Origin of the sequence: Pseudomonas sp. HR96, assembly GCF_034059295.1 — a bacterium.
Lineage (GTDB): Bacteria > Pseudomonadota > Gammaproteobacteria > Pseudomonadales > Pseudomonadaceae > Aquipseudomonas.
Genome location: NZ_CP139141.1, coordinates 5220041 through 5335383 on the forward strand (window position 1 = coordinate 5220041; position 115343 = coordinate 5335383).

The 115343-nt window shown below is 65.1% G+C and carries 87 protein-coding genes, 2 tRNA genes, 2 pseudogenes and 1 riboswitch (2 of these 92 running past the window's edge); of the genes and pseudogenes, 28 read left to right on the plus strand and 63 right to left on the minus strand.

Annotated elements, in window-relative coordinates; translation table 11 throughout:
* The 10 genes from SFA35_RS23425 to rnr form a co-directional block, all read right to left on the minus strand.
* Positions 1-483, minus strand: partial view of a transglutaminase family protein gene (locus tag SFA35_RS23425; RefSeq protein WP_320573182.1) — the start only. Its footprint begins 2799 nt before the window's first position; only the first 483 of its 3282 coding nucleotides appear in the window; it begins with the start codon at positions 481-483; its stop codon lies off the left edge, out of view.
* 298 nt (positions 484-781) lie between these two features.
* Positions 782-3085, minus strand: a complete 2304-nt coding sequence (locus SFA35_RS23430; protein WP_320573184.1) for a YgiQ family radical SAM protein — start codon at positions 3083-3085, stop codon at positions 782-784.
* Positions 3086-3214: 129 nt separating this feature from the next.
* The gene (locus SFA35_RS23435) at positions 3215-4732 is read right to left on the minus strand and encodes a glucosyltransferase domain-containing protein (RefSeq protein ID WP_320573186.1); all 1518 of its coding nucleotides are present in this window, start codon (positions 4730-4732) and stop codon (positions 3215-3217) included.
* 4 nt (positions 4733-4736) lie between these two features.
* Positions 4737-6131 (minus strand): replicative DNA helicase, encoded by a 1395-nt coding sequence (gene dnaB, locus SFA35_RS23440; protein ID WP_320573188.1) that lies wholly within the window; start codon positions 6129-6131, stop codon positions 4737-4739.
* Between the two features lie 101 nt (positions 6132-6232).
* Positions 6233-6679, minus strand: coding sequence for a 50S ribosomal protein L9 (rplI, locus tag SFA35_RS23445; RefSeq protein ID WP_320573190.1), 447 nt, complete (start codon positions 6677-6679; stop codon positions 6233-6235).
* A 21-nt stretch (positions 6680-6700) separates the two neighbouring features.
* Entirely contained in the window at positions 6701-7600 is a 900-nt protein-coding gene (locus SFA35_RS23450) for a hypothetical protein (protein WP_320573192.1), read from the minus strand.
* 36 nt (positions 7601-7636) lie between these two features.
* Entirely contained in the window at positions 7637-7867 is a 231-nt protein-coding gene (rpsR, locus tag SFA35_RS23455; RefSeq protein ID WP_213875515.1) for a 30S ribosomal protein S18, read from the minus strand.
* Between the two features lie 28 nt (positions 7868-7895).
* Positions 7896-8321 (minus strand): 30S ribosomal protein S6, encoded by a 426-nt coding sequence (gene rpsF, locus SFA35_RS23460; protein ID WP_213875516.1) that lies wholly within the window; start codon positions 8319-8321, stop codon positions 7896-7898.
* Positions 8322-8584: 263 nt separating this feature from the next.
* Complete coding sequence (gene rlmB, locus SFA35_RS23465; RefSeq protein WP_320573198.1) at positions 8585-9346, minus strand: 23S rRNA (guanosine(2251)-2'-O)-methyltransferase RlmB; 762 nt, start codon at positions 9344-9346, stop codon at positions 8585-8587.
* The gene (rnr, locus tag SFA35_RS23470; RefSeq protein ID WP_320573200.1) at positions 9343-12009 is read right to left on the minus strand and encodes a ribonuclease R; all 2667 of its coding nucleotides are present in this window, start codon (positions 12007-12009) and stop codon (positions 9343-9345) included. Before rnr ends, rlmB begins: the two co-directional genes overlap by 4 nt.
* 249 nt (positions 12010-12258) lie before the next feature.
* Between rnr and SFA35_RS23475 the strand changes: the two genes are divergently transcribed.
* Both SFA35_RS23475 and SFA35_RS23480 read left to right on the plus strand, forming a co-directional pair.
* Positions 12259-12345: transfer RNA gene (locus SFA35_RS23475), tRNA-Leu, on the plus strand.
* Between the two features lie 164 nt (positions 12346-12509).
* A tRNA-Leu gene (locus SFA35_RS23480) sits at positions 12510-12596 on the plus strand.
* Between the two features lie 168 nt (positions 12597-12764).
* On the opposite strand, the gene SFA35_RS23485 is transcribed toward SFA35_RS23480, so the two are convergent.
* From SFA35_RS23485 to SFA35_RS23540, 12 genes are all read right to left on the minus strand, one after another.
* Positions 12765-14699 (minus strand): methyl-accepting chemotaxis protein, encoded by a 1935-nt coding sequence (locus tag SFA35_RS23485; RefSeq protein WP_320573203.1) that lies wholly within the window; start codon positions 14697-14699, stop codon positions 12765-12767.
* A 141-nt stretch (positions 14700-14840) separates the two neighbouring features.
* Positions 14841-16133, minus strand: a complete 1293-nt coding sequence (locus SFA35_RS23490; protein ID WP_320573205.1) for an adenylosuccinate synthase — start codon at positions 16131-16133, stop codon at positions 14841-14843.
* Between the two features lie 53 nt (positions 16134-16186).
* On the minus strand, positions 16187-17374 hold the full coding sequence (locus tag SFA35_RS23495) for an ATP phosphoribosyltransferase regulatory subunit (RefSeq protein WP_320573207.1): 1188 nt from the start codon (positions 17372-17374) through the stop codon (positions 16187-16189).
* A 217-nt stretch (positions 17375-17591) separates the two neighbouring features.
* Positions 17592-18461 (minus strand): protease modulator HflC, encoded by an 870-nt coding sequence (gene hflC / locus SFA35_RS23500; RefSeq protein ID WP_320573209.1) that lies wholly within the window; start codon positions 18459-18461, stop codon positions 17592-17594.
* Complete coding sequence (gene hflK / locus SFA35_RS23505; protein ID WP_320573211.1) at positions 18461-19639, minus strand: FtsH protease activity modulator HflK; 1179 nt, start codon at positions 19637-19639, stop codon at positions 18461-18463. Before hflK ends, hflC begins: the two co-directional genes overlap by 1 nt.
* Before the next feature lie 96 nt (positions 19640-19735).
* Complete coding sequence (gene hflX / locus SFA35_RS23510) at positions 19736-21037, minus strand: ribosome rescue GTPase HflX (RefSeq protein ID WP_320573214.1); 1302 nt, start codon at positions 21035-21037, stop codon at positions 19736-19738.
* A gap of 12 nt (positions 21038-21049) precedes the next feature.
* Positions 21050-21310, minus strand: coding sequence for an RNA chaperone Hfq (gene hfq / locus SFA35_RS23515; RefSeq protein ID WP_320573216.1), 261 nt, complete (start codon positions 21308-21310; stop codon positions 21050-21052).
* A 94-nt stretch (positions 21311-21404) separates the two neighbouring features.
* Positions 21405-22376 carry a tRNA (adenosine(37)-N6)-dimethylallyltransferase MiaA gene (gene miaA, locus SFA35_RS23520; protein WP_320573219.1) on the minus strand — a complete coding sequence of 324 codons (972 nt, stop codon included), beginning with the start codon at positions 22374-22376 and terminating at the stop codon, positions 21405-21407.
* A 2-nt stretch (positions 22377-22378) separates the two neighbouring features.
* Entirely contained in the window at positions 22379-24274 is a 1896-nt protein-coding gene (gene mutL, locus SFA35_RS23525; protein ID WP_320573221.1) for a DNA mismatch repair endonuclease MutL, read from the minus strand.
* The gene (locus SFA35_RS23530; protein ID WP_320573223.1) at positions 24271-25683 is read right to left on the minus strand and encodes an N-acetylmuramoyl-L-alanine amidase; all 1413 of its coding nucleotides are present in this window, start codon (positions 25681-25683) and stop codon (positions 24271-24273) included. The genes mutL and SFA35_RS23530 overlap by 4 nt, the downstream gene beginning before the upstream one ends.
* A gap of 12 nt (positions 25684-25695) precedes the next feature.
* Positions 25696-26151, minus strand: a complete 456-nt coding sequence (tsaE, locus tag SFA35_RS23535) for a tRNA (adenosine(37)-N6)-threonylcarbamoyltransferase complex ATPase subunit type 1 TsaE (RefSeq protein WP_414058563.1) — start codon at positions 26149-26151, stop codon at positions 25696-25698.
* A gap of 8 nt (positions 26152-26159) precedes the next feature.
* Positions 26160-27659 (minus strand): NAD(P)H-hydrate dehydratase, encoded by a 1500-nt coding sequence (locus SFA35_RS23540; protein WP_320579198.1) that lies wholly within the window; start codon positions 27657-27659, stop codon positions 26160-26162.
* A 65-nt stretch (positions 27660-27724) separates the two neighbouring features.
* Here SFA35_RS23540 and queG point away from each other — a divergent pair, with 65 nt between their 5' ends.
* Positions 27725-28822, plus strand: coding sequence for a tRNA epoxyqueuosine(34) reductase QueG (gene queG, locus SFA35_RS23545; RefSeq protein WP_320573228.1), 1098 nt, complete (start codon positions 27725-27727; stop codon positions 28820-28822).
* Here the strand turns inward: queG and SFA35_RS23550 are convergent.
* Both SFA35_RS23550 and orn read right to left on the minus strand, forming a co-directional pair.
* Entirely contained in the window at positions 28807-29373 is a 567-nt protein-coding gene (locus SFA35_RS23550; protein ID WP_320579199.1) for a trimeric intracellular cation channel family protein, read from the minus strand. The two genes, queG and SFA35_RS23550, sit on opposite strands and share 16 nt — an antisense overlap.
* A 44-nt stretch (positions 29374-29417) precedes the next feature.
* Complete coding sequence (gene orn / locus SFA35_RS23555) at positions 29418-29960, minus strand: oligoribonuclease (protein ID WP_320573230.1); 543 nt, start codon at positions 29958-29960, stop codon at positions 29418-29420.
* Positions 29961-30060: 100 nt separating this feature from the next.
* Here orn and rsgA point away from each other — a divergent pair, with 100 nt between their 5' ends.
* Positions 30061-31092, plus strand: coding sequence for a small ribosomal subunit biogenesis GTPase RsgA (rsgA, locus tag SFA35_RS23560; RefSeq protein WP_320573232.1), 1032 nt, complete (start codon positions 30061-30063; stop codon positions 31090-31092).
* Between the two features lie 49 nt (positions 31093-31141).
* Here rsgA and motB read toward each other — a convergent pair whose 3' ends face one another.
* Both motB and motA read right to left on the minus strand, forming a co-directional pair.
* On the minus strand, positions 31142-32239 hold the full coding sequence (motB, locus tag SFA35_RS23565) for a flagellar motor protein MotB (protein WP_320573234.1): 1098 nt from the start codon (positions 32237-32239) through the stop codon (positions 31142-31144).
* Between the two features lie 3 nt (positions 32240-32242).
* Entirely contained in the window at positions 32243-33094 is an 852-nt protein-coding gene (gene motA / locus SFA35_RS23570) for a flagellar motor stator protein MotA (RefSeq protein ID WP_320573236.1), read from the minus strand.
* Between the two features lie 148 nt (positions 33095-33242).
* On the opposite strand from motA, the gene SFA35_RS23575 reads away from it, so the two are divergent.
* The 4 genes from SFA35_RS23575 to SFA35_RS23590 all read left to right on the plus strand — a co-directional run bounded on the left by SFA35_RS23575 (position 33243) and on the right by SFA35_RS23590 (position 38507).
* Positions 33243-34763, plus strand: coding sequence for an HDOD domain-containing protein (locus SFA35_RS23575; protein ID WP_320573238.1), 1521 nt, complete (start codon positions 33243-33245; stop codon positions 34761-34763).
* Positions 34764-34863: 100 nt separating this feature from the next.
* Positions 34864-35685, plus strand: a complete 822-nt coding sequence (locus SFA35_RS23580) for a rhodanese-like domain-containing protein (protein WP_320573240.1) — start codon at positions 34864-34866, stop codon at positions 35683-35685.
* A gap of 9 nt (positions 35686-35694) precedes the next feature.
* The gene (gene asd, locus SFA35_RS23585; protein WP_320573243.1) at positions 35695-36558 is read left to right on the plus strand and encodes an archaetidylserine decarboxylase; all 864 of its coding nucleotides are present in this window, start codon (positions 35695-35697) and stop codon (positions 36556-36558) included.
* Between the two features lie 158 nt (positions 36559-36716).
* Entirely contained in the window at positions 36717-38507 is a 1791-nt protein-coding gene (locus SFA35_RS23590; protein WP_320573245.1) for a molecular chaperone, read from the plus strand.
* Between the two features lie 45 nt (positions 38508-38552).
* Here the strand turns inward: SFA35_RS23590 and serB are convergent.
* Both serB and SFA35_RS26845 read right to left on the minus strand, forming a co-directional pair.
* A pseudogene (gene serB / locus SFA35_RS23595) lies at positions 38553-39530 on the minus strand (phosphoserine phosphatase SerB); the annotation flags it as partial.
* A gap of 57 nt (positions 39531-39587) precedes the next feature.
* Positions 39588-39920: pseudogene (locus SFA35_RS26845) on the minus strand (ACT domain-containing protein); the annotation flags it as partial.
* On the opposite strand from SFA35_RS26845, the gene SFA35_RS23600 reads away from it, so the two are divergent.
* Complete coding sequence (locus SFA35_RS23600; RefSeq protein ID WP_320573250.1) at positions 39907-41442, plus strand: AhpA/YtjB family protein; 1536 nt, start codon at positions 39907-39909, stop codon at positions 41440-41442. The pseudogene SFA35_RS26845 and the gene SFA35_RS23600 sit on opposite strands and share 14 nt — an antisense overlap.
* Positions 41443-41586: 144 nt before the next feature.
* Here SFA35_RS23600 and SFA35_RS23605 read toward each other — a convergent pair whose 3' ends face one another.
* From SFA35_RS23605 to SFA35_RS23640, 8 genes are all read right to left on the minus strand, one after another.
* Positions 41587-42282 (minus strand): PqiC family protein, encoded by a 696-nt coding sequence (locus SFA35_RS23605; protein WP_320573252.1) that lies wholly within the window; start codon positions 42280-42282, stop codon positions 41587-41589.
* Positions 42283-42345: 63 nt separating this feature from the next.
* Positions 42346-44628: a DNA topoisomerase IV subunit A gene (parC, locus tag SFA35_RS23610; RefSeq protein WP_320573253.1), complete on the minus strand. Its 2283-nt coding sequence runs from the start codon at positions 44626-44628 to the stop codon at positions 42346-42348.
* Between the two features lie 67 nt (positions 44629-44695).
* On the minus strand, positions 44696-45679 hold the full coding sequence (locus SFA35_RS23615) for an esterase-like activity of phytase family protein (RefSeq protein ID WP_320573254.1): 984 nt from the start codon (positions 45677-45679) through the stop codon (positions 44696-44698).
* The gene (gene parE / locus SFA35_RS23620) at positions 45679-47583 is read right to left on the minus strand and encodes a DNA topoisomerase IV subunit B (protein WP_320573255.1); all 1905 of its coding nucleotides are present in this window, start codon (positions 47581-47583) and stop codon (positions 45679-45681) included. Before parE ends, SFA35_RS23615 begins: the two co-directional genes overlap by 1 nt.
* Before the next feature lie 12 nt (positions 47584-47595).
* A complete protein-coding gene (locus SFA35_RS23625; RefSeq protein WP_320573257.1) occupies positions 47596-48204 on the minus strand; it encodes a YqiA/YcfP family alpha/beta fold hydrolase in 609 nt (202 codons plus the stop codon).
* Between the two features lie 245 nt (positions 48205-48449).
* Positions 48450-49265, minus strand: coding sequence for a 3',5'-cyclic-AMP phosphodiesterase (cpdA, locus tag SFA35_RS23630; protein WP_320573258.1), 816 nt, complete (start codon positions 49263-49265; stop codon positions 48450-48452).
* 77 nt (positions 49266-49342) lie between these two features.
* Positions 49343-49789 (minus strand): DUF1249 domain-containing protein, encoded by a 447-nt coding sequence (locus SFA35_RS23635; RefSeq protein ID WP_414058438.1) that lies wholly within the window; start codon positions 49787-49789, stop codon positions 49343-49345.
* Complete coding sequence (locus tag SFA35_RS23640; protein ID WP_320573260.1) at positions 49786-50403, minus strand: NUDIX domain-containing protein; 618 nt, start codon at positions 50401-50403, stop codon at positions 49786-49788. Before SFA35_RS23640 ends, SFA35_RS23635 begins: the two co-directional genes overlap by 4 nt.
* A gap of 240 nt (positions 50404-50643) precedes the next feature.
* On the opposite strand from SFA35_RS23640, the gene SFA35_RS23645 reads away from it, so the two are divergent.
* On the plus strand, positions 50644-51390 hold the full coding sequence (locus tag SFA35_RS23645) for an RsiV family protein (protein WP_320573261.1): 747 nt from the start codon (positions 50644-50646) through the stop codon (positions 51388-51390).
* Here SFA35_RS23645 and cytX read toward each other — a convergent pair.
* On the minus strand, positions 51359-52648 hold the full coding sequence (cytX, locus tag SFA35_RS23650; protein WP_320573262.1) for a putative hydroxymethylpyrimidine transporter CytX: 1290 nt from the start codon (positions 52646-52648) through the stop codon (positions 51359-51361). The genes SFA35_RS23645 and cytX overlap by 32 nt on opposite strands.
* A 71-nt stretch (positions 52649-52719) precedes the next feature.
* Entirely contained in the window at positions 52720-54624 is a 1905-nt protein-coding gene (thiC, locus tag SFA35_RS23655; protein WP_320573264.1) for a phosphomethylpyrimidine synthase ThiC, read from the minus strand.
* 149 nt (positions 54625-54773) lie between these two features.
* A riboswitch (TPP riboswitch) is annotated at positions 54774-54878 on the minus strand.
* Positions 54879-55024: 146 nt separating this feature from the next.
* Between thiC and SFA35_RS23660 the strand changes: the two genes are divergently transcribed.
* Positions 55025-56467, plus strand: coding sequence for a TolC family outer membrane protein (locus tag SFA35_RS23660; RefSeq protein ID WP_320573267.1), 1443 nt, complete (start codon positions 55025-55027; stop codon positions 56465-56467).
* Between the two features lie 168 nt (positions 56468-56635).
* Here the strand turns inward: SFA35_RS23660 and SFA35_RS23665 are convergent, their stop codons facing one another.
* The 3 genes from SFA35_RS23665 to SFA35_RS23675 all read right to left on the minus strand — a co-directional run bounded on the left by SFA35_RS23665 (position 56636) and on the right by SFA35_RS23675 (position 59320).
* Positions 56636-56941: a DUF1778 domain-containing protein gene (locus tag SFA35_RS23665; RefSeq protein ID WP_320573269.1), complete on the minus strand. Its 306-nt coding sequence runs from the start codon at positions 56939-56941 to the stop codon at positions 56636-56638.
* 162 nt (positions 56942-57103) lie between these two features.
* Positions 57104-58411 (minus strand): lipid IV(A) 3-deoxy-D-manno-octulosonic acid transferase, encoded by a 1308-nt coding sequence (gene waaA / locus SFA35_RS23670; RefSeq protein WP_320573271.1) that lies wholly within the window; start codon positions 58409-58411, stop codon positions 57104-57106.
* An 18-nt stretch (positions 58412-58429) separates the two neighbouring features.
* The gene (locus SFA35_RS23675) at positions 58430-59320 is read right to left on the minus strand and encodes a LysR family transcriptional regulator (RefSeq protein ID WP_320573274.1); all 891 of its coding nucleotides are present in this window, start codon (positions 59318-59320) and stop codon (positions 58430-58432) included.
* Positions 59321-59416: 96 nt separating this feature from the next.
* Between SFA35_RS23675 and SFA35_RS23680 the strand changes: the two genes are divergently transcribed.
* The 4 genes from SFA35_RS23680 to SFA35_RS23695 are packed head-to-tail and all read left to right on the plus strand — an operon-like array spanning position 59417 to position 62763.
* Positions 59417-59749, plus strand: a complete 333-nt coding sequence (locus SFA35_RS23680) for a multidrug efflux SMR transporter (RefSeq protein ID WP_320573277.1) — start codon at positions 59417-59419, stop codon at positions 59747-59749.
* A gap of 42 nt (positions 59750-59791) precedes the next feature.
* A complete protein-coding gene (locus tag SFA35_RS23685) occupies positions 59792-60970 on the plus strand; it encodes an NAD(P)/FAD-dependent oxidoreductase (RefSeq protein WP_320573280.1) in 1179 nt (392 codons plus the stop codon).
* A complete protein-coding gene (locus SFA35_RS23690; RefSeq protein WP_320573281.1) occupies positions 60967-61779 on the plus strand; it encodes an aldo/keto reductase in 813 nt (270 codons plus the stop codon). The genes SFA35_RS23685 and SFA35_RS23690 overlap by 4 nt, the downstream gene beginning before the upstream one ends.
* A gap of 27 nt (positions 61780-61806) precedes the next feature.
* Complete coding sequence (locus SFA35_RS23695; protein ID WP_320573283.1) at positions 61807-62763, plus strand: metal ABC transporter ATPase; 957 nt, start codon at positions 61807-61809, stop codon at positions 62761-62763.
* Positions 62764-62829: 66 nt separating this feature from the next.
* On the opposite strand, the gene hldE is transcribed toward SFA35_RS23695, so the two are convergent.
* Together hldE and msbA are read right to left on the minus strand one after the other, a co-directional pair.
* A complete protein-coding gene (gene hldE / locus SFA35_RS23700) occupies positions 62830-64251 on the minus strand; it encodes a bifunctional D-glycero-beta-D-manno-heptose-7-phosphate kinase/D-glycero-beta-D-manno-heptose 1-phosphate adenylyltransferase HldE (RefSeq protein WP_320573285.1) in 1422 nt (473 codons plus the stop codon).
* Between the two features lie 84 nt (positions 64252-64335).
* Complete coding sequence (msbA, locus tag SFA35_RS23705; RefSeq protein WP_320573286.1) at positions 64336-66129, minus strand: lipid A export permease/ATP-binding protein MsbA; 1794 nt, start codon at positions 66127-66129, stop codon at positions 64336-64338.
* A gap of 106 nt (positions 66130-66235) precedes the next feature.
* Between msbA and SFA35_RS23710 the strand changes: the two genes are divergently transcribed.
* Positions 66236-66901, plus strand: a complete 666-nt coding sequence (locus SFA35_RS23710) for a toluene tolerance protein (RefSeq protein ID WP_320573287.1) — start codon at positions 66236-66238, stop codon at positions 66899-66901.
* A gap of 69 nt (positions 66902-66970) precedes the next feature.
* Here the strand turns inward: SFA35_RS23710 and SFA35_RS23715 are convergent, their stop codons facing one another.
* The 13 genes from SFA35_RS23715 to glnE all read right to left on the minus strand — a co-directional run bounded on the left by SFA35_RS23715 (position 66971) and on the right by glnE (position 82933).
* Positions 66971-67927 (minus strand): glycosyltransferase, encoded by a 957-nt coding sequence (locus SFA35_RS23715; protein WP_320573289.1) that lies wholly within the window; start codon positions 67925-67927, stop codon positions 66971-66973.
* A gap of 2 nt (positions 67928-67929) precedes the next feature.
* Positions 67930-69369: a PIG-L deacetylase family protein gene (locus SFA35_RS23720; protein ID WP_320573290.1), complete on the minus strand. Its 1440-nt coding sequence runs from the start codon at positions 69367-69369 to the stop codon at positions 67930-67932.
* Positions 69366-70262: an antimicrobial resistance protein Mig-14 gene (locus SFA35_RS23725; RefSeq protein WP_320573296.1), complete on the minus strand. Its 897-nt coding sequence runs from the start codon at positions 70260-70262 to the stop codon at positions 69366-69368. The genes SFA35_RS23720 and SFA35_RS23725 overlap by 4 nt, the downstream gene beginning before the upstream one ends.
* A complete protein-coding gene (locus SFA35_RS23730; RefSeq protein WP_320573298.1) occupies positions 70262-71392 on the minus strand; it encodes a glycosyltransferase in 1131 nt (376 codons plus the stop codon). The genes SFA35_RS23725 and SFA35_RS23730 overlap by 1 nt, the downstream gene beginning before the upstream one ends.
* The gene (locus SFA35_RS23735) at positions 71376-73133 is read right to left on the minus strand and encodes a carbamoyltransferase (protein WP_320573300.1); all 1758 of its coding nucleotides are present in this window, start codon (positions 73131-73133) and stop codon (positions 71376-71378) included. The genes SFA35_RS23730 and SFA35_RS23735 overlap by 17 nt, the downstream gene beginning before the upstream one ends.
* A gap of 170 nt (positions 73134-73303) precedes the next feature.
* Complete coding sequence (locus SFA35_RS23740; protein ID WP_320573302.1) at positions 73304-73582, minus strand: hypothetical protein; 279 nt, start codon at positions 73580-73582, stop codon at positions 73304-73306.
* A 79-nt stretch (positions 73583-73661) separates the two neighbouring features.
* The gene (locus SFA35_RS23745; RefSeq protein WP_320573305.1) at positions 73662-75107 is read right to left on the minus strand and encodes a lipopolysaccharide kinase InaA family protein; all 1446 of its coding nucleotides are present in this window, start codon (positions 75105-75107) and stop codon (positions 73662-73664) included.
* Complete coding sequence (locus tag SFA35_RS23750; RefSeq protein ID WP_320573307.1) at positions 75107-75859, minus strand: lipopolysaccharide kinase InaA family protein; 753 nt, start codon at positions 75857-75859, stop codon at positions 75107-75109. Before SFA35_RS23750 ends, SFA35_RS23745 begins: the two co-directional genes overlap by 1 nt.
* 19 nt (positions 75860-75878) lie before the next feature.
* On the minus strand, positions 75879-76685 hold the full coding sequence (gene rfaP / locus SFA35_RS23755; protein ID WP_320573309.1) for a lipopolysaccharide core heptose(I) kinase RfaP: 807 nt from the start codon (positions 76683-76685) through the stop codon (positions 75879-75881).
* Positions 76682-77806 (minus strand): glycosyltransferase family 4 protein, encoded by a 1125-nt coding sequence (locus tag SFA35_RS23760; protein WP_320573311.1) that lies wholly within the window; start codon positions 77804-77806, stop codon positions 76682-76684. The genes rfaP and SFA35_RS23760 overlap by 4 nt, the downstream gene beginning before the upstream one ends.
* A gap of 16 nt (positions 77807-77822) precedes the next feature.
* Positions 77823-78887 carry a lipopolysaccharide heptosyltransferase I gene (gene waaC / locus SFA35_RS23765; RefSeq protein ID WP_320573313.1) on the minus strand — a complete coding sequence of 355 codons (1065 nt, stop codon included), beginning with the start codon at positions 78885-78887 and terminating at the stop codon, positions 77823-77825.
* 1 nt (position 78888) lies between these two features.
* Positions 78889-79938 carry a lipopolysaccharide heptosyltransferase II gene (gene waaF / locus SFA35_RS23770; protein ID WP_320573315.1) on the minus strand — a complete coding sequence of 350 codons (1050 nt, stop codon included), beginning with the start codon at positions 79936-79938 and terminating at the stop codon, positions 78889-78891.
* A gap of 73 nt (positions 79939-80011) precedes the next feature.
* Positions 80012-82933, minus strand: coding sequence for a bifunctional [glutamate--ammonia ligase]-adenylyl-L-tyrosine phosphorylase/[glutamate--ammonia-ligase] adenylyltransferase (gene glnE, locus SFA35_RS23775; protein WP_320573317.1), 2922 nt, complete (start codon positions 82931-82933; stop codon positions 80012-80014).
* A 408-nt stretch (positions 82934-83341) separates the two neighbouring features.
* Between glnE and aceE the strand changes: the two genes are divergently transcribed.
* From aceE to msrA, 4 genes are all read left to right on the plus strand, one after another.
* Entirely contained in the window at positions 83342-85987 is a 2646-nt protein-coding gene (aceE, locus tag SFA35_RS23780; protein ID WP_320573319.1) for a pyruvate dehydrogenase (acetyl-transferring), homodimeric type, read from the plus strand.
* A gap of 11 nt (positions 85988-85998) precedes the next feature.
* Positions 85999-87957, plus strand: coding sequence for a dihydrolipoyllysine-residue acetyltransferase (gene aceF, locus SFA35_RS23785; protein WP_320573321.1), 1959 nt, complete (start codon positions 85999-86001; stop codon positions 87955-87957).
* A 349-nt stretch (positions 87958-88306) separates the two neighbouring features.
* On the plus strand, positions 88307-90997 hold the full coding sequence (locus tag SFA35_RS23790) for a putative bifunctional diguanylate cyclase/phosphodiesterase (RefSeq protein WP_320573323.1): 2691 nt from the start codon (positions 88307-88309) through the stop codon (positions 90995-90997).
* A gap of 57 nt (positions 90998-91054) precedes the next feature.
* A complete protein-coding gene (gene msrA / locus SFA35_RS23795) occupies positions 91055-91708 on the plus strand; it encodes a peptide-methionine (S)-S-oxide reductase MsrA (RefSeq protein ID WP_320573325.1) in 654 nt (217 codons plus the stop codon).
* A gap of 15 nt (positions 91709-91723) precedes the next feature.
* On the opposite strand, the gene SFA35_RS23800 is transcribed toward msrA, so the two are convergent.
* Both SFA35_RS23800 and putP read right to left on the minus strand, forming a co-directional pair.
* Entirely contained in the window at positions 91724-92563 is an 840-nt protein-coding gene (locus SFA35_RS23800) for a 23S rRNA (adenine(2030)-N(6))-methyltransferase RlmJ (RefSeq protein WP_320573328.1), read from the minus strand.
* Positions 92564-92637: 74 nt separating this feature from the next.
* Complete coding sequence (gene putP / locus SFA35_RS23805) at positions 92638-94125, minus strand: sodium/proline symporter PutP (protein ID WP_320573331.1); 1488 nt, start codon at positions 94123-94125, stop codon at positions 92638-92640.
* A 351-nt stretch (positions 94126-94476) separates the two neighbouring features.
* Here putP and putA point away from each other — a divergent pair, with 351 nt between their 5' ends.
* The 7 genes from putA to trxC all read left to right on the plus strand — a co-directional run bounded on the left by putA (position 94477) and on the right by trxC (position 108792).
* Complete coding sequence (gene putA, locus SFA35_RS23810; protein WP_320573334.1) at positions 94477-98430, plus strand: trifunctional transcriptional regulator/proline dehydrogenase/L-glutamate gamma-semialdehyde dehydrogenase; 3954 nt, start codon at positions 94477-94479, stop codon at positions 98428-98430.
* Between the two features lie 134 nt (positions 98431-98564).
* The gene (locus tag SFA35_RS23815) at positions 98565-100367 is read left to right on the plus strand and encodes an acyl-CoA dehydrogenase (protein WP_320573336.1); all 1803 of its coding nucleotides are present in this window, start codon (positions 98565-98567) and stop codon (positions 100365-100367) included.
* A 99-nt stretch (positions 100368-100466) separates the two neighbouring features.
* The gene (locus SFA35_RS23820; RefSeq protein WP_320573338.1) at positions 100467-101501 is read left to right on the plus strand and encodes a trans-3-hydroxy-L-proline dehydratase; all 1035 of its coding nucleotides are present in this window, start codon (positions 100467-100469) and stop codon (positions 101499-101501) included.
* Between the two features lie 153 nt (positions 101502-101654).
* Positions 101655-103397, plus strand: a complete 1743-nt coding sequence (locus SFA35_RS23825; RefSeq protein ID WP_320573340.1) for a potassium/proton antiporter — start codon at positions 101655-101657, stop codon at positions 103395-103397.
* 36 nt (positions 103398-103433) lie between these two features.
* Positions 103434-106793, plus strand: a complete 3360-nt coding sequence (gene mscK, locus SFA35_RS23830; RefSeq protein ID WP_320573342.1) for a mechanosensitive channel MscK — start codon at positions 103434-103436, stop codon at positions 106791-106793.
* Positions 106794-106809: 16 nt separating this feature from the next.
* Positions 106810-108264 (plus strand): protein adenylyltransferase SelO, encoded by a 1455-nt coding sequence (gene selO / locus SFA35_RS23835; RefSeq protein WP_320573344.1) that lies wholly within the window; start codon positions 106810-106812, stop codon positions 108262-108264.
* 87 nt (positions 108265-108351) lie between these two features.
* Positions 108352-108792: a thioredoxin TrxC gene (trxC, locus tag SFA35_RS23840; RefSeq protein ID WP_320573346.1), complete on the plus strand. Its 441-nt coding sequence runs from the start codon at positions 108352-108354 to the stop codon at positions 108790-108792.
* 5 nt (positions 108793-108797) lie between these two features.
* On the opposite strand, the gene SFA35_RS23845 is transcribed toward trxC, so the two are convergent.
* Together SFA35_RS23845 and SFA35_RS23850 are read right to left on the minus strand one after the other, a co-directional pair.
* Positions 108798-109568 carry a ParA family protein gene (locus tag SFA35_RS23845; RefSeq protein ID WP_320573348.1) on the minus strand — a complete coding sequence of 257 codons (771 nt, stop codon included), beginning with the start codon at positions 109566-109568 and terminating at the stop codon, positions 108798-108800.
* A gap of 105 nt (positions 109569-109673) precedes the next feature.
* The gene (locus SFA35_RS23850; RefSeq protein WP_320573350.1) at positions 109674-110576 is read right to left on the minus strand and encodes a LysR family transcriptional regulator; all 903 of its coding nucleotides are present in this window, start codon (positions 110574-110576) and stop codon (positions 109674-109676) included.
* A 130-nt stretch (positions 110577-110706) separates the two neighbouring features.
* Here SFA35_RS23850 and SFA35_RS23855 point away from each other — a divergent pair, with 130 nt between their 5' ends.
* Entirely contained in the window at positions 110707-112017 is a 1311-nt protein-coding gene (locus SFA35_RS23855) for an MFS transporter (protein ID WP_414058439.1), read from the plus strand.
* Positions 112018-112053: 36 nt separating this feature from the next.
* On the opposite strand, the gene SFA35_RS23860 is transcribed toward SFA35_RS23855, so the two are convergent.
* From SFA35_RS23860 to SFA35_RS23870, 3 genes are all read right to left on the minus strand, one after another.
* Positions 112054-112542, minus strand: a complete 489-nt coding sequence (locus tag SFA35_RS23860; RefSeq protein ID WP_320579200.1) for a cytochrome b — start codon at positions 112540-112542, stop codon at positions 112054-112056.
* Between the two features lie 274 nt (positions 112543-112816).
* Positions 112817-113881, minus strand: coding sequence for a uroporphyrinogen decarboxylase (gene hemE / locus SFA35_RS23865; RefSeq protein WP_320573354.1), 1065 nt, complete (start codon positions 113879-113881; stop codon positions 112817-112819).
* 99 nt (positions 113882-113980) lie between these two features.
* Positions 113981-115343: the 3' portion of an FAD-dependent oxidoreductase gene (locus tag SFA35_RS23870; RefSeq protein WP_320573358.1), read on the minus strand. Its footprint extends 56 nt past the window's final position; only the last 1363 of its 1419 coding nucleotides appear in the window; the start codon falls outside the window, past its right edge — the gene reads right to left on this strand; it ends in the stop codon at positions 113981-113983.

Consider the following 115343-nt stretch of genomic DNA (forward strand, 5'->3'; position numbering starts at 1 on the left):
GCGGATCAGGTAGCGGATGTCTTCACTGAGCTTCTGGTTGATCGCCACCAGAAAGTCCACGGCAGGCTTGGGCGTCAGGTCGATACTTTTGAGATACGCCTCGAACTTCGGCGTCAGCGGCAGTTTTTCCAGGTAGGGCGCAAGTTCGTGTTTCTCGTCCTTGGCGTAGGCAAAGGGGATGTTTTCGGCGTAGGGCTCGAGGAAGAAATCGAAAGGGTTGAACACTGCCATTTCGGCGACCAGGTCGACCTCGACGCGAAACTCATCGGTCTTTTCCGGGAACACCAGGCGGGCCAGGTAGTTGCCCTGCGGGTCTTGCTGCCAGTTGATGAAGTGCTGTTCGGGCAGGATCTTCAACGCGTAGGAGAGCACCCGCGTGCGGCTGTGCGGAGCCGGGCGCAGGCGCACGATCTGTGGTCCCAGTTCGACGGCGCGGTCGTAGCGATAGTGCGTGACGTGGTGCAACCCGACATGTATCGACACAGCGTGCCTCCTGCAAACCTGGACATGGTGAGAACCGCGCAAGACTTATGCCAATGGCCCGAAGTCCACGGGCGCTGAGCCTAGGACACTACCATGGCACCAAAATCACTCAACCGCGAGGTTTGGCTGCAGGGGGTGCACTTTGCGAGGGCAGGAGGGGGCTGATATGGAAGGGGATTATGCGTGAGGGGCTCCTGTGGGAGGGGGCAAAGCCCCCGAGAGGCCGCAGGCCGGCTTGATCTTCATCAACCGCGCAGTTCAGAAGCCCTGTCGCCCCAAGCTTTACCCCCAAGCGCTATCAGCGCGGAACCACCGGCTGACGCGGCTTCTTGCCGCCTTTCTTGCCGCCCTTGGCTGCGTCCGCACGGGCCTTGGCGGCTTCCTTGTTGCGGGCAAACGCGGCAGCCTTGGCCTGTTCGCGCTTGTCCCACGGGTTGCTGCCGTCGCTGGCGCGGGGCGGCAGGCCAGTGTGCTGGGTAAGGATCTTCTGTTCCTTGGCCACCTTGTGGCTGCCCGCCGGCGTCGAGTTCTTGCGCCGCGCGCTCTGATAGCTGTCGCTGTCGGGCTGGTGCAACGGGATCAGCTGGTGCTTGGCGGGGCCGATCAGGTCGCTGCGGCCCATGCGCTCGAGCGCCTCGCGCAGCATCGGCCAGCCCTTGGGGTCGTGGTAGCGCAGGAACGCCTTGTGCAGGCGGCGCTGGGCCTCGCTCTTGACGATCACCAGGTTGTCGCTCTTGTAGGTGACCTTGCGCAGCGGGTTCTTGCCCGAGTGATACATGGCGGTGGCCGACGCCATCGGCGAGGGGTAGAACGCCTGCACCTGGTCGGCGCGAAAGCCGTTGCCCTTGAGCCACAGGGCCAGGTTCATCATGTCTTCGTCGGTGGTGCCCGGGTGCGCGGCGATGAAGTACGGAATCAGGTACTGCTCCTTGCCTGCTTCCTTGGAATACTTCTCGAACATGCGCTTGAACTTGTCGTACGAGCCGATACCCGGCTTCATCATCTGGTTGAGCGGACCTTCCTCGGTGTGCTCCGGGGCGATCTTCAGGTAGCCACCGACGTGGTGGGTGACCAGCTCCTTGACGTACTCCGGCGACTCGACCGCAAGGTCGTAGCGCAGGCCGGAGGCGATCAGGATCTTCTTCACCCCCGGCAGTGCGCGAGCGCTGCGGTACAGCTGGATCAGCGACGAGTGATCGGTGTTCAGGTTCGGGCAGATGCCGGGGAACACGCACGACGGCTTGCGGCACGCGGATTCGATTTCCGGGCTCTTGCAGGCGATGCGGTACATGTTCGCGGTCGGCCCGCCCAGGTCGGAGATGACCCCGGTAAAACCCGGCACCTTGTCACGAATCTCTTCGATCTCGCGGATGATCGACTCTTGCGAGCGATTCTGGATGATCCGCCCCTCGTGCTCGGTGATGGAGCAGAAGGTGCAGCCGCCAAAGCAGCCACGCATGATGTTCACCGAGAAGCGAATCATGTCGTAGGCCGGAATTTTCTGCTTGCCGTAGGCCGGGTGCGGAATGCGCGCGTAGGGCATGCCGAACACGTAGTCCATTTCCTCGGTGGTCATGGGAATGGGCGGCGGGTTGAACCACACGTCCACTTCACCATGCTTCTGCACCAGCGCACGGGCGTTGCCCGGGTTGGTTTCAAGGTGCAGCACGCGGTTGGCGTGGGCATACAGCACGGCGTCGCCGCGCACCTTCTCGAAGGACGGCAGGCGGATCACGGTCTTGTCCCGGGTCATGCGCGGGCTGGCGAGAATCTGCACGACCTTGGCTTCGTTGGGGTCTTCGACCGGGCCCTTTTCCTGCTCGATGGCGCAGGCCTGGGTGTCCTGGGTATTGACGTACGGGTTGATGATCTTGTCGATCTTGCCCGGGCGGTCGATGCGGGTCGAGTCGACTTCATACCAGTCTTTCGGCGTGTCGCGGCGGATGAAGGCGGTGCCGCGAATGTCGGTGATGTCTTCGATCTTCTGCCCGTACGAAAGGCGCTGCGCCACTTCGACGATGGCGCGCTCGGCGTTGCCGTACAGGAGGATGTCGGCGCAGGCGTCGATGAGGATCGAGTGGCGCACCCGGTCCTGCCAGTAGTCGTAGTGGGCGATGCGGCGCAGCGAGGCCTCGATGCCGCCGAGCACGATCGGCACGTGCTTGTAGGCTTCCTTGCAGCGCTGGCTATAGACCAGGCTGGCACGGTCGGGCCGCGCACCGGCCAGGCCGCCAGGGGTGTAGGCGTCGTCCGAGCGGATTTTCTTGTCGGCGGTGTAGCGGTTGATCATCGAGTCCATGTTGCCGGCCGCGACGCCGAAGAACAGGTTGGGCTCGCCGAGCTTCATGAAGTCGTCTTTGGACTGCCAGTTGGGCTGGGCAATGATGCCCACGCGAAAGCCCTGGGCTTCCAGCAGGCGGCCGATGATGGCCATGCCGAACGACGGATGGTCGACGTAGGCGTCACCGGTGACGATGATGATGTCGCAGGAATCCCAGCCAAGCTGATCCATCTCCTCCCTGCTCATGGGCAGGAAGGGTGCTGGCCCGAAACATTCGGCCCAGTACTTGGGATAGTCGAAAAGCGGCTTGGCTGCTTGCATGGGGGATAACCGTGTTAGCTACAGGGTGGAAAATCGCGGGCGCGGAATATAGCACATTTTTTGACCATATCCGACAACGGCGGTCGGCTTTATCGCCGACCGCCGATCGCTCCATTGCGGCCCCGGGGGTCAGTCGGTCGGCAGCTTGGGAGTCTTGTCCACTGGCTTGAGGGCGACGTAGCCGTAGCCGTTGAGCAGCCAGATGTCGTAGTACTGGTTGTCGACCAGACGCTGGCCCTGGCCCTGCACCATCAGTTGGGAAAACAGCTCGTCGTTGGCCTCCAGGTGCAGGTCGGTGAGGTTTTCGACGGTGGACATCTCGCAGGGCTTGAGGCTGAGCACGAAGCGCAGCGCCGGCAAGTTCTCCAGGGTGCCGCTCAGGGCTGGCAGCCAGCTGCCGCTGCAATCGGTGCTGGTCCAGTAGATTGGCTGCTTGTCGCGCAGCTCGGGCAGGTTGGTGATGTCATGGTGCAGGTCATGGGCCAGGGTGCGCTCCAGGTCCTTCTGCGCCTGCAGCACGCGGCCATAGACGAACGCCAGCGACAGCATGCACAGCAGTGGCAGCAACAGCAGCCATTCCAGCCGCGCATGTACGCGGCTGAGGGAAAACTGCGCCAGGTAGAACAGCAGCACCAGCACCGGCGCCATGCCCATCAGCGTGCGCGCTTCCAGGGTGAAGTCGGCGAACGGCAGGATCATCCCGCCGACGCTCAAGGCCATCACCGGCAGGGCCACCACGTAGAGGACCAGGCTGCCAAGGCCGGCGACGCCGACCGAGCGCAGCAGCCGCGCGGCCACCCACAGGTAGCCGATACCGGCGAGCACCGCGAGGGCGACCCACATCCAGGTGTTGCCGGGGGTCAGGAACAGGCTGACCTTGTGCACGATGAGGCCCAGGCGCAGGCCCAGCTCGCCAGCGCCTTCGGCGTTGAATGGCAGCATGCCGGTACGGTTGGTCTGCATCAGCTGGTAGGCGGTGGCGTAATAGATGACCAGGGCGATCGACAACTGGCACAACTGCCGCCCCAGCAGCGCGAAGGCGCTGGCAGTCGGTAGCTGGAAGCGCACCGAGCGGACCAGTTCCAGGCAGCACAGCCCGATGAAGACATTGACCGTGACCTGGTAGAAGCACAGCGCCGCGCCGAGTATCAGGCCAGGTACGAGGACGTTCAGCAGGGTGTTGCGGCCACGCCAGACCACCGCGTAGATCGCCGCCACCAGGCTCAAGGTCATGGTCGGGCCGTCGTACTGGTAGGTCAGGTTGCCCAGCCACATCGGGCAGAACCACAGCGGCAGCACCACCAGGCAATGGCCCAGGCGCGGCTCGATGAAGTAGTGGCGCACCAGCGCGGCGAGGCCGAAGGCCATGGCCACGCAGGCCAGCAGCAAGGGCAGCGGGAAGATGTCGACGGTGACGCCGCTGAAGGTCATCAGCCGGTAGAACAGCTCGGCGAGGATGCGCCCTTCGACGCGCCAGGCACGCTGCACATCGAGTTCCGAACGCCAGTTGTCGTCGACGTAGCGGTAGTCGGCCAGAATGAACGGCAAGGCGAACGCCAGCACCGCCACGAAGAAAAACCAGCGCGCCTGGACCGCAGTCAGTTCACGGTCCAGCCAATGGCGCTGTTCAAGGGAAGCGTAAGCCACGCAATTACTCGTCGTCGAAGTTATAGCTGCCCGGCGCAAGGTTCTCGAACCGGGTGTATTTGCCGATGAACGCCAGGCGTGTGGTACCGATCGGGCCGTTACGCTGCTTGCCGATGATGATTTCGGCGATGCCCTTGTGCTCGGTCTCGGGGTGATACACCTCGTCGCGGTAGACGAACATGATCACGTCGGCGTCCTGCTCGATTGCACCGGATTCACGCAAGTCGGAGTTGATCGGACGTTTGTTGGGCCGCTGTTCCAGCGATCGGTTCAACTGCGACAGGGCCACCACCGGGCAATCGAATTCCTTGGCCAGGGCCTTGAGCGAGCGCGAGATCTCGGAGATTTCGTTGGTGCGGTTGTCGCCACCGGAGCCGGGAATCTGCATCAGCTGCAGGTAGTCGATCATGATCAGGGCGATGTCGCCGTGCTCGCGCACCAAGCGCCGGGTGCGCGCGCGCATTTCCGAGGGGCTGATGCCGGCGGTGTCGTCGATGAACAGCTTGCGATCGTTGAGCAGGTTGACCGCCGAGGTCAGGCGCGGCCAGTCGTCGTCGTCCAGGCGCCCGGAACGCACCTTGGTCTGGTCGATACGGCCCAGCGACGACAGCATACGCATGATCAGCGATTCGCCGGGCATCTCCAGCGAGTACACCAGCACCGCCTTGTCGCTGCGCAGCACGGCGTTCTCCACCAGGTTCATGGCGAAAGTGGTCTTGCCCATCGACGGACGGCCGGCGACGATGATCAGGTCGGCCGGCTGCAGGCCGCTGGTCTTCTCGTCCAGGTCGGTATAGCCGGTGGACAGGCCGGTGATGGTCGCGTCGGTGTTGAACAGGGTGTCGATGCGGTCGATGGCCTTGGTCAGCAGGTCATTGACGCTGACCGGACCGCCGGTCTTGGGCCGCGCCTCGGCGATCTGGAAGATCTGCCGCTCGGCTTCGTCGAGGATCTCCTCGGCGTTGCGGCCCTGCGGGTTGAAGGCGCTGTCGGCGATGTCGGTGCTGATGCTGATCAGTTGGCGCAGGGTCGCGCGCTCGCGGACGATCTGCGCATAGGCCTTGATGTTGGCCACCGACGGGGTGTTCTTGGCCAGCTCTCCGAGGTAGCCGAGGCCACCGACCTGGGAGCTCTGCCCTTCCTTCTCCAGCTGCTCGTGCAGGGTGACGACGTCGAAGGGGATGTTCTGATCCACCAGCCGGGCAATCGCACGGAAGATCAGGCGGTGGTCATGCCGGTAGAAATCGCCGTCGGAGACCTGATCCAGCACGCGCTCCCAGGCATCGTTGGACAGCATCAAGCCACCGAGCACGGCCTGTTCGGCCTCGATGGAATGCGGCGGCACCTTGAGGGCGGCGGTTTGCAGGTCGTACTGCTCAGGGACGGTGATTTCGTTCATGGCCACGCAGAATTCATGAGGGGTGCAAATGACAAAGGGCACGTCCTGTAAACAGGAGCGTGCCCAATGTTAAGCCTCAAGGCACCGAGGTGCCAGTCGGCTTAGGCAGCTACGACGACCACGCGAACGGTGGCTTCTACGTCGCTGTGCAGGTGCACGGCAACGTCGTATTCGCCAACGTTACGGATGGTGCCGTTCGGCAGACGAACTTCAGCCTTGGCCACTTCGACGCCGGAGGCGGTCAGTGCGTCAGCGATGTCGTGAGTACCGATCGAACCGAACAGCTTGCCTTCGTCGCCAGCGGTGGCAGTGATGGTCACTTCCAGCTCGGCCAGTTGGGCAGCGCGGGTTTCGGCCGAAGCCTTCTTGTCGGCTGCTGCTTTTTCCAGCTCGGCACGACGCTCTTCAAACGCAGCCAGGTTGGCGGCGGTTGCAGCGGTAGCCTTGCCGAATGGCAGCAGGAAGTTACGGCCGTAACCGGCTTTAACGTTTACCTTGTCGCCCAGGTTGCCCAGGTTGGCGATTTTTTCCAGCAGGATCAGTTCCATTTGGTAATAACCTCTTAACTTTTAACCTTCACCGTTCGCGGATCCGTTGTCAGGCCCGTTCTTGGGGCCTCGGCGTCCGCGAAAATCAATCAGGCTGTCGACAATGGCCGCAACCACGAGCAACGGATAGAGCAGCTGCAGGAACAGCAGCAGTGTCACGTACACACCGACCAGCCAGAACCGCGCCAGGCGCTTTTCAGCGACCAGGCCATGGATCAGGGCCAGCCCGGCAAACACCAGCGGCACACTGCACAGCGGCGTAAGCATGGCCACCTGCGGCCCGAAGTTGGGCCCCACGAGCATGCACGCCAGCAGCAGGACCGCCGGTCCCAGGGGAATTCGCACGGCACGAAACTCGCGGCCGAACCCACCCGGGTTGTACAACACTGCCTGCCAGTAACGCCCCAGTATCAGGGCCAGCAGACTCAGGGTTTGCAGCAACGCCGCTATCAGGCCATTGAGCACCGGGGTAATCAGGGCTGCCAGGCGCGCTCGCTCCTCTACCGACATCTGTTGGTAGAGCCCGTCGAGCAGACGTGGCAGGAGCTGTTGAAGCGCCTGCGACATCTGTTCGATGGGTTCGCGGAAAACCGCCCCCAGCACCACTCCATACACCAGGCCCAGTGCGATGCTGACCAGCAGCACACGGTTCCAGGACATCCCCGAACGCAGACAGGCCGCGAGCCCCAGCGACCCCAGCAACACCATCAAGGTGCGCGGTTCGCCGTAGAACCACCAGACCAAGGCCGGCAGCAATGCCCACAGCAGTACGCTCGAAGCGTCCTTCATACCGCGCCGCAGGAACACCAGGCAACCGGCGGCGGCACTCAACCAGAACAACAGCGGCAATGCCGCACATCCCACCACCACAAGGGTGGCCTGCACGCGACCGCGCATGATGAAATCAGCCAAGGCGCGCATGCATCTATCCTTTCGCTACGTGTCGACTACCTGGACTCAGCGGCCGTGGCTGTCGGTGTAGGGCAGCAGGGCCAGGAAGCGGGCGCGCTTGATAGCGACAGCCAGCTGACGCTGATAGCGAGCCTTGGTACCGGTGATACGGCTTGGAACGATCTTGCCGGTTTCGGATACATAGGCTTTCAGCGTGTTGAGATCCTTGTAATCGATCTCTTTCACGTTTTCAGCGGTGAAACGGCAGAATTTACGACGACGGAAGAAACGTGCCATGTAATTGGCTCCTCAAAAGATCCGGGAATTACTCGTCAGCGTTATCGCTGGCGTCGCTGTTGTCGCCATCATCGCCATCGGCGCTGTCGGCGTGCTCAGGACGGTCACGACGCTCACGGCGCTCACCGCGGTTTTCTTCGGCTTTCATCAGCTCGGAAGGACCGGTGACAGCTTCGTCCATGCGGATGACCATGTTACGGATCACGGCATCGTTGTAACGGAAGTTGTCTTCCAGCTCGGCCAGGGCCTTGCCGCTGCATTCCACGTTCAGCAGAACGTAGTGAGCCTTGTGCACGTTGTCGATGGCGTAAGCCAGCTGACGACGACCCAGGTCTTCGAGGCGGTGGATTTCGCCGCCGTCGTCTTTGATGGCCTTGGTGTAACGCTCGACCATCGCGGGAACTTGTTCGCTCTGGTCCGGGTGAACCAGGAAAACGATTTCGTAATGACGCATGAATGCTCCTTACGGGTTGTAGCCTGCCGCCAGGGCGGTCAGACAAGGAGTGAATGACACTAGTGAGTCTTGCCCGCAGGCAAGGCGCGCAATTGTAGAGAAGGGGCCTGGGGGAAGCAAGGAGATTGGTGATTATTTGAACAGGCGGGGGATTGCATCAGGGCCACCACCGGCCGCCCGCGCGGCCTATCGCGGGCTTCGCGCACTCCTACGCTTGTCTCGATTTGTAACCGTAGGAGCGCGCGAAGCCCGCGATCAGGCGGCTACTTCTTCTTGACCGCCGCCTTGGCGTTGCGCTGGCGAACCGCTTCGAACAGGCACACGCCGGTAGCGACCGAGACGTTCAGGCTGCTGACGCTGCCGGCCATCGGCAGCTTGACCAGGTAATCGCAGTGCTCGCGAGTCAGGCGGCGCATGCCCTTGCCTTCGGCGCCCATGATCAGGATGGTCGGCCCGGTGAGGTCCTGATCGTAGATCTCGACCTCGGCCTCCCCCGCCGTGCCCACAACCCACAGGCCGCGCTGCTGGAGCTTTTCCAGGGAGCGCGCCAGATTGGTCACGGCCACCAGCGGGATAACTTCAGCGGCGCCGCAGGCCACCTTGCGCACCGCAGGAGTTAGGGTTGCCGACTTGTCCTTGGGCACGATCACCGCCAGGGCGCCGGCCGCATCGGCGCTGCGCAGGCAGGCGCCGAGATTGTGCGGGTCGGTCACGCCATCGAGCACCAGCAGCAGAGGCGCGCCCTCGGTACGGTCAAGCAGCTCGTCGAGCATCGCTTCACCCCAGACCTGGCTCGGGCTGACTTCGGCAACCACACCCTGATGCACACCCTCGACCCAGACATCCATCTCGCGGCGCTCGGCCTGGCCGATCGCGACCTTGTTCAGGCTCGCCAGCTCGACCAGCTTCTGCACCCGCGGCTCGCTGCGGCCGTCGGCCAGCCAGACTTGCTTGACCCGCTTGGGGTGGTGACGCAACAACGCTTCCACGGCATGCACGCCGTAGATTTTTTCCAACTGACTCATGACTTCGCCTTGGGTTTGCGGGCGCCGGTCTTGGACGGCCCCTTGCGGTGCGTGGTGGGCTTGCCGTCAGCCTTGGCCGACGACTTTCCCGCGCCACCGCCCGAGCCCTTGGCCTCGGCCAGCAGGGCTTTTTTCATTTCACGGCTCTTGCGCACGTCGGCGTTGTTGGCCACCGCGTCGGCTACGCGATAAGCCTCACTGGCGCCGGACGCCTTGCCCGACTTTTCCGAGCTGCGCCGTGGCGGCTTGATCGGCGCCTCGTCACGGGCCGCAGGCTCCTTGGCCTTGCCGCGCGCGGCAGGCTTGGCGGCCTCCTCGCGCTGGGCAGGCTTGGCCGAGGACTTGCCGGAGGGCTTAGCGGCGGGCACCGGAGTGCTGGCCTGACGGTTTTTTTTACCGATGGGCGCGTTCAGCGTGTTCTCGGCCATCTCGAAGTCGATCTTGCGCTCGTCGAGGTCGACGCGCATCACGCGCACTTCCACTGTATCGCCCAGGCGGAAGCTGCGCCCGGTGCGCTCGCCCGCCAAGCGATGGTGCACAGGGTCGAAATGGTAGTAGTCGCCGGGTAGCGCGGTGACGTGCACCAGGCCTTCGACGAAGATGTCGGTCAGCTCGACGAACAGGCCAAAACCGGTCACTGCGGTGATCACCCCCGGGAAGCTCTCGCCGACGCGGTCCTTCATGAACTCGCACTTGAGCCAGTTGGTGACGTCACGAGTGGCTTCGTCGGCGCGGCGTTCGCTCATCGAGCACTGCTCGCCCAACTGTTCCAGGGCGTTCTCGTCGTACGGGTAGATGCGCGCCTTGGGAATGGTCATCGCACCGGCACGGCGTACGTGCGGGGTTTCCTGCTTGGAGCGGATCACGCTGCGGATCGCCCGGTGCGTGAGCAGGTCGGGGTAACGGCGGATCGGCGAGGTGAAGTGGGTGTAGGCCTCGTAGTTGAGGCCGAAGTGACCCTGGTTGTCGGCGCTGTACACCGCCTGGCTCAGCGAGCGCAGCATCACGGTCTGGATCACGTGGAAGTCCGGGCGATCCTGGATCGCCGCGAGCAGCGCGCGGTAATCCTTCGGCGATGGACCGTCCTTGCCCTTGTTGATCGACAGGCCCAGCTCGCCGAGGAAGGCGCGCAGTTTTTCCAGGCGCTCTGGCGGTGGGCCATCGTGCACCCGATACAGGGCCGGAATCTCGTGCTTCTTGAGGAACTCGGCCGTGGCGACGTTGGCCGCCAGCATGCATTCCTCGATCAGCTTGTGCGCATCGTTGCGCACAGTCGGCTTGATCTCGGCGATCTTGCGCGAGGAACCGAAGACGATGCGGGTTTCCTGGGTTTCGAAGTCAATGGCGCCGCGGGTATGCCGCGCTTCGAGCAACACCTTGTACAGCGCATAGAGCTGCTTGAGGTGCGGCAGCACTTCGCCGAATTCGCCGCGCAGGGCTTTCGCTTCGCTGGAGCGCGAGTGCTCGAGCATGGTGCTGACCTTGTTGTAGGTCAGGCGCGCGTGGGAGTGGATCACCGCCTCGTAGAACACGTAGTCGGTCATCTCGCCGGACTTGGAGATGGTCATCTCGCAGACCATGGCCAGGCGGTCGACGTGCGGGTTCAGCGAGCACAGGCCGTTGGACAGCTGCTCGGGCAGCATCGGGATCACGCGCTCGGGGAAGTACACCGAGTTGCCGCGCACCTGGGCTTCTTCGTCCAGCGCCGAGCCGAGCTTGACGTAGCTGGAGACGTCGGCGATGGCTACGTAGAGCTTCCAGCCGCCATTGAACAGGCGCAGCTTGCTCTTGGCTTCGCAGTAGACCGCGTCGTCGAAGTCGCGGGCATCTTCGCCGTCGATGGTAACGAATGGCAGGTGGCGCAGGTCGACGCGCTTTTCCTTGTCCTTCTCTTCCACTTCCGGACGCAGCTTGGCGGCCTCCTTGAGCACCGCCTCGGGCCAGACGTGAGGAATGTCATAGGTGCGCAGCGCGACGTCGATTTCCATGCCCGGCGCCATGTAGTTGCCGACCACTTCCACGATGTCGCCCTGGGGCTGGAAGCGCACGGTCGGCCAGTGGGTGATCTTCACCTCGACGAACTGGCCGACCTTGGCGGCGCCGTTGCGGCCGGGGGTGATCAGCACTTCCTGCTGCACCTTGGGGTTGTCCGGTACGACGAAGCCGATGCCGCTTTCTTCGAAATAGCGGCCGACGATGGTTTCGTGGGCGCGGGAGATGACTTCGACGATCACCCCTTCGCGCCGGCCACGACGGTCCAGGCCCGACACCCGCGCCAACGCGCGGTCGCCGTCGAACACCAGGCGCATCTGTGCCGGGCTCATGAAGAGGTCGTCGCTGCCGTCATCCGGCACCAGGAAGCCGAAGCCGTCACGATGGCCCGTGATACGGCCCAGGATCAGGTCGAGCTTGTCCACCGGCGCATAGGTGCCACGGCGGGTGTAGATCAATTGACCGTCACGCTCCATGGCGCGCAGACGGCGGCGCAAGGCCTCCAACTGGTCTTCGGTGGTCAGGCCGAACTCTTCCACCAGCTGCTCGCGGCTGGCGGGCGAACCCCGTTCGGCGAGATGCTGAAGAATCAGCTCGCGGCTGGGAATGGGGTTTTCGTAGTTTGCCGCTTCACGAGCGGCCTCGGGATCGAGGGTCTGCCAATCGGCCATTAGAGAGAATTCACCTTGTCTATATAGGGGTTAGTTTGGCATACGGCGCTTGAAACGGGAAATTTCGGGGCCCGGCCATGGGATAACCATCAACACTGCGATGAGAGTAGCGCGGCCCTGATGAAGCTTCATCCGATAGTTTTCAGATAAAACGAAAAAAAATCATTTTTTTTGCATTTTCGGGCTTTACAGCCTTTGGGGTGCTCCGTATAGTGCGCGCCATCGACGACGCACAGCGCAGTCGATGTTGCCCAGGTGGTGAAATTGGTAGACACGCCAGCTTCAGGTGCTGGTGACCTTACGGTCGTGGAAGTTCGAGTCTTCTCCTGGGCACCAATTCAAGCGTTCGAGATCACAGCGTCTGGAACCCTCCAAAAACCCGCGAAAGCGGGTTTTTGCGTTATGGAACAATGATTTATTAAACCTTCACAAGGGGGTTTACAGATCCTTGGAGCCTCTATATAGTGCGCTCCACGACGACGAACAAGGTTGTCGTGATTGCCCAGGTGGTGAAATTGGTAGACACGCCAGCTTCAGGTGCTGGTGACCTTACGGTCGTGGAAGTTCGAGTCTTCTCCTGGGCACCAAATTCAAGCATGAACCCGCGAAAGCGGGTTTTTGCGTTTCCGGGGTCAGCAAAACCGACGGGGATGGCCTGTGGGAGCGAGCTCTTCGATCCTGAAACAGGATCAAACCGCCCTGGCGGCCCCTCGGGGGCTTTGCCCCCTCCCACGCCACTCCACACCCGCCATGCCTCAAGCCCTGAACTGACCCAGGCTCGCCTTCAACTGGGCTGCCAGGCCATCCAGCACCTTGCTGCTGGCCGTCGTCTCGAGCACCGCCTGCGCGGCTTTCTCGGCCTGCACATGGATAGTCTCCACCCTCCCCTTTACCGCATGAGCACCTTGCGCCTGGTGTTCGGCCGCGCGAGTGGCCGTACCGATGGCCGCATGCACCTGCTCCACCGATGTCTGCACGGTCTGCTGCAACTGGGCACTGTCGCGCAGCACCACCAACCCCTCGCTGGCCTGGCGCCCGGCCTGACTGATGGCCGCCACCGCCTCGCGGGCGCCGGCCTGCAACGCACCGATATGCGCCTGGATATCACCGGTCGAACTCTGCGTCTTGCTGGCCAGGGCGCGCACCTCGTCCGCCACCACCGCAAAGCCACGACCGGTCTCCCCGGCTCGCGCCGCCTCGATGGCGGCGTTCAGGGCCAGCAGGTTGGTCTGCTCGGCAATGCCGTGGATCACCGTCAGCACCACTTCGATCTGCTGGCTCTGCTCGGCCAGGCGCTCGATCACCTTGGAGCCGGTTTCCACCTGGCCGGCCAGCGCCTCCATCAAGCCGCTGACCTGGGTCGAGGCCTTGGTGCTGTCGTCGGTGGCGCGGCGAATCTCGGCCACCTGGTCCAGGGCCGAGCGCATGGCCTGGCTTTCTGCCTGAGCCTGGCTAGCCATGGTCGAGAGGGCCTCGAGGCTGGCCGCCACCTCGTCGCGCTGGCGCTCGGCCGCAGCATCGGCACCGGCGTTGCGCTTGGCCATGGCACCGATCTCGACGCCGGTGCGCTGGGCCACGTCGCCAGCTTCGCGGACGATGGGCTGCAATTTGTCGATGAAGCGGTTGACCGCGCCGGCCATGTCGCCGATTTCGTCACGACTGTCGAGTTTGACCCGCTTGGTCAGGTCGCCGTCGCCCGCTGCCAGGTCGTTGAGCGCCGCGATCAACAGGTGCAGCTTGCTGACTACCCGGCGACCCAGCACCACGGCCAGGGTCAGCAGCACCCCGAGGCCGACCAGCACCAGGCCCAGGCCGATGCGCCAGCGCAGGGTCCCGGCTGCATCCTGCACGGTGCTGGTGGTGTTGGCCTGCATGGCACTGGCGCTGCTCTGCGCACTTTGCAGACGCGCCTTGAGCGCCTTGGCGCTTTCCGCCGAGGCCCCGGCCAGGCTGTCGCCCACCAACTGATCGCCGCTGGCGATCAGTGCCGCAAAGCGCTTGTCCAGGGCCTGCAGCTCTAGATCCACCGAGGCCTTGGACACGCCCATCAATACCTTGCCGATCTCCACGCCATTGGGGCTGATGGATGACTCGACGTAGAACACGCCGGGGTCGGTCTTGGCCGCGCTGAGCACTTTATCCAGAGCCCGCTCGCCCTCGCCCTTGGCCAAAAGGGCCTGGTTGATCGGGTTGTCACGATTGAGGTAGCGGGTCAGGTGCTCGCCCTGGGCGTCGTTGTAGATCACGAACAGCACATTGGGGTTGCGCTGGGCGCGGCGAGCGAACTCGCTGAGGGTCGGCACGTCATTGTCCCACATGGCCCGCGGCGCTACCGAAGCGAGCAACTCGGCCATGTCGCTGGCAGAATCCTCAAGGCTCTTTTCCAAGGTCGCGCGCAGCTGCGCCTGTTCATCCTTCAAGCGACTGGACAGGCCGGCACTGAGGCGCTGGCGGGTATTGCTGGACAGCGAGTCGAGCCCCGAGGTGACCTCGTCGCTGGCCTTTTCCAATTCGCCGGAGAGCTTCTGGCTGTCGGCACCCAGGCGCTGGTCGAGATCCGACTCCAGGGCCGTGACCGTGCTCCGGGTCAGAGCGACCGCCACCAGCACTTGCACCAAAAGAGCGATGCCCAGCGCGATGAACACCGGACGCAACAAACGACTGCGCAATAGAGAGAGTACGGCCGACACTGGAATATCCCCTGCACTTTGGCGCCATTAAAATGATGGCTTACCAATATGCGGATAATCCCAGCAAAGCCCATGCCGTACAGGCGGCAAAAACGACAAAGGGCCCGCTTGGGGCCCTTTGCTATTTACATCAACGCTTTATCAGGCGAACGGGTGACGCAGCACGATGGTTTCGTTGCGGTCCGGGCCCGTCGAAATAATGTCGATCGGCGCACCGACCAGCTCTTCGACGCGCTTGATGTAGGCCCGAGCAGCGGCAGGCAGCTCTTCGAGGGTCTTGGCGCCCACGGTCGATTCGCTCCAGCCTGGCATCTCTTCGTAGACCGGCTCCAGGCCCAGGTAGCTGTCGGCGTCGGTCGGCGCTTCGATCACGGCACCATCGGCGTTCTTGTAGCCCACGCAGATGTTGATGGTTTCCAGGCCGTCGAGTACGTCCAGCTTGGTCAGGCACAGGCCCGAGATGCTGTTGACGTCGATGGCGCGACGCAGGATGACGGCGTCGAACCAGCCGCAACGACGGGCACGGCCGGTGGTGGCGCCGAACTCGTGGCCACGCTTGGCCAGGAAGGCGCCGACGTCGTCGAACAGTTCGGTGGGGAACGGCCCCGAGCCGACGCGGGTGGTGTAGGCCTTGGTGATGCCGAGGATGTAGTCCAGGTACATCGGACCGAAGCCCGAACCGGTGGCGATGCCGCCTGCGGTGGTGTTGGAGCTGGTCACGTACGGGTAGGTGCCGTGGTCGATGTCCAGCAACGAGCCCTGGGCGCCTTCGAACATGATGTCCTTGCCGGCGCGACGCAGATTGTGCAGCTCGGCAGTGACGTCGAGCATCATCGGCTTGAGCAGCTCGGCGTATTCCATGCACTCGTCCAGAGTGGCCTGGAAGTCGACGGCCGGCTCCTTGTAGTAATTCACCAGCACGAAGTTGTGGTAGTCCAGCAGCTCGCCCAGCTTGGCGGCGAAGCGCTCGCGGTGGAACAGGTCACCGATGCGCAGGCCGCGGCGTGCGACCTTGTCTTCGTAGGCCGGGCCGATGCCACGGCCGGTGGTACCGATCTTCATCTCGCCACGGGCTTTCTCGCGCGCCTGGTCCAGGGCGACGTGGAAGGACAGGATCAACGGGCAGGACGGGCTGATCTTCAGGCGCTGGCGAACCGGCACGCCCTTCTCTTCCAGCTTGACGATCTCGCGCAGCAGAGCGTCGGGAGCCACCACCACACCGTTGCCGATCAGGCACTCGACGCCGTCACGCAGGATGCCCGAAGGAATCAGGTGCAGAACGGTCTTTTCGCCATCGATCCACAAGGTGTGACCCGCGTTGTGGCCGCCCTGGTAACGCACCACGGCCGCAGCATGTTCGGTCAGCAGATCGACGATCTTGCCTTTGCCCTCATCACCCCATTGGGTGCCCAGGACTACGACATTCTTACCCATGATACTTGTCCTCATTCACGCAAACTGGGTGCCGGCAGCGGCCGGCAGAAAAATCAAAGGGCCAGCGGCAGTACTTGCCATTGCCCGTTCTGCTGAATCAGTTGCCGGTCGCAATCGGCTTCGGCGGCGGCGCTCAGCGCCTGGCCTGGCAACGCCTGGACCACCCGCTGGCCCGCTGCGCGCAGCTGGCGGACCTGCTGCCACAAGGCGGCATCGGTGCTGTCCGGCATCCAGATGCCACCGCTGGCCACCTCGATTTCGGCACGGCCCAGGGTCACCAGGCTTTTCAGGTCGGTAGAAAAACCTGTGGCCGGGCGGGCGCGACCGAAGTCGGCGCCGATGTCATCGTAGCGACCGCCCTGCGCGATGGCCTGGCCCATGCCCGGCACGAACACGGCGAACACCACGCCGGTGTGGTAGTGGTAACCGCGCAGCTCGCCGAGGTCGAAATACAGCGGCAGCTCGGGGTAACGCAGCGCCAGCCGCTCGGCGATCGCCAGCAGGTCGTCCAGGGCGGTCAGCACTGGCGCCGGCGCGCCGGCCAGGCGCACACGGGCCTGGGCCAGCACTTCGCGGCCGCCGCACAGGTTGACCAGCGCCCGCAACATGCCGGCGAGGTCACCCGGGAGACCCTCGGTCAGGGCCACGACCTCGTCGATGGCCTTGCGCTGCAGCGCGTCGAACAACTGCTGCTCGACGTCGCCGGACAAACCAGCGGCGCGGGCGAGGCCACGATAGATGCCGACATGGCCGAGGTCCATGTGCACATCGGGCACGTCCGTCATCTCCAGCATAGCCAGCATCAGGCTGATGACTTCGACATCGCTGCTCGGGCTGGCATCGCCATACAACTCGGCGCCCAGCTGGATCGGGCTGCGCGAGGACGACAGCGCCCGCGGCTTGGCATGCAGCACGCTGCCGGCATAGCACAGGCGGCTGGGCCCGGCACGGCGCAGGGTGTGTGCATCGATACGGGCCACCTGCGGCGTGATGTCGGCGCGAAAGCCCATCTGCCGACCCGATTGTGGATCGATGACCTTGAAGGTGCGCAGGTCCAGGTCCTGGCCAGCGCCGGTCAACAGCGATTCGAGGTATTCGATATGCGGGGTGACCACGAACTCGTAGCCCCAGCTCTGGAACAGGTCCAACACCTTGCGCCGCGCCACTTCGATGCGCGCCGCCTCAGGTGGCAGTACTTCTTCGATGCCATCTGGCAGCAGCCAGCGGTCTACCGTTGCCATTACGCCTTTCCCCTATGATCCCGCACGGCCAGCCTTGCGACTGGCCCTGAGTGAAGCCCGAACCGCCTGCTGCCCATCGGCTGACAGGTGCGGCGAATCGGTAATCGAACTTGCAGACGCAAAAAAGCCGGGAATTTCCCGGCTGCCGCATGATACACACGTTTTCGCCAGGGATCACCCCGCCAGGCATTTTAGCCGCCCGGCGGGGTGCCCACGATCACGGCTTGAACTTCTCCATGTACTTGAAGAAGTCGCTGTTGGGATCGAGTACCAGCACGTCGCCCTTGCTCGAGAAGCTCTGGCGATAGGCTTGCAGGCTGCGGTTGAACGCGTAGAACTCCTGGTCCTGACCATAGGCCTTGGCGTAGATCGCCGCCGCCTGGGCATCGCCGTCACCACGTGCTTCCTCGGACTCGCGATAGGCTTCGGCCAGCAGGACTCGGCGCTGACGATCGGCGTCGGCACGAATGCCTTCGGCCAGCTCGTTACCCTTGGCCCGATGCTCGCGCGCTTCGCGTTCACGCTCGGTGCTCATGCGCTCGAACACGCTGCGGTTGACTTCCTTGGGCAGGTCGATGGCCTTGACCCGCACGTCAATGACTTCGATGCCCAACTCGTCGTTGGCCATCTTGTTCAGCGACTCGGTAATGCCCGCCATCAGTTCGTCGCGCTGGCCGGAGACCACTTCATGCAGCGTGCGCTTGCCGAACTGGTCACGCAGGCCGGATTCCAGACGGCGCGACAGACGATCGTCGGCGATCTGCTTGAGGCCCGAGGTCGCGGTGTAGAAGCGCTCGGCATCCTTGACCCGCCATTTGGCGTAGGCATCGACCATCACCGCCTTCTTCTCCAGGGTCAGGAACCGCTGGGTCGGGGCGTCGAGGGTCATCAAGCGTGCATCGAACTTGCGCACCTGGTTCACGTAAGGAACCTTGACGTGCAGCCCAGGCTGGACATCGGCCTGCACCACACGACCGAATTGCAGGAGCACCGCGCGCTCGGTCTGGGACACTATATAAAAGCTGTTCCAGGCGACCACGCCCAGTACCACCGCAACGATCAGGGCGATCAGTGATTTATTGCCCATCAGCGACTCTCCCTGGAACGTAATTCACGCTGTTGCTGCTGCAGGTCGGCTGCGGCGCGAGCGCCTGCGTCGCTGGCAGGTGCCGGGCTGCCGGCGGCCGGCGTGGAAGGGCTGCGGCTGCCGTCGATCATCTTGTCCAGTGGCAGGTACAACAGGTTGCTCTGCCCGTCCTTGCCGCTGACCAGCACCTTGCTGGTGCTGCTGTAGATGTCCTGCATGGTTTCCAGGTACAGGCGCTGACGAGTCACGTCCGGCGCCTTGCGGTACTCGGCCACCAACTTGGTGAAGCGGTCGGCCTCACCCTTGGCGCGGGAGATCACTTCATCGCGATAGCCGTTGGCATCCTCGATGATGCGCTGCGCCTGACCACGGGCCTCGGGCACCACGCCATTGGCGTAGGTCTCGGCCTGGTTGCGCGAACGCTGCTCGTCTTCCCGGGCGCGGATCACGTCATCGAAGGCTTCCTGCACCTCACGCGGCGCAGCGGCGCTCTGCACGTTGACCTGGGTCACCGTGATACCGGTCTTGTAGGTGTCCATGAAGCCTTGCAGGCGCTTCTTGATTTCGCTGGCCATCAGCTCGCGGCCCTCGGTCAGCACCTGATCCATGGCGGTCGAACCGACCACATGGCGCAAGGCGCTGTCGGTGGCGTGTTGCAGGCTGACCTCCGGCTGGTCGACGTTGAGCACGTAGTCCTGCAGGTTGGTGATCTTGTACTGCACGGTCAGCGGCACCTCGACGATGTTCTCGTCCTCGGTGAGCATCTGCCCCTGCTTGGTGTAGGCCCGCTCGCGCGTGACGTTCTCCATGTACTTCCTGTCGATCGGCGGGAAGTAGATGTTAAGACCCGGGCCGACGGTTTCGTAGTACTTGCCGAAGCGCAGCACCACGGCCTGCTCCTGCTCGTCGACGACATACACGGCGCTGTACAGCCAGATGGCCGCCAGCACTACCAGGCCAATGCCGAGCAGGCCGAGGCCGCCGCCCCTGGACGAGTTGTCGTCACCGCCACCACTGCCGCTGCGTTTTTTACCGCCACCGAACAAACCGTTCAGGCTTTCCTGCAGCTTACGGAAGGCTTCGTCGAGATCCGGTGGCCCCTTGCGGTCGCCACCACGGCGCTTGCCACCCCAGGGATCCTGATTGTTCGAGTTGCCACCCGGCTCATTCCAAGCCATAGCGCTCTCCATCTGATAAAGCAAAGACGCGCCCACGGCGCGCCGGCCAATGCTACAGAATGCTCACCGCTGCGGCACAACCGCTTTGCGAGGCTTTTATTGCAAAGTGTGTTTTTCGATGAATTCCACGGGCTCCATCCCTTCTCGGCTAACCAGGCGATTCAACTCTACTCGCGGCAGGCGCACGGCCAACAGGCTGGAACCTTGCTCGTCGTGCGTCTCGCTTTGTACCGCGCCTATGGAAAAGAACTGCGCACGCAGGCGCCCCAGGTTTTGCGGCAAGCACAAGGTGGCCACGAACAAGTCGTCGCCCAGCAGCTCGGCCACGGCCTGGCGCACCAGGTCCAGGCCGCGCCCGTCCCGGGCCGAAACCCAGACCCGCTGTGGCTTGCCGTCGGCGTCGCGCTGGATTTGCGGCTCGACGCCTTCGAGCAAATCGAGTTTGTTATACACCTCGAGGATCGGCAAGCCTTGCGCACCGATCTCGGTGAGCACCGCCATGACCTGCTCGATCTGGGCCATGCGCTCCGGCTCGTGGGCGTCGATCACGTGCAGCAGCAAGTCGGAGTTGCTCGATTCCTCGAGCGTGGCGCGGAACGCCTCCACCAGCTTGTGCGGCAAGTGACGGATGAAACCCACGGTGTCGGCAAGAATCACCGGCCCCAGGTCGTCCAGCTGCAGACGCCGCAGGGTCGGGTCCAGCGTGGCGAACAACTGGTCGGCGGCGTACACCTCGGACGAGGTCACGGCGTTGAACAGGGTCGACTTGCCGGCGTTGGTGTAGCCCACCAGCGACACCGAAGGAATATCGGCACGCTTGCGCCCACGCCGTGCCTGCTCACGCTGGCTGCGCACCTTCTCCAGACGCTGCTTGATCTGCCGCAGGCGCACCCGCAACAGGCGCCGGTCGGTTTCCAGCTGGGTTTCACCGGGGCCACGCAGGCCGATGCCGCCACCCTGGCGCTCCAGGTGAGTCCAGCCACGCACCAGCCGCGTGCTCATATGCTCCAGTTGGGCCAGCTCTACCTGCAGCTTGCCTTCATGGGTACGGGCGCGTTGGGCAAAAATATCGAGGATCAGACCGGTACGGTCCAGCACGCGACACTCGAAGACCTTCTCGAGGTTGCGTTCCTGACTGGGGGTCAGGGTGTGATTGAATATGACCAGGTCGACCTGCTCGGCCTTGACCTGATCGCGAAGCTCCTCGACCTTGCCGCTGCCGATAAGAAACTTCGCCGAAGGACGATGCCGCGCTACGTTGACGAACGCGACGGTTTCGGCGCCGGCCGAAACGGCCAGCTCCTGAAACTCCTGCGGATCTTCTCGCGCCTCAGGGTCCTGACCATCCAGATGAACGAGAATGGCCCGTTCACCACCACCGTGGCGCTCAAAGAACAAGGCAGACTCCTATCAAGCGTTACCTGGCTCGGAGTCACCCTGCTCGGATTCGGTTGCGCTAGGCAAGCGGATCGCACGCACGGGAACTACCGTCGAGATCGCATGTTTGTAGACCATCTGGCTGACGGTGTTCTTCAACACGATCACGAACTGGTCGAACGAATCGATCGTCCCCTGGAGCTTGATGCCGTTGACGAGATAGACCGAAACACCGACCTTCTCTTTACGCAAGGTGTTCAAGTAAGGGTCTTGTAGCGAATGCCCTTTTGACATGTGCCGCACTCCTTTAAGGATCAATAGAAAAAGCTGAGAAATTAGATGGTTCACGCCGCCCCACCCCCAAGGATAGACGGCAATTGCAAAGGACTCAGCCCAATATGGAGACCGAACCCAGGTATTTCAAGGAGCGTGACAGATTGTCGGCATCCAGGCTGTCCAGCCAGTGCAAATCAGCCCAGCTGCGCAACCAGGTGAACTGCCGTTTCGCCAGCTGGCGGGTGGCAATCACCCCACGCTCCTGCATTTCAACTGCTGTCAACTTGCCATCCAGGTGATCCCAGACCTGGCGATAACCCACTGCACGTATAGACGGCAGTGCTGTGTGCAAGTCACTTCGCGAGCGCAGAGCAATGACCTCGTCGACGAAGCCTTGTTCCAGCATCTGCTCGAATCTCAGCGCAATTCTCTGATGCAGCACCTGACGATTGCGCGGTGCGATCGCCAGATGCGCCACAGTATAGGGTAATTGTGCGAGTCCCGAGGTGGCTGCGTCGGTACTTTGCGCCAATTGCCGAGCGCGCAGCTCGGTCATGCTGGCCCCGCTGGCCCGGTAGACCTCCAGGGCGCGGATCAGGCGCTGCGGATCGTTGGGATGAATGCGCGCCGCCGACTGCGGATCGACCCGGCCCAGCTCGTCGTGCAGGGCCTGCCAGCCCTCTGTGGCGGCCTGGGCCTGGAGCTCGGCGCGGATCTGCGGGGCGGCGGGCGGCATGTCGGCCAGGCCTTCGAGCAACGCTTTGAAATACAACATGGTGCCGCCGACCAGCAGCGGGATCTTGCCGCGCGCCGTGATGTCGGCCATGGCCTGGAGGGCGTCGCGGCGAAATTCGGCGGCCGAGTAGCTTTGCGCCGGGTCGATGATGTCGATCAGCCGGTGCGGATGCGCCGCCAGCAGCGCCTTGGAGGGCTTGGCGGTGCCGATGTCCATGCCGCGATAGACCAGCGCCGAGTCGACGCTGATCAGCTCGCAGGGCAGCACCTTGCTCAGTTCGATGGCCAGGTCGGTCTTGCCCGAGGCGGTCGGGCCCATGAGAAAGATGGCCGGAGGCAGCGTGGCCATGATCAACGCCCGCGCAGGAAGAGTTTGTCGAGATCGTCCAGGCCCAACTGGGTCCAGGTCGGCCGGCCATGGTTGCACTGGCCGCTGCGCTCGGTGTTTTCCATATCGCGCAGCAGACCGTTCATTTCCGGCACCGCCAGGCGCCGGTTGGCGCGGATGGCGCCGTGGCAGGCCATGGTGCCGAGCAGCTCGTTGAGGTGGGCCTGAATGCGGTCGCTGGTGCCGTATTCCATCAGGTCGGCCAGCACGTCCTGCACCAGGCGGTTGGCCTCGGCCTGCTTGAGCAGGGCCGGAATCTGCCGGATGGCCAGGGTTTCCGGGCCCAGCCGCTGCAGCTCGAAACCCAGGCGCTGGAACCAGCTGGCGTGCTCTTCGGCGCAATCCGCTTCGCGCTGGCTGAGGGCCAGTGACTCGGGCACCAGCAGCGGTTGGCCGCTCAGGCCTTCGCTGGCCATCGCGATCTTCAGGCGCTCGTACATGATGCGCTCGTGGGCCGCGTGCATGTCCACCAGCACCAGCCCCTGGGCGTTTTCCGCGAGAATATAGATGCCTTTGAGCTGGGCCAGGGCGTAGCCCAGCGGCGGAATATCGCCCTGGGCCTGAGGCAGGTTGGCGCCGCTCAGGCCATTGACCGCCGTGGGCAGCGGCGCGAAGAACTCACGGTAGGCCGCCTGGGATTCGGCCACCGGCAGCGGCGCGGCGCTGCGCGGCACATATTGGTAGCCGGCGCCAGCGCCCGGGCTGTAGGCACGGGGTTCGCTGACCGGCTGCTCGAGCAGGTTGGCCGCCAGGCGCATTTCGCCCTGCGGGCCGAACTCGCCGGCCCCCAGGCCGGTGGGGCGAACCATGTCGCTGACTGCGGCCGGCGCGGCCAGCTGGTCTTCGGGGCGCACGTCGGCCAAGGCGCGATGCAGCGTGCCGTAGAGAAAATCGTGGACCATGCGCCCGTCGCGAAAACGCACCTCGTGCTTGGTCGGGTGCACGTTGACGTCGACCACCGCCGGATCGACCTCGAGAAACAGCACGAAGGTCGGATGCCGACCGTTGAACAGCACGTCGCGGTAGGCCTGGCGCACAGCGTGGGCGACCAGTTTGTCGCGCACCGCGCGGCCGTTGACATAGAAGTACTGCAGGTCGGCCTGGCTGCGCGAGAAGGTCGGCAGGCCGACCCAGCCCCACAGGTGCAGGCCGTTGCGCTCGACTTCGATCGGCAGCGCCTGCTCCAGGAAGGCCGCACCACAGACTGCAGCCACGCGCCGTGCCCGGGCGGTCTCGTCGCTGGCCTCGTGCAGGCTGAGGATGCTCTTGCCGTTGTGGCGCAGATGAAAGCCCACGTCGAAGCGCGCCAGCGCCAGGCGCTTGATCACTTCCTGCAGGTGGTCGAATTCGGTTTTTTCGGTCTTGAGAAACTTGCGCCGCGCCGGCGTGTTGAAGAACAGGTCGCGCACTTCCACCGAAGTCCCCACCGGATGCGCGGCAGGCTGCACCCGCGGAGCCATGTCGCGGCCCTCGGTTTCCACCTGCCAGGCTTCGCTGGCCTGGCGCGTGCGCGAGGTCAGGGTCAGGCGCGCTACCGAGCTGATCGACGCCAGCGCCTCGCCGCGAAAGCCCAGGCTCATCACCCGCTCGAGGTCTTCGAGGTCACGGATCTTGCTGGTGGCGTGCCGCGCCAGGGCCAGCGGCAGGTCGTCGGCGGAAATGCCGCTGCCGTCGTCGCGCACGCGCAGCAGCTTGACGCCGCCCTGCTCGACGTCGACGTCGATGCGCCGGGCGCCGGAGTCGAGGCTGTTTTCCAACAGTTCCTTGATCACCGAAGCCGGGCGCTCGACCACCTCGCCGGCGGCGATCTGGTTGGCCAGGCGCGGGCTGAGCAGTTCGATACGGGCGGCGTCAGTCATGGCTGGGACGCCAGAGCGGTGCTGGGGATGTTCAAATTCTGGCCGATCTTCAGCTCGTCGCTCTTGAGGTTGTTGGCGTTGCGCAGCGCACCCGGGCTGACCTGGTAGCGCACCGCAAGCATCGCCAGCGTCTCGCCGGAGCGAACCACATGATTGCGCGGGCCCTGGGCGATCTTGCCCGTGTCACGTAGCCAGGCAATGTAGGTGCCCGGTGGCGGATTCTGCTGGAAGAACTGTTTGACCCCGGCGCGAATCGAGCGGGCCAGCGCCTGCTGGTGGCTGGCACTCTGCAGCTTGGAGGCTTCGGTGGCGTTGGAGATGAACCCGGTTTCCACCAGGATCGACGGAATGTCCGGCGACTTGAGCACCATGAACGCCGCCTGCTCCACGCGATTCTTGTGCAACGTGGTGACCTGGCCGATGTTGCCGAGCACCTTCTGCCCGACGTTGAGGCTGGAGGTCAGCGAGGCGGTCATCGACAGGTCGAGCAGCACCCCGGCGAGCATGCGGTCCTTGTCGTCGAGGCTGACGTTCCCGGCGCCGCCGATCAGGTCGGAGCGGTTTTCGCTGTCGGCCAGCCAGCGCGCGGTCTCGGACGTGGCGCCGCGTTCGGACAAGGCGAACACCGAGGCCCCGAACGCCGCCGAGGACGGCGCGGCGTCGGCGTGAATCGAGACGAACAGGTCGGCGCCCTTCTTGCGGGCGATTTCGGTACGCCCGCGCAACGGGATGAAGTAGTCGCCAGTGCGGGTCAGCTCGGCGCGAAAACCTTTCTCGCCGTTGATCTGGCGCTGCACTTCCTTGGCGATCTGCAGCACGATGTCTTTCTCGTGCTGGCCGCGGGAACCCGAGGCCCCGGGGTCTTCACCGCCATGCCCGGCGTCGATCACCACGATGATGTCGCGCTTGCCGTTGGGCACCGGCTCAAGCTTGATCGGCGGTTGGTTGGGCAGCACCGGCACCGCTGGCGTGGTGGTCACCGGAGTCTGCGGCGGGCTCGGCTCGGCGGCGTCGGGCGAATCGTAGAGGTCGACCACCAGCCGGTTGCCATACTGCTGGTTGGGCGCCAGCGAGAAGCTCTTGGGGGTCACGGCCTTTTTCAGGTCGATGACCACCCGCAGATCGGTCGGCGTGCGTTGGGCCGAGCGGAAGCTGGTGATCGGCGTGTTGGCCGTGGCGATCTTCAACGGCGCTGCCAGGGTGGCATTGTTGATGTCGATGACCAGCCGGTCCGGCGAGGTCAAGGTGAAGACGCTGTGCTCCACCGGCCCGGACAGGTCGAACACCAGCCGAGTGTTGTCCGGCGCACGCCACAGGCGCACGCTCTTGACCTGCGAGGCAGCCAGGGTGTCGAAGGCCAGAACCATCAGAAACAAACCTGCGACCGCGACCAGCGCGCGAATGCGCATACCTAACCTCATCTATTTGAATTCCCGTGCCAGAACGGCACACCACGTCTCGCCACGCGAGCCCAGTGGCGACAAAATCAGCGAACGTCCGCTTGTCTGGGCGCTTATGGTAATGGTCAGGTCGGGCTTTGGCAAAAACCCTGCACCGCGTTGGGGCCATTCCACCAGGCACAGCGCCTGGCCGTCGAAATAGTCGCGAATGCCGAGGTACTCCAGCTCCTCCGGATCGACCAGGCGATACAGGTCGAAATGGAACGCGCGCACCCCGCTGGCCTCGATCTCGTAGGGTTCAACCAGGGTGAAGGTCGGGCTCTTGACCGCGCCCTGGTGACCCAGGCCGCGGATCAGGCCGCGCGACAGGGTGGTCTTGCCAGCCCCGAGGTCGCCTTCGAGAAAGATCACCCCGACGCCCTCGGTCACCTGCGCCAGGCGCGCACCCAAGGCGACCATGGCCGCCTCGTCGGGCATGTACACACTCAATTCAGACACGGACTGCACTCCTCCAACAGTCGACGGATGATCGGGATCAGATCGCTGGCGGCCAGCCCGCGACCGCCGGCGCCGGCTTCCTGGCCCGCCGCCGCGTGCAGCCAGACCGCCAGGCACGCCGCTTCGTACGGCGCCAGATGCTGGGCGAGCAAGGCACCGACCACGCCGGACAGCACATCGCCCAGGCCGCCGGTGGCCATAGCCGGATGCCCACGATCGCACAAGGCCAGGCGCCCGTCCGGCGCGGCGATCAGGCTGCCCGAGCCCTTGAGCACCACCACGGCGCGGTATTGCTGCGCCAGCCGATGGGCAGCGCTCGCGCGATCGGCCTGCACCTCTGCCGTGGAGATGCCCAGCAGGCGCGCCGCTTCGCCGGGGTGCGGGGTGATCACGCAGCCCTCCGGCAACGCGACATAGCCACTGGCCAGAAGATTCAGCGCATCGGCATCCCAGACCTGCGGCTTGGCGCAGTTGGCCGCTGCCGAGAGCAGGCTGCGCCCCCAGGACTGCTGGCCCATGCCGGGACCGACCACCAGCACGGCGGCTGCCTCGAGCATCGACATCAGTTGATTGGCCGAATGGATGGCCGCGACCATGACCTCCGGCAGCCGGGTCAGGGCTGGCGCGGCATGCTCGGCGCGGGTTGCCAGCGAGACCATGCCGGCGCCGCAGCGCAGGCTGCTCTCGGAGGCCAGCAGCGCCGCGCCGCCGGTGCCATGATCGCCGCCGATAACCAGCACACGGCCATATTGGCCCTTGTGTGAGGTCGGCGGCCGCGGCGCGAGGCTGGGCATGTGGCCCGGGCCCAGGCGCTCGGCAACGCTGTCGACCAGGCCAACGAGGGCCGGGTCGGCCAGCAGGTCGTCGAACACCAGGGTGCCGACGACGTCGGCGGCCTGGCCGGTGAACAGGCCGAACTTGAGGCCGATCAGGGTCACCGTCAGGTCGGCCTTGACCGCGCAACCGAGAATCTCCCCGGTGTCGCTGCTCAGGCCCGATGGGATGTCCACTGCCAGTACCGGCTGGCCGCTGTTGTTGATCGCCTCGATGGCTGCGGTGTAGGGCGCACGCACCTCACCGGCCAGGCCGGTGCCGAGCAGCGCGTCGAGGACGATGCCCTGCAAGGGCACATCCGCCTGCCACGGGGAGACCATCACGCCGGCTGCCTGGGCCTCGGCGTAGGCCGTAGCGGCATCGCCCTGCAGACGCCCCGGCTCGCTGACCGCCAGCACCTCGACGTGCCAGCCAGCCCGACGGGCCACCGCCGCGACCAGATAGCCATCACCGGCATTGTTGCCGTGACCGGCCATGACGCACAACGAACGCTCCTGTGGCCAATGCTGCACCAGCGCCTGCCAGATGGCATTGGCGGCCCGCGACATCAGCTCGATGCCCGGGATCCCCCCGGCGATCAGCTGCTGGTCGAGGCTGCGCACCTGCGCGGCATTATAAAGAGCGTGGGGTAATTCATGGTTGGGCGTCGGCATGTTGCAACCCTGGGGGACGATGTCTGGCAGAATTATACGCACCTCAGCTCCGGTTTCCCCATCGCATGACCGCTCCAGGCCTCAACCTTCACACTCTCGCCGACGACATCAAGCAATGGGGCCGCGACCTGGGCTTCCAGCAGGTGGGCATCGCCGGCCTCGACCTGGCCGCCCATGAGGCGCATCTGGCGCGCTGGCTGGCGGCTGGCTACCACGGCGAGATGGATTACATGGCTGCCCACGGCAGCAAGCGTTCGCGCCCGGCCGAGCTGGTGCCGGGCACGCTGCGGGTGGTGTCGCTGCGCATGGACTACCTGCCGGGCGACACCGAGATGGCCCAGCGCCTGACTCAGCCGGAAAAAGCCTACGTATCGCGCTACGCCCTGGGCCGGGACTACCACAAGCTCATCCGCAAGCGGGTGCAGCAACTGGCCGAGCGGGTCCAGCAGGCGATCGGCCCGTTCGGCTTTCGCGCTTTCGTCGACAGCGCGCCGGTGCTGGAGAAGGCCATCGCCGAGCAGGCCGGGCTGGGCTGGATTGGCAAGAACACCCTGGTGCTCAACCGCAAGGCCGGCAGCTATTTCTTTCTTGCCGAGCTGTTCGTCGACCTCGACCTGCCAGTCGACCCACCCCACGCCAGCGAACACTGCGGGCGCTGCACCGCCTGCCTGGACATCTGCCCGACCAATGCCTTCGTCGGGCCTTATGTGCTGGACGCGCGGCGCTGCATCTCGTACCTGACCATCGAGCTGAAGACCTCGATCCCCGAAGAGCTGCGCCCGCTGATCGGCAACCGCGTGTTTGGCTGCGACGACTGCCAGATCGTCTGCCCGTGGAACCGCTTCGCGCGCCCCACCGGCGAGGGCGATTTCAGCCCGCGCCACAGCCTCGACAACGCCGAGATGGCGACCCTGTTCCTGTGGGACGAACAGCAGTTTCTCGGCAACACCGAAGGCTCGCCGCTGCGCCGGGCAGGCTATGAGCGCTGGCTGCGCAACCTGGCGGTGGGCCTGGGCAATGCGCCCTCGACCATACCGGTGCTGCAAGCCCTGCACGCCCGCCGCGATTTCCCGTCGGCGATGGTGCGCGAGCATGTCGAGTGGGCGCTGGCGCAGCATGCCGGGCGCAACGGCCAGAGCGGCCTCGCTCACTCATCGTCATAGACGAATTTCGGCATCTCCCAGTGAAAGCGGATCGCCAGCAGCCTGAGCAGAAAGCCGCCGAACAGGGTGATCAGCAGCCCCTGCTCCTCAGGCAGCCCCAGGAAACGACAGCCCAGGAAACACCAGGCCGCCACGAATGACACACTGGCATACAGCTCGCGGCGGAAGATCAGCGGAATGTCATTGCAGAGAATGTCGCGCAGAATGCCGCCGAATACCCCGGTGATCATGCCGCTGATCGAAGCGATCAGCGGCTCATGGCCCAGCTCCAGGGCGATCTGGCAGCCGATCAGGGTGAACGCCACCAGCCCCAGCGCGTCGAGCACCAGGAACAGGCTGCGCAAACGGCGCATCAGCGGGGCGATGAAGATCGTCACCAGGGCAGCGACGCTGGTGAGGATCAGGTAGCGCGGATGGGCAACCCAGCTCAGCGGGTAATGGCCGAGCAGCACGTCGCGCACCGAGCCGCCGCCGAGCGCGGTGACGCTGGCGACCAGCACCACGCCGAACCAATCCATGCCTCGGCGCCCGGCAGACAGGGCGCCGGTCATGGCTTCGGCGGTGATGGCGATGAGGTAGAGGGTGAACAGCAAGTTCAAGCCTTGATGAAGTGCTTGCGGTAATGCTGCAACTCGGCGATGGACTCGCGGATGTCGTCCAGGGCCAAGTGGGTGCTGCCCTTCTTGAAGCTGTCCTTGACCTCGGGGGCCCAGCGCGCGGCCAGCTCCTTGAGGGTGGAGACGTCGAGGTTGCGGTAGTGGAAGTACTCTTCCAGGCCGCGCATGTGGCGGTACAGGAAGCGCCGATCCTGGCAGATGCTGTTGCCGCAGATCGGCGACTTGCCCTTGGGCACCCACTGTTCGAGGAAGGCGATGGTCTGGGCTTCGGCCTCGGCCATGCTGATGGTGCTCTCGCGCACGCGCTGGGTCAGGCCCGAGCCGCCATGCTGGCGAGTGTTCCACTCATCCATGCCGGCGAGGATCTCGTCGCTCTGGTGGATGGCGATCACCGGGCCTTCGGCCAGGGTGTTGAGCTGGCTGTCGGTGACGATGGTGGCCATTTCGATGATGACGTCGTGATCGGGGTCCAGGCCGGTCATTTCCAGGTCGATCCAGATCAGGTTCTGTGGGTTTTGCATGGTTGGGCTCCTCGGCATAGGCGCGCAGTTTAGCCCAGGCGAGCGTGCTAAACTCGCCGGCATTGCATTCTTGCCCCCTGCCTCACCATTCGGAACACTCATGGCCAAACGCCAGCTCAATCGTCGCCAGAATTGGCGCATCGAAAAAATTCAGGGCGAGCGCGCCGCCCGCGCCGCCAAACGCGAATCGCAGACCCTCGAAACCCTGGAAGGCGGCGACCTGGGCCCGGAGCAGACCGGCCTGGTGATCGCTCACTTCGGCGTGCAGGTGGAAGTCGAGGCCACCGAAGGCGAACTGGCCGGCCAGGTGTTCCGCTGCCACCTGCGGGCCAACCTGCCGGCGCTGGTGACCGGCGACACCGTGGTCTGGCGCGCCGGCAACCAGGGCATCGGCGTGATCGTCGCGCAGCTGCCGCGCAACACCGAGCTGTGCCGCCCCGACAGCCGCGGGCAGCTCAAGCCGGTGGCCGCCAACGTCGACCTCATCGTGATCGTCTTCGCGCCGATGCCCGAACCCCACGCCAACCTGATCGACCGCTACCTGGTGGCGGCCGAGCATGCCGGCATCCACCCCTTGCTGTTGCTGAACAAGGCCGACCTGATCGACGAGCAGAACGCCCCCGCGCTCAATGCGCTGCTGGCGGTGTATCGCCAACTGGGGTATCCGCTGCTGGAGGTGTCGGCGCATCACGGCGACGGCATGCAACAGCTGCAGGCACGCCTGGACGGCCACATCAGTGTGTTCGTCGGGCAGTCCGGGGTCGGCAAGTCATCGCTGGTCAACAGCCTGCTGCCGGAGGTGCAGACCCGCGTCGGGCCGTTGTCCGAGCTGTCGGGCCAAGGCACGCACACCACCACCACCGCGCGCCTGTTTCACTTCCCCGGCGGCGGCGAACTGATCGACTCCCCCGGCATCCGTGAATTCGGCCTGGGCCACGTCAGCCGCGCCGATGTCGAGGCCGGTTTCATCGAGTTCAACGACCTGCTCGGCACCTGCCGCTTTCGCGACTGCAAGCACGACCGCGAGCCGGGTTGTGCCTTGTTGATGGCACTGGAAGATGGCCGTGTGCAGCAGCAGCGGATGAACAGCTATCGCTCGATCATCGCCAGCTTGCCGCAAGAGACCTATTGAGGCACCGGCCGCGCGGGCGGCCGTTACCCGCCGTCATGAATCTGGAACCCTACAACGCATTGCCTTTGCCAGGCGCACCCAGCGAAGGCTTGCCGTTGTCGTCGAACAGGTTCAACTTCTCGCGCACTTCATGGGCCGGCACCTGCACATTGCCGCCGCCTGTGGACGCACCCGGCTGGCCGGCCGGGGCGGTCGGGCTTGGCGCAGCGTCCGGCGCGGGCGCCGGGCTGCCGTCGGTGGGTGCGGCCGGGGCCTTGCTGTCCGGGCTTTGTTCGCCTTCGAGGTCGCGCTGGGCCTTCTTGGTCATGACGATGATGTCGATGCGCCGGTTGACCGGGTTCAGCGGGTTCTTGCGGTCGAACAGCGACGACGAGGCATAGCCCACCACCCGCGCCACCTGGGTATCCGGATAGCCACCGGCCACCAGCGCACGCCGGGCAGCGTTGGCGCGGTTGGCCGACAGTTCCCAGTTGCCCATGCCGTTGCTGCTGGCAAAGGGCGTGGCATCGGTGTGGCCGCTGACGCTGATCTTGTTCGGCACGTCCTTGATGGTGTCGGCCATGGCCAGCAGGATGTCTTCGAAATACGGCTTCAGGCGCGCGCTGCCCAGGTCGAACATCGGCCGGTTCTCGGCGTCCATGATCTGGATGCGCAGGCCGTCCTGAGTAATCTCGAAGAGGATCTGGTCCTTGAACTTCTGCAGCTCGGGGTTCTCGTTGACCTTGTTCTGCAGCTCTTGCAGCAACAGTTCAAGCCGGTCTTTTTCCAGTTTTTCGGCGATGTTCTCTGCCTGTTGCTGGTTGACGTCGGCCTTGCTGTCGTTGTTGTCCTGGGACGGCACACTCTCCGGCTTGCTCGGCTGTTCCTTGATCTCCGGGTTCAGGGTCTGGTCCGGCGCCAGTTGCGGCGAACCACCCAGATCGATGACATAAGGCGTCCCGCTTTCGGTGAAACCGATGGGGTCCTTGAAGTAGCCGGCAATGGCGATTTTCTGTTCCGGAGTGGCATTGGACAGCAGCCACAGCACCAGGAAGAACGCCATCATCGCCGTGGCAAAGTCGGCAAAGGCGATTTTCCAGGCGCCGCCGTGGTGGCCTCCGCCGAAGCGCTTGACGCGCTTGATGATGATGGGCTGATTGTTCTCCATGGCTTAGCGACCGCGAACCGCTTGTTCCAGCTCGGCGAAGCTTGGCCGGTGGGCTGGATAGAGAACCTTGCGGCCGAATTCCACAGCGAGCGATGGCGGCATGCCGGAGGCCGAGGCCACCAGCGAGGCCTTGATCGCCTCATACACGTTCATTTCTTCCTTGGCGTCATGGGCCAGGCACTGCGCCAGCGGGCCGAAGAAGCCATAGGCCGCGAGAATACCGAGGAAGGTACCGACCAGCGCCGCACCTACGTGACCACCGATGGCGGCCTTGTCGCCGTCGCCGAGCGAGGCCATGGTCACCACGATACCCAGTACCGCCGCGACGATACCAAAGCCCGGCAGGCCGTCGGAGACGCCGGTCACGGCATGGGATGGATGCTCGAGCTCTTCCTTCATGCTCAGCAGTTCCATGTCGAACAGGCCTTCGAGCTCATGGGGGGCCATGTTGCCGGAGGACATGATGCGCAGGTAATCGCAGATGAACGCGATCATCTTCTCGTCTTTGAGAATGTTCGGGTACTTGGCGAAGATCGGGCTGGCGGCGGCGTCTTCGATATCGCTTTCAATCGCCATCATGCCTTCACGGCGGCTCTTGTTGAGGATCTCGTAGACCAGGCTCAGCACGTCGATGTAAAAGGCATGGGTGAAGCGCGAGCTGAACATCTTCAGCGACTTCTTCAGCACCAGCATGGTCATGTAGCCCGGGTTGGACTGCAGGAATGCACCCAGCGCCGCGCCGCCGATGATCATCACCTCGAAGGGCTGGATCAACGCGCCGATCTTGCCGTGGGAGAGTACGTAGCCGCCGAGTACACAGGCGAATACGACGATAATGCCAATAATTTTAGCCATAAGTTAGAAGCACTTTTACGGTCGTGAAAAGGGGGTGGTTCGCAAGTTGTTCATTCTCTGCTTCTACTTATCGGCAGAAGTGCGCCAGACTATAGTCGTGTTCAGTGAAAAGCCAGTTAGCCCCCTTCGCCAGCACCGGTGACGTATCGTGTCGAGCCCCAGACCGCAAAGCCTCGAAGCATGGATCAAGCTACTCGATAGTGTCCGCCTGCCCGTACCCCGCGCCAGCCATGACAAGGTGCGCGGCGCGTTGGCCGACAGCCGTCGCTCGCTGCGCGACATCGCCGACTTCATGCAGGACAGCCCGGCGCTGGTCCTGAGCGTGATGCGCGAAGCCAACCTGCAGAGCAGCAACAGCCTGGTGGAGCCCGCCGAGAGCCTGGAGGTGGCGCTCAACCGCCTGGGCCTCAAGCGCACTGAAGACCTGCTGGCCAAGCTGCCCTGCGTCGACCCCAAGGACATCCCGCCAGCCCTGCGCCAGCTGCAGCTGATCAGCCAGCACGCCGCGCAGCAGGCCAATGGCCTGTTCGCCGGGCGCATGGCGCGCCTGTGGCAGGAGATCCACTGGGGCAGCCTGCTGTTCATGTCTCCGGCCTGGTCGCTGGCCTATACCCACCCCGAGCTGATCGAGGAGTGGGAGCTGCGCGTGGTCAGCAAGGGCGAGCCTGCCGCCAGGGTCGAGCGTGAACTGTTCGGCGTGCCGCTGCTGGCCCTGTGCCGCGAGCTGGCCGAGCGCTGGCGCCTGCCGGCCTGGGTCCTGCACGCCTACCGTACGCTGCTGGAGGACCGCCGCTGGCTGGTCCAGGTGCTGCACATCGCCCGCGACAACGAAGACCGCCTGCGCCAGCAGCTGGCTCTGGACGACGAGCCGACCCTGCGCCGCTGGCTCGGCCAGCCAGCCAACACCGTGCTGCTGGCCAACGGCCTGGCCATGGCCAGCCAGCAAGGCTGGGCCACCCCGCACATGGTGCGCTGGCAATACCTGACCAGCCTGTATCTGCAGGCACCGCTGGAAACTTTACAGCAGCTGGTCCACCAGCAGGCGGCCCACAGCGCCCGCCAGCACGCTCAGCCGGGGCTGTGGCACCCGGCCCTGGCGCTGGTCTGGCCATGGGAGGAGCGCCGCCTGCACCGCGCCATGCTGCCCGCCCCGCCGCCCACCCCCGAAGCCCTGGTGACCTGGCGCAAGCGTTGCGCCGAGTTGCTGCACGAGCCCAGCCGTTTCAACAATGCCATGCACCTGACCACCGAAGCCCGCGACGCCCTGGTAGCCTGCGGCATGCAGCGGGTGCTGCTGCTGATGGCCGACAAGACCCAGACCCAGCTGCGCGTACAACAGCTCGGCGGCCTGCCGGCCAGCGCCGCCAACCTGACCTTCACCATCGCCAACAGCACCGTGCTGCAGCGGCTGATGAGCGCACCGGCACAGATCCGCCTCAATGCCAGCAACAATGCCCAGTTTTCGGCGCTGCTGCCGGCCAGCCTGCGCGGGCTGTTTCGCGGCGACAACCTGCTGTTGCGTTCGCTGAGCAACAACGGCCGGGTGGTCATGCTGGTGGTCGCCGACCAGGGCGGCGGACCATTCTCGGAGGTCTCGGTGCAGGCGTTCGCCAAGACCGGGCAATGCATCGAGCGAGCGCTGGCAGCCTTTACCCACCGCGGCGGATGAGCCGGCGAGGCGGCCCCGGCGTCGCTTCGCTACGTTTGCGCGCGCGTCGCTGCTACTATTCCCCTTTTGTTCCCATTCCGTTCCGCCGTGGAGAAGTGCCATGCCTGATTTTTCCGGCCTGCCGCTGGTGATCGAGCCCGCCGACCTGCAGGGCAGGCTCCAGACACCAGGGCTGATTCTGGTCGATCTGACCAGCGCCGCCCGTTACAGCCAGGGTCACATTCCCGGCGCACGCTTCGTCGACCCCAAGCGCACCCAGCTCGGCCAGCCACCAGCGCCGGGCCTGCTGCCGTCGCTGCCGGAGCTGCAGAGCCTGTTCGGCGAGCTTGGCCATCATGCCGGTGCCACCTACGTGGTGTACGACGACGAAGGCGGCGGTTGGGCCGGGCGTTTCATCTGGCTGCTCGATGTCATCGGCCATCACCGCTACCACTACCTCGACGGTGGCCTGACCGCCTGGCTGGCGGAGAACCTGCCCTTGTCGACCGAGGTACCGCCTGCTGCCGGCGGTCCGGTGCCGCTGACCCTGCACGACGAGCCCACCGCCACCCGTGAATACCTGCAAAGCCGCCTGGGCGCCGCCGACCTTGCGATATGGGATGCGCGCCACCCGCTGGAGTATTCCGGGGCCAAGGTACTCGCCGCCAAGGGTGGCCACGTGCCCGGCGCGGTCAATTTCGAATGGACCGCCGGCATGGACCCCAAGCGGGCCATGCGCATCCGTCGCGACATGCCGCAGATCCTTGAAAAGCTCGGCATCACCCGCGACAAGGAAATCGTTACACATTGCCAGACACACCATCGCTCGGGCTTCACCTACCTGGTGGCCAAGGCTTTGGGCTATCCTCGCGTCAAAGGCTATGCCGGGTCCTGGGGCGAATGGGGCAACCACCCCGACACCCCTGTAGTAGTAGAAGTCTAAGGAAATTTCATGAAATCGCGTCTGTTCATCATCAGCCAGTACCTGCTGCCGCACCACCTGCTTTCCCGACTCGCGGGTTGCGTCGCCGAGTGCCGCTCGCGCTGGTTCAAGAATGCCTTTACCGCCTGGTTCGCCAAGCGCTACCAGGTCGACATGTCCCAGGCGCTGGTCGAAGACCTGAGCGCCTACGACAACTTCAACGCCTTCTTCACCCGCGCCCTGAAGCCTGGAGCGCGCCCGCTGGACCCGACCCCGGAGGCCATCCTCAGCCCCGCCGACGGTGCCTTCAGCCAGCTGGGCCCAATCGAGCACGGCCGCATCTTTCAGGCCAAGGGCCACAGCTTCAGCGTCCTGGAACTGCTCGGTGGCGACCCGGCCAATGCCGCGCCGTTCATGGGCGGCGAGTTCGCCACGGTCTACCTCTCGCCCAAGGATTACCATCGCGTGCACATGCCGCTGGCCGGCACCCTGCGGGAAATGATCTACGTGCCCGGGCGGATCTTCTCGGTCAACCAGAACACCGCTGAAAACGTCCCTGAACTGTTCGCCCGCAACGAGCGGGTGGTGTGCATCTTCGACACCGAGCGCGGGCCAATGGCCATGGTGCTGGTGGGCGCAATGATCGTCGCCTCGGTGGAAACCGTCTGGGCCGGCCTGGTCACCCCGCCCAAGCGCGAACTGCGCAGCTACCATTATGACGAAGCGGCGCGCGCGCCGGTGCATCTGGAAAAAGGCGCAGAAATGGGCCGTTTCAAGCTCGGTTCCACGGTGATCGTGCTGTTTGGCCCTGGCCAGGTCGAGTGGGCACGGGAATGGGCCGCTGGCAGCGCCGTGCAAATGGGCCAGGCCATCGCCCATCCGGCCCGGGCTTAAGCCCAGCGGCGCCGGAAAACTTGCCGGTCGCTTCGGGAACGCCGAGGCTGCGAGTGCTCTCCAATGCTGATAGAGTCCGATCAAGCTCGCCACAATGGAATTTGAAGCCGCGTCAGTGCATGTCGCGGGCTTCGGTTGAAGAACCAGGAAAATGATTGATGTCTCGCCCTAGCCCCCATCTGTTGTTGCGCGCACCCACGCCTACGCAGCTGAGCCTCACGTTCTGCGAAGCGAACCCGCGCGACATGAAGCGCTGGATCTCGACGCTACCCAAGGCCAACCTGGGCGAGACCGCGCGGCTGCTGTATCAGGGCATGGGTGAACTCAACCAGCTGGTCACGCCGAGCGACAACCGCCTGCAGCTGCTCGAACTGCTGCGCCCCGAGGTCTACTACGTCTGCAAGAACCTGGAGCGGCACTTCCTCAATCAGTCGATCGTGCTGGATGAACGGGCGCGCAAGGTCGCCAACCTGTGCCAGGCGCTGCAGAACCATCTGGCCATCGGCTACAAGCAGATCGTTGCCCGCCAGGCGCCCAAGCCGGCGAGCAAGGAGCGTTCACACCTGCTGACCATCGGCGTGCAGCGCGCGCTGCATTGCCTCAATGGGCCATTGATCCGCGCATGCCTGCTGTATTGCCCGGTGCCCGAAGGGGTGTGGCTGGAATTGCACCAGCTGTACCTGATCGCCCAGGACAGCAACCTGCAGAACCAGGTGATCCCCGACACCCTGTCGACGCCGCGCACCATGAGCGTCCAGCAGACCTACGTCACTGCCCTGCTGCTGGGGACTTCGCGCAGCAACCAGATGCGCCAGAACGCCATCGCCCGCCTGACCGAAGTCATCGAAACCTGGAGCGCGCTGGCGCGAGTGCAGCCGGCCAGCGATGCCTCCACCCTGTTTGCCGTGGCCCCGGGGTTGGACGGGCCGCCCCGCTACAAGACCCTCTTTCCCGAAGAACAGATCGCCGGCCTGCTGGGGCTGGACCCCAAACCGCTGGTGCAGGCGCTCAAGCAGTTTCTCGAGATGAGCCGCGAGCAGCGCGCGCAATCGCGCCTGGTGCCCAGTGGCTTCAGCCTCGACCTGCTGCAGCACCTCAGTGCGGCCTGGGGCGACGTCGCCGAGCGCACGTTCCAGCGCACTCCTGGGCATGGCGACCTGACGGTGTGCATCGGCATGAGCGCCCTGCACTACTACCTGGGTGGCGAGCGAACGTTCGGCGAAATCCTGCGCCGCCCCACGCTCGCGCCGACCCCGCAGTTCGGCGAGCAAAGCCGCGATGCCGGGCCCTGGACCCAGGCCTTCGATGTCGAGCCTGACGCCAGCATCGAAGTCGGCATGCCCTACGAAGAAATCCAGTATCACCTGCCGGCCGGTGACGGCTCGGGTGGGCAATCGAGCGCCGAAGGCAACTTCCCCAAGTTCGCCCTGCGCATCGTCAACCACAGCCCCGGCGGTTACTGCCTGGCCTGGCCCAAGGAAGTCCCGGCGCAGTTGCAGGCAGGGGAAATGGTCGGCATCCAGGACGCGCCGTCCCACGGCTGGAGCGTGGCGGTGGTGCGCTGGATTCGCCAGGTCAAGGAAGGCGGCACGCAGATGGGCATCGAGCTGGTCGCCCCGCATGCCCAGCCGTGCGGGCTGCAGCTGGTGCGCAGTGCCGAAGACAACAGCCAGTTCATGCGCGGTCTGCTGCTGCCGGAAATCCGTGCCATCGACATCCCGGCCACCCTGCTGGCACCGCGCTTGCCGTTCCAGGAAGGCAACAAGGTGATCATCAACACCAATGGCGAGGAGCGCCCGGCCGGCCTGAGCAAGCGCCTGGCCAGTACTGGCAGCTTCAACCAGTTCGAATACCGCCACCTGGAAGTGGCCGTGCCCGCCGAACAGACGCCAGGCGCGGCCAGCGACAACGGCGAAGAAAACTTCGACTCGTTGTGGAAGGATTTGTAGGACTGTACCTGCGCGTGGGGGCGTTACCCCCTCCCGCACCACGAATCAGAAGCTGCGTTGCCCCAGCAGATACAACACGCCATCGAGCCCCAGAGTCGAAATCGCCTGATTGGCCGAGGCCTTGACCAGCGGCTTGGCGCGAAACGCCACGCCCAGCCCGGCCAGCGCCAGCATCGGCAGGTCGTTGGCACCGTCGCCCACGGCGATGGTCTGCTCCAGCGTCAGGCCTTCCTTTTCAGCCAACTCGCGCAGCAGGTCAGCCTTGCGCTGGGCGTCGACGATCGGCTCCACGGCAACGCCGGTGCATTGGCCGTCGACCACTTCCAGTTCGTTGGCGAATACATAGTCGATGCCCAGCCTGGCCTGCACCTGGCGAGCGAAGTAGGTAAAGCCACCGGAAAGGATGGCGGTCTTGTAGCCAAGGCGCTTGAGCTCGGCGAACAACACTTCGGCACCCTCGGTCAGTTGCAGCGACGCGCCGATGGCATCCAGCACGCTGACATCCAGGCCCTTGAGCAAGGCCAGGCGCTCCTTGAAACTGGCGCGAAAATCCAACTCGCCGCGCATCGCCCGCTCGGTGATCGCCGAAACCAGCTCGCCGATGCCGTGGGCCTTGGCGAGTTCGTCGATGACTTCGGCCTGGATCAGGGTGGAATCCATGTCGAACACGGCCAGGCGCCGATGGGTGCGGTACAGCGAGTCTTCCTGCCAGGCGATGTCGATGTCCAGCTCCTGGGCGGCCTGGAGAAACTCGGCGCGCAGGGCTCGCGGCTCACTGACCTGCCCGCGCAGGGCGATTTCCAAACAGGCCTTGCCCAGCGGCGCAGCGCCGGGGCCAGCGGCCGGCACCGGTGCCGACAGACGGTCGATACTCTCGATCTGCAGGCCATGGCTGTCAGTGATCGAGGTCACCCGGCGCACCTGGGCGGCGGTGACCTGGCGGCTGAGCAGGCTGACAATCGGCCGAGGCGCGCGCTGGCTGTCGGCCCAGGCCTGGTAGTCGGCCGCCGACAGCAGGGTGAATTGCGCCAGCAATTCCAGGTGGCGCACGGCTGACTGCACTTCTTCCATGAACGCCGCGCGGTTGGCGGCCTCCACCTCGGCGACCACGGCCAGGGTCTGGGCGCCATGCAGCAAGCGCTGCTGAATATCCAGCAAGGTGGCGTCGACATTGGCCATGACGCCAGTCAGCAGTGCGGTCAGGCCGGAGCGCTGCGCGCCGGTGACGTTGATCAGGACGATTTCGCGCAAGGCGCACCCCCAGGTTGGAAAAAGAGCGCATTCTACCTGCTTTGCGCGATGTATCGGCACGTACAAAAAGCCAAGGCTTACCCGAGACAGAATCGCGCGGCCATCGTTATACTGCGCCCCAACTCCACGGACAGAAGAGCCGAGCTCAGTGAACCGGCCCACGCCAGTCAAAAATGACAACTTTTTCCTGCTGATCTTTCGTGCACTGCGCCATCGCCGCGTGCCGATCGCATTACGCGTCGCCTTTCACAACATCTTCCTGGTCGCCCTGGCGCTGGTGATCTACGCCGCGGTGATGAGCCTGCAGTTCCGCCAGGCCATGCACGAGCAGGCCGATGCGCTGGGCCAGAGCCTGACCACGCAGACGGCGATGTCCGCCACCGAGCTGCTGGTGGCCAACGACATCCTCAGCCTCAACGTGCTGCTCAACAACCTGGTGAAGAACCCGCTGGTAGCGCATGCGGCCATCTACAGTGCCGACAACCGGATCATCGCCGAGGCTGGGCAGCGCCCGAAAAACGGGTTGCTGGGCCCGGCCGAGGGGCTCTACGAAACCAGAATCAGCTTCCAGGACGTTACGGCCGGCAACCTGCGCATCAGCCTGGACATGAACCAGTTCCAGCAACCGCTGATGCTCAGCCTGCAAAGCATGGCGATTCTGGGCGGCATCCTGTTGGCCCTGGCGCTGGCCCTGAGCCTGCGCATGGGTCGCCACCTGACCACGCCACTGATGCAGCTGCGCGTCTGGCTGCGCGCTCCGGACTTCTACACCCCCGGCGTGCAACGCCAGGACGAGATCGGCGACCTGGCTCGCCAGCTGCACGCCAACCTCGCGCCGCCTGAGCCTGAACCAGAGCCAGAACCCGAGCCGCAAGCCGAAGAAGAAGTGGCATTCGACGAGCCCGAGCCCGCCGTGCAGGTGCGCCAGGCCCGCGAGCCCGGCTTCGACAAACTGCCGCCGCTGCCTGCCAGGCCGGTGCCACGGCGCATCCAGGCCGAAGAAGACCTCGATGACGACAACGGCGACGATCCCTTCGCCGACCTGCGCGATCACAGCCCGGTGCTGGTCAAGGAGGCCGCGCCAGTGGCCGTTGCCCCAGCGCCCAGACGCAGCAGCCACAGCGCTGTGCTGGCCGTGCAACTGGGTGCTCAGGAGCAACTGCGGCGCCTGCCGCGCCAGCGCCTGACGGAGCTGCTGCAGCGCTACCGCGACTGCCTTGACCAGGCCGCGTCGCTGTACCAGAGCGAACTGCACACCCTCAATGACGGCAGCACGCTGATGCTGTTTCACAGCGAAGACAGCGGCGACGACTACCTGACCAACGCCATCTGCTGCGGCGAGCTGCTGCGCGCCCTGGGGCATGCCCTGCAGATCGAAGTCGCCGACAGCGGCATCACCCTGCAACTGCAGCTGGGTTTGGTGTTGAGCGAGGAAGTGTTCGGCCTCAGCCAGCTCGACCTGCTGCTGACCGAGAGCGCCCAGGATGCCCTGGCGCTGTCGCAGCACAGCCGCAACCTGCTACTGGTGGAGCGGCGCATCGGCGACGATAGCCTGATCCGCCAGCGCGCGCGCATCCGCCCGATCGCCAGCCCCGAAGGCGCCTGCTGCGTCGAACGCCTGCTGGAGCCCTACCCGTCGCTGCTGGAACGCCAGCTGGCGCGGATGCATGAAACGCGGGCTTGATGGGTCTATCGCCAGCTTCGCCGGCTCCTACAATCTGTTTCGACTTGTATCGTAACGAAGCGCAGGAGCGCGCGAAGCCCGCGATCGGGCTGCGCGGGCAGCCGGTAGGCGATGCGAAGGCGAACATCAAGAGTGGCCTTCTACCTAGAACCGGAAGATCTCCATCTCGGTGCGCACTGGCGCCGCGATCGGCATCTTCGGCCTTTCCATGGCTTCCTTCGGCACCTTTGGCGCCTTCTTCTCGTCCGCCAGTGCGGGCTGGTTGGCCAATGGCTTGAGCGCCACGCTCAACTGCTCGGCCAGGCGCTGCAACAACAGGCCTTGCGCCTTGACCTGCGCCGCCGTGCCCCCCAGGTGCTTCTGCTCCAGATGGACGATGCGGTTGTCGCGCACCTGACCTCGACGGTCGAGCACGCGCCATTGCGCATCCAGCACCGCAGGCAGGTTGTCGCCGGAGTCCAGGCGGGTGATCGACAACTGGACCTGCACATCCGGCGTACTGGCCGACGGCGTCGGCGCCAGGGAAACCCGCGAGCTGTCCAGGCGCCAGGCCAGCTGGCGCAGCAGCAGCTGATCGATATCGGCCGACAGGCTGCCGGCCCAGCGACCGTCGCTGGCAGCGCGCAGGCTGCCGTCCGGCTGGCGCTGCAGCAAGGTGTCGTGCTGCAGATAATCAGCGATGGCCACCGGCCCGAGCAGCACCGACATGCCGCTGGACGCCCTGGGCTGCCCCGGGTTGCCGCTGTCGAGCTGATACAGCGCAACCGGCGCGTGCCCGGCGCACCCGGCCAGAGCCAGGGCGCCGGTCAACAATAAAGCGGGAAGGCGCAAAAAAGTCATGATTCCATCCAGGCGGCCGCTCCATGGCTTGCCGCAGTGATACTCAACAAATCCGACGAGACATTACACACCCTGGCCAGGTTTTTCTACCGCCAGGGCATCGACGAGCAACGCATCCACCCGCTGAAAACCGCGCGGCAGCTTGTTGCCACGCCGGCCTCGTTCGCCCTTGTAATGCTCGAGGTCATCGGCCTTCAGCGACAATGTACGCTTGCCCGCTTGCAATACAAGGGTGGCGCCCTCGCCAATCACCGCCAGATCCGTGACGTACTCCTCACGGCTGAGCACTCGTTCACCGGGAACGCCGATAATCTTGTTGCCCTTGCCCTTGCTCAGCTGCGGCAGGTCGGCGACCTTGAAAATCAACAGGCGTCCTTCGGTGGTCACCGCCGCCAGCCAACTGCTGTCCAGATTGGCCACCGGCCGCGGTGCCAGCACCTTCGCGCCGTTGGGCAGGCTGAGCAGGGCCTTGCCAGCCTTGTTCTTGGCCTGCAGGTCTTCACCCTTGACCACGAAGCCATAGCCGGCATCCGACGCGATCACGTACAACGCCTGGTCATCGGGCAGCAGCACGCATTCGAAGCTGGCGCCCGGCGGTGGGGTCAGGCGGCCAGTCAGCGGCTCGCCCTGGCCACGGGCAGACGGCAGGGTGTGGGCAGCCACCGAATAGCTGCGCCCGGTAGAGTCGATGAACACGGCAAACTGGTTGGAGCGGCCAATCGCCGAGGTCTTGAAGCCATCGCCAGCCTTGTACGACAGCCCGGTCGCATCGATATCGTGCCCTTTGGCGCAGCGTACCCAACCTTTTTCCGACATGACCACGGTGACCGGCTCGGTCGGCATCAATTCGTTTTCCGACAGGGCGCGCGCCTCGCTGCGCTGCACGATCGGCGAACGGCGGTCGTCGCCGTAGGTCTCGGCGTCCTTGATCAGTTCGCTGCGCACCAGCTTGCGCAGTTTGCTCTCGCTGCCCAGCAGCGCCTGCAACTTGGCCAGTTCCTTGGCCAACTCTTCCTGCTCGCCGCGGATTTTCATTTCCTCGAGCCGCGCCAACTGCCGCAGGCGAGTGTCGAGAATATAGTCGGCCTGAATTTCACTGAGGGCGAAACGCTCGATCAGGCGCGCCTTGGGATGATCCTCGGTGCGGATGATATGGATCACTTCATCGAGGTTGAGAAAGGCGATCAGCAAGCCGTCCAACAGGTGCAGGCGGCGCTCGACCTTGTCCAGGCGGAACTGCAGCCGGCGCTTGACCGTGTGGATGCGGAACTCCAGCCATTCGAGCAGCAAGGCACGCAGGTTTTTCAGCTGCGGGCGACCGTCCAGGCCGATGATGTTGATATTGACCCGGTAGCTGGACTCAAGCTCCGTGGTAGCGAACAGATGCTGCATCAGCTCGTCGTGATCGACCCGGTTGGAGCGCGGGATGATGACGATGCGGCACGGGTGCTCGTGGTCCGACTCGTCGCGCAGGTCGGCGACCATCGGCAGCTTCTTGGCCTGCATCTGCGCGGCGATCTGCTCCAGCACCTTGGCCCCGGAGACCTGATGCGGCAGCGCGGTGACGACGATGTCGCCGTCCTCGACGCGGTACACGGCGCGCATGCGCACCGAGCCCTTGCCGGTCTCGTACATTTTCAGCAGCTCGGCCCGCGGCGTGATGACTTCCGCCTCGGTCGGGTAGTCCGGCCCCTGGATGTGTTCGCAGAGCTGCTCGACCGTGGCCTTGGGCTCGTCGAGCAGGCGCACGCAGGCAGCGGCCACTTCACGCAGGTTGTGCGGCGGCACGTCGGTGGCCATGCCCACGGCGATGCCGGTGGTACCGTTGAGCAGGATGTTGGGCAGGCGCGCCGGCAGCACGGCGGGCTCGTCCAGCGTGCCGTCGAAGTTCGGCACCCAGTCGGCGGTGCCCTGGCCCAGCTCGGTCAGTAGCACCTCTGAGTAACGCGACAGCCGCGCCTCGGTGTAGCGCATGGCGGCGAACGACTTGGGATCGTCCGGCGCCCCCCAGTTGCCCTGGCCGTCGACCAGGGTGTAGCGGTAGCTGAACGGCTGCGCCATCAGCACCATGGCTTCGTAGCAGGCCGAGTCGCCGTGGGGGTGGAATTTACCCAGCACGTCACCCACCGTACGGGCCGACTTCTTGTGCTTGGAGTCGGCGTCCAGGCCCAGCTCGCTCATGGCGTAGACGATGCGCCGCTGCACCGGCTTGAGGCCGTCGCCGATGTGCGGCAGGGCGCGGTCCATGATCACGTACATGGAATAGTTGAGGTAAGCCTGCTCGGTGAAGTCGGCCAGTGACCGACGCTCCACGCCGTCCAGGCTCAGATCAAGGGAGTCGCTCATGGGTACCTCGTCAATTCATGGTTCAGGGCGGCGCACATTGGGCGCCCGCCGTTCGATTCAATAGGTTTCATGGCGCCGTCCAGCCGGCCGCCGGGGCGGCGAAGCGCCAGACGATGGGGCGCAACTCGCCGTCTTCGCGGGGCCGATCGTTGTTGTCGACGCCGAGCCAGGCGCCCTGCTCGTCGATCACCAGCGCCTCGAGCAGCCCGTAGGGCTGGGCGTAGCGTCGGCCAGGGGCGAGCACTGCGTCGGCGAACGACCAGCAGTGTTCGACCTGCGCCGTGACCGCGTCGCGCCGGCAGATCTGGTAGGCGTTGCGCTCCAGCGTATAGAGCTTGCCCTGGTACAGCGCCAGGTCGGAGAAATCATTGGAGATCGCGCGTCCGGCCTGCAACTGCAGCGGCAAGGTCACATGACCACCCTCTGCAAGCAGCACGCAACTGGCGCCGCAGCCCCAGTGCTGGCCGTCACGGCCCAGCGTGATCAAGCCGCGGCGCTCGCGTTCGGCGGCCAGCCACAGACGATTGCCGGCGGGATCGATGGCAATGCCCTCGAAGATGGCATTGAAGTGCGCCAGCAAGCCACGCGAACGCGCCTCGCGGACCATCGCCGGATCGATGTCCAGCCACTGCGGCGCACCCTGCACCGGGACCTTCAGCACGCTGGCAAAACCTTCGCTGACCACGTAGCGATTGCCCGCCGCATCGCAGGTGATGCCTTCGAAGTCGAGCAGCCCCGCACGCACCAGCTTGCTTGCCTTGACCTCCATGCGCACCCGCAGCGACAGCCCACTGGGCGGCGGCGCAGGCACGGCGATGGCCAGCGGCTGGGCTTGCCAGACCTTGGCCGGCGATGGCTCGAGGCGGTAGATCAGCCCGTCGTCGCGGTCCGATACGGTCCACAAGCCGTCGCCACACTGGGCCAGCCCGGACAGGTTGCCACCCGGCATGCCCTCGACGGCATGCTCGGAGAGCAACTTCAGCTGCTCCACGGGAGCCGCCAGGCTGGGCATGCACAGCAGCGCCAGCACGAGCGGCAGCCATGCCCGCATCAGGTCAGCACCTCGGCCAGGTTGCCCTTGGACTCCAGCCAGGACTTGCGGTCGCCGGCACGTTTCTTCGCCAGCAGCATGTCCATCATCTCCGAGGTACCGGCGAAGTCTTCCAGGGTCAGCTGCACCAGGCGCCGGGTGTTGGGGTCCATGGTGGTTTCGCGCAACTGCGGCGGGTTCATTTCACCCAGGCCCTTGAAGCGCGTGACCTGCGGCTTGCCGCGTTTCTTTTCGGCCACCAGGCGGTCGAGGATGCCGTCGCGCTCGGCCTCGTCCAGGGCATAGAAGATTTCCTTGCCCAGGTCGATGCGGTACAGCGGCGGCATCGCCACGTAGACGTGACCGGCATCCACCAGCGGGCGGAAATGCTGGACGAACAAGGCGCAGAGCAACGTGGCGATGTGCAGGCCGTCGGAGTCGGCGTCGGCGAGGATGCATATCTTGCCGTAGCGCAGCCCGCTCATGTCCAGGGCGCCGGGGTCGACACCAATGGCCACGGCGATGTTGTGCACTTCCTGACTGGCCAGTACTTCGCTGCCGTCGACTTCCCAGGTGTTGAGGATCTTGCCGCGCAGCGGCAGGATCGCCTGGAACTCCTTGTCACGCGCCTGCTTGGCCGAGCCGCCGGCGGAGTCGCCTTCGACCAGGAACAGCTCGGAGCGCATCGGGTCCTGCCCGGCGCAGTCGGCCAGCTTGCCAGGCAGCGCCGGGCCTTGGGTGATGCGCTTGCGCTCGACCTTCTTGCTCGCCTTGAGCCGGCGCCCGGCATTGCTGATGGCCAGCTCGGCGAGTTGCAGGCCCAGCTCCGGGTGGGCATTGAGCCACAGGCTGAAAGCGTCCTTGACCACCCCGGAGACGAACGCCGCCGCCTCGCGGGACGACAGCCGCTCCTTGGTCTGCCCGGAGAACTGCGCGTCCTGCATCTTCATCGAGAGGACGAAGGCGATGCGCTCCCAGATGTCTTCAGGCGCCAGCTTCAAGCCACGTGGCAGCAGGCTGCGGAATTCGCAGAACTCGCGCATGGCATCCAGCAGGCCTTGGCGCAGGCCGTTGACGTGGGTGCCGCCCTGGGCGGTGGGGATCAGGTTGACGTAGCTTTCCTGCACGCTGTCGCCGCCCTCCGGCAACCATAGCAAGGCCCAGTCGACCGCCTCCTTGTTACCGGCCAGGCTGCCGCAGAACGGCTCGTCGGGCAGGCGGGCGAATTCGGTCACGGCGTCGACCAGGTAGGAGCGCAGGCCGTCTTCGTAGTGCCACTCGACCTTCTCGCCGGTGCCTTTGTCTTCGAAACTGACCAGCAGCCCCGGGCACAGCACGGCCTTGGCCTTGAGCACGTGCTTGAGGCGGCTGACGGAAAATTTCGGCGAATCGAAATACTTCGGGTCCGGCGCGAAATACACGCTGGTGCCGGTGTTGCGCTTGCCCACGGTGCCGACCACTTCCAGGTCGGTGGCCTTGAAGCCGTCGGCGAAGGTCATCTGGTATTCGTTGCCGTCGCGCTTGACCCGCACCCGCACCTGGTTGGACAGGGCATTGACCACCGAAATGCCGACGCCGTGCAGGCCGCCGGAAAATTGGTAGTTCTTGTTGGAGAACTTGCCGCCGGCGTGCAATTTGGTAAGGATCAGCTCGACACCTGACACACCTTCTTCGGGGTGAATGTCCACGGGCATGCCGCGACCGTCGTCGGCGACTTCCAGCGAGTGGTCGGCGTGCAGGATGACCTGAATGGATTTCGCGTGCCCGGCCAGCGCTTCGTCGACACTGTTGTCGATGACTTCCTGGGCCAGGTGGTTGGGCCGGCTGGTGTCGGTGTACATGCCCGGGCGTTTGCGCACCGGGTCGAGGCCCGAGAGGACTTCGATGGCGTCTGCGTTATAAGAGCTAGCGCTGGGATTGGCCATGGGGTCTCGTCGTCAGTCGTTCGTTGAAAATAGAAAAGAGTGCTGCTCGGTGCTGATGCCGGCGCAGGCGAACAGCGCCGGCAACCGTTCGGCGAAGCCCTGGAAGCCGTGATCGCCGCCAGCCTGGATGCGCAGCGCGCAGCCTCGGTAGAAGCGTTCGGCATGACGGTAGTCGAGAGTTTCGTCGGCGGTCTGCAGCCACACCTGGTAGCGCTGCGGATCATTGGGCGGCGGCACTTCGAGCGCCGCCAGCGCCGTGACGTGATCCAGGGTCAGCTCCCAGGACTCGCCGGTGTAGAGATTCTGCTGGGTCCCCAGGAAGCCGTCGAACAGCCGATGCGGGTTGACCGCTGGGTTGATCAGCAGGGCTTTCAGGCCGTGGCGCTCGGCCAGGTGAGTGGCATAGTAGCCGCCGAGCGAGCTGCCGACCAGCAACGGTTGGCCCAGCTCGGCAATGGCCGCCTCAAGCTGGGCGATCGCTTCACGCGGGTGATGGTGCAGGGCCGGCACACGCAGGCGCTCGGCCAGGCCCATGCGCTGCATCGCTGCACTCAGCTGGGTGGCTTTGGTCGAGGCCGGGGCGCTGTTCAAGCCATGGATATAAAGGATGGAACCCGACACGCGACCGCCTCCTGAGCTTTGGGGACTGCGCAGTTTACAGCGGTTCGGTGGTGATTGGGGGGCACAAATATTTCAAGGTAAGCGCCAATGCACGAATCCGGTCGATGCCCTCGCCAGCTGCGCCGGCTCCTACGCCGCCCTGGGGTGCGCCACATTTTGGCGTAGGAGCCGGCGGAGCTGGCGAGCGATACCACTGCGGCGTGGCGGCGAGCTCGCATCAGGTCGATGCCCCTCGCTACAGCAGCTCAGTACCCGTCAGCCGTGAAATCCGGGGTGAATTGGAAATCACGCACCCGTGACACGCCGGTCTCGATCTGCCCGTCGGGCATCAGGCGCAGCCAGCGATAGCCCGGCGCGAGGTCGTCCAGGGCGAACTGTTCGCTCAACGGCTTGAACTGGATGCAGGTCGAAGGCGTGGCCAGCAGACGGACGCCGCCTTGCTGCTGGTCGTAATCCTGGTGTATGTGGCCCCAGAGCAGCGCCCGTACCTGGGGAAAACGCTCGAGCACCTCGAACAGCGCATGGGGGTTGCGCAAGCCGATAGGCTCCATCCATTTGCAGTCGATGGATACCGGATGGTGGTGCAGGCACACCAGGTGATGGCGCTCGGGCGCCTCGCTCAAGGCCTGCGCCAGCAATTGCAGTTGATCGTCGGCCAGGTAGCCCGGGACCGAGCCCGACACAGACGAGTCGAGCAGCGTGACGCGCCAGTTGCCGATGTCGAGCACCGGTTTCATCAGCTCGCGCCCTGCGGTCACCTCCTGCATCACCAGAGTTTCGTCATGGTTGCCGGCGAACCAGCGTTTGGGGGCGGTGAACACCGAGGTCATTGCCTCGAACGCCGCATAAGACTCGACCGTACCATCCTGCGACAGGTCGCCGGTGGCGAGGATCAGGTCAATATGCGGCTGCTCAGCCTGCACCAGCTCGATGACGCGCTGCAGACTGTCGCGAGTGGCCATGCCCAGCAGCTTGCCGTCCGCTTCGGCGAACAGATGGCTGTCCGTCAGTTGCACCAGCAGCACTGGCAAGTTGGCGGTAGAGGGTGGAGTGTTGGGCAAGGGGAGCTCCTCGGGCTGGTTCAGCGAGGAGTATGGTGCTTGTACGGAAGACCTGCAAACAGCCGGACGCTGGCGGCTCAGACCACCGGATGCATTTCGTGACCGCACTCCAGGCAGTAGTTCAACCACTCGCCCAGGAACAGGTTGAGCTGGGCTTTTTCATCCGGCTGGTGCATGGCGTCGTTCGGGTAGGGATAGACGCTGCGAAAACGCCGCGCATGCTCGGCGCTGACCACCTCGGCCATGCGTGCATCGTGATACACCTGCACCTCCAATTGCGGCACCGGCAGCCAGGGCAGGCTGTGCTCCTGGCGCACGCGCAGGGTGGTGGTGTAGGGGCAGGCCTGGGCCACCTCGAGGCTGAGCACGCCCAGCATCTGGTCGCCCTGGGTCATGCCGATGCGCCGCGAGCGCTGCTGGCCGCGCATGTCGGGCAGCAGCCGCAGCAGGCGCGCATAGTTGGCCTCGCAAGCGGCCTGAAGCCCGACCAGGTCGACCCGGTAGCGTTCACGTAACAGATTCACGTCCACTTCCCCCTGATTTCGTCACGGTTCAAGGCCAGCCACTGCAGGGCGATGATCGCCGAACCGTTGATAATTTTGCCATCGCGCAAGGCTTGCAGCGCCTCGGCGAACGGCCACACCTTGACCCGGATGTCTTCGCCTTCTTCTTCAAGGCCATGCAGGCCACCTACCCCGCGACTGTCGCAACGGCCTACGTACAGATAGACGAATTCGTTGCTGCCCCCCGGCGACGGGAAATAGGCGGTCACCGGCCAAAGGTCGGTGAACACCAGGCCAGCTTCCTCCTCGGCCTCGCGCCGCGCAACTTCTTCGGGCACTTCCTGCTTGTCGATCAGACCGGCGACCACCTCGATCAGCCAGGGATTCTCCACCTTGCCGACCGGGCCGATGCGAAATTGCTCGATCAGCACCACCTCGTCGCGAATCGGATCGTAGGGCAGCGCGCACACGGCATCGTGGCGCACAAACAGTTCGCGGCTGATCTCCTTGCCCAAACCGCCAGCAAACTGCTCGTGGCGCAGGTGCAGGCGGTCGAGCTGGTAGAACCCCTTGAAGCAGTTCTCGCGCTTGACGATCTGAACCTCGCGTGGGGTCGAGCTGTTGCTGTCGGTCATCAGGATCTCCTGCCTTGAAATGATGCGTCTGGGCTCATCCTAACCGCGATGCCAGCGCTTTGCAGCCCCTTTGAAGATTAGCCCTGCGCTGGCAGGATAGGCGGCCTGCGGCAGTTTTTTCGCCGCCGCGACAGATTGCCGGCCGCAGCGAACCGAAGCACCTTTGCACAGTCCAAGCATCACTTTGCGCCCGCACATGGCGCCACGAACCTGACCGACCCTTCTCAAGCAAGGAACACCATGTCGTTCTACAAGCTCACTGCCCTGGCCTGCGCGGCCCTGACTCTGGGCGCCTGCTCGAGTCTGTTTCAACCCGATCTGCACAAGCCGTTACAGGCCAAGCGTGACGCCTGGGAGCACATCAAGCCGGGCTGCAGCATCGGCGCCGATTGCCCACTGGTGAACATCGACACCCTGCACTTCCCCGACGAGCCCCAGCTCGACGCTCTGGTCCAGCAACGCTTGCTGCAAATGACCCGCAACGCGCCGAACGCCCCCGTGGCGCCAACCCTGCAGGCCTACGAGGCGCAATTCCTGAGCAAGGCCGACAGCCGCTACAGCAGCTACCTGCAGGCCAAGGTACGCGAGCAGCATGACGGGTTGGTGATCATCGAGCTGTCCAGCTACCTGGACGAAGGCGGCGCCCACGGCACGCCAGGGCGCGGCTTCATCAACTGGTCGCGCCAGCAGCACAAGGCCCTGACCCTGCAGGACATGCTGCTGCCAGGCCAGGAAGAGGCCTTCTGGAAGGCCGCCGAAGAGGCCCACCGCGGCTGGCTGAAGACGGTCACCGAACAGGGACCGAACTTCGCCAGGGATTGGCCGTTCCAGAAGACCCCGAACATCGCCCTGACCTATGGCGGCGTGATCCTCAAGTACGACGTGTACAGCATTGCGCCGTACGCGATGGGCCACCCGGAAATCAAGATCGACTACCCACGCCTGAACGGCGTGATCAAGCCGCAGCTGTTCCCGGGACGCGGCTGAACAGGCGGTTGAAGGCGTAGTGCAGCACCCCGGCGACCAGCAGTGACGGCAAGGTCGCGCCGACGTTGGGGTACAGGTTGGCCAGCACCTGGTAGGTAGCGATGCCGCCCAGCCAGGCCACCAGGGCCGCCCAGTGCAGGGCTGCCTGCACCTCGCCGGCCTGGCGTCGACGCAGTACAAAGTGGTCGACCAGCACTACGCCGAACAGCGGCGCGAACACCGAGCCGATCAGCAGCAGGAAGTTCTGGTATTGCGCCAGCGGCGCAAAGCAGGCGATCAAGGTGCAGACCACGCCGATCGCCAGGGCGATGTGCTCGACCTTGGCCTTGACCAGCAGGCCGGTGGAGACGGCCGCCGAGTGGATGTCGGCGAAGGCGTTTTCCGACTCGTCGAGCAGGATCAGCAGCAACGGAATGCCCAGCCCGGCACCGGCCAGCGCCATCAGCAGCGCGTTGGTCTCACCGCTCGGGGCGAACGCCAGGGTGTAGCCGACGCCCAGGCTCATCAGCCACAGGTTGCCGATGAAGAAGCCCAGCGCGGTGCCGCCGAACACGCCACCGGCCTTGCGACCGAAGCGCGAATAATCAGCGATCAGCGGCAGCCACGACAGCGGCATGGCGATGGCAATGTCGAAGCCCACCGCCAGGCTCATGCTGCCATCACCGGCCTTGGCCCACAGCCCGGCCAGATCGGCCTTGGCAAAGAGATTCCAGGTCAGCCACAGGCATGCCGCCAGCAACAGCCAGATGCCCCACTTGCGCAGAAATCGGCGCACGAAGGTCAAGGGCCCGCTGACCGCCAGCAAGGTGGCCAGCGCGCCGAACACCAGGGTCCACAGCAGCGGATTGGCCAGCGCACTGGCCGCGCCGAACTGGCCGCCGGCCAGCAGACTGGCGGCGTCACGCATGACGATGATTTCGAAAGCGCCCCAGCCCATCAGTTGCAGCAGGTTGAGCAGCGCCGGCAATGCGGCGCCGTGGCGCCCCAGGCTCAGGCGCAGAGCGGCCATGGCCGACAGGCCGGTGTCGCTGCCGATGACGCCGACCGCCGCCAGCAGCAGCACGCCGACCAGGGTGCCGAGGAAGATCGCCAGCAGTGAACCGGCCAGGCCCAGGCCCGGGGCCAACAAGGCGCCGGTTTGCAGGACCATCAGGCCGATGCCGAGGGAAAACCACAGGGAAAACAGATCGCGCGCGCCGAACACCCGCTGGCTGGCGGGGACGGCGATGTCAGGAGAGTAGGTGCTGGGTGTGTTCACGGGGTGCTGCTCATGGGTGTCGGGTTTATAAGCGCTCGCGAGCGGTGCCCGCGAGCTTTTTCAAGCCTGGATCAGACCTTCCTGTACAGCTGCGAGCCTTCCTGCCTGAATCGCTCGGCCTGTTCGCGCATGCCCTCGGCCACGCTCAGGTCAACGGCGTCGATCTTCTGGTTGGCGGCGTACTCGCGCACCTCCTGGGTGATCTTCATCGAGCAGAATTTCGGCCCGCACATGGAGCAGAAGTGCGCCACCTTGGCCGAGTCCTTGGGCAGCGTCTCGTCGTGGTAGGCCCGTGCGGTGTCCGGGTCCAGGCCGAGGTTGAACTGGTCTTCCCAGCGGAACTCGAAACGTGCCTTGCTCAAGGCGTTGTCACGAATCTGCGCGCCCGGATGCCCTTTGGCCAGGTCAGCTGCGTGCGCGGCGATCTTGTAGGTGATGATGCCGGTCTTGACGTCATCCTTGTTCGGCAGGCCCAGGTGTTCCTTGGGCGTGACGTAGCAGAGCATGGCGCAGCCGAACCAGCCGATCATCGCCGCACCGATGCCCGAGGTGATGTGGTCATAGCCCGGGGCGATGTCGGTGGTCAGCGGGCCGAGGGTGTAGAACGGCGCCTCGTCGCAGCATTCCAGCTGCTTGTCCATGTTCTCCTTGATCAGCTGCATGGGCACGTGGCCGGGACCTTCGATCATGCACTGGACATCATGCTTCCAGGCGATCTTGGTCAGTTCGCCGAGGGTCTCCAGCTCGCCGAACTGCGCGGCATCGTTGGCGTCGGCGATGGAGCCAGGACGCAAGCCGTCACCCAGCGAGAAGCTGACGTCGTAGGCCTTCATGATTTCGCAGATGTCGTCGAAATGGGTGTAAAGGAAGTTTTCCTGGTGGTGCGCCAGGCACCACTTGGCCATGATCGAGCCGCCACGGCTGACAATGCCGGTGACCCGCTTGGCGGTCAGCGGCACATAGCGCAGCAGCACGCCGGCATGAATGGTGAAGTAGTCGACGCCCTGCTCGGCCTGTTCGATCAGGGTGTCGCGAAACAGCTCCCAGGTCAGGTCCTCGGCCACGCCGCCGACTTTTTCCAGGGCCTGGTAGATGGGCACGGTACCGATCGGCACGGGCGAGTTGCGGATGATCCACTCGCGGGTCTCGTGGATGTGCTTGCCGGTGGAAAGGTCCATCACCGTGTCCGAGCCCCAGCGGATGCCCCAGGTCAGCTTGGCCACTTCTTCCTCGATGGAGGAGCCCAGTGCGCTGTTGCCGATGTTGCCGTTGATCTTCACCAGGAAATTGCGGCCGATGATCATCGGCTCCAGTTCGGTGTGGTTGATGTTGGCCGGAATGATTGCGCGACCACGGGCGACTTCCTCGCGCACGAATTCGGCGGTGATTTCCTTGGGGATGCTGGCGCCGAAGCTGTGGCCGCCATGCTGCTGGGTCAGCAGGCCGGCGGCGCGGGCCTCGGCCAGCTTCATGTTCTCGCGGATGGCCACGTATTCCATCTCGGCGGTGATGATGCCCTGACGGGCGTAGTGCATCTGGCTGACGTTGGCCCCGGGCTTGGCGCGGCGTGGATTGCGCACGTGGGCGAAGCGCAGGCGGGTCAGCTCTTCATCGTTGAGGCGCTGCTGGCCGAAGTTCGAGCTCAGGCCGGCGAGGCGTTCGGTGTCGCCACGCTCGTCGATCCACGCCGAGCGCACGTCGGCCAGGCCCTTGCGCACGTCGATGATCACGTTGGGGTCGGTGTAGGGGCCTGAGGTGTCGTAGACGGTGACCGGAGGGTTGATCTCGCCTCCCCCATTCGTTTGCGCGAAGTCGGTGGGGGTAACGTCCAGGCTGATTTCACGCATCGGCACGCGAATGTCCGGGCGCGAGCCCTGCACGTAGATTTTCTGCGAACGGGTGAAGGGTTGCACCGACTGTTCGTCGACCTTGGCCGACTCGCTCAGGTGCAGGGCGTTTTTTGCTTTTATAGTCATCACAGGCTCTCCAGACAGCATCCAGCGGTTGGGATGTCGGAGCGAACCTGAAGGCACGGACGCGCTGGGATGCAGCGCTGTGCCTCGCCCTCGGCGGTGTGTTCGCAGTGCGAACGCCCCCTTGGACGAAGCACAAGAGGGCCCGCCGAGTGACGAGCAATCTTGTTCCCTACGCAGGCTTTAACCTGATCAGGTTCAACGGGATCCGGCTTAACCGATCTCAGCCTCATAGCAAGGCACCCCGACAAGAACCCGCACAGCATAGACGCGCTGACCGAGGAACGCTATCCCCCGCAGCGACGCTCTGGACGATTGGCGCATCATGCCGATTGTTGCGCGACGCTCACCCCTCTACACTCGCGGTTCGGGACAAACTCAAAAAAATTCCAAGGATTGCCTCATGTTGCGCAGATTTTCCTTCGCCCTCGCCGTGTCCTGTGCGGCCCCGCCGCTGGCCTGGGCCGAACCGGCGCCGCTGGCCAGCAAGACCGATCTGGTCAGCGTCTACCAGGACGCGGCCAACAACAATGCCGACCTGGCCGCCGCCCGCGCCGACTATGCCGCTCAGAGCGAGATCGTGCCGCAGGCCCGCGCCGGACTGCTGCCCAATCTGTCGGCCGGCGCTGACGTGATGAACAGCCGCACCTCGGTCAACCAGCCCGATTACACCGCCACCCGCAGCGGCACGCTGTATCAGGCGACTTTGAGCCAGCCGATCTTCCACGCCGACCGCTGGTTCCAGCTCAAGGCGGCCAAGGCGGTGGACCAGCAGGCCGCGCTGCAGCTCTCGGCCACCGAGCAGAACCTGATCCTGCAGACCGCCAACGACTACTTCGGCGTGCTGCGGGCGCAGGACAACCTGGCCACCGCCAAGGCTGAAGAGCAGGCCTTCAAGCGCCAGCTCGACCAATCCAACGAGCGCTTCAACGTCGGCCTTTCCGACCGCACCGACACCCTGCAGTCCCAGGCCAGCTACGACACCGCCCGGGCCAACCGCATCGTCGCCCAGCGCCAGGTCGAGGACGCCTTCGAGGCATTGATCACCCTGACCCACCGCGAGTACAACTCGATCCAGGGCATCGTGCACAGCCTGCCGGTGCTGCCACCGGTGCCGAACGATGCCAAGGCCTGGGTCGACACCGCCGCGCAACAGAACCTCAACCTGCAGGCCAGCAACTTCGCCGTGACCTCCGCCGAGCAGACCCTCAACCAGCGCAAGGCCGGCCACGCGCCGACGGTCGACGCCGTGGCGCAGATCCAGAAAGGCGACAACGACAGCTTCCAGCTGACCAACCCCAACTACACCGGTGTGCCTTACGGCGGTCCAGTGGAGCAACGGACCCTGGGCGTGCAGTTGAACATTCCGCTGTACAGCGGCGGGCTGACCAGCTCGCAGGTGCGCGAGGCCTACCAGCGCCTCAACCAGAGCGAGCAGCAGCGCGAGAGCCTGCGCCGCCAGGTGGTGGAAAACACCCGCAACCTGCACCGCGCGGTAAACACCGATGTGGAGCAGGTGCAGGCGCGCAAGCAGTCGATCATCTCCAACCAGAGCTCGGTGCTGGCCACCGAAATCGGCTACCAGGTCGGCACCCGCAACATCGTCGACGTGCTCGACGCCCAGCGTCAGCTGTACGCCTCGGTGCGCGACTACAACAACACCCGCTACGATTACATCCTCGACAACCTGCGCCTCAAGCAGGCCGCCGGCACCCTCAGCCCGGCCGACCTGCAGGCGCTGGCGCAGTACCTCAAACCCGATTACAACCCGGACAAGGACTTCCTCCCTCCCGACCTGGCCCAGGCCGCGCAGGCGCTGCTCAAGCCGCCGGTCAAGAAGCCTTGAGGGACATGGCTCAGGCGCTCAGGGCACGCATCAACACCTTGATACCAATGAACATGGCGGTGCTGCCGGACGGATCCTTGTCGATTGATGAGTTCAAGCCCGCAGTCGAACTCTTTGCGCCAGCCGTACCGTTCAAGGTTGGCGCGCACATTGGTGTCGATGAACCAGTCAGGTGCCGGATCGATGCGCATTGTGGTCGCCCATCAAGTCGATCAACGCTTGAGTCGGCTGCGCAGTTTCGTCAGCGGCGAGGATGGCGTGAAGCCGGTTGAATGCGTGATCTGACAACTCGATTCGGCGATGCCGCTCGATGACCTGTTCAGCTTTGTCGACAGCGCAGGCGATGATGAAGGAAGTCATGTCTTGTCCTGAAAGCGCGGCAGCCCTGCGAATCAAATCCTTCGCAAACTCGGTGGTCTTGAGTTCAAGGCGCGCCGTTTTGGGGGTTCTGGGAGAATCGTCTGTTGTCGACATAGGCTCACCTGGGATCACGTGCCAAGACGCACGCCGCAGCAATCAAGTACGGATGATAGCCGTATCCAGCGGAGGAAAGCCAACCCGAGCAGCTTCCCCTATGTGGCTAAAAAACGACAGTCGGCCACATCCGAGATTCCTGTAGGAAATGAGGAAGTGCCGTTACTCGGGAAGTAACGCCGCCAACCCTTCCAACAACCGCTCCAGCGCCCCCTGATTGGCCACCATCACCGCTCGCCCCGCTTCGCCCATGCGCCGGGCGTCCTGGGGCAGTTCGATCAGGCGCTGCACGGCCGCGGCCAGGGCCTGGGCGTCGTCGACTTCGAGCAGGGCGCCGCTGGTGCGCAGCAGGCCGGCGATTTCGAGGAAATTGAACAGGTGCGGGCCGCTCAATACCGGCTTGCTCAGGGCCGCAGGCTCCAGCAGGTTGTGGCCGCCGTTGGGCACCAGGCTGCCGCCGACGAAGGCGATATCCGCCAGCGCGTAGAGAAACAGCAACTCGCCCATGGTGTCGCCCAGCAGAACCTCGGTGTCGGCCTGCACCGGCACTTGGCTGGAGCGGCGCACGGTGCGCAAGCCCTGCTGCTGGCACAGCTCATGAACCCTGTCGAAACGCTCGGGGTGGCGCGGCACCAGAATCAGCAAGGCATCGGCATGCTGGGCCAGCAGTTGGCGATGCGCCGCGAGAATCACCTCGTCTTCGCCCTCGTGGGTGCTGGCGGCAATCCACACCGGACGGCCATCGAGCGACCACTGCCCGCGCAATTGGGCGGCACGGGTCGCCAGCTCCGGGTCGACCTTGAGGTCGAACTTGATCGAGCCGGTGACCTGTACCGCCTGCGCACGGGCGCCCAGGCTGCGAAAGCGCTCGGCCTCGGCTTCGGTCTGCACGGCGATCAGGCTCATTTCCTCGAGCATCGGCCGGGTCAAGCGGGCAAAGCGTGCGTAGCCACGGGCCGAACGTTGGGACAGCCGCGCGTTGGCCAGCGCCACGGGAATACCGCGCCGCGCGCACTGATGGATAAGGTTGGGCCACAGTTCGGTTTCCATGATCACTGCCAGCTTAGGCCGGGCCCGCTCGAGAAAGCGCGCCGCAGCCCAGGGCAGGTCATAAGGCAGGTAGCAGTGCTGGATGCGCGGCTCAGCGCCAAGCATCTCATCGGCAGCCATCTCATCGGCAAAAAGGGCGCGAATCCGCTCGCTGCCGGTCGGGGTCATGCAGGTCAGGGTGATCGGCAGGCCCGGGTAGCGTTGCAGCAGCGCGCGAACCATGGGCGCGGCGGCGATGCTCTCGCCCACCGACACCGCATGCACCCAGATACCGCCGGGCTGCAGCGGTGGCAGGCCGATCGAGAAGCGCTCGCCGACTCGCTGCGCGTAGGCCGGAGCCTGGCGCGAACGCAGCCACAGACGCAACGCTACCAAGGGCAGGCCAAGGTGAAACAGGCAGGTATAAAGGATTCTGTTCATGGCGGCGAAGTCTACCTGCTAACCAATGGCGCGCAAATGCCGGGCAAAGGCTTCCGCCAGCCAGCGCGCCGCCGGCCCCAGCGGCTCGTCGCGACGCCACACCAGTTCCACCACCAGCGCCGGTGGGGTCCAGTCGCAGGCCAGTTCCACCATCTGGTTCTGGTAGGCCGGGTATTGCACCACATGGCGCGGCAACCAGGCCCAGCCAAGGCCGCGCATCAGCAGCTCGGCCATGGCGTAGAAGCTGTCGGCGCGCCAGACCTGGGCACTGATGGCTTCACCGCCGGGGTAGCTGTTGTTCTCCAGGGCGATCAACAACTGCCGATGGCCACCCAGTTGCTGGCGGGTGACGCGCGCGAGCCCGGCCAGCGGATGACCCACCGCGCACACCGTGACCATCTCGACGCTGCCCAGGGTGCGCCGCTCCAGCGCGGCGGGCATCTGCTCATGATGAAACAGCAAGCCGAGGTCGGCGCGGCGCTCGACCAGTTTGCGCGCGACGTCGCCCTGGGCTCCGCTGGTCAGCTGCACTTCGAGGGTAGGGTAGCGCTCGGCCAGCGCTTCGAGGCTGTCGAGTACTGGCTGATAGGGCATGGCTTCGTCCTGGGCCAGGCGCAGGCGTGCTTCCTGACCGCGCATCAGCGCCAGGGCGCTTCCGTCCAGGCGCTCGCATTGACGCAGAAGTTCCCGAGCCTGCTCCAGCAAGGCCTGGCCGGCCTCGGTCAACCGCGGCTGACGGCCACTGCTGCGCTCGAACAGCTCCACCCCCAGGTCGCTCTCAAGTGCGGCCATCGCCTGGCTGATCGCCGACTGCGCCTTGCGCCGCGCCCGTGCGACGGCCGAGAACGAGCGCAGCTCGGCGACCTGGACGAACAGCTGGATGTGTTCGAGCGTCCACTGCTGCGCCATTAGCCTATCTCCCAAACTGATAGGTACTGACTTTACCGCATCTGGTACAGGACTAGAATGACGCCACGTTCAGCCGTATCACTCAAGGATTGCCCCATGCCTGCCTACTACTACCTGGCCATCGCCATCTGCTGCGAAGTCATCGCCACCACCTCGATGAAGGCGATCAAGGGCATCAGCACCCCGCTGCCGCTGTTTCTGGTGATCGCCGGCTATGCCATCGCGTTCTGGATGCTGATCCTGGTGGTGCGGGTGATCCCGGTGGGCGTTACCTACGCCATCTGGTCGGGCATGGGCATCGTGCTGGTGAGCATCGCCGCCTTGTTCATCTACGGCCAGAAGCTCGACGCGGCGGCCATCGGCGGCATGGCGCTGATCGTGCTCGGCGTGGTGGTGATCCAGCTGTTCTCGAAAACCGCCGGGCACTGAGCCTGTATACTTGCCCGCTGTCCCAGTTAGCGAGGTCGCTGCATGCCATCCGAATTGTCCACTGACGTCCTGATCGTCGGCGCCGGCGTCGCCGGCCTCTGGCTCAATGCAAGGTTGCGGCGCCTGGGTTATTCGACGCTGCTGGTGGAAAGCGCGACCCTCGGCGGCGGGCAGAGCATCAAATCCCAGGGAATCATTCACGGTGGCGCCAAGTATGCCCTGCACGGCGCCCTGACCGGCGCCTCGGAAGCCATTGCCGACATGCCGCGGCGCTGGCGCGAGGCCCTGCAGGGCAGCGGCGAGCTCGACCTGAGCGGCGTGCGCCTGCTTTCCGAAGCCCACTACCTGTGGTCGCCGGGCACCCTGGCCGGCAACCTCACCAGTTTCTTTGCCAGCAAGGCAGTGCGCGGCCGGGTCGACCAGGTCAAAGGTGAGCAGCTGCCGCCCGCCCTGCAGGACAAGGCCTTCAAGGGCAAGGTCTACCGCCTCGCCGAGCTGGTGGTCGACGTACCCAGCCTGATCGCGCGCCTGGCGGCGCTGGCCGGTGATTCGCTGCTTCGCGGCGAACAGATCCAGCCCTGGCACGACGGCGCTGGCCGCCTGCTCGGCCTGAGCGTCGATGGCCGGCCGATCGCCGCCCAACGCGTGGTGCTCAGCGCCGGCGCCGGTACCGAGGCGCTGCTCGCCGCCCTGGGCATCGAGCAGCCGGCCATGCAGCGCCGGCCGCTGCACATGATTCTGGCCAAGGGTGACAGCCTCAAGCCGCTCTACGCCCATTGCCTGGGCGGCGGCCCCAAGCCGCGCCTGACCGTGACCACCCACCCTGCCGCCAATGGCCAATGGGTCTGGTACATCGGCGGCGATATTGCCGAAAGTGAAGGCGTGGCGCGCAGCCCCGAGCAGCAGATCGCCACGGCGAAAAAGGAGCTGGGCCAGCTGCTGCCGTGGATCGACCTGAGCCAGGTGCAGTGGGCCACCTTGCGGGTGGACCGCGCCGAGCCGGCGCAGTCGGGCCTGGTGCGCCCCGACAACGCCTTTCTGGCCGAACAGCAAGGCCTGCTGGTGGGCTGGCCGACCAAGCTGGCGCTGGCGCCGGACTTCGCCGATCGAGTGATCACCAGCCTGCAACAGGCGGGGATCAAGCCGGGCAACCATGCCCCCTTGCCGGACCTGCCACGCCCCCTGCCCGGCACCCCGGCGTGGGAGCAACTGCTGCCATGAGCCTGCCTAGCCTGCACGCCTTGCATCGCCCCTTGGGTGCTACCGGTCTGAACGTCTCGCCCCTGGGCCTGGGCACGGTCAAGCTGGGCCGCGACCAGGGGGTCAAATACCCCAACGGCTTCACCATCCCCGATGACCACGAGGCGGCCATGCTGCTCGGCCAGGCCAAGGGCCTGGGCATCAACCTGATCGACACGGCGCCGGCCTATGGCACCAGCGAAGAGCGCCTGGGCCCGCTGCTGCGCGGGCAGCGCCAGGACTGGGTGATCGTCAGCAAGGTCGGCGAGGAATTCGACGGCGGCGCCTCGCACTTCGACTTCAGCGCCGCTCACACCCGACGCTCGCTGGAGCGCAGCCTCAAACGCCTGGAAACCGACTTCATCGACCTGGTGCTGGTGCACTCCGACGGCAACGACCTGCAGATCCTCGAGCACAGCGACGTCTACGCGACGCTCGCCGCGCTCAAGCAGGAAGGCAAGATCCGCGCCTTCGGCTTCTCCGGCAAGACCGTCGAGGGCGGGCTCAAGGCCTTGCAAAGCGGCGACTGCGCCATGGTCACCTACAACCTGCGCGAGCAGGCCGAGCGCCCGGTGCTGGACTACGCCGCCGCCCACGGCAAGGCGATCCTGGTCAAGAAGGCCCTGGCCAGCGGGCACGCCTGCCTGACCCCCGGGGTCGACCCGGTGCGCGCCAGCTTTGAACTGCTGTTTGACCACCCCGGTGTGGTCAGTGCTATTGTCGGAACGATCAATCCGCTGCACCTTGCCCACAACGTGGCCACCGCTGCGGCCGTGTTGCGCGCCAGGTAGGGAGCCCACCGAACCGAAGGAAACGCCATGCCGCGGACGCTCATAAGAAAAAACCCGAGCAATTTCAAGACGCTGCCGCTTTCTGTTACAGCCACGCCGGAGTCGCTGAGCTACCAGGGCGTGGGCATGCCGATCAACTTTTCGCAGACCCTGCAACGCCGCCGGCCCATTGCGCTGGAGGACAGCGAACGCTTCACCGCCGAGCTGGCCAACCTCGGCGTGTCGGTGCGCCTGACCCTGAGCTGGCAGGGCCGCGACTACTGGGTATTGGTGCGCCAGCGCCGGGCCGACCGCGGCGACGTGGTGCTCAAGCTGATCTCCGGCTACGTGCCCGCCCATGAACTCAACCTGCCGCTGCTGACCGCGCTGCAGGAAGTGGCCGAGGAATGCCTGCTGGAAACCGCTGAAGGCTGGCTGGGCGGGCGTTTCAACGACACCTGGCTGCCCACGCCCTATGCCCAGACCCTGATGTACCGCGAGTCGGCGGTGTTCCGCCTGACCCCGCTGTCCGGCGCTGCGCGGCCGGTGCGCTGCGCCAGCCTGACCCTGATCGAGCGCCCGCGCGCCTATGTGCACACGCCGACCGCCTCGCTGCAGCTGGTCTACGACCTGCGCCTGGAACTGCCCAGGGATACCCACTCGCTGAGTCTGTTCCATGTCGACGAGCGCCTGGAGAAGGAGCAGTTGGTGGCCCGCCTGAGCCGCAGCCGGCCTGACCTGTACCTGATTCCATTGACCGACGGTCAGCCGACCGCCGAACTGTTCACCCTCAAGAATGACGAGCTGCATCCGGCCAGCACCCGCGGGCTGTATCTGGCCGAAAGCTTTGCGCCGCAGGACGGCTGGCTGGTGCGCGACGAACGGATTCGCTGGAAGGACTGGCTCAAGCTGCAGGGGCTGGCACCCAAGGCCAAACCGCGCTCGGGCCTCAAGCGTCTGACGGTGAAGGCGCGCCGGCTGGTGAAGATGGTGCTGCACAAGTAGGCACACGACAGGTGTGAGGATCTTGCGCCGCGTGCCCCCTTCCACCTGCCTACATTCAAGCGGTTGTCAGCGGCTGCGAATCTTCTCGACGATGGCCGTGGTCGAGCTGTTGGCAACCAGGCCCAGCACCTTCACCGTGCCGCCGTAGGCGCTGACGATGTCGGCACCCACCACCTGCTCCACCGAGTAGTCGCCGCCTTTGACCAGCACGTCCGGGCGTACATGGGTCAGCAGGTTTTCCGGGGTGCCTTCGGCGAAGCTGATCACCCAGTCGACCGCGCCCAGGCCGGCCAGCACCGCCATGCGTCGATCGACGCTGTTGATCGGCCGGCCCGGCCCTTTCAGGCGGCTGACCGAGGCGTCGTCATTGACCGCGACGATCAACCGATCGCCCTGGGCCCGCGCCTGTTCCAGGTAGGTCACATGCCCGGCATGCAGAATGTCGAAGCAGCCGTTGGTGAACACGATGCGCTCGTTGTGCGCGCGGGCATCGTCGATGGCCAGCAGCAACTGGTCGAGGGTCAGCACACCGCGTTCGGAACCCTCTTCGCGCTGGATCGCCCGGCGCAGCTCCGGGGCGCTGATGGCCGCGGTGCCAAGCTTGCCGACCACGATGCCGGCGGCCAGGTTGGCCAGTGCCACCGCATGGGGCAACTCCTCGCCGGCAGCGATGGCTGCGGCCAGGGTGGAGATCACGGTATCACCGGCGCCGGTCACGTCGAACACTTCGCGGGCGCGTGCCGGCAGGTGCAGCGCCGGCTGGTCGGCGCGCAGCAAGGTCATGCCGTGCTCGCCGCGGGTCACCAGCAAGGCGCCCAGCTCGAGGTCGGCCATCAGCGCCGCGCCCTTGGCCACCAGCTCGGCCTCGTCGTGGCAACCGCCGACGATGGCCTCGAACTCACTGAGGTTGGGGGTGATCACGGTGGCGCCGCGATAGATGCTGAAATCCTTGCCCTTGGGGTCGGCCAGCACCGGAATGCCGCGCGCGCGCGCTGCCTGGATCAGCTGCTGATGGTTGCGCAGGGCACCCTTGCCGTAGTCCGAGAGTACCAGCACCTTGACCCCTTCGAGCAAACTGTCGACCTCGCTGGCCAGGGCCACCGGGTCGGTGGCGAACGGCTCTTCGAAGTCGATGCGCAGCAGCTGCTGATGGCGGCTCATGACGCGCAGCTTGACGATGGTCGGCTGGTGCTCGATGCGCTGGAACACCGCACGCACCCCGGCGGCCTTGAGGCTGTTGGCCAGGCTGTCGGCGGCCTCGTCCTGGCCGGTGACGCCGACCAGTGACGCCGGCGCACCGAGCGCTGCGATGTTCAGCGCGACGTTGGCCGCGCCGCCCGGGCGATCCTCGATCTGCTCGACCTTGACCACCGGCACCGGCGCCTCGGGCGAGATACGCGAGGTACCGCCGTGCCAGTAGCGATCGAGCATCACATCGCCGACCACCAGCACAGGGGCTTGATCGAATCGCGGCATGGACAACTTCATGGGCAACCCACATACAAAATGAACAGGGCGGCGATATTACCACAGGGTTGTCGGCCACCGCCCGGCGCTGCGTGGCAGCATCTCTCAGGTGATGTCGGCCCTGGCTGGCTCGTCCAGGCCCATGGCGTGCAGGCGCGCGTAGTAGCCGTTCTGCGCGAGCAACTGCGCGTGGGTGCCGCGCTCGACGATCTGGCCCTGGTCCATGACCAGGATAAGGTCGGCCTTCTCGATGGTCGACAGGCGGTGAGCGATGACCAGGGTGGTGCGGCCCTGCATCAGGTGATGCAGCGCCGCCTGGATGTGCCGCTCCGATTCGGTGTCGAGGGCCGAGGTGGCCTCGTCGAGAATCAGCACCGGGGCGTTCTTGAGCAGCGCCCGGGCAATCGCCAGGCGCTGGCGCTGGCCGCCGGAGAGCATCACGCCGTTCTCGCCGACTTCGGTGTCGAAGCCTTGCGGCAGCTGGTCGATGAAGTCCTTGGCGTAGGCATCGGCGGCGGCGGCTTCGACCTGCTCGCGCGGTGCGTTGGCGAGGTCGCCGTAGGCGATGTTGTCGTGCACGGTGTCGTTGAACAAGGTGACGTTCTGGTTGACCTGAGCGATGTGCCGACGCAGGTTGGCCAGGCGATAATCCTCGATCTCCACGCCATCGAGCAGCACCTGCCCCTCGCTGTGGTGGTAGAAGCGCGGAATCAGGTTGGCCAGGGTCGACTTGCCGCTGCCCGAACGGCCGACCAGGGCGATCATCTGCCCCGGCGAGGCGGTGAAGTTGATATTGCGCAGCACCTGGCGCTCGGTGCCCGGGTAGGTGAAGCTCAGGTTGCGCACCTCCAGCTCGCCGCTGACGCGGTCGCGCTCGACGCTGCCCTGGTCGACCTCGGACTCCTCGTCCAGTTGCTCGAAGATGCTCTCGGCGCCGGCCACGCCCTTCTGGATGGTCGAACTGACTTCGGACAGCTGGCGGATCGGCTTGGGCAGCAGGCCGGCGGCGGTGATGTAGGCGATCAGGTCACCGGGGCTGGCGTCACCACGCAGCAGCAGGACGAGAAACATCAACGCGGCCATGGCGGTGTAGATCACCACCTGCAGCATAGGCGTGTACACCGAGCCGGTCTTGTTCATGCGCAGCTGCTTGTCGGTGTTGGTCTGGCTGGCCCTGGCGAAACGCTCGCGCTCGTAGGCTTCGCCGCCGAAGCTGCGCACCACGCGGTAGCCCTGGATGGTTTCGGAAGCGACGTGGGTGACGTCGCCCATAGCCACCTGGATCTTCTTGCTCTGCTTGCGGAATTTCTTGCTGGCGCTGCCGACCATCAGGGCAATCACCGGGAGGATGGCGAGCATCACCAGGGTCAGTTTCCAGTTCATCCACACCAGGTAGCCGAACAGGAACACCACGGTCAGGCCTTCGCGGATCACCACCTTGATGGCGTCGGTGGCAGCGCCGGTGACCATGGTCACGTTGAACGTGATACGCGAGATCAGGTGCCCGGAGTTGTGCGTGTCGAAGTAGCGGTTGGGCAGCACCAGCAGCTTGTTGAACAGCTCGACCCGCAGGTCGTGCACCAGGCCCAGGGTGACCTTGGCCAGGTAATAGTTGCCGAGGAACGAGCCCAGGCCCTGCCAGGCGGCGATCAGCACCAGCAGCAACGGCACCGCCTGCAGCAGCTGCAGGTCGCGCAGGTAAGGCACTTTGGGAAACAGCGCGGCCTCGGGGTTGGTCAGGCCGTCGACGAAATACTTGAGGATGCCGGCCAGCATCGGCTGGGTCGATGCGAAAATCACGAAGCCGAGAATACTCAACGCGAAGATGCCGACGTAGGGCATCACATACGTGAGCAGGCGCAGGTAGATTTTCATGCTGGAGGTTTCTGGCTGGCTCATGGTCTTCGGTACGAAAAAATGAGGGCGAATTCTACCACAGCGCCGCGACGATGAGCCCAATCGCGCCGGCTGCGCTATGATGCCGCCATTTGCCGGAGGAATGCGTATGCGCGCACTCGCCTACGACGATTACCAGGCCCTGCGCAGCGGCGCCCAGGTCATCGAAGCCGACGCCAGTGGCGACAAGGTGCTGCTGCTGCCTGACGGAAATTTCATCAAGCTGTTCCGCCGCAAGCGGCTGATTTCCTCGGCAGCCCTCAACCCGTACGCCAAGCGCTTTGCCAGCAATGCCAAGCACCTTCAGCAACGTGGCATCCCCTGCCCCCACGTGCTGCAGACCTGGCGGGTGGCCGCGATCAAGCGCGACCTGGTGCACTACGAGCCGCTGCCGGGCAAGACCCTGCGCCAACTGATCGGCGACCCCGCGTACTTCAACGACCTGCAGCTGCTGGCACGCTTCGGCCGGTTCGTCGCCGACCTGCACCGCCTGGGCATCTACTTCCGTTCGGTGCACCTGGGCAACGTGGTGCTGACCCCGGACGACCGCCTGGGCCTGATCGACATCGCCGACCTGCGCACCTATCGTCGCGGCCTGCCCAAGAGCCTGTGCCTGCGTAACTTCCAGCACATGCGACGCTACAAGGTCGACCTGGCGTGGCTGCTGCAAGGACAGGAGCAAGGCAAAGTGTTTTTCGACAGTTATGCCCAGCACAGCGAGCATGACTGGGGCGGTGCAAACCTGGCGCAGGGCTGGCGCTCGGCGGCGGGTTGAGGTCAAGGCCGAAAAGCTCGGGGCTGCGCCCCTCCCACGTCCAACGCCACAGGGTTGGCGCGGTATCGATCAGACCCCCAACGCCCGCCGCACCCGCTGCCACAGATTGATCTGCGCCTGCGCCCGCAACGGCGGCTGCATCTGCTCGACGATACGCTGGCCGATCGCCGCGAACGAAAACTGCGCCACCGCCAGCTCGCGGCCGCGGCTGGCGATGCTGGCGGCCAGGGCCGGGTCGGCGCGCAGCACCGCGAGCTTTTCCTGAAGCTGGGCAATGCTGGTATAGAACACCACGTTGTGCATGTCGCGCAGGCCCAGGGCGCGGTTCTCCGCCTCGCCCTGGTCGTAGGCCAGCAGCACGCAGCCGCAGGCCATGGCCTCGAAGTTCTTGATCATGTATTCGCCCATGCCGACATCGGCGCTGGCGAAGAAACGGATGCGGTTGAGGGTCTGACAGTACTCTTCACCGGATTTGGTCCGGGTCACCAGCAGGTCTTCGACCCGGCCCAACTCGTCGAGCAGCGCCTTGCGCCCGCTGTAGGCCACGCTGTTGACGCTGCCAACGAAGCCCAGCTCGATATCGCGCTCCAGGCCCTGGTCGGCCAGCAGGCTCTGGTCATAGCCCTTGGGCACGAACACGGCGTCGAAGCCTTCGTCGCGCAGCCGCTCGCTGACCACGAAGCCGGAACAGAGCACCCGCACCCAGGGCATCCGGCGGTAATGGGCGCTGAACTTGCCGGTGTACTTGCAGGCGATGTAGTTCTGGTAGGCATCGTGCTCGAGGATGACCAGGTTGGGCACCGTGCGGATGAAGCCGGCCTGGCGGATCTCCTGCTTGAAGCGCAGGAAGAAGACGATGCGGTCGTACCGGGAAGCATCCACCTCGCGCTTGAAATAGCCACGCAGGTCGCGCTGCTCGGCCGAGCTCAGCCAGCGCAGGTCGCAGTCGCAGTGGGCGGCGATGCCTTCGTACAGCCGATCAAGAATGGCGCGCTGCTCTTTCTGCACCAGAAGTAGGACTTTCATCATCACCCTTGAGGTTTGTCGTCGCCAGGCGTAGTGCGCCAGAACAGCTCGTGCCGGCGCACCGCCTTGCGGAAGAATTCGTTCTCGCCCTCGGCGGCCCAGCGGCGACCGGCCAGGTGGCGCTGCAGCCAGCGGCGCAGGCGGCGCTTGAACGGCGCCGGCGGCTGCAGGTCATGCTGCATGCCCAGCGCCATGGCCTTGTCACGGCGCAGTGGCGCGGCCAATGCCAGGCAATAAGGCCGCAGGCTGGCGTCGGCCTGGAACAGCGGCGGCAGGCTGACGCCGGTGTGCGCGTTGCCCATCGGCCAACGGTCGTTGTCGTGCAGGTGGTTGGCATAGCCCAGCAGCGTCTGCGGCTGCCAGGCCAGGCCTTGCAGCGCCTCGAGGACCGCCTCCTGGGCGCAGATGTGGTCGGGGTGCGGGTCGATACCGGCCTGGGGCAACACGATGACTTCAGGGCGCGCCAGCAGGATCAGCTCGCGCAGGTCGGCCAGCAGGTTGTGCCAGGTGGGCGCACCATCGACGTCGCTCGCCAGGCGCAGGCGGTTGAACTGGCGGAACAACCGGGTATCGGCCAGCTCGGCTTCGCGCGAAGCCACCGCGACATCCGGCGCGGCCTGCATCGCCGGCAGCTGCAGGCAGAAGTAACCCAGCTGCACGCAGCGCTCGGCTGGCACACCGCCCCACAGCGGCACGGCAATGCTGTCCCAGGCGCGCAGGCGGCCCTTGGTCTGCGCCGCTTCGCTGCGGCTCATGCCCATGGCCTGGTAGTGATCGGCTTCGATTTCGCCGGCGGTCAGGGTGACGATCCAGCTCTCGGCGGCCTGGCTGTACAGGCCAAAGGCGGCCAGTTCGGCGTCGTCGGCATGGGGCGCGATGACCATGACCCGGCGTTGGCGCAGGTCGTCGTGGGGGAACACCCACAGGCGCGGCTGGCCGACGATGCGGCAGTGCCGACCGGCCAGCTGGATCTGCCCGCCGGCCAGCGCCGCCGCTTCGCCGGTGAGGTTCAGGTAGCGCACGCCGCGCACCCCGCGCTCGAAGGCCTGGGCATCGGCGACAGCCCCGCCGAGGATGCTCACATAAGGATCGAGGAAGCGGCCGAACGCCCGACTGGCCAGGCGAACTTCGACGATCAGCGTGTCATCCGCGCCGACAGGCAGCGGCTCGGCCAGCAGCAGGCGCCCCTCGCGCCATAGCACCGCCCGCTCGTGGGACGGCGCAAATGCGTACTGGTAGTCATCGCCGGGCGCATAGAACAAGTGGTCGGCAAACCAGGCCTCGTGGGCAACCCACAGCAGCACCGCCAACACCAGCGGCAACCACCAGGCCACCAGCACGCCCGCCAGCACCAGCACCACCAGGGCCACCAGCAAGGCCACGCGCTTGTTGCGCCGATGACGCTTGAGCAACTGCTGCTTGCGCGAAGGGTTGCCGTTCATACCTGCAGCACCGGCACCGGGCTGCACCAGCGCTCCTTGTACTCGCGGTCGGCGCGGCCGAAGGAGAAGCGCAGCGGCTTGCCGAGCGCCCGCGCCTGCTCCCAGGCAGCCTGGGTGTTGAGAAAGCTGAGCACGCTGCCGGGGCTGAAATCGCGCATGTTCGGGTCGACTCCACCGTTGATGTACTCCACGCTGACCCACTGCGGCGCCTCGACGCGGTAGATCAACTGTACCGCTATCGGCGCGTCATCGAGCAGGATCACCGAGCCGATCAGCAGCTCGCGCAGGCGCTCCAGCACCTCGCCCAGATGCGCCGCGCCAGTGGCCGCGAAGCCCCAGCGGCGCTGGAACAGATCGCAGTAGATGGCCGCCAGCTCGCCGCTGCCGAACTCGCTGACCGGCCGCACCACGCCGCCAGCCTCTTCCAGCAGGCGCAGTTCGCGGCGCTGGTTGTAGCGAAACTTCTTCGACAGGTCCTCCGGCGCACGCGCCATGGCCAGCGCCTCGGTTTGCGCCTTGAGGCCGACGAAACGTCCGACATTGAGTTCGGAGAGATAGCGTGCGCGGTGGCGCAGGGTCGCCTGGGCGTTCTCGGCGGCGGGCAGGATCAGCTCGGCATTGCCAAGGTCGAACAGGCCCTTCTTGCCGCTGCGCTTGAGCACATCCTTGGACAGTGCCAGGTGCTGGCCCCAGGTGGCGATGGCCGCCTGCACTTCACCGCCCCGCTCCCAACCCAGGTAGCGCACCGGAATGGCGGCAAGCTCGGCCAGGCGCTCGACCACCAGGGGGTGGGTGGCCACGCTGCCGCCAAAGCGCTGCCAGGCCTGGGCATAGGCTGGCGCATCGAGGGTGACCCAGCCGCGCTCGCGAACGCCGCGCAATCGGTTGAGCATCAAGCCTCCGCCGTCAACGCGGCGATCGCCGGCAGGCGCCAGAAGTTGTCGCGCACGGCTTGGTCCGAGAAGCGTTCGTGCAGGCGCGCCAGCATCGACTCGGCGCAAGCCTGGCGCTGCCCGGCATCGAGCTTCGCCAGGTGCAGCAGGCCTTCGGCCAGGCGCTCGGCATCGCCCAGCGGGAACAGCATGCCAACGCCATCGACCACCTCGCGGGCACCGCCGGCCGCAGTGGCGATCACCGGCACCCCGGCGGCCATGGCTTCGAGCAGGACCATGCCGAACGGCTCATGGTCCGAGCTCAGGGCGAACACGTCGAACGCGGCGAAATAGCGGCGCGCGTCGGCGACCTGGCCGAGCAGGCGCACCTTGTCCTCGATGCCCAGCTCGCGGGCCAGTTCGATGAGGTCCTGCTCCAGGCGGCCCTTGCCCATGATCACCAGCTGCGCGCGTTCGGGCAGCGAAGGCAGGGCCAGGGCGAAACCGCGCAGCAGCGTGGCCTGGTCCTTGTCCGGGTGCAGGCGCCCGACGTTGCCGACGATCCAGCTGTCCTGGGCCAGGCCCAGCGCTTCGCGGGCCGGCCCTTCGGTCAGCTGCTCGGCGCGCAGGGCGTCGACGTCGATGCGGTTGTACAGGGTGCGGATGCGCCCGGTCGGCCATTTCGCCAGGCAGCGGCGCAGGTCGTCGCGCACCGCGTCGGACACCCCCAGCAGGCTCAGGCGGCGGCGGAACAGATGGGCGAAGACCTTGCGCCCACGCCGCTGGTAATCACCAAAGGCGTGGTGCACGCCGATCACCGGCAGCTGGGTGGCGAGCAAGGCGATGTAGATCGGCTTGAAGCGGTGCGCGATGCAGAAGCTGAAGTCGCGCGACGCGGCGATCTTGCGCAGGTCGAGGATGGCCCCCAGCTTCAGCCCGCGAATGGCCTTGGAGCTGTACTCCATGAACAGCACTTCGTCGGACCCGCAGGCGGCCGCCACCTCGGCATCGGCTGCCCCGGTGAGAAACACCGTGGTGACCCGGTAGCCGCTCCCTGCGAACACGCTGGCGTACTGCCGGGCGCAGTCCAGGAAAGGCCCGTCATAGCCGTGGCAGAACTGCAGCACATGGCGCTCAGCCGAGCGTGTCATAAGCGTTCGCGCCCTCTTTGACCACCAGAATGTCTTCCATGATCAGGTACTGCAGGTCGGAGCCGAAGAACATGTTCAGGGCGTCGGTCGGCGAGCAGATCATCGGTTCGCCACGACGGTTGAGCGAGGTGTTGAGCGACACGCCGTTGCCGGTGAGGTCTTCGAGCGCCTTCATCATGTCGTAGTAGCGCGGGTTGTACTCGCGCTTGAGCACCTGCGCGCGCGAGGTGCCGTCCTCGTGGACCACCTCCGGCACGCGGGTCTTCCACTCTTCGGCGACTTCGAAGGTAAAGGTCATGAAGGGTGCCGGGTGGTCGACCTTGATCATCTGCGGCGCCACGGTGTCGAGCATCGACGGGCAGAAGGGGCGCCAGCGTTCGCGGAACTTGATCTGGTGGTTGATGCGGTCGGCGACGCCGGCCACGCTTGGGCAACCGATGATCGAGCGGCCGCCGAGAGCGCGCGGGCCGAACTCCATGCGGCCCTGGAACCAGGCCACCGGGTTGCCGTCGACCATGATCCGGGCGATCTGCTGCGGCATGTTGTCGAGCTTGCGCCAGGTCGGCGCGCTCGGGTGGCGGGCGCAGGCGGCGATCACGTCTTCGTTGGAGTAGGACGGGCCGAGGTAGACGTGCTCCATCTTCTCCACCGGCACGCCACGGGCGTGGGAGACGTAGGCGGCGGCGCCCACGGCGGTGCCGGCATCACCCGACGCCGGCTGCACGAACAGCTCCTTGACGTCGGGGCGAGCGATGATCTTCTGGTTCAGCTTGACGTTCAGCGCGCAGCCGCCGGCGAAGGCCAGCTTGCCGGTTTGCTTGAGGATATCGCCCAGGTAGTGGTCGATCATCTGCAGCGAAAGCTTCTCGAACAGCGCCTGCATGCTGGCCGCATAATGAATGTACGGCTCGTCGGCGATGTCGCCTTCACGCTTGGGACCCAGCCACTCGATCAGCTTGGGCGAGAAGTAGAAGCCCTTGCCCTTCTCCTTGTAGCGGCGCAGGCCGATGACGTTGGCGTAGTCGGTGTTGATCACCAGCTCGCCATTCTCGAAGGAGGCCAAGCGCGAGAAGTCGTACTTGCTGGCATCACCGTAAGGTGCCATGCCCATGACCTTGAACTCGCCGTCGAGCATCTCGAAACCGAGGAACTCGGTGATCGCGCCGTACAGCCCGCCCAGCGAGTCCGGATCGAAGAATTCCTTGATCTTGTGGATCTTGCCGTTCTCGCCGTAGCCGAAGAAAGTGGTGGCGTACTCGCCCTTGCCGTCGATGCCGAGGATCGCGGTCTTCTCGGTGAAACCCGAGCAGTGGTAGGCACTCGAAGCGTGGGCCAGGTGGTGCTCGACCGGCTCGATCTTGATTTTCTTCGGGTCGAAGCCCAGCTGCTCCAGGCACCAGACGATCTTGTTGCGGTAGCGCTTGTAGCGGCGATTGCCCATCAGGATGGCGTCGAGGGCGCGGTCCGGGGCATACCAGTAGCGCTTGGCGTAATGCCAACGGGCTTCACCGAACAGGCTGATGGGGGCAAACGGAATGGCCACCACATCGACATCGGACGGCTTGATGCCGGCCTGTTCCAGGCAGAACTTCGCCGACTCGTAAGGCATGCGGTTCTTTGCGTGCTTGTCGCGCACGAAGCGCTCTTCTTCGGCCGCTGCGATCAGCTTGCCGTCGATATAAAGGGCTGCGGAGGGATCATGGCTCAGGGCGCCGGACAGGCCGAGAATCGTCAATGCCAAGGGTCTAGCCTCATTAATCTGGATAGAGTGGCTGGCGGCCAGAGGGCGGCGGGCAGCTAAAGGGCGGGATTATAGCGTAATAGTTGGCGCGAACGCATAACGGCCTGACGGCCTCTCGGGGTCTGCGCCCCCTCCCACATCAGGTCCGCGCACAGCGGGGGCCGGTTCGGTCACTCGTAGCGAATCACGATCACCCGGCCATCGCCTTGCGCCACCTTGACCACCCGCGCCGTGGCGGATGGATCGCTGCCCAGGCCGACGCAATTGGTCTGCCGCTCGGCCGGCGGCGAGCGGCCTTCGGCGAGCTCCAGCAAGCGCTGGGTGGGCAGCGGACACGGGCCCCGCACCAGCCGCCCGCTGAAGTGGATCACCCCGCTGACCGGTTCGGGTTGTGCCTGTGCTGCCAGACTGGCAACGGCCCATCCGACCAGACATAGCCAATAGCGCATCGCCCACCTCCGCCGAGGCAGGGAAATGCTTGCCTCTTACTTTCGGTATAGCGGCGCCGCGGCCCGACGGCCAACGCCGTTACATTTTTTCCAGGGTCGGCAGGCGGGCATCCAGCAGTCGGTACAAGGCACTCTCGGGCGGCCAGTTGCGCAGCAGGCGCGCGCGGTCGCGGGCGTAGGCGGCGGCGAAGCGGCCGGCGCTACGGTGCTGGCACATGGCATCGAGGTCGATCAGCGACCAGCGATCCTGGTCCCAGAACAGGTTGTGGCCCTTGAGGTCGCCGTGGCTGATGCGCTCGCGGATCAATTCGGCGAACAGCTGGTCGAGGGCCACGAGTTCGGCCTGCGGCACCTCGCCGCTGTCGACGTACGGGGCCCAGCGCTCGATCAGGTCCGGCCCGGGCAGATGCTCGGTGACCAGGTAGGCCTGGCGGCGCAGCCACAGCCAGCGTTTCTCCAGCAAGGCCAGGGGCCTGGGGGTGGCAATGCCGAGAAAGGCCAGCCGGTTGCCGTATTCCCACGACTGCCAGGCGCGGCTGGGGCGCCAGAAGCGCTTGAGCCAGTGGCTGAAATTCTTGATGTTGTAGCGCTTGATCACCAGCGCGCGGCCCTGGCTGTGCACCAGGCCGACGCTGGCGGCGCCGCCGGTCTTGTACAGGTGGCCCTGGTCGAGCAAGGCATCGGCCTGCGCCAGCACCGGCAGCATGGCGGCCTCTTCCTCGCGGCGCATCGCGCGCAGGGAGAAGGCGCCACGCTGCACGGAGAACAGGCTGCAATCGCGGCCGACCTTGCTCATGTAATCCTTGAGGCGCCAGGCGCGGACCTTGTCGACCTGCTTCTGCAAGGCTTCGAGGGGCAAGGCGTGCTCGCCGTTGGCCAGCAGGTAGTACACCAGCAGCTCTTCGGTGACCGGCTCGAAGCTTTTCGGCAACTGCGCGAAGAACACCCCGAGGTTTTCCAGCACGCGCTGGCGCGACAGCGGCTGGCCGGCCTGCTCGGCCCTCACCCCGGCGCCGTCGATCAGGTACAGCCGGCCGCCGTGGCGCAGCAGATTGTCCAGGTGCAGGTCTTCCTGCCAGAGGCCGCGCTCGTGCATCTTCGCCACGGCTTCGAGCGCTTCGCCGAGCACGGCAGTCTGCTCGTCGGCCAGCACCGGCAGGCCGGCCACGGCGACCCAGGCATCGCCGAGGCTCTCGGCGTTCTCCAGCAGCTCGAACAGCAGCCAGCCGCCCTCGCCTTCTACCAGGCCATCGGCCACCAGCAGCGGCGTGGTCAAGCCTTGTTCGGCGAGCAGGCGCACGCCGGCCAGCTCACGCTGGAAATGCCGCGAGGCCTTGCTCCCGACCAGCAGCTTGGCCAGCACCGGGCGCCCTCGCCAGATGCCGGCACCGACGTAACGCTGGCCCGGCAAAGTGCGCAGCAGGCTCAGCAGCTGCAGATCGGCGCTGCCGGCGGCATCGGCCAGCTGCACGGTGAGAGGCAGTTGCGGGCTGCGCCCGGCGGTTTGCAGTTGCGACAGGCGCATCAGCGAGTCTCTTTATGGCTGCGGCGGCGACCCAGGCGCGCGACCCAGGCGTCGACCTGGGCGCTGTCGCCCGGCACGTTGAGGTAGGCGGCGAGAAAACCGCGCACATCGCCCGCGCCCCAGGCGCCCGCGCGGCGCAGCAGCGGTTCGAGGTCGCGGACCCGGTCGCGCTGGCCGAACAGCAACGGACGGGTCTTCTCCAGGTCGATCAACTGCGCCAGGTAGCGGTCCCCGCTGGCGCGCAGAAAGATGTGCTTGGGGTAGAAGCAACCGTGCACCTGGCCGGCATCGTGCAGCGTGCGCGCCAGCTCGCCGCAGGCGCGCACGATTGCCCGGTGCTGGGCCGCAGTGAGGATCGCCCACTGCGCCAGCAGCCCGTCGAGGTCGGTCCAGCCGTCCAGCGCGCGGGTCATGAGCATGGCGCGCAGCTCGCCATCGACCTGGCGCTGGCCGTAGTAGACGGCTTGCAGTGCCGGGATGGCCAGCTTGCGGTAGTGGTCGATGTTGCGAAACTCGCGAGCAAAGGTCGGCTCGCCCAGCGGCCGGCGCAGGGTGCGGGTCAGGTAGTTGGCCTGGCGCTTGAGATAGAAACCCTGGCCGTCGAGGTCCAGGCGAAACACGCGGCTCCAGCCGCCGCGCCCGGTGTTGGGTTCGTCGACCGCTTCGAGCGGCAGCGCCCACAAAGCGTCGAACCTGTCGAGGCCGTGGCTGTGCAGCAGCTTGCCGTCAGCCTCGGCGATGAAATCGCTCATGGGCGACCCTCGAAAAACGTCAAAGCGCGTCTCCATAACGAAGTTTACGGTCGTACAGTTTCTGCGCCTTGGGCTCGAGCCAGGCCAGCAAAGCGGCCCGCTCGCGCAGCACCTGGCGCAGCGGCGCCTGGAAGTACACCTTGAGAAAACGCAGCACGTCGCGCCGGGTCAGGCCGATGTCGAGCACCGAGAAATACAGCGCGGCCAGATCCTTGTCGCGCCAGCGCCGAGGGGTCTGCGCGCGCACCTGGGCGCGGTGCAGGTCGATCAGCGACAGACGAAAATCCTCGGCCGTGACCGGGCGATCGGTGTGCAGCAGAAAGTGCGCGATGTAGCAGTCGCGGTGATTGACCCCGGCGCGGTGCATGGTCCCGGTCATGTCCGCCACTGCCGCAATCAGCGCGCGCTTGAGCCGCGGCGGCGGTGGCTGTTGCGGCCAGTCCATGCAGAAATCCTCGAGGCTGATGGTCGGCGCCAGCTCCTCGGTGATGATGAACGAGTGTTGCCTGGCCGGATCCGCGCCGCGTTCGCCGTAGGCCACGGCGGTCATGGTGGGCACACCGGCCTGGGTCAGGCGCTCGATGGCACGCAGCTCCTGGCCGGCGCCGAGCACCGGCAGCTTGGCGGTGCAGAGGTTCTTGAAGATCTCGCCCCAGCCAATGCCGCGGTGAATCTTGACGAAGTAGCCGCGCCCGGCCACCTCGGTGCGCAAGGTGCGGCGGTTCTCCAGCTCACGATAGACCTCGCCCTGCAGGCGCTCGACTTCAACGAACGGATCGCGGCCGGCCCACAGGCGCTCGAAAGGCGCTTTCAACATCAGTTTCATGCCGACTCCTGCGCGAGGATCACATCGGCGGCGTGCTGCGGCATGCTGTAGATGTCGGCGGTTTCGGCGAAGCGCAGGCCGTTGGCGCCCCAGGCAGCGCGCGCCGCATCGTCTTCGAGCATGCGCGCCAGGTAGCGGTTGAGCTGATCCTGCTCGAAGGGTTCGTCGAGCACCAGGCCGCCCTCGGCCTCGGCTATGTAATGGGCATAGCCGCACACCGCCGAGACCAGCACCGGCAGCCCGGCCACCAGCGCTTCGAGCAGTACGGTGCCGGTGTTCTCGTTGTAGGCCGGATGGATCAGCAGGTCGGCGCCCAGCAGGAAGCGCGGAATATCGCTGCGCCCCTTGAGAAACTGCACCCGCTCACCCAGGCCCAGGGCGGCGCTCTGCAGCTGGAAGACCTTGGGGTCGTCCTGGCCGATGACCATCAGCCGCACGCGCTTTTTCAGCTCGCCCGGCAGCGCGGCGATCGCCTTGAGCGTGCGGTCGGTGCCCTTGGTCTTGAACCCGGAGCCGATCTGCACCAGCAGCAGCTCGTGGTCTTCGAGCATGAACTCGCCGCGAAACTGCGCGCGGATCTCGGCGGCATTGGCCGGCGCCCGACGGTCCAGGGAAATGCCCGGCGGCAACAGGTGGAAGCGCTCCGGTGGGGTCTGGTAGTGCTTGATGAACAGCGGCTGCTGCACTTCGGAAATCATCAGAATCTGCGTTTTGGCGTCCCGGGCGAACACCGCGCGCTCGTATTCGGCAAAGTGCTTGTAGCGGCTCCAGAAGCGGTACATGGAATGGCGCAGGTTCTGCGCCTTGTCCTCGTAGCAGCCGTCGGCCGCGTAATAGACGTCCAGGCCGGCCATCTTGTTGAAGCCGACCAGGCGGTCGACCGGGCGCTTGGCCAGATCGGCGTTCATCCACTTGAGCATCTTCTCGTTGCGGCTGTGGTTGGACAGCGCCTTGACCGGCACCACCAGCACCTCGAAGCCCGGGGGCACCTCGCCCTCCCAGATGAGCGTGTACACGCGGATCTGATGGCCGCGCTGCTGGCACTCCAGCGCGATGCGCATGAAGTCTCGCTGCAGGCCGCCGAACGGGAAATATTTGTAAAGCACGAAGGCCAGCTGCATCAACGTAGATCCTGCATTAACGTAACTCCTCGGCCAGCAACAGGGCACTCAGGCGCCCGGCCACCCGCTCGGAGTTCAGGCGAGTGAAGCACAGTGGCCACTCGCGTTTGAGATCGAACCGCGCCAGGTCTTCCGGCGTCGGCTTGTAGGTGCATTTTTTCTGCAGGCAGGGCGCGCAGGGCCAGTCGCTGGCGAGGTGGACCTGGCTGCGTCCGTAGGCACCGGTCAGTACCGGGTTGGTCGGCCCGAACAGCGACAGGGTCGGCACGTCCAGCGCCGCCGCCAGGTGGCCCAGGCCGGTGTCCACCGCGACGCAGGCGCTGGCCTCGGCCAGCACCGCTGCGATCCCTGCCAGGTTCAGCCGTGGCAGCACCTTCACGCTGTTGAGCCCCGCCGCCAGGCGCTGGGCGCGGGCGAATTCGGCGTCGTTGCCCCAGGGCAGGCGCACGTCGATGCCAGCACCCGCCAGGCGCACAGCGAGGTCACGCCAGTAGGCCTCCGGCCAATGCTTGGTGTCCCACGTGGTGCCGTGCAGAAACACCACATAGGGCGTAGCGCGCTGGCTGCCCACCGGGCGCAGCGGGTGCAGGCCGTAGTCGCCGATCACGTCGGGCAGGTCGTAGCCCAGCGCCAGGGCGAACAGCCGGCGCAGGCGCTCCACCGCATGCTGGCCGCGCCCGACCGCCAGGCGCCGGTCATAGAAACGGCTGGCCAGGGGCTCGCGGACCGACTGGCGGTCCATCCCGGCGACCGGGGTCTTTTTCACGTAGCGGGTCAGCCAGGCGCTCTTGAACAGGCCCTGAGCATCGATCACCAGGTCGTAGCGCTGCTCGCGCACCTGTTTCTTGTAGCGGCCCCATTCGCCGCTCTTGATCGCTTGCCAGGGCGCCGTGCGCCAACGGCGGACCGCCACCGGGATGACCCGATCGACGGCCGGATGCCATTTCGGAATCTCCGCGAAGCCCTCCTCCACCACCCAGTCGAAACGGATGCCGGGAATGGCCCGAGCGGCATCGGTCAGCGCCGGCAAGGTGTGGATGATGTCGCCCAGCGACGAGGTCTTGACTACCAGTACCCGCAATTCAGTTAACCTCGCTGGCCAGGTCGATCTCGGCGCCGTGGTCAAGGCGCTGCAGGGCATCGGTGACGCGCTGCGGGTCGAGCTGACGCAGGCAGTTGTAGTGGCCGAAGCGGCAGGTACGCTCGAAGCAGGGGCTGCAATCCAGGCCCAGGCGCACCACCTCGACCTCTTCGGCCAAGGGCGGGGTGAAGCCCGGCGAGGTCGAACCGTACACCGCCACCAGCGGCCGGTCGAGGGCTGCGGCGACGTGCATCAGGCCCGAGTCGTTGGACACCACCGCGTCGCTGCAGGACATCAGGTCGATGGCCTCGGCCAGCGAGGTCTCGCCGCTGAGGTTCACCGCCTCTTCGCGCAGGCCCGGGATCAGCCGTTGGCGGATGTCCTCGCCCACCGGATGGTCCTTCTTCGAGCCGAACAGCCACACCTGCCAGCCCTGGCGAATGCGCGCCTCGGCGACCTGGGCATAGTGCTCGCAAGGCCAGCGCTTGGACTCGCCGAACTCGGCGCCCGGGCACAGCGCCAGGACCGGACGGTCGAGCGTCAGGCCGAACTTGGCCAGGGCCTGGTCGCGGCTGGCGGTTTCGATCTGCAGGCGCGGGCGCGGGTACGGCTGCGCGAGCAGGCTGCCGGGTTCGAAGGCCAGGGCCATGAACCGCTCGATCATCAGCGGGTAGCGCGCCTTGTCCAGGGTGCGCACGTCGTTGAGCAGGCCGTAGCGCAACTCGCCGCGCCAACCGGTGCGTTTGGGGATGCCGGCGAAAAAGGGCACCAGGGCCGACTTCAGCGAGTTGGGCAGCAGGATGGCTTGATCGTAGAGACCCTTGAGCGACTTGCCGATGCGCCGGCGCGTCGCCAGCTCCAGAGCGCCATGGCCGAGCGGAAAGCTCAGCGCCTGGCGGACTTCGGGCATGCGCTCGAGCAGTGGCCGGCTCCACTCGGGGGCGAGCACGTCGATCGCGCAGTCGGGATGGCGCTGCTTGAGGCACTGGAACAGGGTCTGCGCCATCACCATGTCACCGACCCAGCTGGGTCCAATGATCAGAATTCTCATAGTTTTCCAGAATAAACGCGATTCGTGCCTGGGGCTGGCTTGCGGGCTGATCCGGGGGGGGCCTTGGCCCGTTTCAGGTCAAGCCCAGCTCGCCCCAGATCCGCCTGACTTCGCGGCGTTCGGCAACGAACAGCTCGCCACTGACCACCCCGGCCTGCTTCTGCAAGGCCTGCCGGTGGGCGGCCGAGCGATAGGCCTTGTAGGCCTCGCGCAGCAGGCTGGCATCGGCGGCGGGCAACAGGCCTGCCTGCTCGAGGCCCTCGAGGATACGGATGTTATCGGTGTACTGCAGCAGGGCCGGATACTCACCGGCCCAGGCCAAGGCCGCGTATTGCACCATAAATTCAATATCGACGATACCTCCGGCGTCCTGCTTGAGATCCAATGGCACGCATGCGTCGAAGGCGTTGGCGGCGGTGCCCGCCGCGGTGATGCGGGTCCCCAGGTTGTCGCGCATCTTCGCGCGCATCTCGCTGACCTCGGTGCGCAGGGCCGGCAGGTCGCGCTGGCGGCTGAGCACCTGCGCGCGCACCTGCTCGAAGGCGCCGGCCACCTGGCCACAGCCTACCAGCACCCGCGCCCGCACCAGGGCCTGGTGCTCCCAGGTCCAGGCTTCGTTGAGCTGGTAGCGCTCGAAGGCGCCGATGGAGCTGGTCAGCAGCCCTGCCGCGCCGGACGGGCGCAGGCGCATGTCGACCTCGTAGAGCTGGCCGGAGTTGGTCTGCGCGGTCAGCAGGTGAATGATCTTCTGCCCCAGGCGGGCGAAGAACTGCGCGCTGTCGATGGGCTTGAGCCCGTCGGTCTCGGCGTTGGCGTCGCCGTCGTGGATGAACACCAGGTCCAGGTCCGAGCCATGGCCCAGTTCGATGCCACCGACCTTGCCGTAACCGACGATGATGAAACCCGGGTCGCAGGCCTGGCCGTCACTGCGCAGCGGCGTGCCGTGGCGCGCCACCGTCTGGCGCCAGGCCAGGGCCAGCACCTGCTCGAGGATGGCTTCGGCCAGCCAGGTCAGGTAGTCACTGACCTTCATCAGCGCCAGGCTGCCGACGATTTCCGAGGCCGCCACGCGCAGGTTGTGGGCCAGCTTGAAATGGCGCAGCGCTTCCATCTGCTGTTCAAGGTCGTCCTCGGGGATGCGCGTCAGGCGCTCGCGCAGCTCGGCGGCCAGCTCCGGCGCCAGCGGCGGGCTGAACAGGCGGCTCTCGTTGAGCAGCTCGTCGAGCAGCAACGGGAAACGGGTGATCTGTTCGGCGATCCACGGGCTGGCGGCGCACAGGGTCAGCAGGCGGCGCAGGGCATCGGGGTTCTCGGTGAGCAGCACCAGGTAGGCCGAGCGCCGCGCCACCGCCTCGACCAGCGGCAGCACGCGTTCGAGCACCAGGTCGGGGTCGGCATGCTCCACCGCCTGGGCCAGCAGGCGCGGGATGAAGGCGTCCAGCCGCTCGCGGCCGACTCGCTGCATGGCGCGCAGCTGCGGGCTGGTACGCAGGTCGGCGAGGCGCTTGAGGGCGCGCGCGGCATCGCTGAAGCCGGCCTCCTCGAGCTGCCGGCAGGCGGCCTCTTCGTGTTGCTCTTCCTCCCACAGCGGCAGCCACTCGCCGCCCACCGACAGGTCGCCGGTGCTGCCCTCTTCTTCATCGGGGTCGGCGATGACCTGGCGAAAATGCCAGTCGATGCGCCCGCGCCAGTGCATCAGCTGCCCATGAAAGCTCGGCCAGTCGGCGAAGCCCATCATCAGGGCGATCCGCGCCTGGTCATGCTCGCCGTCGGGCAGCATCTGCGTCTGGCGGTCGGCGATGGCCTGGATGGCGTGCTCGGTGTAGCGCAGGAAGGCGTAGCCCTCGCGCAGTTCGCCAACCACCGCCGACGGCAGGTAACCCTGCCCTTCGAGGGTCGCCAGCACGCTCAGCAGGGGGCGCTGCTGCAGACTGAGGTCGCGGCCGCCGTGAATCAGCTGGAAGGCCTGGGCAATGAACTCGACCTCGCGGATGCCCCCCGAGCCCAGCTTGATGTTGTCGGCCATGCCCTTGCGCCGCACCTCCTGCTGGATCAGCTGCTTCATGGTGCGCAGCGCCTCGATGGCGGAGAAATCCAGGTAGCGGCGATAGACGAACGGGCGCAGCATTTCCAGCAGCTGCGCGCCAGCGGCCTGGTCACCGGCCACCACCCGTGCCTTGATCATGGCGTAGCGTTCCCAGTCGCGGCCCTGGTCCTGGTAGTACTGCTCCAGGGCGTTGAAGCTCAGCACCAGGGCGCCGGACGAGCCGTACGGGCGCAGGCGCATGTCGACGCGAAAGACGAAGCCGTCGACCGTGATCGGGTCCAGCGCCTTGATCAGGCGCTGGCCCAGGCGGATGAAGAACTCCTGGTTGTCCAGCGGGCGCTTGACCCCTTCGGTCTCGCCACCTTCGGGGTAGCCGAAGATCAGGTCGATGTCCGAGGACAGGTTGAGCTCCCGCGCGCCGAGCTTGCCCATGCCCAGCACCACCATGTGTTGCACGGCGCCACTGCGCCGGCCCCGGGGCGTGCCGAACTGCTGGCAGTGCCGTGGGTACAGCCACTGGTAGGCCTGGTCGATGCTGGCATCGGCCAGGTCGGAAAGGTCGCGGCAGGTCTGCACCAGGTCGGCCTGGCGGGTCAGGTCGCGCCAGATGATGCGCACCTGTTGGCGCGTGCGCTGGCGGCGCAACTGGCGGCCGAGCTGCTCTTCGTTGTCGACCTCGGCCAAGGCCGCGACCACCTGCGCCCGCAGCTCGCCCGGCCCGTAGCGGCGCTGCAGCAGCCCGCTGGCGTGCAGCTCGAGCAACAGCGTGGGGTCCTGCTGAACCTGCTGGAAGACGAAATCACTGGCCGCGCAGACGCGGTCGAACTGCAGCCAGAAGGCCTCGTCCCATTGGGCCGAGGCCGGGCTGGCCGCCTTGAACGACTGGCGATGGCTTTGGGTCAGAGACTGCAACGAGGGCGGCAGATCGACCAGCGCAGGCAGGTTCATGGTCTATCCTTGATCGGCGAATGAAGGGTGGGCAGCAGGCGGCCAACGAGCAATGAAAAGAGCCGGACTGGCGGTACGACTGTCGAACAAAGGTAATAAATAGCTGTAATCGAAAGGATTCTGGCAGAAAGCATCACAAGTCAGCCTTTGATGATTTAGTTTTAACCCGCAGTATCGATTTTTTTCACAAACTGACAGGACACGGGGTATCGCTACCCTGTAGTTTTACTACTGCTGCCATCAAGCAGGAATATGAAATGGCCATCGATTTGTAGTAAAACTACACGCCGTCAGAACGGCTCGACCTGAGCCAACCCCGGCAATCCAAGAATTCAATATCGTCTGCCCACAAGGCCAGTCGCAAACTCAGGCTTCGATTCTGGAAGCCTTTCCGCCCTGGAGCAAGCCATGCAAGACCTCGATCCCGTCGAAACCCAGGAATGGCTGGACGCCCTGGAGTCGGTTCTCGACAAAGAAGGCGAAGACCGCGCTCACTATCTGATGACCCGTATGGGCGAACTGGCAACCCGTAGCGGTTCCCAGCTGCCGTATGCCATCACCACGCCATACCGCAACACGATTCCCGTCACCCACGAAGCACGCATGCCCGGCGACCTGTTCATGGAACGCCGCATTCGCTCGCTGGTGCGCTGGAACGCCCTGGCCATGGTGATGCGCACCAATCTGAAAGATTCGGATCTGGGTGGTCACATTTCCAGCTTCGCCTCCAGCGCGACGCTGTACGACATCGGCTTCAACTATTTCTTCCAGGCTCCGACCGACGAGCATGGCGGCGACCTGATCTACTTCCAGGGCCACGCTTCGCCTGGCGTCTACGCACGCGCCTTCATGGAAGGCCGTATCAGCGAAGACCAGATGAACAACTTCCGCCAGGAAGTCGATGGCAAGGGCCTGTCGTCCTACCCACACCCCTGGCTGATGCCTGACTTCTGGCAGTTCCCGACCGTTTCCATGGGTCTGGGGCCGATCCAGGCGATCTACCAGGCGCGTTTCATGAAGTACCTGGAAAGCCGCGGCTACATTCCTGCCGGCAAGCAAAAGATCTGGTGCTTCATGGGCGACGGCGAGTGCGACGAGCCGGAATCCCTGGGCGCGATCTCGCTGGCAGGCCGCGAGAAGCTCGACAACCTGATCTTCGTCATCAACTGCAACCTGCAGCGCCTCGACGGCCCGGTGCGCGGCAACGCGAAGATCATCCAGGAACTCGAAGGCGTGTTCCGTGGCGGTGGCTGGAACGTCAACAAGGTGGTCTGGGGCCGTTTCTGGGACCCACTGCTGGCCAAGGACGTCGACGGCATCCTGCAGCGCCGCATGGACGAAGTCATCGACGGCGAGTACCAGAACTACAAGGCCAAGGACGGCGCGTTCGTCCGTGAGCACTTCTTCAACTCGCCGGAACTCAAGGCCATGGTCGCCGACCTGACCGACGACGAGATCTGGAAGCTCAACCGTGGTGGTCATGACCCGTACAAGGTCTACGCGGCCTATCACCAGGCGGTCAACCACAAGCATCAGCCGACCGTGATCCTGGCCAAGACCATCAAGGGTTATGGCACCGGTGCCGGCGAAGCGAAAAACACCGCGCACAACACCAAGAAGGTCGACGTCGACAGCCTGCGCAAATTCCGCGACCGCTTCGACATCCCGGTCAAGGATGCCGACCTCGAGAACCTGCCATTCTTCAAGCCTGAAGAAGGCAGCGCCGAGGCCCGCTACCTGGCCGAGCGTCGCCAGGCCCTGGGCGGTTTCGTGCCGCAGCGCCGCGCCAAGAGCTTCAGCGTGCCGACCCCGCCGCTGGAAACCCTCAAGGCCATCCTCGATGGCTCGGGCGACCGTGAAATCTCCACCACCATGGCTTTCGTGCGCATCCTGTCGCAACTGGTCAAGGACAAGGAAATCGGCCACCGCATCGTCCCGATCATCCCGGACGAAGCCCGTACTTTCGGTATGGAAGGCATGTTCCGCCAACTGGGCATCTACTCCTCGGTCGGCCAGCTCTACGAGCCTGTCGACAAAGACCAGGTGATGTTCTACCGCGAGGACAAGAAGGGTCAGATCCTCGAGGAAGGCATCAACGAAGCGGGCGCCATGTCGTCGTTCATCGCTGCCGGTACCTCGTACAGCAACCACAACCAGCCGATGCTGCCGTTCTACATCTTCTACTCGATGTTCGGCTTCCAGCGTATCGGCGACCTGGCCTGGGCCGCTGGCGACAGCCGCACCCGCGGCTTCCTGATCGGCGGCACCGCCGGGCGTACCACTCTCAACGGTGAAGGCCTGCAGCACGAGGACGGCCACAGCCACATCCTCGCCGGGACCATCCCGAACTGCCGCACCTATGATCCGACCTACGGCTACGAGCTGGCGGTGATCATCCAGGACGGCATGAAGAAGATGACCGAAGAGCAGCAGGACATCTTCTACTACATCACCGTGATGAACGAAGCCTACACCCAGCCTGCCCTGCCGGCCGGCGCCGAGGAAGGCATCATCAAGGGCATGTACCTGCTCGAGGAAGACAAGAAGGAAGCGGCGCACCACGTCCAGCTGCTGGGCTCGGGCACCATCCTGCGCGAAGTGCGCGAGGCGGCGATCATCCTGCGCGAGCAGTTCAACATCGGCGCCGATGTGTGGAGCGTCACCAGCTTCAACGAACTGCGTCGCGACGGCCTGGCCGTGGAACGCTTCAACCGCCTGCACCCAGGCCAGAAGCCGCAGACCACCTACGTCGAAGAGTGCCTGAGCGGCCGCAAAGGTCCGGTCATCGCCTCCACCGACTACATGAAGATCTTCGCCGAGCAGATCCGCCAGTGGGTTCCTTCCAAGGAGTTCAAGGTGTTGGGCACCGACGGTTTCGGCCGTAGCGACAGCCGCAAGAAGCTGCGTCACTTCTTTGAAGTCGACCGCCACTTCGTTGTGCTGGCAGCCCTGGAAGCCCTTGCCGATCGTGGCGACATCGAACCCAAGGTGGTGGCCGAGGCCATCGTCAAGTTCGGTATCGACCCCGACAAACGCAACCCACTGGACTGCTGAGGAGAACTTTCGTGAGCGAACTCATTCGCGTACCTGACATCGGCAGCGGTGAAGGTGAAGTCATTGAATTGCTGGTCAAGGTCGGCGATCGCATCGAAGCCGAGCAGAGCCTGCTGACGCTCGAATCGGACAAGGCCAGCATGGAAGTGCCGGCCCCCAAGGCGGGCGTGATCAAGAGCATCAAGGTCAAGCTGGGCGATCGCCTGAAAGAAGGCGACGAACTGCTCGAGCTGGAAGTCGAAGGTGCCACCGAGGCGGCGCCGAAGGCCGAGCCAGCGGCAGCGCCGAAGATCGAAGAGAAAGCTGCCGCAGCGCCTGCTCCGGCAGCCGCTCCAGCCGCCGCCGCTTCGAGCCAGGACATCCACGTACCGGACATCGGCTCGTCGGGCAAGGCCCAGATCATCGAGATCTCGGTCAAGGTCGGCGACAGCGTCGAGGCCGACCAATCCCTGATCACCCTGGAGTCGGACAAGGCCAGCATGGAGATTCCCTCTCCTGCAGCCGGCGTGGTCGAAAGCATCAGCGTCAAGCTCAACGACGAAGTCGGCACCGGCGACCTGATCCTCAAGCTCAAGGTGCAAGGCGCAGCCCCGGCTGCCCCTGCCCAGGCCGCCGCTCCGGCAGCTGCACCCGCAGCCGCTCCAGCAGCCGCCGCGCCGGCCGCGGCCGCGGCCCCGGCAGCCGACAGCGTGCAGGACATCCATGTGCCGGACATCGGATCGGCTGGCAAGGCCAAGATCATCGAAGTGATGGTCAAGGCCGGCGACAGCGTCGAAGCCGACCAGTCGCTGATCACCCTGGAATCGGACAAGGCCAGCATGGAGATCCCGTCTCCTGCTGCCGGCGTGGTCGAGAGTGTGAGCATCAAGCTGGACGACGAAGTCGGTACCGGCGACCTGATCCTCAAGCTCAAGGTCAAGGGCGCGGCACCTGCCGCCGCGCCAGCTCCAGCAGCGGCCGCAGCTGCTCCGGCGCAAGCCGCAGCGGCTCCGGCTGCCGCCCTGGCCAAGGAGCAGGCGCCTGCTGCTGCTCCCTCCGCCGCGTCCGGCGCCAAGGTGCATGCTGGCCCGGCCGTGCGCCAGCTGGCCCGCGAGTTTGGTGTAGAGCTGAGCGCCGTCGGCGCCAGCGGCCCGCACGGTCGTATCCTCAAGGAAGACGTGCAGGCCTACGTCAAGGCCATGATGAACAAGGCCAAGGAAGCGCCCGCTGCCGCCGCTGGCGCAACCGGTGGGGCTGGCATCCCGCCGATCCCGGTCGTCGATTTCAGCCGTTTCGGTGAAATCGAAGAAGTTCCGATGACCCGCCTGATGCAGGTCGGTGCTGCCAACCTGCACCGCAGCTGGCTCAACGTGCCCCACGTGACCCAGTTCGACCAGGCCGACATCACCGAGCTGGAAGCTTTCCGCGTCGCGCAGAAGGCCGTGGCCGAGAAAGCCGGGGTCAAGCTGACCGTGTTGCCGCTGCTGCTCAAGGCCTGCGCCCACCTGCTCAAGGAACTGCCGGACTTCAACAGCTCACTGGCACCTAGCGGCAAGGCGATCATCCGCAAGAAGTACGTCAACGTCGGCTTCGCCGTGGACACCCCGGATGGCCTGCTGGTACCTGTGATCAAGAACGTCGACCAGAAGAGCCTGCTGCAACTGGCTGCCGAAGCCGCTGCCCTGGCGGAAAAAGCGCGCACCAAGAAGCTCTCGTCCGACGAGATGCAAGGCGCCTGCTTCACCATCTCCAGCCTCGGGCACATTGGCGGCACCGGCTTCACGCCGATCGTCAACGCGCCGGAAGTGGCGATCCTCGGCGTGTCCAAGGCCACCATCCAGCCGGTCTGGGACGGCAAGGCCTTCCAGCCCAAGCTGATGCTGCCGCTGTCGCTGTCCTATGATCACCGCGTGATCAACGGCGCCGCCGCCGCGCGCTTCACCAAGCGCCTGAGTGACCTGCTGGGTGACATCCGCACCCTGCTGCTGTAACCCTCGGCCCCGGCATCCGTGCCGGGGCCACGTAATGCGTCGGGAGTCACGCCCGAATCAGCCTCGCGCAAGCGGGGCTTTTTTATGCCTGGGATTGCCGCTCTGGCCTGGCGAATGTGGTGATATGCGTTCGAGCTATGTCGCGCAAGCCCCGGCCAGTCTTGGAAAAACGCCACTAAATTGGGCGCTTTCGCACAGAAACTGAAGATTTTCCGGAAATCGCCGATAACATAGAGGCAAGGCGCCACTGTATCGCTTGTCAGCCCGTCGCGCTTGATGCAACCTTACCGCAAGCGCCCGCTCCGTCCGTCGAACATGGGCGAACAGCACTCCCTTAAGTGAGCTCCCCATGAAAAGCCAACCGGATGCCGCCAGCCGTATGGTGGCCGAGGTCGTGACGCAGTTACCGGTGCCCTCGCGGCTCGGTATGCTTCGTTTCGAGCGGCTGAACGAGGCGAACTGGGCGCTGCTGTTCCTCGACCCCAACTGCGAACGGCATTTCGGCCTGGCTGCCTCCGAGCTGTGCTCGCTGATCGGCTCGCCCTACGCCAGCCTGATGGAGCCCGAGGCGCGCTACCAGTTGCACGACTCCATCCAGCAGCAGCTGGCCGAAGGCGCCAACTATCGCATCCGCTACACCCTGCACACCGCGCAAGGGCCACAGCATCTGCTGGAAATCGGCGAACCCTACAAGCAGCACAACCGCCAGTTGCTGCGCGGCTACCTGCTGGTGGACGACCCCCAGGTCAGCGGCGCCAGCCCGGCGGCCCTCGACCTGGAAACCCAGAACAACCGCCTGCAGGCCGCGCTGGACCTGAACCAGTTAGCCCAGCAGGAGCAATTGCAGCACCTGGAACGGGTGCGCGCGCAGCAGGCATTGATCCTGCGCCTGGCGCGCCAGCGCTACCAGACCAACAACCCGCTGCTCGAAGCGGCCGAGCTGATCACCCGCAGCGCCTGCGAAATCTATTCCATCGACTGCGCCAGCCTGTGGAACCTCGAAGGCCAGCAGCTGCTGCCGATCACCGCGTTCTACCGTGCCGAGTCGGCCCATCGCCAAGTGGCGTCGATCGACGCCGGGCTCTACCCCAATTACCTGGAAGCCCTGCACACCAGTCGGGCGATCAATGTCGACGATGCCAGTGGCGACCCGCGCACCCGCGAGATGGCCGCCAGCCTGCGGGCCCGGGACATCATTGCCATTCTCGACGCCAGCATCCGCGTCGACGGCCAGGTGGTGGGCGTGCTCTGCCTGGAGCAGCACGGCGCCTCGCGGGCCTGGCAGGCCGACGAAATCGCCTTCGCCGGCGAACTGGCCGACCAGTTCGCCCAGGTCATCAACAACCACAACCGGCGTACCGCCACCAGCGCCCTGCACCTGTTCCAGCGCGCGGTGGAGCAAAGCGCCAACGCCTTTCTGCTGGTCAACCGCGAAGGCATCGTGGAATACGTCAACCCCAGCTTCACTGCCATTACCCAGTACAACCCCGAGGAAGTCCACGGCCATCGGCTGTCCGAACTGCCGGCCCTGGAGAACCTCAGCGAACTGCTGTTCGATGCGCCCTCGAGCCTGGCCAGCAGCAACAGCTGGCAGGGCGAATTCAGGAGCCGGCGCAAGAACCTCGAACCCTACTGGGGTCAGCTGTCGATTTCCAAGGTGTTCGGTGATGATCGCGAACTGACCCACTACATCGGCATCTACGAAGATATCACCCAGAGCAAGCTGGCCCAGCAGCGCATCGAGCGCCTGGCCTACACCGACAACCTGACCAGCCTGGGCAACCGCCCGGCGTTCATCCGCAATCTCGACGAGCGCTTCGCCCGCGACAGCGACACGCCGATCAGCCTGCTGCTGGTGGACATCGACAACTTCAAGCGGATCAACGACAGCCTTGGCCACCAGACCGGGGACAAACTGCTGATCAGCCTGGCCCGGCGCCTGCGCAACAGCCTGAGCCCCAGCGGCAGCCTGGCGCGCTTTGCCAGCAACGAATTTGCCGTCTTGCTCGACGAAACCGACCTGGAGACCGGCCAGCAGATCGCTATTCAGGTGCTCAAGACCCTCGACAAGCCGATGTTCGTCGACAACCAGTTGATCAACGTCACCGGTTCCGTCGGCCTGGCCTGCGCGCCGCTGCATGGCCGCGACCCGCAAACCCTGATGAAGAACGCCGGCCTGGCCCTGCACAAGGCCAAGGCCAACGGCAAGCATCAGGTGCAGGTGTTCACCGAAGCGCTCAACGCCGAGGCCAGTTACAAGCTGTTCGTGGAAAACAACCTGCGCCGCGCCCTGACCCAGAACGAACTGGAAGTGTTCTACCAGCCCAAGCTGTGCCTCAAGACCGGGCGGCTGCTGGGCATGGAGGCGCTGCTGCGCTGGAACCACCCGGAAAAAGGCATGATCCGCCCGGACCAGTTCATCAGCGTGGCCGAAGAGACCGGCTTGATCATTCCGATCGGCAAATGGGTGGCGCGCCAGGCCTGCCGCATGAGCAAGGCGCTGAGCGCCGCCGGCCTGGGCAACCTGCAGGTGGCCATCAACCTGTCGCCCAAGCAGTTTTCCGACCCGGACCTGGTCTCGTCGCTGGAGAACATCCTCAAGGAAGAAGACCTCGACCCGCAGCTGCTGGAACTGGAGCTGACCGAAGGGCTGCTGCTGGAAGCCACCGAAGACACCCATCGCCAGCTCGATCAGCTCAAGGCCCTGGGCCTGACCCTGGCCATGGACGACTTCGGCACCGGCTACTCCTCACTCAGCTACCTGAAGAAATTCCCGATCGACATCATCAAGATCGATCGCAGCTTCATCCACGAGATCCCGGACAACCAGGACGACATGGAAATCACCTCGGCGGTGATCGCCATGGCCCACAACCTCAAGCTCAAGGTGGTTGCCGAGGGCATCGAAACCCCGGCCCAGCTGGCGTTCCTGCGCCGCCATCGCTGCGACGTCGGCCAGGGCTACCTGTTCGACCGGCCAATCCCCAGCCAGGAACTGATCGAGCGCCTGCGCCGCTACCCGCGCGCAAGCGACGCCTGACAGCCGGGCGACTCTAGGGCAAAATGTGGCTCTTCATGCCCATTTGAGAGCTTTCTCATGGCCCTGCGCTCGGAAATCCTAGTGAACAAAAATGTACTGCCCACCGCCGAACAGGCCTTGCCTGGTCGCGAAACCGCCATGTCCGTGCCCGACCAGCACTTCGTCAACGGCCAGCCACTGACCGGCCCCTTCCCCGAGGGCCTCGAGCAGGCCATCTTCGGCCTGGGCTGCTTCTGGGGCGCCGAACGACGGCTGTGGCAGCAACCTGGCGTCTACACCACGGCGGTCGGCTATGCCGGCGGCTTCACCGCCAACCCCACCTACGAAGAAACCTGCTCGGGCCTGACCGGCCACAGCGAGGTCGTGCTGGTGGTGTTCGACCCGCAGCAGACCTCCTACGACGCGCTGCTGAAGGTGTTCTGGGAAGCCCACAACCCGACCCAGGGCATGCGCCAGGGCGGCGACATCGGCACCCAGTATCGTTCGGTGATCTACTGCACCAGCGAAGCGCAACTGCATGCCGCACTGGCCAGCCAGGAAGTGTTCCAGGCCGAACTGAACAAGGCCGGCCTGGGCTCGATCACCACCGAGATTCAGCTGGCCCCGACCTTCTACTATGCCGAGGCATACCATCAGCAGTACCTGGCGAAGAACCCTCAGGGTTATTGCGGCCTGGGTGGGACGGGGGTTTGCCTGCCTGCGAGCTTCTGATCCCGCGCCCCCTGCTCAGGCCTCGGCGATCAACCAGTCCAATGTCCAGCCACCGCGAGTCTGGCCCAGCAGCTGGGCCAGCCATGGCAGCAGCTCGCGCAGCTCATCTTCCAGCCCCCACGGCGGGTTGGCGATGGCCAGGCCGGAGCCGTTCAGCGAGGCGGGGGTATCCACCGGGTGCACCAGCAGCTCCACGCGCAACAGCTTGGGCGCGCCGCTGCCGGCCAGGTCCTGGTAGAAGCGCCGCAGCGCACGGGGGTCCTTGATCGGGTACCAGATGGCGACCACGGTCTGGCGCATGCGCCCGATCGCTTCCTTCAAGGCCTTGGCGCAACGCTGCAGCTCGTCGAGCTGCTCGAACGGCGGGTCGATCAGCATCAGTGCGCGCTTCTCCGGCACCGGCAGCAGAGCACGCGGCACATGCCAGCCCTCGCCCAGGTGCACGGCGACGCGCGGATCCTTCTTCATGTTGTCCTTGAGCATCTGGCCATCCTGGGGATGCTTTTCGTTGAGCAGCACCCGGTCCTGCTGGCGCATCAGGCGCCGCGACAGCTCCGGCGAGCCCGGGTAGTAGCGCAGCTCGCCGTCCGGGTTCATGCGGTTCAACACCCGCAGGTAATCATCTACCAGCGCAGGCCGCTCACTGGCCTCCCAGAGCCGGGCGACCCCTTGCAACCACTCACCGGTGCGGCTCGCCTGGTCGCCACGCAAGTCGTAGAGCCCGAGGCCCGCGTGGGTGTCGAGATAGGCGAAGGGCTGCTCCTTGCGCGACATCAGCGCAATCAGACGGGTCAGGACGATATGTTTGAACACGTCGGCATGGTTGCCGGCATGGAAGGCGTGACGATAGTTCATGGCAACTCCTGCAAGGCCCGGGAGTTTACCTTGCCCCGAAGCGCCAGCCAAAGGCCAGCGCGTCGGAAGGCCACTCAGCGCTCGGCCTGGTAGCTGAGCTCGGCCTGCTCGAAGCGGCTGAGCATGGCTGCCGAAGGGCCGCGGCCGTTACGGCTGACCGTCACGATGGCGAAGGTGGCGAAGACGAAGCCGGGGATGATTTCGTACAGACCGAAGAAGGCGAACTGCTTCCAGATCAGCACCGTCAAGGCGCCGACCAGGATACCCGTCAGGGCGCCGTCGCGGCTCATGCCCTTCCACAGCACCGACAGCAGGATCACCGGGCCGAAGGCCGCGCCAAAACCGGCCCACGCATAGCTGACCAGGCTCAGCACCCGGTTGCGAGGGTCGGAGGCGATGGCGATGGCCACCAGCGCTACGCCCAGGACCATGATCCGCCCGACCCAGACCAGCACGGTCTGGCTGGCGGTCTTGTGCAGGAAGACCTTGTACAGGTCCTGAGTCAGGGCGCTGGAACACACCAGCAGTTGGGTACTGAGGGTGCTCATGACCGCTGCGAGAATGGCGGACAGCACCACGCCGGCGATCCAGGGGTTGAACAACAGCTTGGCCAGCTCGATGAACACCTGCTCGTGATTGCCCAGGGACTGCACCTCGACCTGCGGCACCACCGCAAAGTAGGCGACGCCGAAGAAGCCCACGGCGCAGGTGCCGACCAGGCACAGGATCATCCAGCTCATGGAAATACGCCGGGCCCTGGTGATCGACTTGACCGAGTCGGCGGCCATGAAGCGGGTCAGGATATGCGGCTGGCCGAAATAGCCAAGGCCCCAGCCCAGCAGCGAGACGATGCCGATGAAGGTGGTGTTCTTCAGCACGTCGAAATGTTCGGGTTGCACCTCTGCGATGGCCAGCAGGCTGACATCCAGGCCACCGGTGGCAAGCACCACCATCACCGGCGTGAGAATCAGAGCGAAGATCACCAGCGTGGCCTGCACCGTGTCGGTCCAGCTCACCGCCAGGAAGCCGCCAATGAAGGTGTAGGCGATGGTCGCTGCCGCTCCGGCCCACAGGGCGGTGCTGTAGGACATGCCAAAGGTGCCTTCGAACAGGCGTGCGCCGGCAACGATGCCCGAGGCGCAATAGATGGTGAAGAACACCAGGATGACCACCGCCGAGATCACCCGCAACACGCCGCTGTGGTCTTCGAAGCGATGGGTCAGGTAGTCCGGCAGGGTCTGGGCGTCGCCATTGTGCTCGGTCTGCACCCGCAGCCGCCCGGCCACCAGCCGCCAGTTGAGGTAGGCGCCGGCGATCAGGCCGACGGCGATCCAGCCTTCGGACAGCCCAGACAGGTACATGGCGCCCGGCAGGCCCATGAGCAGCCAGCCGCTCATGTCCGAGGCGCCGGCCGACAGGGCGGTGACCACACTGCCCAGACGGCGGCCGCCGAGAATGTAGTCGGAAAGGTTATTGGTGGAGCGATAGGCGTACAACCCGATCATCACCATGAGGACAAGGTAGATCACGAAGGTGACCAAGGTCGGTAAGCTGGCAGACATAGAAAAAGAGCCCCTGCAATATTGTTGTGACCGATGGATACGGTTGCACCAAGGCGGGGCATGCTATGAGTACGGTGGTTTACGGTGCAACCTGAAACAGGCCAACGGTTGCCCCGGCACATGGGGTTTCTGAGACAAAACATTACAGAAACAAAATGGCGCAAATCTTCAGGAAATACAGGGCATCGCACCAGCAAAGAGCAGACTTTTCCTATTGCCAATACTGGAAACTACCGCACAGGAAATATTCACGAAAATACGGTTGCACCTGGTTGCACCCAACCCTTCCCAGGGATAATCTTCGCCTCAGTTGATGCCACCCGTTCGAGTGGCCTGGATGAGGATAAGAAATTGGCGACGACCACCCTTGGGGTCAAACTTGACGACCCGACCCGCGAGCGACTGAAAGCGGCCGCGACCTCGATCGACCGCACGCCGCACTGGCTGATCAAACAGGCAATCTTCAATTACCTGGAGAAGCTCGAAGGTGGCGCCACCTTGTCCGAACTCAACGGCCACGGCGACAAGAGCGCCGAGGAAATCGGCGAGATCCTCGCCGACCCGGCTCATCAATGCTTTCTCGAGTTCGCCGAGAGCATCCTGCCGCAATCGGTGCTGCGTGCCGCCATCACCGGCGCCTACCGCCGCCCCGAGCAGGAGGTGGTACCGATGCTGCTGGAGCAGGCGCGCCTGCCGGCAGCCATGGCTGAAGCGACCCACAAGCTGGCGGCCGGTATCGCCGAAAAACTGCGCAACCAGAAGAGCGCGGGCGGCCGCGCCGGCATCGTCCAGGGCCTGCTGCAGGAGTTCTCCCTGAGCTCGCAGGAGGGCGTGGCGCTGATGTGCCTGGCCGAAGCGTTGCTGCGCATCCCCGACAAAGGCACCCGTGACGCGCTGATCCGCGACAAGATCAGCACCGGCAACTGGCAGCCGCACCTGGGCAACAGTCCGTCGCTGTTCGTCAACGCCGCCACCTGGGGCCTGCTGCTGACCGGCAGGCTGGTCTCCACGCACAACGAAACCGGCCTGACCTCATCCCTCAGCCGCATCATCGGCAAGAGCGGCGAACCGATGATCCGCAAGGGCGTCGACATGGCCATGCGCCTGATGGGCGAGCAGTTCGTCACCGGCGAAACCATCGCCGAAGCCCTGGCCAACGCCAGCAAGTTCGAAGCCAAGGGCTTTCGCTACTCCTATGACATGCTCGGCGAAGCCGCCCTCACCGAGCACGATGCGCAGAAATACCTGGCCTCCTACGAGCAGGCCATCCACTCCATCGGCAAGGCTTCCCACGGCCGCGGCATCTATGAAGGCCCGGGCATCTCGATCAAGCTGTCGGCGCTGCACCCGCGCTACAGCCGCGCGCAATACGAGCGGGTGATGAACGAACTGTACCCGCGCCTGCTGTCCCTGACCCTGCTGGCCAAGCAGTACGACATCGGTCTTAACATCGATGCCGAGGAAGCCGACCGCCTGGAGCTGTCCCTGGACCTGCTCGAGCGCCTGTGTTTCGAGCCGCAGCTGACCGGCTGGAACGGCATCGGCTTCGTCATCCAGGCCTACCAGAAGCGCTGCCCGTACGTGATCGACTACGTCATCGACCTGGCCCGGCGCAGCCGCCACCGCCTGATGATCCGCCTGGTCAAGGGCGCCTACTGGGACAGCGAAATCAAGCGCGCCCAGGTCGAGGGCCTGGAGGGCTACCCGGTCTACACCCGCAAGGTGTACACCGACGTTTCCTACATCGCCTGCGCACGCAAGCTGCTGTCGGTGCCGGAAGTCATCTACCCGCAGTTCGCCACCCACAACGCCCACACGCTGGCTGCCATCTACCACATCGCCGGCCAGAACTATTACCCCGGCCAGTACGAGTTCCAGTGCCTGCACGGCATGGGCGAACCGCTGTACGAGCAGGTGGTGGGCAAGGTGGCCGACGGCAAGCTGAACCGCCCGTGCCGGGTCTATGCCCCGGTCGGTACCCATGAAACGCTGCTGGCCTACCTGGTCCGCCGCCTGCTGGAAAACGGCGCCAATACCTCGTTCGTCAACCGTATCGCCGACCAGTCCATTTCCATCCAGGAGCTGGTAGCCGATCCGGTAGCCACCATCGAGAAGATGGCCACCCAGGAAGGCAATTTCGGCCTGCCGCACCCGCGCATCCCATTGCCGCGCGACCTGTATGGCCCCGAGCGGGCCAACTCGGCCGGTATCGACCTGGCCAACGAACACCGCCTGGGGTCACTCTCCTCGGCACTGCTGGCGACTGCGCACAACGACTGGAAAGCCGCGCCGATGCTCGGCTGCACTGTCAGCGAAGGCACCGCGCAAGCGGTCCTCAACCCGTCGGACCTGCGCGACGTGGTCGGCCATGTCCAGGAAGCGACCGTCGAGGACGTCGACCAGGCCATCCTCAGCGCCCTGAGCGCCGGGCCGATCTGGCAGGCCACGCCGCCGGCCGAACGTGCCGCTATCCTCGAGCGCGCCGCCGACCTGATGGAAGCCGAGATCCAGCCGCTGATGGGCCTGCTGGCCCGCGAAGCCGGCAAGACCTTCGCCAACGCCATCGCCGAAGTGCGCGAAGCCGTGGACTTCCTGCGCTACTACGCGGTGCAGGCGCGCAATGACTTCAGCAACGACGCCCATCGCCCGCTGGGTCCTGTGGTGTGCATCAGCCCGTGGAACTTCCCGCTGGCGATCTTCAGCGGCCAGGTCGCTGCCGCCCTCGCCGCCGGCAACCCGGTGCTGGCCAAGCCCGCCGAACAGACCCCGTTGGTGGCGGCGCAGGCCGTGCGCCTGCTGCTCGAAGCTGGCATCCCAGCCGGTGTGGTGCAACTGCTGCCCGGGCGCGGCGAAACCGTGGGTGCCCGTCTGGTCGCCGACGAGCGGGTCAAGGGCGTGATGTTCACAGGCTCCACCGAAGTGGCGCGCATGCTCCAGCGCAATATCGCCGGGCGCCTCGACGCCATGGGCCGGCCGATTCCGCTGATCGCCGAAACCGGCGGGCAGAACGCGATGATCGTCGACTCCTCGGCGCTCACCGAGCAGGTGGTGATCGACGTCGTCTCCTCGGCCTTCGACAGTGCCGGCCAGCGCTGCTCGGCGCTGCGCGTCCTGTGCCTGCAGGAAGACTCGGCCGACCGGGTGATCGAAATGCTCAAGGGCGCCATGGCCGAAGCGCGCCTGGGCAACCCCGAGCGTCTGAGCGTGGACATCGGCCCGGTGATCGACGCCCAAGCCAAGGCCGGCATCGACAAGCACATCCAGGGGATGCGCGACAAAGGCCGCAGCGTCTACCAGATGGCCATCGCCGACGGCGAGGAAATCAAGCGCGGCACCTTCGTCATGCCGACCCTGATCGAGCTGGAAAGCTTCGACGAACTGCAACGCGAGATCTTCGGCCCGGTGCTGCACGTGGTGCGCTACAAGCGCCGCGAGCTGGACCAACTGATCGAGCAGATCAACGCCTCCGGCTACGGCTTGACCCTGGGCGTGCACACGCGCATCGACGAGACCATCGCCAAGGTCATCGACAACGTCAACGCCGGCAACGTCTACGTCAACCGCAACATCGTCGGCGCCGTGGTCGGTGTGCAACCCTTCGGCGGTGAAGGCCTGTCCGGGACCGGCCCGAAAGCCGGTGGCCCGCTGTACCTGTATCGCCTGCTGTCGACCTGCCCAGCCGACGGTATCGGCAACGCCTTCACCCGCAACGACGCCGGCAACCCGCCGGACGTGCGCCTGCGCGACGCCATGGCCAAGCCGCTGCAGGCGCTGCAGGCCTGGGCCCAGGGTAATCAACAGCCGGACCTGGTGCTGACCTGCCAGCAGTTCGCCCGGCAGTCGCAGAGCGGCACCAGCCGCCTGCTGACCGGCCCCACTGGCGAGCGCAACAGCTACTCGATCCTGCCGCGCGAGCACGTGCTGTGCCTGGCCGAGGTCGAGGCCGACCTGCTGACGCAACTGGCCGCCGTGCTGGCCGTGGGCAGCAGCGCCGTATGGCTCGATGGCGAACTCGGCAAGACCCTGCGCAACCGCCTGCCCAAGGAGGTGCAAGCGCGCATCAAGCTGGTCGGTGACTGGAGCAGGGACGAGGTGGCCATCGACGCGGTGCTGCACCACGGCGACTCCGACCAGCTGCGTGCGGTATGCCAGCAGGTCGCCCAGCGCAGTGGCGCGATCGTCGGGGTTCAGGGCCTGTCCCAGGGCGAGACCAGCATCGCCCTGGAGCGCCTGGTGATCGAACGCGCGCTGAGCGTCAACACGGCGGCCGCCGGCGGCAACGCGAGCCTGATGACCATCGGCTGAAAAAATTCGAGGGCTGCCCCCGCCCGCCAGGGAGGGGGCAGCCCTCGATTCCCCGCCATCACGCGCATTTATCATGCTGGGCAAACCCTGCCCCCGCCTCTCACACTGGCCGCTTTCCCGATGGAATCGCCGCCATGCCCGAGACCTTGCTCTGCCCGCGCAACCTGGCCTTCGAACTCTATGAAGTACTCGACGCCCAAGCCTTGACCCAGCGCGAGCGCTTCACCGAGCACAGCCGCGAGACCTTCGACGCCGCGATCGACACCGCCCGCAGCATCGCCGAAAAGCTGTTCGCCCCGCACAACCGCAAGGCCGACGAAAACGAGCCGCGCTTCGAGGATGGCCAGGCCGTGCTGATCCCCGAGGTCAAGCCGGCCGTCGATGCCTTCCTGGCCGCCGGTTTTCACAACGCCGCGCGCGACTTCGCCGACGGTGGCATGCAGCTGCCGACCCTGCTGTCCCAAGCCTGTTTCGCGCACTTCCAGGCCGCCAACGTCGGCACCACCGCCTACCCGTTCCTGACCATGGGCGCTGCCAACCTGATCGAAAGTTTTGGCAGTGAAGAGCAGAAGCGGCGCTTCCTGCAGCCGATGATCGAAGGGCGCTTCTTCGGCACCATGGCCCTGACCGAGCCCCAGGCTGGCTCGTCGCTGGCCGACATCCGCACCCGCGCCGAACCCGCTGACGATGGCAGCTATCGCCTGCGCGGCAACAAGATCTTCATCTCCGGCGGCGATCATGCGCTGGCCGAAAATATCGTGCACCTGGTGCTGGCCCGGCTGCCGGATGCACCGCCGGGGGTCAAGGGCATCTCGCTGTTCATCGTGCCCAAGTTCCTGGTCAACGACGACGCCAGCCTCGGCCCACGCAACGACGTGCTGCTGGCCGGGCTGTTCCACAAGATGGGCTGGCGCGGGACCACCTCCACCGCGCTCAACTTTGGCGATAACGGGCAGTGCGTCGGCTACCTGCTGGGCCAGCCGCACCAAGGCCTGGCCTGCATGTTCCAGATGATGAACGAAGCCCGTATCGGCGTCGGCCTCGGCGCGGTGATGCTCGGCTACGCCGGCTATCTGTACTCGCTGGACTATGCCCGCCAGCGCCCGCAGGGGCGTGCGGCAGACAGCAAGAACCCGGCCACGCCAGCGGTCGCGATCATCGAGCACAGTGACGTGCGACGCATGCTGCTGACCCAGAAAGCTTATGTCGAAGGCGCCTTCGACCTGGCGCTGTATGCCGCGCGGCTGTTCGACGACACCCACACCGGGGCGACCCCCGAGGCTCGCCAGCAGGCCCAGCAGCTGCTCGACCTGCTGACCCCGGTGGTCAAGTCCTGGCCTTCGGAGTTCTGCCTCAAGGCCAACGAGCTGGCGATCCAGGTCCTCGGCGGCCATGGTTATACCCGCGACCACATCGTCGAGCAGTACTACCGCGACAATCGCCTGAACCCCATCCATGAAGGCACCCACGGCATCCAGTCCCTCGACCTGCTCGGGCGCAAGCTGGCCCAGCACGGCGGCGCCGGGCTCAAGTTGCTGGTGCGGGCGATCAGCGAGACCTGCCAGCGCTCGCTGCCGTTCGCCGGGCTGGCAGCCCTGCGCACGGCCCTCGAGCGGCTGCTCAACGCCTTGCAGAAGGTCACCCTGGGCTTGCTCGGCGACCTCGGCCAGGGCCAGGTCACCACTGCCCTGGCCAACTCGGCGCTTTACCTGAAGGTGTTCGGCCATACGGTAATCGGCTGGCGCTGGCTGGAGCAGGCCATTCACGCCGAGCAGGGGCTGGCACGCAACGACCCGGCGGATGAGGCGTTCTATCGCGGCAAGCTGCAGGCAGCGCGCTATTTCCTGACCTGGGAAGTACCCGCCTGTCATCACGACCTGGCCCTGCTGGAAGCGCGTGATGACGTGTGTCTCGGTACCCGCCCGCAATGGCTGTAATTTGAGACACTTCCCGGATTGCGAGCGGTCCCGGCGGCTACTACTTTAGGGCTCTCGCGCGGCCACAGGTGCCGCGCCTCGCCAGCCGGAGCCTCCCCCATGCGGTCATCGAAAGTCATTCACGTGGTCAGCTGTCACGCGGCCGGCGAGGTCGGCGACGTCATCGTCGGCGGCGTCGCACCGCCGCCCGGCGAGACCATTTGGGAGCAACGCCGCTTCATCGAGACCGATCAGAGCCTGCGCAATTTCGTGCTCAATGAACCGCGCGGCGGCGTGTTCCGCCATGTCAATCTGCTGGTGCCGCCCAAGCATCCAAAGGCGCAGATGGGCTGGATCGTCATGGAGCCTTGCGACACACCGCCGATGTCCGGCTCCAACTCCATGTGCGTGGCCACGGTGCTGCTTGAAACCGGCATCATCCCCATGGTCGAACCCGTGACCCGCCTGTTCCTCGAGCCACCAGGCGGCCTGATCGAGGTGGTTGCCACCTGCCGTGACGGCAAGGCCGAGCGCATCAGCGTGCGCAACCTGCCGTCCTTCGCCGACAAGCTCGATGCCCATCTGGAAGTCCCCGGCATCGGCACCCTGGTGGTCGACACCGCTTACGGTGGCGACAGCTTCGTGATCGCCGACGCGCGCCGGCTGGGTTTTGCGATCACCCCGGACGAGGCCCGCGACATCGCCGAATACGGGGTGAAGATTACCCAGGCCGCCAACGAACAGCTGGGCTTCAGCCACCCGCTCAACCCGGACTGGAACCACATTTCCTTCTGCCAGATCGCCGAGCCGGTGGCGTTGCACAAGGGCGTGCTCGGCGCCACCAACGCCGTCGCCATCCGCCCCGGCAAGCTCGACCGCTCGCCTTGTGGCACGGGCTGCTCGGCGCGTATGGCGGTATTGCTGGCCAAAGGGCAGATGAAAGTCGGCGAGCGCTTCATCGGCCGCTCGATCCTCGGCACCGAGTTCGAATGCCACATCGACTCCGAGCTCATGGTCGGCGAACGCCCGGGTATCAGCCCGATCATTTCCGGGCAGGCCTGGATCACCGGTACCCACCAGCACACGCTCGACCCCAGCGACCCGTTTCCTGCCGGCTACCGGCTGGCCGACACCTGGCCGCTCGAAGGTCGCTGAGCCTGCAGCGGCATCGGCGTTTTTTCCGCAAGCGCCTCAAGCTTTTTGACAGCGATACAATTCAGCGGGTTAGAATCCCTTGGCACGCTGGCTGCATAGGCCATGGTCCCCATGCCGCGCCAGCGCCTTGCCTACTGACCTGGAGAAATGCCTTTGGATGCGAACACCATCAACAGCCTGTTCTTGATCGGCGCGTTGCTGGTGGGTGCAAGCATTCTGGTCAGCTCGCTGTCGTCGCGCCTGGGCATCCCCATTCTGGTCATCATCCTCGCCGTGGGCATGGCTGCCGGCGTCGACGGTGGCGGCATCATTTTCGATAACTACCCCACGGCCTACCTGGTGGGCAACCTGGCACTGGCGGTGATCCTCCTCGACGGCGGCCTGCGCACCCGGGTTGCCAGCTTTCGCGTAGCACTCTGGCCGGCGCTGTCGCTGGCCACCGTCGGCGTGCTGATCACTACCGGCCTGACCGGCATGATGGCCGCGTGGCTATTCGACCTGAGCCTGCTGCAAGGTTTGCTGATCGGCGCCATCGTCGGCTCCACTGACGCCGCTGCGGTCTTTTCCCTGCTCGGCGGCAAAGGCCTGAACGAGCGGGTCACCGCCAGCCTGGAAATCGAATCGGGCAGCAACGACCCCATGGCCGTATTCCTCACCGTGACTCTCATCGACATGCTGGTGCGCCATCAGACCGGCCTGCATTTCAGCCTGCTCGGCCATCTGGTGCAGGAATTCGGCATCGGCGCCATCGTCGGCCTCGGCGGCGGCTGGCTGCTGTTGCAGCTGGTCAACCGCATCAACCTGGCCACCGGGCTCTACCCGATTCTGGTGGTGGCCGGCGGCCTGGTGGTATTCGCCCTGACCAACGCCCTGCACGGCAGCGGCTTCCTGGCCGTGTACCTGTGTGGCCTGGTGATGGGCAACCGGCCGATCCGCAGCCGCCACGGCATCCTGCACATGCTCGACGGCATGGCCTGGCTGGCCCAGATCGGCATGTTCCTGGTGCTCGGCCTGCTGGTCACGCCCCACGACCTGCTACCCATCGCTCTGCCCGCACTGGCCTTGGCGCTGTGGATGATCCTGGTGGCCCGGCCACTGTCGGTGGTGGTCGGGCTGCTGCCGTTCAAGGCCTTCCATGGTCGTGAGAAAGCCTTCATCGCCTGGGTCGGCCTGCGCGGCGCGGTGCCCATCATTCTTGCGGTGTTCCCGCTGATGGCCGGGCTGCCCCATGCCCAGCTGTACTTCAACCTGGCGTTCTTCATCGTGCTGGTCTCGCTGCTGGTGCAAGGCACCAGCCTGCCGTGGGTAGCCAAGCTGCTCAAGGTGATGGTCCCGCCCGATCCCGCGCCGATTTCCCGCTCGGCGCTGGAAGTCCACGTCACCAGCGAATGGGAGCTGTTCGTCTACCGTCTCGGTGCCGAAAAGTGGTGCATCGGCTCGCCCCTGCGCGAGTTGAAGATGCCCGAAGGGACGCGCATCGCCGCGCTGTTTCGTGGCCAGCAGCTGTTGCACCCCTCCGGCAGCACCGTGCTGGAAGTCGACGACCTGCTCTGCGTGATCGGCCACGAGCACAACCTGTCGGCGCTGGGCAAGCTGTTCAGCCAGGCGCCACAGCGCGGCCTGGACCTGCGCTTCTTCGGCGACTTCGTGCTCGAAGGCGATGCCGAACTGGGCGCCGTCTCGGCCTTGTACGGGCTCAAGCTCGACGGCCTCGACCCGAAGATGCCACTCAGTCGCTTCATCACCCAGAAAGTCGGCGGCGCGCCGATCGTCGGCGACCAGATCGAGTGGAACAACACCCTGTGGACGGTCGCACTGATGGACGGGAACAAGATCCGCAAAGTCGGCGTCAAATTCCCCGAAGGAACACGCCCAGGGCCGGGCCTCTTCCTCTAAACTGCCCATCTCCTTTCGAGCTGTCCGACTTCTCCTATGCCTTTTTTGCGTTCCATTTTCTGTGCAGCCCTGCTCGGGCTGTGCCTTGGCGGCACTGCGGTATTCGCCGCCGACTCGCCGAGCATCGACTCGGTGCAGCTAAGCATCGACAAGATCGCCGATCGCAAGCTCTCCGACGCCGACCAGAAAGCCCTGCAGCAAGTGCTGGAACAGACCCTGACGTTCCTCAACACCGAGCAGGACAACCAGCAGAAGCTGGTAGCGCTCAAGCAGCAGCTTGCCGCCGCGCCACGGGAAACCCCGGAAAACCAGCATGAGCTGACCAGGCTCAAGGCCACCAAGGTCATTCCGGTGACCCAGCGCTACGCCAACCTCAACGTACCGCAGCTGGAACAGCTGCTCAGCGAGCGCAGCGTCGAACAGAGCGACCAGCAGAAGGCCCTGGCCGATGCCAACAGCCTGATCATCACCGCACAGACCCGCCCCGAGCGCGCGCAGACCGAGATCAGCACCAACCAGACGCGCATCCAGCAGATCAACGCCATCCTCAAGAGCGGCAAGGACAACGGCAAGGCGCTCTCCAGCGACCAGCGCAACCAGTACCTGGCCGAGCTCGCCGCGATCAACTCGCTGATCGAGCTGCGCCGCCAGGAACTGGCCGGCAACAGCCAGCTGCAGGACCTGGGCAACAGCCGGCACGACCTGCTGGCCGAAAAGGCTGCACGCATCGACCAGGAAATTCAGGACCTGCAGACCCTGATCAACCAGAAACGCCTGGCGCAGTCCCAGGAGACCGTGACCCAGCAGTCCATCGAGGCACAAAAAGCCGGCGGCAGCAGCGTGCTGGCCACCGAGAGCGCGATGAACGTGACCCTCTCCGACTACCTGCTGCGCAGCACCGACCGCCTCAACACCCTGACCCAGCAGAACCTGCAGACCAAGCAGCAGCTGGACAGCGTCAACCAGAGCGACCAGGCCCTGGACGAGCAGATCAACGTCCTGCGCGGCAGCCTGCTGCTGTCCAAGATTCTCTACAAGCAGAAGCAGGCGCTGCCTCACCTCAAGGTCGACCGCGACCTGGCCGACCGCATCGCCGATATCCGCCTCTACCAGTTCGACGTCAGCCAGCAACGCGAAGCCATCAGCGTACCCGGCGCCTACGTCGACAATCTGCTGGCCACCCAGCCGCCGGAACAGGTCACGCCGCAGCTGCGCAAGCAATTGCTGGACCTGGTCGCCACCCGCAGCGACCTGCTCGAACGTCTGAGCCGCGAGCTCAGCGCGCTGTTGAACGAGTCGATCACCCTGCAGTTGAACCAGAAGCAGTTGCTCAGCACGGCGCAGAGCCTGCGCGCGACCCTCGACGAGCAGATGTTCTGGATTCCCAGCAACAAGCCGCTGGATTTCGACTGGTTCGAAGGCGTGCCCAACCGCCTGACCAAGGAACTCAAGGCCCTGCCGTGGAAATCCAGCCTGGGCGAGCTGCGCGAGGGCCTGCTCGGACGGCTGTGGCTGTTCCTGCCGCTGTTGCTGGTGATCGGCCTGCTGCTGTGGCGGCGTGATTATCTCTACGCGCAACTGAACAAGGTGCACCGCGACATCGGCCACTTCAAGCGTGACCGCCAATGGCACACGCCCCTGGCGATCCTGATCAACGTGCTGCTGGCGATGCCGGTGGCCATGGCCTTCGCCCTGTGCGGCTATGCCCTGTTGATCGACGCCCGCGGGCAGAACGCCGGCCTCGGCTCGGCGATCCTGCAGATCGGCCTGGCCTGGCTGGTGTTCTACACCGCCTATCGCGTGCTGGCGCCGGGCGGCGTGGCCGAGCTGCATTTCCGCTGGCAGAAGCCGCAGGTCGAATTCCTGCGCAACTGGGTGCGGCGCCTGGGTTTCGTGGTGCTGGCGCTGGTGTCGGTGGTGGCGGTCGCCGAACTGCAGCCTTCGGCCCTGGCCGACGACGTGCTGGGCATCGCCGTGGTGCTGACGTGCTACGCCTGGATGGCCTGGCTGCTCAGCCGCCTGCTGATTCGCAGCCCGACCCACGAAACCGCCTCGCTGTTTCGCAAGACCGTCGGCGTGGTCTTTGCCATGCTGCCGGTGGCGCTGTTCGTGGCGGTGTGCTTCGGCTACTACTACACCGCGCTGAAGCTGACCGACCGGCTGATCGACACCCTGTACCTGACCATGCTCTGGCTGGTGATCGAGGCCGCCTTTGTGCGCGGTCTCGGCGTGGCCGCGCGGCGCCTGGCCTACCAGCGCGCACTGGCCAAGCGCCAGGCCGCCAAGGACAGCGGCGACGGCGAGATCCCGCTGGAAGAACCGACCCTGGACATCGAACAAGTCAACCAGCAGTCCCTGCGCCTGGTGCGCCTGGCCCTGCTGGGCGGCTTCATCGGCGCCCTGTACTGGGTCTGGAGCGACCTGATCAGCGTATTCGCCTACCTCGACAACATCACCCTGTACGAATACACCAGCGGCACCGGCGCGGCCATGAGCATGGTGCCCATCAGCCTCGGCGACCTGCTGGGCGCGCTGGTGATCATCGGCATCACCTTCGCTCTGGCGGGCAACCTGCCCGGCCTGCTCGAGGTGCTGGTGCTGTCGCGCCTGAATCTGGCCCAGGGCAGCGCCTACGCCACCACCACGTTGCTGTCCTATGCCATCGCCGGCATCGGCTTCGTCTCCACGCTGTCCACCCTGGGGGTCAGCTGGGACAAGCTGCAATGGCTGGTGGCGGCACTCTCGGTCGGCCTGGGCTTCGGCATGCAGGAAATCTTCGCCAACTTCATCTCCGGCATCATGATCCTGTTCGAGCGCCCGGTGCGGATCGGCGACACCATCACCATCGGCAACCTGTCGGGCACGGTGAGCAAGATCCGCATCCGCGCCACCACCATCACCGACTTCGATCGCAAGGACATCATTGTCCCCAACAAGACGTTCATTACCGGCCAGCTGATCAACTGGTCGCTGACCGACACCATCACCCGGGTCACCCTGAAACTGGGCGTAGACTACGGTTCGGACCTGGACCTGGTGCGCACCCTGCTGCTCAAGGGCGCCACGGAAAACCCGCGGGTGCTCAAGGACCCGGCGCCCAGCGTGTACTTTCTCAACTTCGGCGAGAGCACCCTGGACCACGAGCTGCGCATGCACGTACGCGACCTCGGTGACCGCAACCCGGTGCTCGACGAAATGAACCGCTACATCAACCGAGAGTTCAAGAAGCACCACATCAACATCTCGTTCCGACAGATGGAGGTTTACCTGAAGAACACCCAGGGTCAGGAATACAAGATGGTGCCGATCGACTCACCGCCACCGGCGCCGCCGGCCATCGAGCCTGCGCCGCAGGCCAAGACACCGCCGCGGCCACCGCTGTCACAACTGGATTGATGCCGGGAGGCTGCCTTTGAAAGCGCTCGACGAACTGAACTTCGACAACCGTTTCGCCGCTCTTGGCGACGTGTTTTCCACCCATGTCCTGCCGCAGCCACTCGACGCGCCGCGGCTGGTGGTGGCCAGCGACGCGGCCATGGCTCTGCTCGACCTCGACCCCAGCCAGGCTCGGGAGGAGGTGTTCGCCCAGCTGTTCGGCGGGCACAAGCTGTGGGCTGAAGCCGAGCCGCGGGCAATGGTGTATTCCGGTCATCAATTCGGCCATTACAACCCGCAGCTGGGCGACGGCCGTGGGCTGTTGCTCGGCGAGGTGTACAACGACGCCGGCGAGCACTGGGACCTGCACCTCAAGGGCGCCGGGCAAACCCCCTACTCGCGCATGGGCGACGGCCGCGCCGTGCTGCGCTCCTCGATCCGCGAATTCCTCGCTAGCGAAGCGCTGGCCGCACTGGGCATCCCCAGCAGTCGCGCGCTGTGCGTGATCGGCTCGGACACCCCGGTCTGGCGCGAGAAACAGGAACGCGGCGCCACCTTGCTACGCCTGGCCCACAGCCATGTGCGCTTCGGCAGTTTCGAGTACTTCTATTACACCCGCCAGCCCGAGCAACTGCAGAAGCTGGTGGATCACGTGATCGCCGCGCACTACCCCGAATGCCTGGAGCAGCCACAGCCCTACCTGGCGCTGTTTCGCAGCATCGTCGAGCGCAACGCCGAGCTGATCGCCCAATGGCAGGCCTACGGTTTCTGCCACGGGGTGATGAACACCGACAACATGTCGATACTGGGCATCACCTTCGACTTCGGACCGTTCGCCTTCCTCGACGACTTCGACGCCGGCTTCATCTGCAACCACTCCGACCACGAAGGCCGCTACTCCTTCAGCAATCAGGTGCCGATCGCCCACTGGAACCTCAGCGCGCTGGGCCAGGCACTGGTCAACCTGGTGGAGGTCGAGGCGCTGCGCGAGGCGTTGGCGCTGTTTCTGCCGCTGTACCAGGCGCACTACCTGGACCTGATGCGCCGACGCCTGGGCTTGAGCACCGCGCAGGACGGCGACCTGGCCCTGGTCGAGCGCCTGCTCGGCCTGATGCAACTGGGAGCGGTGGATTACAACCTGTTCTTCCGACGCCTCGGCGAACAGCCCGCGCCACAGGCGTTGGGCAAGGTCCGCGACGACTTCGTCGACCTGGCCGGCTTCGATCAGTGGGGACACGACTACCTGGCCCGCATCGCCAGCGAGGACGCTGCCGGGCGCACGGCACGGATGAACGCGGTCAACCCGTTGTACGTACTGCGCAACTACCTGGCGCAGAAGGCCATCGACGCTGCCGAGGATGGCAACTACGAAGAAGTGCGCCGCCTGCACCAGGTGCTGGCCCGCCCCTTCGAGGAGCAGGCCGGCATGCAAGCCTACGCCGAGCGACCGCCGGAGTGGGGCAAGCATTTGGAGATCAGCTGTTCTTCGTGAGGTCCTTAGCCGTTGATCAGGCACTTGAAAATTTCCACGGGTAATACCAGATAGCTGGAATACCTGAATGTTTCCCCGGAGCCCGGCATGACTGATTCGCTAGTGATCCCCTGCCCGCACTGCAACGGCCTCAACCGCATCCCCGCCGAGCGCCTGGCCGACCAGCCCAAGTGCGGGCGTTGCAAGGCCATGGTGCTGCTCGACAAGCCATTCGAGCTCAAGCAAGGCGACTACGCCAGTCAGGTCAAGGGCGACCTGCCGTTGCTGGTGGATGTGTGGGCCGAATGGTGCGGACCCTGCAAGTCGTTCGCGCCGGTGTTCGAGCAGGCCGCCAGCCGCCTGTCAGGCAAGTGCCGGCTGGCCAAGCTGGACAGCGATGGCAACCCGCAGCTATCCAGCCAGTTGGCGATTCGTTCGATTCCCAGTCTGATATTGTTCAAGAACGGCCGCGAAGTGGCCCGTCAGAGTGGCGCCATGCCGTTGCAGCAGCTGTTGGCGTGGCTGGCCGGGCACGGTGTGCAGGGCTGATGCCCTCAGGCCGACTCAAGCAGGTTATGCAGCTCGACGAACTGCTGCGTCAGCTTGTGCCGCGGGTCGAAGTGGATCAGCGGTACATTGGCCTGATGTGACTCGCGCATCTTCACGGAGCTTGCCAGGTAAACCGGCAGCACCGGCAAGCCTTCGGCGATCAGCTCGTCGAGTATCTGCTGCGGCAGGCTGGCCCGCGCCTGAAACTGATTGACCACAATGCCCTCCACCTCGAGACCCTCGTTGTGGTCTTCCTTGAGCTCTTCGATCTCCGCCATCAGCCCATAGAGGGCGTTGCGCGAAAAACTGTCGCAGTCGAAGGGAATCAGCACACGATCTGCGGCAATCAACGCCGATATCGCATAGAAATTCAAGGCCGGCGGAGTGTCCAGGTAGATCCGGTCATAGTCTTCGGAAAGCTCGTCCAGCAGCTTTCGCAGTTTGTTGATCTTGTGCTTGGCCTCCAGCTTGGGCTGCAGGTCGGCCAGCTCGGCGCTGGCCGTGACCACGTGCAGGTTGTCATAGGGCGTCTCGTAGATTTCCACTCGATTCTTCTTCGACGCCGGCCCCGAGGACAGTATCTGCTTGAAGAATTCGGCGATGCCCATCGGAATGTCGTCCCCCGTCAGCCCGGTCAGGTACTGGGTCGAATTGGCCTGGGCATCAAGGTCGATCAGGAGTGTTCGAAAGCCTTCCTGCGCGCTGACCGCTGCAAGATTGCAGGCAATACTCGACTTGCCTACACCACCTTTCTGGTTGAACACCACACGCCGCATTGCAAAACCTCCGTGTACAAATTCGTTGAAGTGTAGGGGGCGTGTGTGACGTTTAGCCAGTGAAAGTGGGAAAAGTCCTACAGGACTGGTATTCCTCCCTCACCGCTATGGCCTGACCAACCCCGCCTCGCGGCTCAGCAGCTCGACGAATGCCTGGGCCATGGCCGAGCGCCGGCCCTTGCGTTGCAGGAGCCATACGGCGGTGGTCGCTTCCGGGTCGAGCAGGCGACGGTAGGCAACGCCGTCGATGCGCATCCACTGGAACGATGCCGGCAGCACCGAGACGCCGAGGCCGGCGGAGACCAGGCCAATGATGGTCATCGCCTCTCCGGCCTCCTGGGCGAAATGCGGGCTGAAGCCTGCCTGCTGGGCCAGATGCAGCAACTGCCCGCGCAGGCCACTGCCGTAGCTGCGCGGGAAGAATACGAAGGGCTCCTGGGCCAGCTCGGCTAGCCGTATGCCTTGTTCATTGCCTTGGGCCAAGGGATGCGCGGCGCTGATCACGGCCACCAGCGGCTCGGTGAACAGCTCCAGCACCTCGACCGAGTCGGGCAAGGCGAAGGGGCGAATCAGGCCGATCTCGATCGACTCGTCGACCAGCGCTGCCACCACGTCGCGACTGCTCATTTCCTCAAGATTCAGGTGCACCGCCGGGTAGGCCTGGCGAAAGGCATAGATTGCCTTGGGAATCATCGAATTGAACGGTGCGGACGTGGTGAAGCCGATCTTCATCTCGCCCAGCTGACCAAGTTGCGCCCTGCGCGCTACGTCAGCGGCCTTGTCGACCTGTGCCAGCACCAGCCGGGCTTCTTCAAGGAATAGCCGGCCGGCTTCGCTGAGCGCCACTCGTCGATTGGTGCGCTCGAACAGGCGCGCGCCAAGCTCCTGCTCCAGTGCCTGAATCTGCTGGCTCAAGGGCGGCTGCGAAATGCCCAGCATCTCGGCAGCGCGTCCGAAATGCAGCTCCTCGGCCACGGCGATGAAATAACGCAGATGACGCAGTTCCACACCCACCTCCCCAAGACGACCAATGAGTCGTAAAAGCTATCAAACAGGTCGAACAATATATTGGAAAGAATGATTAGCCAGCTATATGCTTTTTCCATCGCTCCCCAGCTTGCGCCTGCAAGGGGTCCCTGTGAAAACTGCTGCAGCCCCCTCGGCCCGCGCGCCATCCTCTGAAGCGCACGTCCAGGAAGTCCACGATTCCTCCATCATCGACATCGCCACGGACATAGCCTCCGAACTGGGGCAGGCCTACATCGAAAAAGGCACGCCATTATTCCTGCGCACCGTGCTGGCGCTGTTCTCAGGCGGCTTCGCCACCTTCGCCCTGCTCTACTGCGTGCAGCCAATGATGCCGATCCTGTCCCGCGAGTTCGCCATCAACCCGGCGCAGAGCAGCCTGATTCTGTCGGTCGCGACCGGCATGCTGGCCATCGGACTGCTGATCACCGGCCCGATCTCCGACGCTGTAGGGCGCAAACCGGTGATGGTTGCCGCGTTGTTCGCCGCAGCGCTGTGCACCATTGCCAGTGCGCTGATGCCGACCTGGCAGGGCATCCTGGTGATGCGCGCCCTGGTCGGGCTGTCGCTCAGCGGCCTGGCCGCCGTGGCCATGACCTACCTGAGCGAAGAGATCCACCCGCAGCACATCGGTTTGGCCATGGGCCTGTACATTGGCGGCAACGCCATTGGCGGTATGAGCGGGCGCCTGATCACCGGCGTCCTGATCGATTATGTAAGCTGGCACACGGCGATGCTGGTGGTCGGCGGCCTGGCACTGGTGGCCGCCTGCGTGTTCCTCAAGGTGCTGCCGGCCTCGCGCAACTTCAGTTCCCGCAGGCTCAACCCTCGCGGGCTGATCGACGGCTTCACCATGCACTTTCGTGACGCCGGCCTGCCATGGCTGTTCGCCGAAGGCTTCCTGCTCATGGGCGCCTTCGTCACCATGTTCAACTACATCGGCTACCGCCTGCTCGGCGAGCCGTACCACATGAGCCAGGCGCTGGTCGGGCTGTTGTCGGTGGTGTACCTGTCGGGCATCTACAGTTCGGCGAAGATCGGCTCGCTGGCCGATAAATACGGCCGGCGCAATGTGTTCTGGATGAGCATCGCGTTGATGTTCGCCGGCTTGCTGATCAACCTGTTGACGCCGTTGCCACTGGTGATCGGCGGCATGCTGGTCTTCACCTTCGGCTTCTTCGGCGCCCATTCGGTGGCGAGCAGCTGGATCGGCAAGCGCGCCACCAAGGCCAAGGGCCAGGCCTCCTCGCTGTATCTGTTCAGCTACTACGTTGGGTCCAGCGTCGCCGGCACCCTGGGCGGGCTGGCCTGGCACTATGGCGGCTGGAATGGTATCGGCGGGTTTATCTCGGTGTTGCTGATCGTGGCGCTGGCGGTGGCGGCGAAGTTGGCGAAACTAGCGCCGGTGGCGGCTCGGCCGTGATCCATCGAATGGCAACCCGGAAAACTTCCGTGACTCTTACAATTTCCGGCTGATTCGAAAGCCCATACGCCGCAGCACACGCCTGCCGCCAAGTTCGTGTTTGATGACCGCCAGTACATGCAGCCCAACCAACCCCGCCAGTACCGCGCAACTCACCCCGTGCACTTGCATCAACCCCTTGAGCAGCGCTGGATCGTGCAGCGGCTGCGGCAGGGTCAGCCAGTCGAAGATGCGGATCGGCCGGTTCATCATCAGCACTCCGGTGACCAGCACCAGCGCCGTCAGCCCATAGAGCAGCCAATGCGCCCAGTGGGCCATATGCTCGGCCAAGGTCGCGGGCGCGGCTTGTTCGGCGCGCAGGCGCAGCCATAGACGCCAGGCGAACAGTGGAATGAACAGGGTTGCAAGAGAGACATTGAGCTGCGCGACCTGCTCACGCAGTCGCGCGGTTTCAGGCAGGAAGCTCACGTAACTGCCCATGACCAGCGCCCAGACGATGAAGATCGCCGACAGCCAATGCAACATCACTCGCACGGTGCCATACCGTACTCCAGCCGATCTTTCCAGGGACATCCAAGCGGTAACCCGAGCAGAGAAGGCAATATGCTATCGCAGTCCTTCCCGCAGCACTAGTGCGAATGAAATTGCTTCGCATTAGATTGAGTGACCCGCTTCGAACTCAAGCCCGCTCCCGAACGACCGTCTTCACTTATCGACCAATGCCTATCCGATCTACCAAAACCAGACGTGCCGGTAGACTTCGAGTACTGAGCGCCGTAGCGCTCAGCAACCTGAGTGCTCAGCCGTGGTACTGCGCCGAGTACTCGTGCACAGCACGGATGAAGGCGCCGGCGTGTTCCGGATCGACTTCCGGAGTGATGCCATGGCCGAGGTTGAACACGTGACCATTGCCATGGCCGTAGCTGGCGAGAATTCGCGCCACTTCGGCACGGATGGCATCGGGCTTGGCATAGAGCACGGTCGGGTCCATGTTGCCCTGCAACGCAACCTTGTGGCCCACCCGGCGGCGCGCTTCGCCGATGTCGCAGGTCCAGTCCAGGCCCAGGGCATCGGCACCGGCGTCGGCGATGCTTTCCAGCCACAGGCCGCCGTTCTTGGTAAACAGGATAACCGGCACCTGACGGCCATCATGCTCGCGGATCAGGCCGCTGACGATCTTGCGCATGTAGGCCAGGGAGAACTCCTGGTAGGCCGCCGCCGACAGGTTGCCGCCCCAGGTATCGAATATCTGCACAGCCTGGGCACCGGCCTTGATCTGGCCGTTGAGGTAACTGGTAACCGACTGCGCCAGTTTGTCCAGCAGCAGGTGCATGGCCTGGGGGTTGTCGTAGAGCATGGCCTTGGTCTTGCGAAAGTCCTTCGACGAACCGCCTTCGACCATGTAGGTGGCCAAGGTCCAGGGGCTGCCGGAGAAACCGATCAGCGGCACCCGGCCGTTGAGCTCGCGGCGGATGGTGCTGACGGCGTCCATGACGTAGCCCAGGTCCTGCTGCGGGTCAGGAATGGGCAGCGCTTCGATGTCGGCCAGCGTACTGACCACCTTGCGAAAGCGCGGGCCTTCGCCGGTTTCGAAGTACAGGCCCTGGCCCATGGCATCGGGGATGGTGAGGATGTCGGAGAAGAGGATGGCGGCATCCAGCGGATAGCGCTCCAGCGGCTGCAGGGTGACTTCGCAGGCGAACGCCGGGTTCATGCACAGGCTCATGAAGTCGCCGGCCTTGGCGCGGCTGGCACGGTATTCAGGCAGGTAGCGGCCGGCCTGGCGCATCATCCACACTGGGGTGACGTCTACGGGTTGTTTGAGCAGGGCGCGCAGGAAACGGTCGTTCTTCAGGGCAGTCATGACAACATCCGACAGAAAAGTGCGGGCATTTTCCCAGACTGCAAAGCAAAAGGCACGGTGCCAGCCGTGCCTTTTGTCTATCGGGTCAATTTATCGGGATCAGACCTCGAGATAGTCGAGGATGCCCTCGGCGGCATTGCGCCCCTCGAAGATCGCCGTCACCACCAGATCGGAACCGCGGACCATGTCGCCACCGGCGAAAATTTTCGGGTTGCTGGTCTGGTGCTTGAACTTGCCCTGCTCCGGGGCAATGACCCGGCCTTGGCTGTCGGTCTGGATCGAATGCTGCTCGAACCACGAAGCCGGGCTTGGACGGAAACCGAAGGCGATGACCACGGCGTCGGCCGGGATAATCTCCTCGGAGCCCGGAATCGGCTCGGGGCTGCGACGACCCCGGGCATCCGGTTCGCCAAGACGGGTCTCGACCACCTTGACGCCTTCGACCCTGTCTTCGCCGACAATGGCGATAGGCTGACGGTTATAGAGGAATTTCACGCCCTCTTCCTTGGCGTTTTTCACCTCTTTGCGCGAGCCGGGCATGTTCGCTTCGTCACGGCGATAGGCGCAGGTCACCGCCTTGGCGCCCTGGCGAATCGAGGTACGGTTGCAGTCCATGGCGGTATCGCCACCACCCAGAACCACCACCTTCTTGCCCTTCATGTCGACGAAATCTTCCGGCGACTTTTCAAAACCCAGGTTGCGATTGACGTTGGCAATGAGGAAGTCCAGCGCATCGTGCACGCCCGGCAGGTCTTCACCGGGGAAGCCGCCCTTCATGTAGGTGTAGGTGCCCATGCCCATGAACACGGCATCGTACTCTTCGAGCAGCTGCTCGACGCTGATGTCCTTGCCCACTTCGGTGTTCAGGCGAAATTCGATGCCCATGCCGGTGAAGACTTCGCGGCGATTGCTCAGCACGCTCTTCTCCAGCTTGAACTCAGGGATGCCAAAGGTCAGCAGGCCACCGATTTCCGGGTTCTTGTCGAATACCACCGGCGTCACCCCGCCGCGCACCAGCACGTCGGCGCAACCCAGGCCGGCTGGGCCTGCGCCGATGATGGCCACGCGCTTGCCGGTCTTGACCACCTTGGACAGGTCCGGGCGCCAGCCCATGGCGAAGGCGGTGTCGGTGATGTACTTCTCCACCGAACCGATGGTCACCGCGCCAAAGCCGTCGTTAAGGGTGCAGGCACCCTCGCACAGGCGGTCTTGCGGGCACACCCGGCCGCACACTTCCGGCAGGGTGTTGGTCTGGTGCGACAGCTCGGCGGCCTGGAGGATGTTGCCCTCCGAGACCAGTTTCAACCAGTTGGGAATGAAGTTGTGCACCGGGCACTTCCATTCGCAGTACGGGTTACCGCAGCCCAGGCAGCGGTGGGCCTGATCGGCCGACTGCTGGGGTTTGAAGGGTTCGTAGATTTCCACGAACTCTTTCTTGCGTTGACGCAACAGTTTCTTCTTC

Excerpts from the sequence above, each read along its gene's own strand:
- SFA35_RS23430 (WP_320573184.1), bottom strand. The coding sequence starts at position 3,085 with ATGCAAGCAGCCAAGCCGCTTTTCGACTATCCCAAGTACTGGGCCGAA.
- dnaB (WP_320573188.1), bottom strand. The coding sequence starts at position 6,131 with ATGAACGAAATCACCGTCCCTGAGCAGTACGACCTGCAAACCGCCGCC.
- rplI (WP_320573190.1), bottom strand. The coding sequence starts at position 6,679 with ATGGAACTGATCCTGCTGGAAAAAATCGCCAACCTGGGCAACCTGGGC.
- SFA35_RS23450 (WP_320573192.1), bottom strand. The coding sequence starts at position 7,600 with ATGCGCGCCTTGGCTGATTTCATCATGCGCGGTCGCGTGCAGGCCACC.
- rpsR (WP_213875515.1), bottom strand. The coding sequence starts at position 7,867 with ATGGCACGTTTCTTCCGTCGTCGTAAATTCTGCCGTTTCACCGCTGAA.
- rpsF (WP_213875516.1), bottom strand. The coding sequence starts at position 8,321 with ATGCGTCATTACGAAATCGTTTTCCTGGTTCACCCGGACCAGAGCGAA.
- rlmB (WP_320573198.1), bottom strand. The coding sequence starts at position 9,346 with ATGAGTCAGTTGGAAAAAATCTACGGCGTGCATGCCGTGGAAGCGTTG.
- rnr (WP_320573200.1), bottom strand. The coding sequence starts at position 12,009 with ATGGCCGATTGGCAGACCCTCGATCCCGAGGCCGCTCGTGAAGCGGCA.
- SFA35_RS23490 (WP_320573205.1), bottom strand. The coding sequence starts at position 16,133 with ATGGGTAAGAATGTCGTAGTCCTGGGCACCCAATGGGGTGATGAGGGC.
- SFA35_RS23495 (WP_320573207.1), bottom strand. The coding sequence starts at position 17,374 with ATGGCAACGGTAGACCGCTGGCTGCTGCCAGATGGCATCGAAGAAGTA.
- hflC (WP_320573209.1), bottom strand. The coding sequence starts at position 18,461 with ATGGGCAATAAATCACTGATCGCCCTGATCGTTGCGGTGGTACTGGGC.
- hflK (WP_320573211.1), bottom strand. The coding sequence starts at position 19,639 with ATGGCTTGGAATGAGCCGGGTGGCAACTCGAACAATCAGGATCCCTGG.
- hfq (WP_320573216.1), bottom strand. The coding sequence starts at position 21,310 with ATGTCAAAAGGGCATTCGCTACAAGACCCTTACTTGAACACCTTGCGT.
- miaA (WP_320573219.1), bottom strand. The coding sequence starts at position 22,376 with ATGGCCACGCTGCCTCCGGCCATCTTTCTCATGGGCCCGACCGCCTCG.
- mutL (WP_320573221.1), bottom strand. The coding sequence starts at position 24,274 with ATGACTGACGCCGCCCGTATCGAACTGCTCAGCCCGCGCCTGGCCAAC.
- SFA35_RS23530 (WP_320573223.1), bottom strand. The coding sequence starts at position 25,683 with ATGCGCATTCGCGCGCTGGTCGCGGTCGCAGGTTTGTTTCTGATGGTT.
- tsaE (WP_414058563.1), bottom strand. The coding sequence starts at position 26,151 with ATGCCCGACGAGGCGGCCATGGTCGCCTTGGGTGCGCGCCTGGCGCAG.
- SFA35_RS23540 (WP_320579198.1), bottom strand. The coding sequence starts at position 27,659 with ATGCCGACGCCCAACCATGAATTACCCCACGCTCTTTATAATGCCGCG.
- queG (WP_320573228.1), top strand. The coding sequence starts at position 27,725 with ATGACCGCTCCAGGCCTCAACCTTCACACTCTCGCCGACGACATCAAG.
- SFA35_RS23550 (WP_320579199.1), bottom strand. The coding sequence starts at position 29,373 with ATGACCGGCGCCCTGTCTGCCGGGCGCCGAGGCATGGATTGGTTCGGC.
- orn (WP_320573230.1), bottom strand. The coding sequence starts at position 29,960 with ATGCAAAACCCACAGAACCTGATCTGGATCGACCTGGAAATGACCGGC.
- rsgA (WP_320573232.1), top strand. The coding sequence starts at position 30,061 with ATGGCCAAACGCCAGCTCAATCGTCGCCAGAATTGGCGCATCGAAAAA.
- motB (WP_320573234.1), bottom strand. The coding sequence starts at position 32,239 with ATGGAGAACAATCAGCCCATCATCATCAAGCGCGTCAAGCGCTTCGGC.
- motA (WP_320573236.1), bottom strand. The coding sequence starts at position 33,094 with ATGGCTAAAATTATTGGCATTATCGTCGTATTCGCCTGTGTACTCGGC.
- SFA35_RS23580 (WP_320573240.1), top strand. The coding sequence starts at position 34,864 with ATGCCTGATTTTTCCGGCCTGCCGCTGGTGATCGAGCCCGCCGACCTG.
- asd (WP_320573243.1), top strand. The coding sequence starts at position 35,695 with ATGAAATCGCGTCTGTTCATCATCAGCCAGTACCTGCTGCCGCACCAC.
- SFA35_RS23590 (WP_320573245.1), top strand. The coding sequence starts at position 36,717 with ATGTCTCGCCCTAGCCCCCATCTGTTGTTGCGCGCACCCACGCCTACG.
- SFA35_RS23605 (WP_320573252.1), bottom strand. The coding sequence starts at position 42,282 with ATGACTTTTTTGCGCCTTCCCGCTTTATTGTTGACCGGCGCCCTGGCT.
- parC (WP_320573253.1), bottom strand. The coding sequence starts at position 44,628 with ATGAGCGACTCCCTTGATCTGAGCCTGGACGGCGTGGAGCGTCGGTCA.
- SFA35_RS23615 (WP_320573254.1), bottom strand. The coding sequence starts at position 45,679 with ATGCGGGCATGGCTGCCGCTCGTGCTGGCGCTGCTGTGCATGCCCAGC.
- parE (WP_320573255.1), bottom strand. The coding sequence starts at position 47,583 with ATGGCCAATCCCAGCGCTAGCTCTTATAACGCAGACGCCATCGAAGTC.
- SFA35_RS23640 (WP_320573260.1), bottom strand. The coding sequence starts at position 50,403 with ATGACCGACAGCAACAGCTCGACCCCACGCGAGGTTCAGATCGTCAAG.
- SFA35_RS23645 (WP_320573261.1), top strand. The coding sequence starts at position 50,644 with ATGTCGTTCTACAAGCTCACTGCCCTGGCCTGCGCGGCCCTGACTCTG.
- thiC (WP_320573264.1), bottom strand. The coding sequence starts at position 54,624 with ATGACTATAAAAGCAAAAAACGCCCTGCACCTGAGCGAGTCGGCCAAG.
- SFA35_RS23660 (WP_320573267.1), top strand. The coding sequence starts at position 55,025 with ATGTTGCGCAGATTTTCCTTCGCCCTCGCCGTGTCCTGTGCGGCCCCG.
- SFA35_RS23665 (WP_320573269.1), bottom strand. The coding sequence starts at position 56,941 with ATGTCGACAACAGACGATTCTCCCAGAACCCCCAAAACGGCGCGCCTT.
- waaA (WP_320573271.1), bottom strand. The coding sequence starts at position 58,411 with ATGAACAGAATCCTTTATACCTGCCTGTTTCACCTTGGCCTGCCCTTG.
- SFA35_RS23675 (WP_320573274.1), bottom strand. The coding sequence starts at position 59,320 with ATGGCGCAGCAGTGGACGCTCGAACACATCCAGCTGTTCGTCCAGGTC.
- SFA35_RS23680 (WP_320573277.1), top strand. The coding sequence starts at position 59,417 with ATGCCTGCCTACTACTACCTGGCCATCGCCATCTGCTGCGAAGTCATC.
- SFA35_RS23685 (WP_320573280.1), top strand. The coding sequence starts at position 59,792 with ATGCCATCCGAATTGTCCACTGACGTCCTGATCGTCGGCGCCGGCGTC.
- SFA35_RS23690 (WP_320573281.1), top strand. The coding sequence starts at position 60,967 with ATGAGCCTGCCTAGCCTGCACGCCTTGCATCGCCCCTTGGGTGCTACC.
- SFA35_RS23695 (WP_320573283.1), top strand. The coding sequence starts at position 61,807 with ATGCCGCGGACGCTCATAAGAAAAAACCCGAGCAATTTCAAGACGCTG.
- hldE (WP_320573285.1), bottom strand. The coding sequence starts at position 64,251 with ATGAAGTTGTCCATGCCGCGATTCGATCAAGCCCCTGTGCTGGTGGTC.
- msbA (WP_320573286.1), bottom strand. The coding sequence starts at position 66,129 with ATGAGCCAGCCAGAAACCTCCAGCATGAAAATCTACCTGCGCCTGCTC.
- SFA35_RS23710 (WP_320573287.1), top strand. The coding sequence starts at position 66,236 with ATGCGCGCACTCGCCTACGACGATTACCAGGCCCTGCGCAGCGGCGCC.
- SFA35_RS23715 (WP_320573289.1), bottom strand. The coding sequence starts at position 67,927 with ATGAAAGTCCTACTTCTGGTGCAGAAAGAGCAGCGCGCCATTCTTGAT.
- SFA35_RS23720 (WP_320573290.1), bottom strand. The coding sequence starts at position 69,369 with ATGAACGGCAACCCTTCGCGCAAGCAGCAGTTGCTCAAGCGTCATCGG.
- SFA35_RS23725 (WP_320573296.1), bottom strand. The coding sequence starts at position 70,262 with ATGCTCAACCGATTGCGCGGCGTTCGCGAGCGCGGCTGGGTCACCCTC.
- SFA35_RS23730 (WP_320573298.1), bottom strand. The coding sequence starts at position 71,392 with ATGACACGCTCGGCTGAGCGCCATGTGCTGCAGTTCTGCCACGGCTAT.
- SFA35_RS23740 (WP_320573302.1), bottom strand. The coding sequence starts at position 73,582 with ATGCGCTATTGGCTATGTCTGGTCGGATGGGCCGTTGCCAGTCTGGCA.
- SFA35_RS23745 (WP_320573305.1), bottom strand. The coding sequence starts at position 75,107 with ATGCGCCTGTCGCAACTGCAAACCGCCGGGCGCAGCCCGCAACTGCCT.
- SFA35_RS23750 (WP_320573307.1), bottom strand. The coding sequence starts at position 75,859 with ATGAGCGATTTCATCGCCGAGGCTGACGGCAAGCTGCTGCACAGCCAC.
- rfaP (WP_320573309.1), bottom strand. The coding sequence starts at position 76,685 with ATGAAACTGATGTTGAAAGCGCCTTTCGAGCGCCTGTGGGCCGGCCGC.
- SFA35_RS23760 (WP_320573311.1), bottom strand. The coding sequence starts at position 77,806 with ATGCAGCTGGCCTTCGTGCTTTACAAATATTTCCCGTTCGGCGGCCTG.
- waaF (WP_320573315.1), bottom strand. The coding sequence starts at position 79,938 with ATGAGAATTCTGATCATTGGACCCAGCTGGGTCGGTGACATGGTGATG.
- glnE (WP_320573317.1), bottom strand. The coding sequence starts at position 82,933 with ATGAACCTGCCTGCGCTGGTCGATCTGCCGCCCTCGTTGCAGTCTCTG.
- aceE (WP_320573319.1), top strand. The coding sequence starts at position 83,342 with ATGCAAGACCTCGATCCCGTCGAAACCCAGGAATGGCTGGACGCCCTG.
- SFA35_RS23790 (WP_320573323.1), top strand. The coding sequence starts at position 88,307 with ATGAAAAGCCAACCGGATGCCGCCAGCCGTATGGTGGCCGAGGTCGTG.
- msrA (WP_320573325.1), top strand. The coding sequence starts at position 91,055 with ATGGCCCTGCGCTCGGAAATCCTAGTGAACAAAAATGTACTGCCCACC.
- SFA35_RS23800 (WP_320573328.1), bottom strand. The coding sequence starts at position 92,563 with ATGAACTATCGTCACGCCTTCCATGCCGGCAACCATGCCGACGTGTTC.
- putP (WP_320573331.1), bottom strand. The coding sequence starts at position 94,125 with ATGTCTGCCAGCTTACCGACCTTGGTCACCTTCGTGATCTACCTTGTC.
- SFA35_RS23815 (WP_320573336.1), top strand. The coding sequence starts at position 98,565 with ATGCCCGAGACCTTGCTCTGCCCGCGCAACCTGGCCTTCGAACTCTAT.
- SFA35_RS23820 (WP_320573338.1), top strand. The coding sequence starts at position 100,467 with ATGCGGTCATCGAAAGTCATTCACGTGGTCAGCTGTCACGCGGCCGGC.
- mscK (WP_320573342.1), top strand. The coding sequence starts at position 103,434 with ATGCCTTTTTTGCGTTCCATTTTCTGTGCAGCCCTGCTCGGGCTGTGC.
- trxC (WP_320573346.1), top strand. The coding sequence starts at position 108,352 with ATGACTGATTCGCTAGTGATCCCCTGCCCGCACTGCAACGGCCTCAAC.
- SFA35_RS23845 (WP_320573348.1), bottom strand. The coding sequence starts at position 109,568 with ATGCGGCGTGTGGTGTTCAACCAGAAAGGTGGTGTAGGCAAGTCGAGT.
- SFA35_RS23860 (WP_320579200.1), bottom strand. The coding sequence starts at position 112,542 with ATGTTGCATTGGCTGTCGGCGATCTTCATCGTCTGGGCGCTGGTCATG.
- hemE (WP_320573354.1), bottom strand. The coding sequence starts at position 113,881 with ATGACTGCCCTGAAGAACGACCGTTTCCTGCGCGCCCTGCTCAAACAA.